We start from the raw sequence: 115343 nt of genomic DNA, 5'->3' as shown, positions 1-115343 counted from the left end.
ATGCAGGAGTAATGAAAACGAGTGCCAGCCTTGCATTTCCTCTCATTGTAGATGGGATATTACATGAACGTGTTTTGGAAACACTAAACGTTGATAAAAAGTGGGTCATGGCAGAAATTCATAAAGAAGGAGTTCACCATATTCAGGAGGTTTTTTATGCCACTATCAACACTAGAAAAGAAATTCAGGTTGTCAAAACGTCTACAACACATAGGTACCCTTATTTTTATAACTAAAAAGGATTGTTGAATCTATTCAACAATCCTTTTTAGTTATCGTCTGATACAGGAATTACAAAAAGATAGTCGTATATATACAAAAGGAGAAAAAATGTAGAAGGAGGAGAGGTTATGGAGTTTTTATATGTATTAAAATTAATACCAAGATTACATAAGGAAGAAAACTGGACAGAGGGTGACGGAAAGATCGTGCAACGTCACTTTGAGAGGTTACAAAAATATACTGAATCCGGTGTGGTCATACTGGCAGGAAGAACGTTGAATGAAGAGGAAAATGCCTTCGGCCTTGTAGTATTTGAAGCAAATGATGAAGATCAGGCTAGGGACTTTATGAATGAAGATCCTTCAGTTAAAGAAGGAATAATGACGGCTGAGTTGTATCCATATAAAGTGGCTCTTCTCAGAGATGAAGGAAAAAAATGATGGAGTAGGAGAAAATTTTATGGAAAAATGGGTTGAAGAACTTTTTAGTCAAGAGATTTTAGAGGAAGCTGCAATACGGTTTGGTTGTGAAACCTCTAAAGTGAAAAAGCTAGGAGATTTTGAAAACTATGTCTTCGAGGTACATAAGGGAAATACCCCGTATATTTTAAGGTTAACCCATAGCTCTCATCGAACTCATATGGAAGTAGAGGCGGAGCTTAGATGGGTGAATTATTTGCACGAACATGGAGTTAATGTAGCATTGGTCAACCATTCGAAAGAAGGGAAATTAGTTGAGACGATTGATGTGAAGAATACGCACTTTTATGTTTGCTTGTTTGATAAAGCACCTGGACAGCCTGTCAGTGTAAAAAGCGAAGAGTTTAATGAAGAATTATTTGAAAAATGGGGCAAGCTCACAGGACAATTACATAATGTGACGAAAATGTATGAATCAGGAAATTTTAAGCGAGACCGTTGGGATGAAGATGATCTATTAAACTTTGAAAAATACTTATCAGTGGATAAAGACAGAGACATAATTGAAAAGGGGGAAGAGGTGAAGAAAGAAATTCAATCTCTTCCTGAATCCCTCCATACTTTTGGAATGATTCATTCAGATATTCATCCCGGGAACTTTTTTTACCATCAAGGTGAGCTCCATGTGTTTGATTTTGATGATAGTACCCAGTTTTTCTTTTTAAGTGATATTGCCATTCCACTCTATTACTCAGTGTGGTGGAAATATAAAAATGAAGACCTAGAAACACGGTCTCGTTTTGGAGAAAGCTTTCTAACAGCTTTTTTAAAAGGGTATATGTCTGAAACACAATTAGAGGAAGAATGGCTGAAGCACATGCCAGCATTTCTGCTTTTACGAGACGTAACCTTATATTCAGTATTTCATAAAAAATGGGATTTAGAAAACTTATCTGAGGCAGAAACATCATTATTAACTCAACTTAGAACTAGACTAAAGGAAAGTGAACCGATGGTGGATCTGAATTATAGAAAGATTTTTAACCAAGCTAGAAACTAGGATTAAAACGTGTATCAACTGTCATTGATCTTCTAAAAAGTGAATAAACCTACATTGTGGAAAGAGGACAGAATGGTTTAATTAAGCCATTCTGTTTTCTATCTTAAGGGAAATTTGATATGATTCAAAGGACTATTTACATAAAGAAGGAAGAGGTGACCTTGATGGATAGGACCATTGGCTTTATTGGATGCGGGAATATGGCTCAAGCCATTTTAGGAGGTATTTTGAGGTCCAATCTTGTCGACACGAGTGCCGTCATGGCAAGTGCCAAAACAGAAGGAACTCGTTTCAAGGTAGAGCAGGAATTTAAGGTGAAAACGACAGGTGAAAATAGAGAGGTAGCGGCTTTTTCAGACATATTATTTCTCTCAGTAAAGCCTGATCAATATGCTTCAGTTATTCACTCTGTTAAAGATGCTGTAAAGGAAGACAGCATTATTATTACCATTGCTGCAGGGATTACTCTTCAGTGGATGGAAGAACAATTTCAACAAAAAGTGAAGGTTGTTCGCACGATGCCAAATACTCCATCGCTTGTTGGAGAAGGAATGACCGCTTACTGTGCAAATGAATTTTTAGCAGAGAGTGACTTAGAGGCGGTAACCAGTATTTTAGGGAGCTTTGGGAAGGCAGAACGAGTAGAAGAGGATCTAATGGACGCTATCCCAGCCGTAAGCGGATCATCTCCAGCATATGTGTTTATGTTCATCGAAGCATTAGCAGATGGAGCTGTTTTACAAGGAATTCCAAGGAACCAGGCCTATCAATTAGCTTCACAAGCTGTTTTAGGCGCTGCGAAAATGGTTCTTGAAACAGGGAAGCATCCTGGTGAATTAAAGGATGCAGTATGTTCTCCAGGTGGGGCTACCATCGAAGCAGTTTCGGCCCTTGAGAAAAATAATTTTAAAGGGTCCATTTTAACAGCAATGGAAGCATGTGGACAAAAATCAAAAGCACTAGGACAATAAAGCTTTTGCCTACTTATGTAGAGAATTGTGTACGATTAAATGAAGATGAATTCCTAAAGTCGGCAGAACGAGTAAATGCTGACGTTGTTATTCCTGAACTGAAATATGGTCTATAAGAGAAAGATTCATTCATTCGAATGGATCTTTTTTGATTATCTTTATTTTTGTTGGGAAGCTCGTCTAAATAACGCCTATATTTAATCAATTTTGATTGAAACTATGAAAACTGTTCGATTTTTAGCTTAGATGTTAGTTTAAACTATTTGTATACACCTCTTCGCTATCAATCTTATTTCCCATCTTATGAGCCGGTTTTCCCTCTTTTTGAGCCGAAATTGAGCCAGTTTCGGGAATTTATTAGCCTTTTGCAAAATGTGGACATTCATCCATCTTCTTTAGCAACAAATACAATGAATTCTGCAAACGGCTCCGATAACCCGTGCGTATTTGATGATGAGGTGAACTACTTGCAGCTAGCAGCAAGCCTTCTCATCTTACCTACCGGGTCTCTGCACGCCCGTAATTCCACAGAAGTCTACGCAGTTCCTCCTCGAACTGAAACTTTTCTTTCTCAGGTATCGTCTGAATTATTAAAAGGGGGAAAGAAAATGAAACGTATAATCATTATAATCGTGATCGTTTGTAATACCTTTTATTCAAATATCGGTAGTGCTACTAGCTGGGTAGAATTAGATCCACAGCAGGTTATAAATAGAGCGGAAGTAATTGTGATCGGGGAATATGATGTTTCGCCCCAAACATCTATAAAATCAAATAATCCAATATTTCTAGGTTTGAAATTTAATGTAACGAAAGTATTGAGAGGAACAGCCCCCAATCAAATTACTGCAGGGATTGATCGATATGATGTTGGCTGGGTAGAAGAGTTTCAAAATTCTGGAGGGCAGTTTCTGTTGTTTTTAGAAAAAAGAGAAGAAGATGACTTTTTGGTTCCGGTGGGAGGACCAAATGGCATGATTCAGGTGAAGGATGGAGTCATAATACAACAGAGCGATTCAAGTGTTTTTGGAGAATTCCTGAAAATGGATCAGCTCCACATAAGCGAAGAAACCAAAATAGAATCCGAAACGACTCATGTCAACTCTGATAACCTACTAAGTAAAATGGCTATCGGTATATTGTTTCTAACTATCCCGCTCATCTTTTTTGTTAGACGAAAAAAGAACTTAAATTAATAGAGGTAGAGGTCCGTCCCTGTGAAGAGGGACGGACCTCTGAAATGATTGATCTATTTAAATGAGCGGGGTCAATAGCTTTTAAACTTAACAATGACGATAGCTGTAACACCGATTTGACCAGGTTGGACACTTGTGCTTTCAGCGGCGGCTTTGACATATGTTGTACTTACAAGGGGAGCACTTATAGGCGTAGTTTGTTCTGTTATGGAATGGGGCTTAGGGTTAAGCTGTTGCCCGGATTGATTGCTTAATGTTAATGCATTTTGGTATGCCTTCTGGTACGCCAGGGAGAGGGCTTCCTGGTAGGATTCCTGGGGGTCTGAGTTTACAAATTGAATATTTTCAACTCGATTAGCCCCCATCTTAATGGCGTCATCAATGATCATTCCAATGCTCTCAATATTATTAATGGTTACCTGAAAAACTTGTCGCACTTCATAACCTGTAAAAATCTGTTTTCCATCTTCATAGTTATATTGTGGAAAGATTTGATAAGTGGAGGTTTGAATATCTTTTTTCGGTACTCCATTATCAATAAACGATTGAACGACGCTATTGGAGATTTGTTGATTTTGTTTTTGAGCCACTTCAAGATCCTCGTTTTTTGTTACTACACCTATTGATACAACTGCTTGGTTGGGTGCTACATAAAGTGTATGCTCACCCGAAACTGTGATGGTCCCATTATCTTTAGTTGTTGTTCTGTAATAGGGATATGAATACATTTGATTCACTACACACAAGTGAAGGATTCAATTTTTTTCAAATCAATTCCATAATAGACCCAAGCGTATCCAATCCAGCGCCAACCTGATACGGAGCGACGACCTACATAGGTAGGATAGAACCAGAAGGAATCTCTACGTAACCAAATGTAAGTATATCGATATAAGCACCCACGGATACTACCAGGATCTACGGCATAAAGACTAGGTCCGCCTGCGCCTCCTTGTGCAGCACTTGTAACATTGGTTTTTTGGGGCTGATAGCTTGGTGGTGGTCCAGGCGGTTGGCCTCCTCCTCCTTGCTGCCCGCCGGGTGGGGGAGAACTCGGTGCACCTTGACCTCCTCCAGGGAAACCAGGAAATCCTTGACCTCCACCAGGGCCACCGGGGAATCCCGGGAAAAACTGTCTGTGATCGTACATTGAAGAACCTCCTCATAAACGAATTCCTATTATTTTATGAGTAGGCAGATGTTCTGTGCGTGTCTGTGTAGATTTCACTTCAATTGAAAGTAAAGAACCGCCCATTTCAAGAAATAGGCGGTTTCATATAGTGAGGTTAAAGTGCTTTTTTCATAACAGCTTTTAGAGTTTCGGCTGAATGCTTAAACTGTTTTTGTTCCTTTTCATTTAACGGTAATTCAACTATATTACGGACACCATCTCGATTAATGATGGCTGGGACTCCAATATAGATATCATCCTGACCGTATTCACCTTCAAGAAGAGCTGATATGGTTAATATACTATTTTCATTGTGTAAGATCGCTTTAGTAATACGGACAAGTCCCATGGCAATTCCATAATAGGTAGCTCCTTTACGTTCGATAATATGATAAGCAGCATCTCGAACATTGACGAAAATGTCTTCTAATTCATCTTGTGTTGTTTTTTCTTCCAGGTTGACGATTCCACTTAACTGACTAGCTCCAATGGTCGTATGGCTCCATACAGGAAATTCTGTATCTCCATGTTCACCCATAATATAGGCATGGATGTTTCGAGTGTCGATTTCAAATTTTTCTCCTACTAAATAACGAAGTCTCGCCGTATCTAAAATGGTACCTGATCCAATCACTTTCTCTTTAGGTAAACCAGAGAATTTCCAAGTCGCATAAGTTAATATGTCTACGGGGTTTGTCGCAACTAAAAAGATTCCATTAAATCCACTATCCATAACAGATTCAACAATGTTTTTAAAGATTTTTACGTTTTTCTCTACCAAATCCAATCGTGTCTCGCCAGGCTGTTGGTTAGCACCAGCTGTAATGACAACGATATCAGCATCATGACAATCACTATAATCCCCTGCATGAATTTTCATGGGAGAAGCAAAGGCTAGTCCGTGATTTAGATCACGTGCATCTCCGTCTGCTTTCTCTTTATTAAGGTCTATCATAACAAGCTCGTGAGCAACACCTTGATTTAACATAGCAAAGGCAAAACTTGAACCTACAAAACCTGTGCCGATTAAAGCAATTTTATTTGTGTTCTTTGTTTTCATATGAAATCAACCTTTCCAATCGTTCATTTTTATTATGTAGCCTACTTAAAGTGGGCTACTCATGGAATAAAAATTTATTGTGAAGTAATTCACAATAAAAGAATAACATAAAATTTGCAGAAGTATAAGTGATAAAAATCACATGTAAAGGTTTTCATAGATATTTTAATGAAGGGTCAATACTCTGTCACAATGTAAATAGTTCTATACAGAGGGACGGACCTTAAATAGGTAGGTCCGTCCCTCTTAGTCTATAATGATGAACCGCAGTTGTCACAGTAGATGGCGTCTCTGGTGTTGGTTTCGTTGCAGCTGGTACAGGATTTGTAGAGGGGTTTACCGCACTGGGTACAGTATTTGGAGTCTGGCTGATGGGTTGCGCCACAATTTGGACAGGTATAACCTGTCTCATTTCCTTCACGCATGGCTGTTGATAGGTTTCTAATTCCTTCCTGGCTTTCTTTAGTGAAGTAGTTAAAGGAATCCTTTGCTACGGGTGTATATTCACGAGCCTGATATTTTGCAAGTTTTCCACCGTATCCTAATCCAGAAAGAAAAAATCCAACGAATGTAATAGGCATGCCGATAAAAGCGAGATAAAATGTGTTGGGTTCCGGTCCAAAACTCATTGGTGAAAATAAGGGAGCTACCCCTTTAACCATTAAGAATATCCCTATTAATACTAAAATAGGGCCAATGACTTTGAAAAAACGACGAAGTGATTCGTGCTGTTTCGTTATAAAAGGCTTTTTAGGATCTTTCATTGACATCCTCCTCAGTCTACTATTCTCTTACAAGTATATACGGTTTACATCCTTTAAAGTTTCATAGTTAGTAGAGTTATAAAGGATTCTTACATTATTTGCTGAATTAATACTTAAAGAAATCTATGAAGAGGTGCAAATATGGTCTATTCAAAAAATAAAATACATATTCGTCCAGTAGAATTGAAGGACAAACAAATCCTTGCCAAATGGTTATCTAACCCGGTGGTTCTCGAGTATTATGAAGGCAGAGACCGCCCATTTAATCAGCATACAGTTCAAGAGAAATTAATTCATCGTACAGGTGGAGTGACTGGCTGCATCGTAGAGTATGAGGGAAAGGAGATTGGCTATCTTCAATACTATCCTTTAGATAAGGAATCCAAAAAGAAATATGGTTTTAGCATAAAGGAAGAAAATATTTATGGAACCGATCAATTTATTGGGGAAGCAGAATATTGGAATAAAGGGATAGGGACGGAGTTAGTACAAACAATGATGGAATTTCTAATAAAGGAAAAGGGTGCAAAACGCCTGGTTATGGACCCTATGATTTGGAATGAAAGAGCCATTAGATGTTATGAGAAATGTGGATATAAAAAAAATAGGATTTTGCCTGGAAATGAGCTGCATGAAGGTGTATATCATGATTCGTGGTTGATGGAATATGTGGAGGAAGTGCTGTTGAAATAAACAGCACTTTTTTTGTTGAATGGTAGAAATAACCATGAAAGTAGTGTAATATTACACTAAATTAGTAATTTTATAGAATGAGGGATAACAATGAAAAAATATTTACTTGGCGTACCTTTTAGTATATTGGCGTTACTATTGTTTATTTTGCTTAGAAATGAATTTAGCTTGTGGACTTCTTTTCTATCGTCTGTTCTTGCAACATTAAGTATTTTTTGCATTTATCTCATCAAATCAAAACCACTCCAACAGGAAGTTGTACAACTCTCAGTAGGAATTGGTTTGGTTTATTTACTGCTTTCTTCAATGGGGATAACCATTTTCCCACGAGAAAACATAAGAGATTTAGGAGATATCGTCATGCCTTATATCTATTCCATTTTGTTTAGTTTTCTTTTAGCCATTACGCTACTGATTTTCGGGTTGCTCCTAGTCAAAATAAGATCATTGGGAGAAGCAAACTCCAAATATTAACGATGTAATTTACTGAAAAAATGAAACTCTTTGTCCAGTCTTTTCGTAAAAGTAATAAGGGATAGAAGAAACAATGAATTATGATGGGGTTATTCACGGTCCTTCTCATAATTGAAGTCATCATTGTATTAACTGTGTTGAAAATGAATAAAGGTCTAATGTGGGGGAATCGTCAAAAAGGAATCAATCAACAATCTTTTTTCATCGAGTGTCCTCAATGTCATAGAAAAATAAAAAGACAAAAAATGTTCAACAGGGTTCTTATTGTTATACAAGTTTTTAAGTAAAGGTGCGATTTAACATGAAAACTCATTTATACTTCGTAAGACATGCCCATTCAACCTATACTCCTGATGAATTAAATAGACCCCTATCAGAAAACGGGAGAATAGATGCCGATCATGTTACTAATTTTTTGATTAAAGAAGACATACAAATCGTTTGTTCAAGTCCTTACAAAAGAGCTATTGAGACGGTCAATGGAATTTCTGAATACATAGACAAAGAAATTGTTATATTTGAAGACTTGAAGGAACGGACATTGTCAAAACAACCAGTGGAAAATTTTAATGAGTCCATAACAAACGTTTGGAACAATCCCTCGTTTTCTTATGAAGGTGGAGAATCCAATCTTGATGCACAGGAGAGAGGGATATCAGCAACTCATTCTTTATTAGAGAAATATAGAGGGAAAAAAGTGGTTATAGGTTCTCATGGAAACATTATGGTCTTAATAATGAATTATTTTGATCGTAAATATGATTTTCAGTTCTGGAAAGAGCTCAGTATGCCAGATATTTATAGATTGACCTTTGAAGAGAACAATCTTGTTGATGTGAAACGTATTTGGAATAGAACAAACTAATGAACATATGAAAAAATACCGTTCACAAGTGAACGGTATTTCGTCGTTAATGGGGGAGAAAAGCTAATTGATAGAAGAACAATACTGCAAACAAGTAAACGAGTGGATGTACTTGCTTCCATTGTCCTTTTACAACCTTTAATAGCGGATAAGTAATGAATCCTAATGCAATACCCGTTGCAATGCTTGATGTAAGGGGCATGCTTAAAATAATTAAGAATGCAGGGAATGCTTCATCGAGTTGATCCCATTTAATATGAGATATGCTTCCCATCATTAAGCTACCTACGATGATAAGGGCAGGAGCAGTGATGGCTGAAATGCCGGATACAGCACTGACAAGTGGACCAAAAAAGGCTGCTAGGATAAATAGAATGGAAACAGTCAACGTCGTTAAACCTGTTCTTCCTCCAGCAGAAACTCCCGCAGATGATTCAATATATGCTGAAGTTGGACTTGTTCCGAACATGGCACCAACAGTTGTTGCAATAGAATCGGCTAACAATGCTTCCCGAGCTCTTGGCATTGTATTTCCCTTCATTAAACCAGCCTGCTGAGCCACTCCAACCATCGTCCCGGTTGTATCAAAAATAGTTACAAGTAAAAAGGAGAAAACAACGGCATACAATCCATAATGAAATACATCAGCGAAAGCTGCAATTGGATTGGCTATGATTAATCCTTCCGGGAGATGAGGAAGAGCCATAAATCCTTCTTTAAATGATAACTCGCCTGTGAAGAACGCAATGAGTCCAGTCACGATCATTCCAATAAAGAGAGCTCCATGTACATTCAATACCATTAAAACTAGCGTGACAGCCAATCCAACCAGAGCAAGAATAGCTGAAGATGAATGCAGGTCACCGAGCTGAACTAAGTTTGTTGGATGAGCTTCAATTAGACCTGTTAAACGAAGTCCGATAAAAGCAATGAATAACCCAATACCAGCAGTAATACCATGTTTTAAATTTTGAGGGATGGCCTCTATCAATTTTTTTCTGAATGGGGTTAAGGATAATAGTACAAATACAATACCTGCTACAAATACAGCAGAGAACGCAACAACATATGAAATATCATCATTCGCACCTACGACTGAGTAGGTAAAGTATGCATTTAATCCCATTCCAGGTGCAATGGCAATAGGGTAATTTGCAAACAAAGCCATCCATAACGTTCCGATAACGGCAGAGATAATAGTAGCTAAGAATACTTGATCAAACGGTACACCTGCATCTGATAGAATAATCGGATTGACAATCACAATGTACACCATTGTTAAAAATGTCGTCAGACCCGCAAGAATTTCTGTTTTTGGATTAGTACCGTGTTCCTTTAATTTAAACATTGTAAAACCTCCATAAAAAACGAACATTAAAATAGCACAAGTAATATAATATTCGGTATTAAGGTTGAATTCAAGGGATAAGCCAAAAATATTTTTGAAAAATTATTATGAAACCCCTTCCAAACTCGTTCCTTTTTCGATAAGATGTTATCAATTATAGAGTAAAGGTATAAAATCTCCACTTTTAAAATACATTTTACTCAGTTGATTCAACAACCTCCAAGAAAGGAGCGGATTGAACGTGTACTCAAAGCTGCAAAAAAAATCAATCTCTTATCAGATTGAACATATCACACGATCCTTAGTCGCTCTTAAAAGCTATAATGGTACAACGGATGAAAATAAAAAGGCTCAATTTATATATGATATCATTTGTTCATTTCCTTATTTTCAGCAAAACCCGGAAAGGGTCTGGCTTCAGGACATTCCAAATGACCCTGTCGGGAGAAAAAATGTTTTTGCATTGGTTGATGGCCAATCTACTAAAACAATTTTATTTCATGCTCACTATGATACGGTAGGGACCGATGATTATGGAGCTTTGCAGGATATGGCCCATGACCCCGACTTCCTGCAAAAGTTTTTTATGGACTATGAAGGTGAAGAAAAGGTAAGAGAAGATGCTATTTCCGGGAATTGGCTCTTCGGTAGAGGATCCCTGGATATGCAAAGTGGTATTGCTGTCCACCTTGGAAATCTTCTGTATTACACTGAAGCAAAAAAGCCAGAAGGGAATTTACTCTTCTTATTTAATGGCGACGAAGAAAGTGAACATGCTGGAATGATCCATGCTCTTCAGGAACTAAAGCGCTTGAAAGAAGAAGGTTTTGACTATTTAGCGGCTATTAACACGGATTTCATTTCACCTATATATGACGGTGACTGTAAACGATATATTTATACGGGAGCAGCCGGTAAACTTCTACCCAGTTTTTATATTTATGGAAGGGAAGCACATGTTGGAGATGTGATGACGTCCATCGACCCTACGATGGTTGCATCTAAAATTAATCTGGAAATCAATCAAAATTTGGATTTGGTCGAAAAGATACCAGGTGAATTTACATTACCTCCGTCCTGCCTGTATTTTAAAGATGATAAGAATACGTATAATGTACAGACCCCTTTAAGTGCTTCTCTTTACTTTAATTACTTTGTGTATGAGAAAACAGCAAGGGAAGTTCTATATGAAATGAAAAAAGTTGCCCTGAAAGTTGTTGGAGAATTAGAAGAAAGAAGTAAGAAACAGTTTGAAGCTTATAGAAGTTATCATGGTTTTCCAGAAAGAGAATTCTCGTGGGAAATAGAGGTTCTGACTTTAAGAGAGTATATTTTCTGGCTAAGGGAAAGAGGAATTAATCCAGATCCTGTTTTGGAAAAAGTCTTTCGTGATAAAGAAGGGGAAGACCGTCGAACCATTGCCTATTCCATGGTCGAAGCCCTGCAGCATCTTGATCCTGACAGAACACCAAGAGTCATCATTTTCTTTGCACCACCATTCCTGCCTCATAATTATGTTAACGAAGAAAATGAATACGGAAAAAAAGTCAGAGAAGTACTGGGGAAATGCTTAAATCGCATATCGCAGGAAACAGGAGAAGAATTTGTTATTAAACGATTCTTCCCGTATTTAGCTGATGGCAGCTTTCTTTCACTTCATGAAGAAGATGAAGATATCGATATTTTCAAAAAGAACCTCCCCCTTATTGATCGTCTCTATCCTGTTCCAATTGATACGATTAGAAGTCTCAATATCCCATCCATTAATATTGGGGTATATGGGAAGGATGGTCATCAATGGACAGAGAGAGTATATAAGCCATATACTTTCTCCGTTTTACCGGAGATCATTCAGGAAGTGACAAAGGAACTGTTAGAAATATAATGAACAAGAGCTAAGCTTCAATGCTTAGCTCTTGTTTTGTGTTGGTAAAAAGGAGCCTTTGTTGAAAATAAGACTTTATTGTTGATAATATATTTTCTCTTCTATTTAGGGTTGATAATAAATGTTTAAAAGTTAAAAATAAAAGTAAAGAAGTTAAAAATAAATGTTTAAAAGTTGATAATATCCTGTTTTATAAGAAGAGAGTTTACTAAAAAGGAATATTTTATGGATAGAATCTGTTCATTTAAAAACCATTTTTGATCCAAAACAAAGCTTAATTTGATACACTTTTAGTTTAAGGGATAATCCTGAGGCATGTATGTAAAAGTCATTTAGGAAGTGTGCGCTTTTGAGGAATATCAAGGTTGGAATTGTTCTTATTGTTTTTAGTTTAGCCTTATATATTATTAAAGCCTTTTTTACATTACAATTAGGTCCAAACGTATCTCTAATTATGACAAAAAAACTGATAATCCCTTTGAGTACTTTTAAGGTGATCGTTGATGCCGCTTCAACTACAGTCTTAATTTCGGGGATTATTTTTATTATTGTAGGCAAACGTAATACAGCAAATAAATAAGTTGATTTAATAAAAAAGGAGGTGGAATTAGTATGCAAATTCCACCTCCAAAAGCTATGCCGTTTGCTGAATCAGATATATTATTCTGCCCAATCAATCAAGTTGCGAATATCTAAACGTCCTGACTTACGAGCTTTTTGAAGCGGTTTTCCAATTGTAATGAGCATGATTGGAAGGTATCGATCAGAAACATTAAATTCTGATACGAGGGCAGCCGGGTTGAATCCACCAATTGGACAAGTGTCCCAGCCTTCTGCTTTTGCAGCAAGCATAAATTGCATAGCTGCTAATGAAGCATTACTAAATGCAGCATCTCGTGGGTACTCTTCACGACTGTAGGCACCATCAATTTGCCCTTTTAAAATGTTTTTGATTTCAGCTGTCATTTCTCCATTTTCAACTGCTGGATCAAAGACAGGATCTACTTTTTTATTTGCTTCTAAGTCTCCAAGCACTGCAATGACAGCGGAAGCGTCTTTCACTTGTTGTTGATTATAAGCAATTGGAAGTAATCGCTCCTGGACCTCTTTATTATCGAATACAAGGAATTGCCAGTGTTGAAGGTTCCAGGCAGATGGAGCTTTTCCAGCTGTCTCAAGAATCCCGACTAACTCTTCCCTAGGGATTTCAATTTGTGGATCGTACACTTTTGTAGAACGTCTTTCGTCAATGATTTCATAAAAATTATTCATGAGTAATTCCTCCTTGGTGTTCAAAAGGTGTTATAATATGGTATATATTTGTACGTTACTTACTTTTTGTAAGTTCATATACAACAAACATAATATAACTGACGCTGGTTTAAGCGTCAAGCAAAAAGACTTTAGGGATGTGTTCAATATGATGGAATCAAAACTTTGCCCAAAATACGAGGAAGCCTTTAAACTATTAGGCAAGCGTTGGATTGGCGTGATTATAAAAGTATTATTTGAAGAAAAGTGCCGTTTTAAAGATTTAAATGCTCAAATCCCAAATATTAGCCAAAAAGTACTTTCAGAAAGACTAAGGGAATTAGAAGAATACGGGATTATTCAACGTGAAGTGTTTGATGATAAGCCGGTAAAAGTCCTATATAGTTTAACCAATAAAGGAAAGGATTTAGAGCCAGTTATGGAAGCTGTGCAATCCTGGGCAATAAAGTGGTTAGATTTGAGAGAAGAATAAGAGGTCTGCTTTTTGTTTTTAAAGCAGACCGGATGAAAAATTAAGCTTTCTCATTTCTGAAGAGATATTCAAAGGAATCATTTTTATCTTTAGGTGTATAAAAATCAATCGGTTTTAACGCTAAATAGCTGCCTCCTACAATGATGGTACAAAGAACAGGTAAATATAAAATGCTAAGCATGAGCATTTCCTCCTTTTGGATCGTTTAGGAAAATGAACCTTAAACCTACTTTAAAGTGTGAAACGCGTTTCATAGCAAGTTTTTATCAGAAAAAAATTTAGGGGTATGTTTATGGCAAATATTCGAAGAATTGCTGAGTTAGCAGGGGTATCCGTTTCTACTGTTTCAAGAGTTTTAAATAAACATCCTTATGTAAAAGAGGACAAACGACAAAAAGTCTTGGAAGCAGTGAAACAATTAAATTACATAAAGAATGCCAATGCCGTTCATCTCTCAAAAGGAAAAACGAATAGTATTGGGGTCGTATTGCCTTTTATGAATTTACCTTACTTCGGTGAAATTCTTCAAGGAATTGCAGGGGAGGCATTGAAGCACGATTATCACCTTCATATCTTTCAAACGAATTATGATAAGAGTGTGGAGCTCGATGCCTTTCACCGGCTGAAAATGAAGGAAGTAGACGGACTCATTATCTCATCCAGGTCAAATTCCCTTGACGCTCTTCTACCATTTTTGGATGGTGCAAATGTTGTATTTTGTGAAAACTTATCCGGGGAAAAGTGTAAAAAAGTGTTTATCAATCATTACCAGGGAGTTCGTAACGGAATGGAGTACTTGTACTCAAGTGGTCACACTAAGATAGGTCTTTGCTTACACCGTAAATTTGGAACAAACAGTGAGGAGAGAATTCGTGGATTTTATGATAGTGCTAAAGCCGAAAAGCATCCTCTTTTAGAAGATTGGATTTTTAATGATTGTTACAAACTAGAGGATGGAAGAAGAGTGGTTCATCAGTGGGAGGAATTGGAGAACAAACCTACTTCTTTAATCGTAACCAGTGATCAGGTTTCCGCCGGTATTTTGTCAGAGGCAAAAAAAAGAGGTATTAGAATTCCTGAGGATCTCGCTATTTTAAGCTTTGATAATCATCCGATCGCAGATGCTCTGGATATAACCTCCTACGATGTACCGATAAGAAAACTGGGAGAAGAATCATTCAAATTGTTTTTACAGGAGGATAGTTTCGCTTCTACAGTTCTAGAAACAATACTGTATGAAAGAGGGACCGTATAAAAGGATAAGTGTTGAAAAATAAATAAGAGGGAAAACTGATGATGGAGCAAAATAGGGAGGCGTATAGAGAATGCTTGGCAATAAAGAAGAGAAAATCCTGGTCATAGTAATGTTTGTTGTTGCTTTATTCCTTCTATTTTCGATTGTAAGAAGATACATTATGTAAAAAAAGAATATCAGGTTCTTTTTCAATAAATAAAGAAAATGACGTATGGATATCCATACGTCATTTTCTATTTATAAAGGGTAGTGAAATTTAACTTAGTAATTGATATTATTTTACTAATGTCAATTTCAGTGTCACTTGGAGTATAGTTTCCTTTTTTCTAACGGGCAAAATAGGTGAAGAAGGAAGAGAATAAAAAAGGATTGTCGATTTAGCAAATCCTGATTTGGTAAATCACAAATAAGAAAACTAGATGGAGGGGATTTTGTGACCCAAGAGGAATTTTGGACAAATATAGGACCTTTTTTCTTTTTGTTTGCTGGGTTATTTATGATTTATGCTTCAGTAAAATATACTAAAGAATATCACGAAAAAATTGATTGGGAAAATGAGAACTGAGCTGGTTTAACTTCACAATTGATTTTAAGGGACTCCCCCCATTGGTTATTAAAAATAATTTTTGGTTTAGTCGGAGTATTTTTGATTGGTCTTTGCTTTTATCTACTAATCATATGGAACTAAAATAGCTAATTAAACCAGTTGCTAAGTGCAAACTAAGTAAACTCGCCGTAGGTAATGGCGAGTTTTGTTTTTTATATGCCAATCTCATTTAGGCACGAATTTTTACGTAAATTATGCTTTTAAATAGAGAGACTAATCGTTGACCGCTCGCTCGCTTCCCGCAGCGGAAATCAATTCCTACTTACTTATCTGAAATAGCAACAACCTTTACGAAATCAGTCATCTAGAAACAACTTGTCTTCATACTTTTCACATAAACCCCATATGATTATAGTAACGAAGTGGTAGGTGAAGAAAGGATGTTTAAGGAATTTAAACAGTTTATCTCTAGGGGCAATGTAATTGACTTAGCGATTGCCGTCATCATTGGAACTGCATTTGGAAAAATTGTTGAATCTCTTGTTCAGGACATCATGATGCCATCCTTTGGGGTCTTGATTGGTGGGATAAACTTTGAGGGCATTCATTTTACCATTAGAGCTGAGGTGATTGAAATAGGCAAGTTTCTACAAGCATTTGTAGACTTTACCCTAGTTGCAATAAGCATCTTTCTAATGATCAAGGTAGTAAATAGAATAAAAGGGGGAGACAAACCGTATAAAGTAAAAGCAGCAACAAATTTAGAAGTTTTGCAGGAAATTAGAGATATTTTAAAGGAAGACCGACCAACTGATCCACTTCAGGAATCAAGAAATCCTATGGATACCCACACAAAATCAGGAATGAAAATACAGATGAGATCCGATAGAAAAGCTCGATAATCTCTATCATTGCCTAAATCCTACTTTTATAGTAGGATTACTTTGTATTATGAAGAGAAATTCATTATAAAACAAATGGGGTAATGATCTTGAAAAAGATTTATGTTATTCATGAAAATAGCGAATGGACCAATCATTTAACTTCTCGTCTTGATGAACTCCAATTACCATATGAGGAGTGGTTTCTCGATGAAGGAATGGTTGATTTGTCAACAGAGCCACCGGAGGGAGTTTTTTATAATCGAATTAGTGCCTCCTCTCATACAAGGGACCATCGATATGCACCTGAGTTAACTGAAAGTGTACTTTCGTGGTTGGAGTTTCATAATCGAAGGATTTTAAACGGTAGTCGAGCTTTGCGTTTAGAAGTAAGTAAAGTAAATCAATACATGGCATTAAATGCTTCTCAAATAAAAACACCTAAAACGATTGCCGCTGTTGGAAAAGAACAAATCATAAAGGCTGCTGAAAAACTCGATAAACCTTCTTTCATTACCAAACATAACCGTGCTGGAAAAGGTTTGGGTGTTCAGCTTTTTCATTCCATTGAGGCATTAAAGAACTATGTGTATAGCGACTCATTCGAAGAACCATTAGACGGAACGACCCTTATTCAGGAGTATATCAAGTCTCCAGATCAGTCGATCACTCGTTGTGAGTTTATAGGAGGAAAATTTGTATATGCTGTAAAAGTCGATACGTCCAAAGGATTCGAGTTATGTCCTGCTGATGCCTGCCAGGTGGAAGATTTATTCTGTCCAGTGGGAGAGAAAGAGGAAAAGCCCATGTTCGAAATTATTGACCAATTTTCAAACGAAATGATTGATCAATATGAATCATTTTTAAAAGCAAATAAAATAGATGTTGCAGGAATTGAATTTATTCAAGATGAAAATGGAGTCATCTATACCTATGATGTGAACACAAATACGAATTATAACAAAGATGCAGAAGGTGTTTATGGTAAATTTGGAATGCTGGAACTGGCAAAATTCCTTGGAGAACAATTAGATGAAATATAATCGACTAACCCTCTTGTTTTCTTTCAGGAGGGTTAGCTTTTTTTTTTGGAGGGTCTTATGTTGAAATGAATGTAACGGAATTATTACGGTTATGATAAAATCATTTTATAATCTTATTTGAAAGGCCGCGGGACAAATTCATATGATTATTTTTAATCAAGATGTTATAAATAATTTATTCTATATACTATTGAGCATCTTTTTAATCTTTTTTCTTGTAGAAAAAAAGACAGTAATAGGATGGTATTCAAAACTGGTTACGACGTTATCATTTAGTTTAGCCATCATATTTTGCATGCTGTCGCCAATTTATCAAAATCCATATTGTGTACATGATTTGAGAATGATTCCCTTTGTACTTGGAATTATGTATGGTGGACCATTTACAGGATTTGGTCTATTAGTAGTATTATTAGCTTCTCGAACCATGCTATATGGTTGGAGTTTCGTTGCGTTTGTCATATATGTGGTCATGTTTATCGTCACCATCGCTCTAATGAGGTGGTTTAAATTCGCTGCTATGACTAGTCGGCAGAAAATCATTTTTTCTGTAATTCTATTTACTATTCATTCAATTAATTCTGCTCTGATCGCTAAATACCTTACCGTTTTCTTCATTGATCAAAATTATGTGATTAACTTTATTCTACTTCCTTCTTTAGGGATGCTTATCATTACATACATATGCGAAACATTAGTAAAACAAATTCACATGAACCGAGCACTGGTGAAAATGGAAAAAATAGAGGTTCTAGGGCAGCTGGCGGCAAGTATTTCTCATGAAGTAAAGAATCCTTTAACCGTCATGAAAGGGTTCTTAAAGCTGTTAAACGAAAAAAATATTCCCCTGGAAAAAAAAGAGCAGTACATCAACATAACTTTATCAGAATTAAATCGTGCCGAAGAAATCATTCATGATTACCTTGCCTTTGCGAACCCAAATTCTGAACAGCTGGAAGAAATCTCTGTTGAAGAGCAGCTGAGTAAAGTCATAGACCTGTTAGAGCCGATCATTCTTCAGCATTCTGTTTCTATTAAGAAGGGACTAGAACCTGGTCTGATCAAAGGCAATACTAGAAGTTTTCAGCAAGCGTTCTTAAACATTATTAAAAATGCCTTGGAGTCAATGCCTCAAGGAGGAGATCTATTGGTTACCTCACTAGTCCAACAGAACAAAGTGATTATTGCTATTCGTGATAACGGCAAAGGTATGTCACCTGAGGAGACTTGTCGCTTAGGAGAACCTTATTTTTCTACTAAAGAAACTGGAACTGGACTTGGTTTAATGATATCTTACCGAATCATCGAGGCGATGAAGGGGAAAATTTCAGTAGAGAGTCAAATTGGGAAAGGAACTACTTTTTTTATTGAATTTGTAGAAGCCAGAGAAAACTCTTCATCCTAGGATGAAGAGTTTTTTTCGCTAATGCTTGTGTTTTGGAGCAGACTAAGCAGTCCTCGTTTTTATTTGTTGAATTCTTACCAATAATCTGATAATATGTATTTCTGCTCCCAAACGCCTACATAATTTTTACAGATTTCTATATGTCTCATTTAACGTGTTCCTTCACTGAGAGTCGTTACCTCAGTCGAACGGTAAAAGACGTTTTTTTTCCATTGCGGCTAACTACAATTGGAAGGAGAAATTTATGACGAAGGAATCAACTTTTCACCCCGATTTCACGAATGAATCAGAGCGATTGGAATTTACCAAAAGGTATATTGATGTCGTCATTGAAACATCCCAATCAAGTAAAGAAAAGTATAAAGAAAATATGGAGAGAGCCTTTGGTGATGTTGACTGGGGAGAGTCGAGTGCTGCTTATATCGATATCTTAACCAACTCCAGTTTTTTTGAGATGTCAAAGGAAGAACTCGAATTGCTTCTTAAGGCAAAGAACAAACCATATTTTGCACGTATTGATTTTAAAAACAATGATTCTCTTAAAACAGAAAAACATTATATCGGTAAGACTTCCTTATATCAGCGTGAGAATCAGGAACAGATTATTGTTGATTGGCGTTCTCCCATTGCGAATCTTTATTATGAAGGCAGAATAGGTGAGGTCACCTATGAAGCCGAAGACGAAACATATAAAGGTGATTTATCCTTAAAACGACAATACATGATTGAAGACGGCCAATTAGAAGAGATTAGAGATATTGACTTAACGACCACAGATGAGCTTCTTCAAGATTCGTTAGCGAAAAGTTCCAGTAATCGTCTTACGGAAATTATCTCCACCATTCAAGAAGAACAAAACCGGATTATTCGTGCAGATTTGAACAAACCCATCATTGTTCAAGGAGCAGCTGGAAGTGGAAAGACAACGATTGCTCTTCACAGAATCTCCTACTTTATTTACAACTATAAACAGCAATTCGATCCCAGGCAGTTAATGATACTGGCTCCAAGTAATTTATTTATTGATTACATCTCAGAAGCACTCCCAGAGCTTGGAGTGGAAAAGGTGAGACAAACCACATTTACTGAGTATGTTATGACCTGCTTGGAAAAAAAGCTGAAGCTTGTAGATGACAACAAGCTTATCCAATTAATTGAAAAGCATGATGAAAAGGTAGTGACCGCTTCCTGGATAGCAGGCTTTAAAGGATCTAAAACCTTTAGAAAAATCCTTGATCAGTATATAGAAGAAATAGAACAGCGATTTTATACTTCGACTGATTTCTATGTGGATAAATACAAGCTTTATACAGCCAAGAAATTCACTAGCCTTTTTAAAGATGAATACACCTATTTGCCCATATATCGCCGAATGGATAAATTAAAAGCTTTATTACAAAGCTATGTCAGGTCGAATAAGAAGCAAATGATAGAAAAAGTCGAGAAGTACTTCGATGAGAAAATTGAGATGGCCCTTTATAAACGATCAAATGCCGGGAATCGAAAGGAATATGTTTCAAAGGCTTTAGATAAAAAAGCAGAGAGAGTACTTGAAATAAAGAAAGCCATTCGAACAAGTGTGACTCAGTATTTAAAACAATTTGAAAAGAAAAGCTTAGAACAATATTTTGAAGAGTTATTTTCTGATCCTGAGAGACTAGTAGCTTATTCAGGAGGAGAACTAAGTATAGAAAAGGCAGAGAAACTATGCTTCTATACCATGACCTATAATAAGAAAAAGAAATTTGAAGTAGAGGATTTAGCAATTCTACTTTATTTGCAAACTCATTTGTTTGGAATCGATAAATTTTACAAAGCGAAAAATATCGTCATCGACGAAGCTCAAGATTATAGTTACTTACAGCTATATTCGTTAAAACGAGCATTAGAGACTGATATGTTCACTTTAGTGGGAGACCTGGCTCAAGGGATTCATTCTTATCGAGGTTTGCAATCCTGGGAACTTGTCTATAAAGATGTGTTTCCAAGGGCGACTTATACAGAGTTGCAAAAAAGCTACCGTACAACGATTGAAATAATGAATGAAGCCAATAAGCTTCTTAGCCTTCTTCCATACGAGTTTCCAAAAGTGAATCCCGTAGTAAGACATGGAGACGCTCCCGTTACTTATACTTATCAAACCCTAGATGATTTAGGGGATTTTGTTGGAGAACAAGTAAGGATGGGAAAGGAAGAAGGATTTCAAACTTTTGCAGTCATAGGGAAAAGTTTGAAGGATTGCGAAGAGATAAGGAAGGTTCTTCAAATATCTATCCCCGGGAAAGTGAAGCTATTAAAGGAGCAAGAATCCATTCCTAAGGACCAGGTGGTTGTCGTACCATCCTATTTATCAAAGGGACTGGAATTTGATGTCGTCATGATTGCAGCTATCAATGAAAAATTCAATCGGGAAAATGAACTCGATATTAAACTGCAATACGTCGCCATGACCCGCCCACTTCATAAACTCTCCTTTATCGGAAAGAATAAAGAACAATTTATCCTTAGAGAATAAAAGTATGATACTAAAGGTCCGTCCCTCGATCGAGGGACGGACCTTTAGTTGTTATTGATAGATTATTACAATCACATCCCAGTAGGCTCTACACCATTAACGTCGGAGGAGGAATTTACGACGGAAATTGGAATAATCGATCCGGAATAGGCCTTGATCGGTCCAAATTAGGAGTGATTTTTCTATTGAAAGGGCAAAACGATCCGAAATATCTCTTAATCGATCCGAATTTTTAAAAACCGATCCATTTTTACGTATTATCGATCCAAATCATGAAAGAATCGGTCTGAAACAACCCTTAATCGATCTATTTTCCATTTTTTACAAAAATAGGCGTGAGTAGATTCATAACTATTAGAGATCTCCCAACTAGAATAAAGGAATAATAACGTACAATCATAACATTAGCCATAATGACTGTTAGTTTGTAAAATGAAAAAAGGAGGGATGCTAGATGTTGAAAAATTTAGGGAGCACGAAAACGTTACATAATGGGATTGAAATTCCATACGTAGGATTAGGTGTCTATAAAATGAAGGATCCAGCTGAGACCGTACAAGCGGTTCAAACAGCGATTCAGTCAGGGTACCGTTCCATCGATACTGCTGCCATCTATGAGAATGAAGAAAGTGTAGGGCAAGGTGTTAAAGAATCTGGAGTTTCTAGGGAAGACTTATTCATTACTTCTAAAGTGTGGAATAGTGATCAAGGGTATGACTCCACTTTAAAAGCATTTGAAACAAGTCTAAAGAAACTTGATATGAATTACTTAGATCTTTATTTAATCCACTGGCCAGTGGCAGACAAGTATAATGATACTTGGAAAGCCCTTGAAAGACTTCATAATGAAGGTCTTGTCAAATCCATTGGAGTAAGCAACTTCCATCAGCACCACCTAGAAGATTTAATGAGAAACAGCACTGTGAAGCCGGTTCTTAATCAAATCGAATTACACCCGCGTATAAATCAGGAAAAGCTAAGAGACTATTGTGCTTCAAAAAGCATTGCGGTTGAGGCTTGGTCTCCGATCGCACAGGGAAGAGTGTTAGACGAGCCGACATTAAATCATATCGCTGAAAAGCATGGTAAATCACCTGCTCAAGTGATATTACGCTGGCATCTTCAAAATGACGTCATTATCATTCCAAAATCTGTCCATGCAAACCGTATAAAAGAAAACGGAGATCTATTTAACTTCGAACTATCTCTTGAAGAAATGAATCAAATCAATGGACTAAACCTAAACGAACGTTTCGGCCCGGATCCAGATAACTTCGATTTCTAAAAATAAAAACCACATCAGAGGTCCGTCCCTTTTAAAAGCTGAGGGACGGACCTCTTGTTTATTTTAGGCGAGAAAATTTTATATTGTTGTTGACATGGATTTGTAGTGTGGTATACAATTATCTCGAAATCAAAATAAATACTTTCGAGATAAATATTATTTTTTTACGCATATATCTCAAATTCAAGATATATTATTTAATAATAACTGAATTTGAAATGTTTGAAATTTAATCTCGATGGGAAGACATAAAGGAGGAATATTATGACAGGATTAGCTGCGTTTGGACTATTGATTATTCGTTTAGTAGTAGGTTTAACCTTTGCTGCTCTCGGTTCTCAAAAATTATTTGGGTGGTTTGGTGGTCATGGACTTCAAGGAACAGGTGGATTTTTTGAGTCAATTGGAATTAAGCCAGGGAAGACAATGGCTCTGATAGCAGGTATTGCTGAAGTAGCCGGTGGATTAATGTTTGCTGCTGGTTTTCTAACACCAATTGCTGCCATTCTAATCATTGCTACTATGGTGATGGCGATTGTGAAGGTACATGGACCAAATGGTTACTGGTTGACACAAAACGGCTCAGAATACAATGTAATGCTTATTGTCGTTGCACTAGGTGTAGCACTTGTAGGAGCCGGAAACTTTTCAATAGATGCATTATTATTTAGCTAAATAAACAGAATTTTTTTGAGGTGATAGTAAATGATTAAACTTTACCCTGGAGATGAAAGATATCAGGCAGATCATGGATGGTTGAAAAGTTGGTTTAGTTTTTCTTTCGCCGAGTATTTCGATGCTAACAACTTAAATTTTGGTCCAATGCGAGTACTGAATGACGATATTATTGCTCCTAAAAAAGGCTTTGGAGCTCATCCTCATAGGGACATGGAAATCGTGTCAATTGTATTGAATGGGCAGTTAAAGCACGAGGATAATACAGGAGAAAAAGCCGTAACCACCTATGGAGGCATTCAACGAATGACGGCTGGAACCGGCGTGGTCCATTCAGAAGTAAATCCTTCGGTTGATGAAGAGGTGAACCTGCTACAAATGTGGTTCCTCCCTGAAGAAAAAGGATTAACACCTTCATATGAAAAGACAGAATTTGATGTAAGTCAACTTAAAAACCAACTGTTACCGGTTGTTTCAAAAAGATATGCAAATGGAGATGCTGTTGCCAATATACATCAAGATTTAACCATTTATCTTTCTGAATTAGATTCTAATAAAACATTTGAATACGAGCAGGAACAAGGGAGAAACATATTCTTCTTTGTTTTGGAAGGCTCTGTAATGATAAATGAAGTCACATTAAATCGTAGAGATTCAGCAAGAATTTCTGATACTACGAAGCTTCATATAAAAGGAATTGAAAATTGTAGGTTTATGTTGATCGATTTACCTGCATAATATGTTTGTGTTTCATTGATTTACCATAAATATATTAAATTTAAAGGAGAGATTTTGATTATGTCTAACGTAAAACTAGCAATCATGTACTACAGCTCAACTGGAACTAACTATCAGATGGCAAAATGGGCAGAAGAAGCAGCTAAAGAAGCAGGAGCAGAAGTGAAGTTGGTTCGTTTTGAAGAAACAGCGCCTGAGGCAGCGATCTCATCAAACCCAGCCTGGGAAAAGCATTATAATGAAACAAAAGATATAGTACCAGTTGCCACTCTTGATGATTTAGAATGGGCAGACGCCTACCTTTTCAATGTTCCTACTCGATTCGGTAATGTGCCATCTCAAGTGAAATCGTTCTTAGATACAACGGGTGGATTGTGGTTCCAAGGGAAATTGGCGAATAAAGTGGTAAGTGCAACGTCATCTGCAAGCAACTCTCACGGTGGTCAAGAGCAAACAGTTCTAGCTCTTTATACAACAATGATGCACTGGGGAGCTATCATTGCTGCACCAGGCTACACAGATCAATCCAGTTTCACAACAGGTGGAAACCCTTATGGAACAAGTGTAACCGTTGACCAAGAAGGAAACATGGTGGAAGCCGTTGAGCCGGCAGTAAAACATCAAACACGCCGCACAATTCAAATTGCTGAAGCTGTTAAAAAGGGTCTTCAATAATTTAAAAATAGATTAGTTAAAAACCGTGTGAGTTCACTCACACGGTTTTTTTAATTTAGAAAAAAAGGTAATTCCAGCTGAAGTCATATATAAATATAAACAGTATTATAGAGTAACGGCAAAATTAAAAGGAAATGGGATCAAATATAGGACAAAGCTTAATTCTAATCTAAGAGGAACAGACCCTTTTAGAGATTCATCTGGTACTATTGAAATTTATGTACTGGAAAAGGATAAATATTCAATCATAAAAAAACTACCATTTTCATCATGAAAAGGTAGTTTTTTTGATAGGGAAGGAGAATGATTATTTTAGGATAAAAAAGGTAGGTCTTCACATTTTGCTTCACATGTTATTGCTTCTTCAGTCAATGGATGAGGAAATGAGACATTCTTAGCGTGTAAGGCTTGTCGTGCACAGTCCGGTTTTCCTCCATAGAGAATGTCTCCAACCAGGGGATAACCAATAGAGCTCATATGAACACGAATTTGATGGGTTCTGCCGGTATCTAGCTGGATTTCTAATAGGGTGTTATCTTTTTTGTTTTCAATTTTTTTATAATGGGTAATGGCTTCTTGGCCAGATTGAGATACTCGTCTTCTCGTATTGTGGTGGCGATCTCTTCCTATTGGCTCAGCTATTGTTCCTTTTTTCTGCTTTACCCTGCCGTGAACGAGTGCAGCATACATTCTTTTAATTTTCCTATCAGAAAGCAAGCGATCAAGAATAGCCTTGCTTAAAGGATGCTTAGCAAAAATAATGGCTCCGGATGTATCTCGATCCAATCGATGAATGTGCAAGACACGACAACTTTCTCCATTCATTTGATGGTGAAAGGCAATAAAGTTTGCCAGGGTGTTTGTATCATCTGGATGATTAGGGTGTGTGTCTACCCCTGCTGGTTTATTGACTACAATCAGGTGGTCATCTTCGAATAAAACCTCAATTTCACCATAAGTGGGGGGGACATCGTAGTCTACATTTTTGAAAAGATGTATTTGTACAGTATCCCCTGGAGAAAGTGGTTGATTCCAAGGAATCATTTCTCCGTTTACTTTTATATCATTCTCCATTCGCATAGAGTGAACGAGTTTTTTTGGTGCTTGCCAATGATCTTTAAGGATGGTATTAATCGTTACATTTTTCCAATTTGAAGGAAGGACTAGTTCAAATAGTGATCCTTTTTTCTGTGTTTTCATCAAAAAGCTCCTTTAAAAGACAAAAATCTTATACTTTTGTAGGTGTTTATACCTATCCCCCCACCTAATAGACCCAATTCATGGGTATAATTACCACGCTTGAGGTTCTATTTCTATGTTATTCTTAATATATCTATTACAGAGAGATTACAATCATTACAAAGGTGGGTTTGATGGTGAAAGTTTTACTAGCATCAACACATGAACAAGAAGAAAAAATACAAGAATTAATCAGTTATATGTATTGTACTATTTTCCCTGATTATTTCACAGATGAAGAGATTGAACAATTTGAAGACATGCAGGTTTTACATACGACGACTCGGAACTTTGAATATTTTGGGACACTTAAGGAAGCTTTCCAAGTCATCTCAAGCATACAAACCATCATTTCGATTGTAGAAAGTGGTTCAAAAGAAGATGTGTATGAGGAAATGTTTTATCACAATGCGCAAATTCTTCAAGGCTTTGGTATGTTTTTTCCGTTGTCATTTGACCAATTTAATGAAGATTCAGATTGCAGACATAGCTTGAGCGTTTATTCAAAAGCGGTCAACCAGTTATTAGTATAAAACGAAATTGTAAGAAAATATAGAAAAGTGTGTTTAGAAGGATTAAAAGAGGGAAAATAGCTTGTAATAAGTTAATACTGAGGATACAACGTATCTTCATCTTGAAATTCCTCCTCATTGAAAGGGGCTGACTCGTGGAAAAGGTCAGCCCCTCTTTTTTATGGCTATTTTCTTATTAGATAGTTAGGGGAACAGCTCCGCTTGCAGCGAGGAGCCTTCTCAGCTTCGCTTCCGGGATCTCGATAGAGGAAATCAACCTCTACTTTTTCAATTGCCACAAAGTACATAACAGCCTTTCAAATAAGAAGGTTTTAAAAATAGGTTAAAAACGAGTAATAAAAATATAAAAGAAGTCTAATTCATATGAATTAGACTTCTGATGTGTTTTTATTGAAGGTTTTCTTCAAAGAAACGTTTGAATTCTTCTTCAGGTTGTTCTCCTACGATTCTCGATGATTCTTTACCGTCTTCAAAATGGACAAGAGTGGGAGTAGCTTCTATTCCATATTGATTCCAGCCCTGTTCGAATTCTTTTAAATTGTATTGAACCATATTTACATCCATTTCTTCAGCAAGAGGAGCGAGTACTGGTGTCGTTCTTTTACAGTGAATACAATCTGAGCTATAAAAATAGACAGTCGCATCTTCTTTATTGCTTAATTTTTCCTCTAACTCTTCTGGAAGAATGACATTCTGATAATTAGGGTCATCTAAAAGTTCCACTGTAGAAGGGTCTAGATTGTCCTTTTTGAACATATTACCTTCTGCCTTTTGGCTGTTTTGTATGTTTGTGATAATAGCAATTGCCCCGAATAAACCGACAATGACAACTAAAAATATGATCATTTTCTTCAATTTACTTGTCCTCCTTTAATGCTTTTAAAACTAATATACTCAGAATAAAGATTAAGCTGAATCCACATAGTGCCAGGAATGGAATGGTCACAAAGCCCACCCAGTTTATATATTCACCTGTACAGGGTACGCGGCCACAAGCCGGCGCGCTTTCTGAGAGAAATGAAATTTTTTGAATAGAATAATGATATACCGATATACAGAGTCCGATGCCTGATAAGATTAAAGAATATAAAGCCGTTTTAAAGTCTTTGCGAACGTAAGCGACTCCTAATAGAATCACCATAGGGTACATAAAAATTCGTTGATACCAACATAGATGACAGGGTTCATACTTCATTATCTCGGAGAAGTATAAACTCCCAAGAGTTGCAATGACAGAAGTAGCCCATGCAAAAAATAACAGTGAATCTGCTTTTTTCTTCATATTGTAATCCTTTCTTCATATATTCTATCAAATTATAGTATGTTATTATTATAAAAGTAAAATGGTATAAACCGAACCGACAAATATGATATTTTTTTAACGATTATTGCAAACGATTGCACAAGCTTTTATATAGTTTTTAGGAGGAGAATACGTATGACAAAACAATGGTGGAAAGAATCGGTTGTATATCAAATTTATCCCCGCAGCTTTATGGATTCCAATGGGGATGGAATAGGTGATATTAAAGGGATTATCTCTAAATTAGACTATTTACAAGAATTAGGGATCGATGTTGTTTGGTTATCTCCTGTCTATCAATCTCCAAACGATGACAATGGATATGATATTAGTCATTATAAACAAATAATGGACGAGTTCGGTACAATGGCAGACTGGGAAGAAATGCTTGAAGAAATGCACAAGCGAAAGATTAAACTTGTGATGGATCTTGTTGTGAATCATTCTTCAGATGAGCATGCCTGGTTTGTAGAATCGAAGAAATCAAAAGACAATCCTTATCGGGATTATTATATATGGCGATCTGGAAAAGATGGGAAAGAACCGAATAACTGGGAATCAGTATTTAGTGGTTCAGCATGGGAATATGATGAAGCAACGGATGAATACTTTCTTCATCTCTTTTCAAAAAAACAGCCGGACCTGAATTGGGAAAATCCTACTCTCCGTAATGAAATATATGACATGATGAAATTCTGGTTAGATAAAGGCATCGATGGATTCAGAATGGACGTTATTAACTTTATTTCAAAGGTTCCTGGTTTGCCTAACGCTCCAGCTCAAGAGGGCAAAAAATACGCTTCCGGTCATGAGTACTTTATGAACGGCCCTAGGATTCATGAATTTTTACAGGAAATGAATAGGGAAGTTCTATCCCATTACGATTCCATGACTGTTGGAGAGATGCCAGGTGTGACTCCTGATGAAGCTGTGCTTTACACAGGGGAAGACCGTGATGAAGTGAACATGGTCTTTCAGTTTGAACATATGGACGTGGATTCAGGGCCAGGAGGCAAGTGGGATCTGATTCCATTTGATTTAGTGAAATTAAAAAGTATTCTCACAAAATGGCAAACAGAACTTCATGGTAAAGGGTGGAATAGCCTTTACTGGAATAACCACGATCAGCCTAGAATCGTCTCTCGACTAGGAAGCGATGGAGATTATCGTGTGAAGTCTGCCAAAATGCTGGGAACACTACTTCATATGATGCAAGGAACTCCTTATATTTATCAAGGAGAAGAAATTGGAATGACGAATGTTCGTTTTCCATCCATTGATGAGTACAAAGACATTGAGACCTTGAATATGTATAAGGAAAAGCGTGAAGAAGGAAAGAGCCATGAAGAAATTATGAAGTCAATCTATGTAAAGGGTAGAGACAATGCCAGAACACCTATGCAATGGAACTCCCGTGAAAATGCAGGCTTTACTGAAGGCACACCTTGGATTAATCTTAATCCCAATTATGAACAAATAAATGCTGAAGAAGCTTTAAACGATCCGGATTCCGTTTTTTATTACTACCAAAAGCTGATTTCTCTTCGAAAACAGTATGAAATCATTCCATACGGTTCGTTTGAATTACTTGAAAAGGATCACCCATCTCTTTATGCGTACATCCGAACATATGGGGATGAAAAGTTATTGGTCTTGTGCAATGTATCAAGTGACGAGCAGGTAGCAGGTCATGTTGCTGAATTTGATTTATCTAAGGCGGAAATTCTACTTACAAATGATGATGAAAGAGTAGAGCCTTCATTAACTCTTAAGCCTTGGGAAGCAACGGTTTATTATTTGAAAAGGAAATGATACCAAGGAAATCATAAAGAAAGAAACCACTGATAGGAGGTGGTTTCTTTCTTTGATTATGTGAAAAATGTAAAACGGATCGATTATGAGCTGTTTCAGATCGATTTGCTTTTATCTTGGCTCGTTTTCGACATGAACCGGATTGTATTTTTAAAATACCGGACCGATTATTAAGGAAAGGGGATTGATTCCTTTATTCGTAGCAACATGTAAATATAACTACTGTTTCCCCACTAACCCATAAAAGATAAAGTGATGGGTTTCTTTTATAAACTGCCGCTTTGTTTCTTCATTAGAAAACATCCCTTTATTCATACGGAAATTACTTAAAATAGAATTTAGAAAAAACATGAGGGTCTCTAACGACAACTCAGTCGACACATATCCTTTTTCTTTTCCCTCTTCCAGTAATTCATGAATAAGAGGGACGGACCTTTCGGTATAAGTTTGAAATAGCTCAGCAATTGGTCCTTTTTGTGTAAGGACCTCTTGTATAAATTCAGGGCAAAACGTTTCTGTATCTTCAAGCTTTGATTGAATTAGCGTTTCAATTTTGGCTTTGAAATCAAGAGAACTATTTTTCAGTTGGATAAATTGATCCATTTTACGGTCCATAAAATTTTTAAAAACGGTATATAATAGGTCATCCTTGCTCCCAAAGTAATTGTAGATGGTTACTTGTGAGACATTTGCCTTTTTAGCAATATCTTGAATATTCACTTTCTGTGCTCCATACTTGGTGAAAAGGAAAAAGGCTGCATCCTCTATTTGTTTCATCTTTAACTGCTTCCTTTTTTCAAAACCGTTCATAACTTCACCTCTCTACTATATTAAATTCTATTGAGGTTTTGGGCAAATTGTATTCATATTTCTTCAAAAGTAAGAAAGTGATTGGTAAAATAAAAGTCATGAAGAGTCATGAACTTCGTTTGAACAGAGCACTATAAGGGTAAAGAATCAGGTAGTTTATGAAGGAGTGTTATATTCAATGGGAGAAAAATTAGACTTATCACAATTTGAAAAGAAAATGATTATTCGTCCGATGGAGTATAAGGACATTAAAGATATTATTAAGATGCAATCCATTTGTTTTCCAGGAATGGATCCTTGGAAGGAAGAGCATTTAAAAAGTCACTTAGATGTCTTTCAAGAAGGCCAGCTTGTTGCAGAATTAGATGGAGAAATCATCGGTTCATGCTCGAGTTTAATTATTAACTTTGATGAGTACGATGATCGCCACACCTGGGACGATGTAACGGATAACGGTTACATAACGAATCATAACCCGGATGGGTATAATCTATATGGAATTGAAGTGATGGTTCATCCTGATTACCGTCGTATGAAGGTTGGGCATCGTTTATATGAAGCGAGAAAGGACCTTGCCCGCCAATGGAACTTAAAGAGTATCATTATTGGTGGACGTATTCCTAACTACCATAAGCATGCAGATGAGATGTCTCCAAGAGAGTATGTTGATGGAGTAGGTCGCCATAAAATTTATGATCCAGTTTTATCCTTTCAATTATTAAATGGATTTACCCTTATGAGAATCAATCCAAACTATTTACCCGATGATCGCAGATCCCATAAATATGCGACATTAATGGAATGGAATAATGTAGATTATCGTCCATCCAGCAAACGCCATTTTAAAACTAGTTATCCTGTGCGTATTTGTGTTGTACAGTACATGATGCGTAAAATAAATTCATTTGAAGAGTTTGCAAATCAAGTCGAATACTTTACAGATGTGGCATCTGATGCCAAATCTGACTTTGTCGTCTTTCCAGAAATATTCACCACTCAGCTTATGTCATTCTTAAATATTCAATCTCCAAGCTTGGCTGTGAGAAAGTTAACTGATTTTACAGAGGAATACATTGAACTATTTACAGACCTGGCTGTACGCTATAACGTGAATATTATTGGTGGTTCTCATTTTGTTAAAGAAGAGGACGATGAAATTTACAACATTGCTTACTTATTCCGTCGTGACGGAACTATTGAGAAGCAATACAAGGTACACATCACTCCGAATGAAAGAAAATGGTGGGGAATTAGTCCAGGAGATACGGTAAAGGTATTCGATACAGATTGTGGGAAGATTGCGATTCAAATTTGTTATGACATTGAATTTCCTGAGCTTGCTCGAATTGCAACAGATAAAGGGGCGAAAATCATTTTTACGCCATTCTGTACAGAGGATCGTCAGGGGTATCTTCGTGTTCGTTACTGTGCTCAAGCCCGTGCTGTTGAAAATCAAATTTATACGGTCATTTCAGGAACCGTGGGGAATTTACCACAAACGGAAAACATGGATATTCAATACGCTCAATCTGGAATCTTTGCACCGTCTGACTTTGAATTTGCAAGAGACGGTATTGTTGGTGAAACAAACCCAAATATCGAAATGGTCATGATAGGAGACGTAGACTTAGAAGTCTTACGCCGTCAACGCCAATCTGGAACCGTTCGTCAGCTTAAGGACAGACGTCACGATGTATATGGTGTGAATTATAAGAAGTAATAAGAAGAAAGTCTTACTGATTGCTCAGTGAGGCTTTTTTGTTTGCTTTTTTTGATACATCTCGTCTTGAAAAATTATGCTAAAATAAGGTTGTGTGAATCTTGTCGTAATGTGACGGATTGTTTTAAGAGGATTTCTACAATATATGATAGAATTCATTATTATACAGCTTTAGGAGGGGATCGTTTTGAGTTGGAAAAAAACGTGGCAACAATGGAATGATTATTTACATCTTGACGAAGAAATGAAAGAACTTTTAGTCGTAATGAAGGACGATGAAAAAACCTTAGAAGATGCATTCTATAAAAACCTCGAGTTCGGTACTGGTGGAATGAGAGGAGAAATTGGTCCTGGAACTAATCGTATGAACATTTATACGGTTCGGAAGGCATCTGAAGGTTTAGCACGATACATAGAAGAACAAGGGGAACAGGCTATGATGCAAGGAGTTGTTATTGCTTACGATTCGCGTTATAAGTCTCCTGAGTTTGCCATGGAATCAGCTAAAACATTAGCTAGTCATGGAATTCAAACGTATGTGTTTGATGAACTCAAGCCAACTCCGGAGCTATCTTTTGCCCTTAGATCCTTAAAGGCATTTTCCGGAATAGTAGTAACAGCAAGTCACAATCCTCCAGAGTACAATGGATATAAGGTATATGGAGAAGACGGAGCTCAACTTCCTCCACACGTTGCAGATGCTGTCATAAATAAAGTAAATGAAGTTGAAAATGAACTGGAAATAGATGTGAAAACCGAAGAGGAATTAAAGGCAAGTGGTCTTATAAAAATGATTGGTGAAGAAATTGATCAATCGTATTTAGAGCATCTTCTGTCCATTTCTGAAAAACCTCAAATTGCTAAGGAAGTTGATTTGAGAATCGTGTTTTCCCCATTACATGGAACCGCATTAAAAATGTCTGAAAAGGGTTTGAAGTCATTAGGATATGAGTATGTTCATATTGTAAAAGAACAAGCCATCCCTGATCCTGAATTTACAACAGTTAAATCTCCGAATCCTGAAGATAAAGCGGCATTTGAATATGCCATTCGAGATGGTAAAAAAATCGATGCCGATATCTTGATTGCAACTGATCCTGATGCAGATCGTTTAGGAGTCGCTGTAAAAGGAGAAACCGGTGAGTACATTCTACTTACTGGTAATCAGACAGGTGCGATTTTACTGGATTATATATTAGGGCGTAAACAAGAAAAGAATATGATTCCAGAAAACGGACGTGTATTCAAAACGATTGTTACTTCTGAATTAGGAAGAAAAGTAGCTGAGCATTATGGTGCATCAGTTGAAGATGTCCTGACAGGCTTTAAATTTATTGGTGAAAAAATTAAAAAGTATGAAGAATCAGGAGAGTATTCCTTCTTATTCGGATATGAAGAAAGCTATGGTTACTTAATAGGAGACTTTGCGCGTGATAAAGATGCAGTTCAAGCTGTCTTAATGGCAGCAGAGGCAGCTGCGTATTATAAGAAGCAAGGAAAAACGCTTTACGATGTTCTAAATGATTTGTATGAACGTCACGGTTTTTATCAAGAAGGTTTAAAGAGTTTAACCCTTAAAGGAAAAGAAGGCGCTGAACAAATACAAACCATCTTAAAGAATTTTAGAAATGAACCATTAAAAGAAGTAGCTGGGCTTGAGGTTGTATCCTCTGAAGATTATAAAGTAAGCAAGAAAGTAGACTTACAAACAGGTAAGGAATCAGACATTCACCTTCCAGCTTCAAATGTTTTAAAATATCATCTTGAAGATGGATCTTGGATTTGCTTACGTCCTTCAGGAACAGAACCAAAAATCAAGTTCTACTTCAGCGTAATCGGTACTTCTCAACAAGACAGTGATGAGAAATTAACGGCTCTACAGTCAGATATTATGGGGAAAGTAGAAACTATGGTTAATGCATTAGCTTAATATCACAGTGTGTTACAGACTAAACCATTAGGGTTTAGTCTTTTTTTAAGGCTCTTTTCACGAAGATTGTTGTTTTTAACCTGAGTTCTGCCCGAGTTCTGTCAATCAGTGGGTGCTGGATGGTGGGGGAACTGCTCCGCTTTCCGCGGACGTTCGGCCGAGCCTCCTCAGCTTCGCTTCCGGGGTCTCGGCACGACCGTACTTCAGCAGGACAAGAAGCTCGGCTTATAAAACTTTAAACAGTCAAGTGCCTTTTTTCTTTAGGAAAGTGCTTTTTTATTGTGGATATCTTGTGACTTTTCTCTTCAGAGGATGAGTAACAATTTTGGAGGTCCGTCCCTCTCAGTCAAAAGTCGTAGGTGATTTCCTTCTTTTTGAGAATATCACTTTTGTTGAATAGCTGTATAATGGTAGTAAAGGAATGTGAGGGGGAAATGCTTGATGGAACAAGGTTCGTTATCGAACATTCAGCTTTTGAAAGAAATAGCGGAGTTTTTAAACGATGAGACGGAAATGAACTCCATGCTATCAGGTGCGTTGAAGAAGTTGATTAGAGGAACAAGCTTCACAACGGGATGGATTTTCTTTGTTGAAAAGGATGGGAAGCATGAGCTCATAACATATGAAAATCTTCCTGCCTCACTTGCTGATAAAAAATGCGAGTTAATGAAAGAAGGAAGCTGCTGGTGTGTGAACCGTTATCGAAGAGGAAAGCTGACAAAAGCTTCGAATATTATTGAGTGTCAACGGATTGAGCAAGCCATAGATGAAAAAAGAGGAGAAACAGATGATATTTCTTATCACGCTACTGTCCCCCTTCAGTCAGGAAATGAAGCCTTCGGTTTGCTGAATGTAGCTGCACCTCATAAAACCCATTTCTCAGAGAACGAATTAGCCCTTCTTGAATCGATTGCCTTTCAAATAGGGTCAGCCATTAAGAGGATCATGCTGACAAAAAAAGAACAAGAGGTTGCCCTCATCGGTGAACGAAACCGCTTAGCTCGTGATTTGCATGACTCTGTAAACCAACTTTTATTTTCCCTTACCTTAACGGCTAGAGGCGGGGCAGAAATGGTTGAGGAGGTGGAAGTGAAAGATACCTTCAAAACGATTCAAGGATTAGCACAAGAAGCTTTGTCAGAAATGAGAGCTCTTATTTGGCAGTTAAGACCCCATGGACTTGAAAACGGCTTGATTGAAGCTGCAAAGGGATACTCAGAAATGCTGGGGCTTTCCTTGCACACAAAAGTAATTGGTGTCATTTCCCTAAGTTCAAAAATAGAAGAAGTATTGTGGAGGGTTAGTCAAGAAGCCCTTAATAATTGCAAGAAACATTCGGGTGTAAGTAACATCCACTTCCTTCTACAAGGAGAACAACAGTGTGTTCGTCTGACCATTAAAGATGAAGGCTATGGATTTTATTATAATAAAAATCAAACACTCCCTTCACTGGGAATCGAAAGCATGAAAGAAAGAGTAAAAAGCATTGGTGGAGATTTAACGATACAAAGTCAAATAGGAGAAGGAACAACATTATCTGTTTGTATTCCATATTAGGGGGTGCCTTATGACCATTTCAGTATTAATAGCTGATGATCATCACGTCGTCAGAAGAGGGCTTGTATTCTTTTTGAAAACCCAAAAAGACATTGACATCATAGGGGAAGCAAAGAACGGGAAAGAGGCTGTGAGACTAGCTCAACAATTAGAGCCGGATATTATTTTGATGGACTTGATGATGCCTGAAATGGATGGGATTGAAGCGACTAAGGAAATAAAAAAAACTCATCCTGGTATTCAGATTCTCATGCTCACCAGTTTTTCAGATCAGAATCATGTAATCCCTGCCATTGAAGCTGGAGCTGCTGGCTATCAATTAAAGGATATCGAACCAGACGAGCTGGTCAATAGTATTCGAAAGCTTATTTCAGGAGAAAACTCCCTCCATCCTAAAGCAACGAATCATTTATTAACTCGCATTTCAAAACAAGAGCCTCCTCATAAAATTCATGCTCTTACAAAGCGTGAGAGAGATGTTCTTATTGAGCTTACAAAAGGAAAGAGTAACAAAGAAATTGCGTTTAGTCTTTTTATTACTGAAAAAACGGTTAAAACCCATATTTCGAATATTTTTTCAAAGCTGGAAGTATCAGACCGAACACAAGCAGCATTATATGCAGTTAAACATAAACTCGTTTCAAATTAATTTTTAGAAAGGAAGAATCCCAACATGAATATCCTCGTGATAAATGGAAGTCCAAGAAAAAAAGGTCGTACGGGAATTGCTTCTCGATATATTTCCCGAACGTACAATTGTGACTTCATTGATTTAAGTGATGGTACATTGCCTCTTTATAATGGAGAACCAGAACAATCGGAATTGAAAGAAGTTAAAGACTTGAAGGAAAAGGTGAAAAATGCTGATGCTGTCTTATTAGCTTCTCCTGAATATCATAGCGGTATGAGCGGAGCATTAAAAAATGCCCTTGATTTCTTAAGTAGTGAACAATTCGCTCATAAACCTGTTGCTCTTCTTGCATGTGCGGGTGGAGGAAAAGGAGGGATTAATTGTCTTAATAACTTAAGAACTGTTGGACGTGGTGTCTATGCGAATGTCATCCCAAAACAGCTCGTTCTTGATCCTCACTGCTTTGATTATGAACAGGATGGCTTATTAGAAGAGTCCGTAAAATTAGTAAGAGACCTTATGGATGATCTAAAGCTATATATTGCAGCAGGACAATTGGTTCATAAAAATAGTTCTACTTAAACAAAAACTGGCAATGTATTGTCAGTTTTTTTATTGAAATTTAAATAAAAGCTGATCCAATAGTATAAACTAATTGGATCAGCGGGTTAGGTGGAATTCTTGTTTAACTACATTTCTGCAAAGGTTTCCTCTAATGGTTGCTCTACACTAAAGGTGAAGTTTGCATGTTCAATATATCTCAATAGAGTGTAAAGGTTTTTCTCTACATCAGTATATTCATTTGAAAAGTGATAGGCATGTAAAAAGTGTTCAATTCTTTTTGAAAGAAGGTCATCTTTCGTTCTCACCATGAGAATAAGCAGGTTATCCCATTCTGAGCGATGAGTGTAGTACAAGGCTCTGTCATAATCAACTTTGTTCAACATTGATTCCCTCCTTCTGAAGGGGTAATCATATTGTATGGAGAAAACCATATTTATTTCTCTGAAAAAGTTGGTTATTAAGGATTTAATGGTTTTCCTTCTATTGGGTGAATAAAATAACATTTTTAAATCATCCTATGTAATGAATAGTATATAGAGGTGATAAAAATGAAAAAAGCAATAATGACAATCTCTACTGTGTTTCTTTTATTAGTTTCAAGTCACGCAAGTGCTGAGCAAAATGTAGATTATGAAAAATTTGGCCGCATAGCTATTGCTGTCATCAAAGAGGATTACCCCGGACAGCCTGTAAAAGATTATAAATATCAAGGGAGAGAAAAGTTGGAAGAGAACAAAGTAGCTGATTCCTTTGAGTTTACAGTGCAAGAAAATAATACAACCAAAAAGGTAATCGTTAGAGTAGTGCATAATCTGGAAAACGAAAAAATATTAGATATTTCTGTTAAGGAATAAGAAAAAAGCGCCGAATTGGTGCTTTTTTTGTTATGGACGTTCTTTAGCGAGTGTTCATGAAGAGGATTAAAAATGATATCAGCGAAATAGTGACTTTTACGGGCGAATTCTTTGATTTATCAGCGAAATAGCCACTTTTATCAGCGGAATCTGGAATATATCAGTGAACTACTAATTTTTCGACAAACTCTTCATGTATTCAAAATGAAATGTCTTTGCTAAACTATAACCAAGATGAAACGTTTAGATACGAAAGGGGTACTGTATTCCAATGTGATGATATCTTTCTTACCTTTATAATAGAAAATTTAATATAGGGAGGAAGAGGCATGCATTCAAATGCTTTTCGTAATCTATGGCTCGGTCAAGCTTTAGCGAATATGGGGGATATTCTTTATATTGTAGGATTAATCTCCCTTGTTTATGGATTAACAGGCTCAGCTATATACATGACAGCTGTTCCGTTGATTATTACCTTTTCACGATTTATTAGTAGCATTGCAGCTCCAATTCTAATGAACCGTTCACAAATGAGGAGCTTAATCACTTATTCTCAATTGGGAAAGACGATCTTATTGTTTTTCTTTGTTGTGATGATTTTAATTGGAAATGAAAACGTTTGGCTATACTTAGTTTGCGCCAGTATCATCTCGTTTTTGGATGGATGGGCATTGCCAGCTCGAAACTCATATGTTCCATTTCTGGTAAAGAGAGAAGAATTACTGGGAGCGAATGGATTTCTCTCAACTGTAGATCAAACCATTCAATTGTCCAGCTGGGCAGTAGGGGGGATATTATTATCTTTCTTAAGTAACATGAACTTATTTATTTTAATCACTATCCTTTTCTTAACCTCAACCATTTATATGTATAAGCTGCCTGTAATACCCAGGACAACTATTGAAGAACGCAAACACTGGTGGCAACAGCTTGGTGATGGTTGGTCACAGGTCAAAAAGGAAAGGGGAATCGCTTCCATCTTTTTTATTTATGGAATTGAGTCCATTGCAGGAACGGTTTGGATTGCTGCTGTTCTTTATTTGTATGTTGATCTCCAATTGCAACGAAGTGAAGCGTGGTGGGGATTTATTAATAGCAGTTTTTTTGTAGGACTGGTTCTTGCTTCCTTTCTCCTGTTTAAGCTTCACGGGTTTTTTTCGAAAAATAGAGGTAGCTTTTTACCCATCTGTATGGTCATTACTTCAATTGTAACTCTGTTATTTGCATGGAACAAAATAGCGATTTTTGCCCTGCTATTGTCTTTTGTGTTTGGAGTGTTTGATCAAATAAAGAATATTGTTTTACAAACTTATTTACAGGAAAATGCCCCTTCAGAAGAACTTGGGAAGATTTATGCTGCTCAAGGTGCGTTAACGACTTTACTCTTTGGACTTTCTTCCGTAGGAATAGGCTTGCTCCTTGAAGTTTTCAGTGTATCCATCATCTTTACCATTTCAGCGCTTTTATTAATAAGTGCACTGATTCCTATGATGGTTCTGCAAAAGAGTTTAAAAGTATAGAATTGATTGGCAATTTTCCCGAAAGAGTAATTTTTTATTACACAGGAATTTCCAACGCGCTGCTGTCAATCAGTGTGATGGTTGCGCTTGGATGGTGAGGGGAACGGCTCAGCTTAAAGCTAACGTTCGACCGAGCCTCCTCAACACTTCGTTTCCTTGGTTTCGTCAAGCCTTTACTTACACAGGAGTCCACGCCGTTCTCCTACTAGAGTCGTGACAAAGATAATCTTAATAAAATAGTATTTCTACTATTCGTACTAAAATTGAACGTTGCACACTTGCTGATTTCTAATCAAAAAAATCATGTTTTGAAAGTTGATTTAGCGGAAGGAGCTCGACTCCTGCGGGAGAAGTGGGACAGGCGAGATCCCACAGGCGCAGCCGATGAGGCTCACCGCCCACCCCGCGGAAAAGAGAGTACCTGGAGCGGAAATCAGCCATTACACGCTATTTAATTAAGCAAAAAGTTTACAAAAACAGCTTATTAAAAAGAACTGTTTCCATTCATTAATTTGGAAACAGTTCTTTTGTTAAATTATTCTACCTACATGTTGCTCTGCCCAAGCCCTTCCGCTTTTTTTCTAGGTCTAGCTCCGGCGGCTAGACCCTCGAGGTCATAAGTCAAGCATGCCCAAAAGGCAAAGAACGCCTTTTCAGCATACTCGCCTTATGCTTGTCGGGCCTACCCAAGCCGCCTACGCTTTTCTTTGATGTCTAGCTCCAGGGCTTAGAGGCTCGAGGTCATAAGCTAAGGGAACAAGAAGGTAAAAGGCAACCTTCATGTCCCCTCATCTTATGCTTGTCGCCTCTAACCAAAGCCCTTCCGCTTTTCTTCGATGTCTAGCTCCGGCGGCTAGACCCTCGAGGTCATAAGTCAAGCATGCAAAAAGGCAAAGAACGCCTTTTCAGCATACTCGCCTTATGCTTGTCGGGCCTTCCCAAGCCGCCTCCGCTTTTCTTCTCATCAAATGCTCTTTTCTTTCATACATTGTGATAAGAGTATAAAGAGGGGGATGAACATGAACCAGTTGGAACAGAAGCAATTGCAAAATGCAATTGGTGAAATCACTGAAATTGCTGTTGGTTTTGGCCTTGATTTTTATCCGATGAGATATGAAATTTGTCCAGCAGACATTATATATACATTTGGAGCATATGGTATGCCGACTCGTTTCTCTCACTGGAGCTTTGGGAAGCAGTTTCATAAGATGAAGCTTCAATATGACTTGGGGTTAAGCAAAATTTATGAACTAGTCATAAATTCCAATCCTTGTTATGCGTTTTTATTAGATTCCAATTCTTTGATTCAAAACAAGCTTATTGTAGCCCATGTGTTGGCACACTGCGATTTCTTTAAAAATAATGTTCGATTTCAAAATACAAAAAGAGATATGGTTGAGAGTATGTCCGCAACAGCTGAGCGAGTGCGAAGCTATGAAATAGAGCATGGAAAGCAAGAAGTAGAAGATTTTCTTGATGCGGTTCTTGCCATTGATGAGCACATTGATCCTTCCATCATGCGACCAAAGCTTAATTGGACGATGGATGATGTGGAATGGGTAGAGGAAGAGGTCAATCCTATTACGCCTTATGATGATTTATGGTCGTTAGATGAGAAGCCAAAGAGCAGAATGAAGAAAAAGGTGAAGAAGAAATTTCCTCCTCAGCCTGAAAAAGACATTTTGCTTTTTATTGAACAATACAGTCGTGAATTATCCGATTGGCAACGAGATATTTTGACGATGATGAGAGAAGAAATGTTGTATTTTTGGCCGCAGCTTGAAACAAAAATCATGAACGAAGGCTGGGCTTCTTATTGGCACCAACGAATTCTTCGTGAAATGGATCTTACTAGCGGGGAATCCATTGAATTTGCAAAATTAAATGCTGGTGTTGTTCAACCTTCCCGCACTCAAATTAATCCATATTACTTAGGGTTGAAAATTTTTGAGGATATTGAAGAGCGCTATGACAATCCAACGGATGAAATGAAAAAACGGGGAGTTAAACCAAATTCCGGAAGAGAAAAAATGTTTGAGGTGAGGGAAATAGAGTCGGACATTTCGTTTTTGAGAAACTACCTCACGAAAGACCTTGTGATGAGAGAGGATATGTATCTCTTCCAAAAGCAAGGAAGGGACTACAAAATTGTGGATAAACAATGGACTCATGTAAGAGATCAGCTTGTGGGAATGAGGGTAAATGGAGGATTTCCGTACATTACAGTGAATGATGGGGATTATATGAAGAGTGGAGAGCTTTATCTAAAGCATTGGTTCGAGGATGTAGAGCTTGATATAAAGTATTTGGAGAAGGTGCTTCCTTATCTTCATCAGCTATGGGGAAGACCTGTTCATATTGAAACTCATGTAGAGAACCGTACCATGTTATTTACTTATGATGGGCGCAGTGTTCAAAGGAAATACCTATAAAAATAGTGAAAAGTCGATTTCAGGTTGAAATCGGCTTTTTCTTGATTTTTTTCTTCCCTACAAGTTCTAAAAATAAGGACAAGTTTATACAAATAAGATAAAGATCATTTTTGTATGTTAGGAGGAGTTAGAAGTTGGCTGATGTAGAAGTATTTATTGGAGACCTTTCAGATAGGACATTCCATTATGATGGAGGTGGGGATTGGAATCATAATTTCCCAAAGCGAATTAGCACCTTCTTCCCAAAGGGGTATGATCTCTTCTTTAGTATATTAGATAAGATTTATTGCAAAAAACTAGAAGGAAAGCAAACGGATTGGGGAAGCCATACGTGCCCGTTGTATCCCCACCAACTATTAGAGCTTTTAGAAGAATATTATCAAAAGGACATGAATAGTGAGCCTGTTCAGGAGCTATTTCAATTTATAAAACAATTAGATCCAGATAAACAATATGGTCTTGTTGCTTGTGAAATGTCATAGTGAAGGCTCTTCACTGTAATATGGAAATTTTAATAAAAAAGGAACTAACCCATATACGAGTTAGTTCCTTTTAACCATTTATTGTGCTGTATATCCGCCATCTAATACAACGGCTTGACCGGTTACACCTTTTGCCTTGTCGCTTGAAAGAAACATTGTATAATCAGCAATTTCTTCGACTGAAAGTAATCTCTTTTGTGGGACAAGAGGGTATATTACGTCTTCCAGTACCTTTTCAAGTGGTACTCCTCTTGTAGAAGAGATGTCTTTTAATTGATTTCGAACTAGAGGGGTGTCCACATATCCTGGGCAGAGTGCATTCACAGTGATACCGTGTTCAGCTCCTTCTAGTGCTGATACCTTCGTTAATCCAATTACACCATGCTTCGCGCTATTGTAGGCGGCTTTTCCAGCAAAGCCAATCAGTCCATTAATAGAAGCCATGTTGATGATTCGACCAAACTTTTGCTTTTTCATATGAGGAAAAGCAAATTTAGTGGCGATGAACGGAGCCGTAAGCATGATTTTAATTAACAGCTCAAATTTTTCAATGGGGAATTCCTCAATGGGAGCTACATGTTGGATTCCGGCATTATTGATCAAAACATCTATGCTGCCATAGTGCTCAACGGTTTTGTCAATTCCTGCTTTTACTTCATCTTCACTTGTAACATCACATTTTACTCCCAACACATCAAAGCCCCGACCCTTCAATTCATCAACAGCTTCGTCTAATCCTTCTTGATTAATATCTGACAGAACAACCTTAGCGCCGTTTTGGGCAAAATGTTCTCCGATTTCAAATCCAATACCTCGAGCAGCTCCGGTAATAAAAACTACTTTTTCATTAACCATTTCATTTTTCCTCCTCTATTTTATTTTGCATGAAAGATGAATTTTAATAGATCCCCATGTTTGCTAATATAATTGATACAATTTCAGCTATCGTGGGAATAAGTAATCCCACTACAGCTACATCTAAGTAGGAATCTTTATGGGTAAGCCCGGTTACTGCAAACAGTGTTAAGAGAGCACCGTTATGTGGGAGAATAGACGCTCCAGAAGAAATAGAAGCAATTCTGTGGAAAGCTTCAGCACTGATTCCACTTGACTGAGAGAGCTCATAATATTTATCCCCTAACGCTTCTAATGCAATTCCCATACCACCTGAAGCAGATCCGGTAATGGCAGCTAGAGTTTGCACTGCGATGGCTTCTGAAATGACTGGATTTCCTTTAATTCCAAGAATCAGCTTCGTTAATGTTTTAAAGCCGGGTGCAGAAGTTACTACTGCTCCGAATCCTACGGCAGCACTTGTGTTAATGACTGCCATAACAGAGCCTTTTGCACCACCATTGACAGCTGGAATGAATTTTTTGTAATGCTTAAAATTAATCAATAGTATGGAGAGAATTCCTACAAGTAGTGAAGTAAGAATATTCCATTTAAAGACATTCAATGTAACCACCACAATCACGAGAGGTAGAAACGATAAATAGAAGTTTGGAAGCTCTGCTTCATTAATCTCTTTTACATCGTTACCGCCTTTAGGCTCAGTAAAAGTGTCTCCTTTGTTAGTGAATTGTTTTTGACGCCATCTTAAATAAAAGTACCCACCAACGGCCATGATTAACCCACCAACAATCCCGATGATGGGTGCTGCCGTAGGAGAAGTCTTAAAATAATCAATGGGAATAAGGTTTTGAATTTGTGGTGTTCCTGGTATGGCTGTCATAGTGAAGGTGAAAGCACCTAACACAAAAGTTGGTGGAAGGAGTTTTCTTGTGATGTCTGCTTCCCTAAACATGGCAATTGCCAAGGGATAGATGGCAAACACAACAACAAATAAACTAACTCCTCCATAGGTTAATACAGCGGCTGCAATTAAAACGCCAAGTATTGCCCGATCTTTGCCTATTATATTAGTGATCTTATAGGCAACAGATTGTGCGGCCCCTACATCTTCCATAAGCTTTCCGAAGATTGCACCAAATAAGAAGACTGGAAACCATTCCTTAGCAAAATCTACGAACCCAGTCATATATGTTTCTGTATAAGCTGGAAGGAGTTCAAGACCACTCATAATAGCCACTAATCCTGCCACCAAAGGAGCAATCCAAATAATTGACCAACCTAAATACGCTAAAACCATAAGTAGGATTAATCCAACAATGATACTTGTCATAATTCACCTCGGATAATCGTTTGACATTATTGTTCCATCAAATTTAAAATCTATCCTAAATATCTAAAGCAAAAAAATCTCCTCACAAATAATCAATATGTATGATTATCTTTGAGGAGATTTTAATGGTTTGAGTAATGAAAGTTATATCGATACAGGATAAAGCTCTTACAATATCCTTCTTATTTGTTGGCGTTAAGGTTAACACTTTTTGTTCTTAAAATCCCTCCTTTACTAAGCACGTCTAATGCGTATTGTTTTTATTTCTGGTGGGGGACTTTGTAATCTCTGATCAAGGTGAAAAGTAAAAAAGGGAAAAGAGCAACCTTTAATTAGCGTTTCCCGATAGAGAAAAAAAGAACGAGTCCCTACTGGGACTCGTTCTTTTCTAATTGCACGGAGGTCATTTTTTTTACATCAAGATACTGAATATGATGACCATCTATTTCCTTTACTTTAAAGCAGTACCCTTGTTCTTCGATTTGATCTCCCAGCTGAACTTCATACTTCTGTGTGAGGAACCAGCCTCCAATCGTATCGACTTCTTCTTCTTCAATATAAATGTCTAATAATTCATTTACATCCTCGATTAACATGACTGCATCAAATATATAATGATTCTCTTTTACTTTTTGAATCTCTGGAATTTCATCGATATCAAATTCATCTCGAATTTCACCGACTATTTCTTCGATAATATCTTCGATTGTGACAAGTCCCGCTGTACCACCGTACTCATCAAGAAGGATGGCCATAGTAGAGCGTTCTTTTTGCAGTTTAACGAGTAGAGCTTGTATTGGAATCGTTTCGATCACACGAATGACCGGCTTCGTAAACGTAGAAAGGTCCTTATGCTCCCCTTTATTGTTCACGAGAGTTGTAAGTAATTCCTTTACATTCACAATGCCAAGAATATTATCCTTGTCTCCATCTACAACAGGGTATCGAGTATATCGTTCCTCTTTTATGATGGATAACACTTCATCAATGGTGGAACCGGCTGAAAGGGTGACAATATTTGTTCTTGGAACCATGATTTCTTTTGCAATTCTTTCGTCGAATTCAAAAATTTTGTTTACATATTTAAATTCAGATGAATTGATTTCGCCACTCTTATAACTATCAGAAAGAATAATTCTTAACTCTTCCTCTGAATGAGCCATTTCATGTTCAGAAGCGGGCTTTAATCCAAAAAGACCTGTAAACAGACGTGCTGATTTATTTAGTGTCCAAATAAATGGATAGGCAATTCGATAAAACCAAATTAACGGTTTAGCAAATAAAAGTGTGACGGTTTCTGCTTTTTGAATAGCAAGTGTTTTTGGTGCTAATTCTCCCACCACTACATGAAGGAACGTGATCAAAGAAAAGGCTAAACCAAATGAAATAATGCTCGTTAAAGAGGGGTTTAATTCTAATCTATCGAATACTGGATGAAGTAAGTGCTCAATCGTAGGTTCACCTAACCACCCAAGTCCAAGGGCCGTAATCGTGATTCCCAACTGACAAGCAGATAAATATTCATCTAAATGAGTGATCACCCTTTTAGCCGCAACGGCTGTCTGATTTCCTTCAGCTACCAATTGATCAATTCGGGAGCTTCTTACCTTTACAATGGCAAACTCTGAAGCCACAAAAAAGGCTGTTAACGCAATTAATAAAGCCACTAATAGTAAATTAATAAATATTTCCAATGATCCGAAGCTGTAACAAAGAGTAGCACTTTTATGCTTCCCCTTAAGCTCCAAACACCTCCTGAGTATAAGTGTCAAGAATTAGTAATAAATGAGACAAGATAATACTTGAAATCCGTAACTAATGAGTATATCCTTTTAAAAGTATTACATTCTTATCCATTCCCTATTTATTCTTTGTAATGTGTACATAATTAGTTACTAAAAACTTCATTTAACTATGTATACTTTCATCATAAAGAATTCTAATCAACAACACAACAATTTAGAATATGAAAAAAGGAATGTTGGAAAGGAGAACGATTATGGCAGACGTTTTTAATCAGGAGTTTGTTGTAGCCCTTATCATTGCCTTTTCGGTTTATGTCATTATTAGAGGTATAGCTATTTTCTTTGGCAAAGCAGGAAAAGGCTATTTAGAAAATGTTCAATCTCCCGGTGGGAAATTATATTTACAACTAATAGGTGGTTACTATATACTTTCAGGAATTCTGGGTATCCTTATCCCACGATTAGACTGGAAAACAGAAGAAATTTACTTCGCTATCGCTATCTTTGCAATTACTTCCGTAGTATTTTGGGTAGCTCTGGATTTCTTCATGAAAAGAGAAAAAAGACTTCAACAACATAATTAATAAAATAGCCAGAGAGAATGAGCCTTTGTATACACAGGGCTCTTTTTTAATGGCTATTTTTATAACATGAGTTCAGCCATTGGCTCTGCCAATCAGTATGTGCTGGATGGTGAGGGGAACTTCCCCTCACTATCTATAAGTAATTTTAGTGACAGAGAAGCTTAAAGGTGAAAAATATTCTTAAAGAAAACAGATTTTCTAGTATGGAAACGTAAATCAACCACTACTTGCTTTTGAAAAAGCAACAATGTTAACGAAAAGAGCCATTCATAAAGACTGATTTACTTGAGCACCCCTATACAAAAGGAGAGAAATGTTCAAACATTCAAAGGAATGTTTGAACATTTCTCTCCTTTTCTCTATAATATAATCAAAAGAACATTTGAATGTTAGTGAGGTGTTTAACTTGAAAGCAATAGACGTATGTGAGGTGACTTGCATAGATGAAGAGAAGGTTAACCGCTTAAAAACGGATCTATTAACACAAAATACTTCAAAGGTAGCTGCAATCTTTAAAGCGTTATCTGATGATACAAGAATGAAAATTGCCTATGCACTTACGATTGAGGATGAGCTTTGTGTATGTGATGTTGCTAATATTGTCGGCTCATCAACAGCGACAGCCTCTCATCATTTACGATTACTTAGAAAACAGGGGTTGGCTAAGTTCAGAAAGAAAGGGAAGCTTGTGTATTATTCCCTTGATGATCATCATGTTAAACAGTTAATAGAAATCGCAGTAACTCATCAAAGAGAGGTGGAGACACGTGACGAATAACCCTGTGCCAAAGCATACCTATAGAGTCGAGGGCTTTTCCTGAGCAGGCTGTGCAGCTAAGTTCGAAAAGAACGTGCAGCACCTGGATGGTGTTGTTGATGCGAAAGTGAATTTTGGTGCTTCTAAAATCACTGTATTTGGAGAAGCAACCATTGAATCTGTTGAGAAAGCAGGAGCATTTGAAGGTCTAAGTCTACGCAAGGATGGAATGCGTAAGGTCGAGACTGAAGGGAAAGTCCCTTTCTATAAAAAAAACAAATATTTAATTCTTTCATTTTGTTTACTTTTTATTGCTTATCTTGTACCACTTTTTAATTTAGAAAACAGTCATCTTTTTTCTACTACTCTTTTTGCAGGATCAATACTGGTAGGAGGATTTCGCCTATTTCAAACGGGAATTCAAAATCTTTTCAAACTAGAGTTTGATATGAGAACCTTGATGACAATAGCGATTATTGGAGCTGTTATTATAGGCGAATGGAGTGAAGGAGCCATAGTGGTCCTGTTATTTGCTATTAGTGAAGTCCTTGAATCCTATTCAATGGATAAAGCAAGAGATTCCATTCGTTCCCTTATGGATATCGCTCCTTCACAAGCTTTGATTATCCGTAATGGAGCAGAACTTCTTGTTGATGCAGAAGACGTTGAAGTAGGAGACATTATGCTAGTAAAGCCTGGACAAAAAATTGCCATGGATGGAGAAGTCCTGGAAGGGTATTCCGCCGTGAATCAAGCTACTATAACAGGGGAGTCTGTTCCTGTTGAAAAAGGAACGGGTGATGGAGTTTTTGCAGGCACCCTTAATCAAGAAGGACTCCTTAAGGTAAAGGTAACGAAAAGAATAGAAGATACAACTCTTGCAAAAATCATCCATTTAGTAGAAGAAGCTCAGGGTGAAAAAGCTCCTTCCCAAGCATTTGTAGATGTTTTTGCTAAATATTATACGCCGATCATTATGTTGGTTGCACTCTTTGTAGCCTTATTACCTCCATTGTTGATGGGACTATCATGGTCTACATGGGTTTACCAAGGATTATCCGTTTTAGTGGTGGGATGCCCTTGTGCACTCGTGATCTCTACACCAGTGGCCATTGTGACTGCTATTGGAAACGCGGCTAAAAATGGTGTTCTGATAAAAGGTGGTATTTATTTAGAGGAATTAGGACGATTAAAGGCCATAGCCTTTGATAAAACAGGGACACTTACAAAAGGAGAACCTGAAGTAACGGATTTTATATTATTAGAAGAGGTCTCTAGTGATGAGGTATGGAAGCAAATGTCCGCTCTTGAATTTTATTCACAGCATCCATTAGCCAATGCATTTCTAAAGAAAGCGGAGAAAATGGACATTGATTATAAAGAGTTGAGGGTTATTAACTTTCAGTCTCATACGGGAAAAGGGGTAAGTGGAACCATCGACGGAACCACCTATTTCATTGGTTCTGAAAGACTATTCAATCAAGCTCCAACTGAACAGATATTGCAGCTCCAAGGTGAGGGCAAAACTGTAATGGTGTTTGGAACCGGTGAGACTCCATTGGCTCTCATTGCAGTGGCAGACAAAGTACGAGAAACAAGTAAATCCATCATTCATCAACTCCACAAATTAGGTATACAACAAACCGTTATGCTTACAGGAGATCATGAAGTGACGGCTAATGCGATTGCAAAAAAGCTAGGAGTAAAGGAAATGAGAGCAGGTTTACTCCCGGAGGATAAATTAAGCTTTATTAAAGGGTATATGAACTCTTATGGGAAGGTTGCCATGATCGGTGATGGAATAAACGATGCTCCTGCACTAGCCGCATCAAATGTTGGTATTGCCATGGGTGGAGCCGGAACAGATACAGCATTAGAAACAGCTGATATTGCGTTAATGAATGATGATCTTAGAAAACTACCTTATATCGTACGTTTAAGTAGAAAAACATTGAACATCATTAAACAAAATATTACCTTCGCCATTGGAATAAAACTGCTGGCATTATTGCTTGTGATTCCTGGGTGGCTAACTTTATGGATTGCTATTTTTGCCGATATGGGAGCTACCTTATTGGTAACATTGAACGGATTGAGATTATTAAAGGTAAGAGAAAAGAAAGTGAGGGACTAAAACAATGGGCCATCATCACGGCCATAGCCATGGACATAATCATTCTCAAAATAAAAAAGCATTATTAATCAGCTTCCTATTTATTTTTACTTTTATGATTGTAGAAGTAGTTGGAGGCCTGATGACAAACAGCTTGGCCTTATTATCAGATGCAGGTCATATGCTAAGTGATGCTGCTGCTCTTGGCCTAAGCTTAGTAGCCTTTTATATTGGTGAAAAAGCTTCAAATAAAGGGAAAACATATGGATACAAGCGGTTTGAAATATTGGCAGCCTTTATGAATGGGCTAACATTAATTCTTATTTCTCTTTATATTTTTTGGGAGGCGTATCAACGTTTTATAGAAACTCCTGATGTTTCTTCAACAATGATGATCATCGCCATCATCGGTTTGGTTGTTAACATAGTCGTAGCTTGGATATTAATGAGAGGCGATACAGATCATAACTTAAATGTTCGAAGTGCATTTCTTCATGTGCTTGGAGATATGTTAGGCTCAGTTGGGGCAATTATTGCAGGACTACTCATTTATTTCTTTAATTGGAATATTGCCGATCCAATTGCATCTGTCATTGTTGCCATTCTCATTATCATCAGTGGCTGGAGGGTAACAAAGGAATCGATTCATATTTTAATGGAGGGCTCGCCTAGTCATATCAATCTTTCTGATGTAAAAAAAGATATGACAGAATTAGACGGGGTGATTGAAGTGCATGATCTGCATATCTGGTGTATCACATCAGAGTTTCCGGCACTGAGCTGTCATGTTGTTGTAGATAACGATGTGAATCGAGATGACATCCTTCTGGAAATCTCATCATTCTTAGAAGAAAAATACGAGCTTCATCATTCTACTATTCAATTGGAAGGACTCAACGTAATGGAAGGTCATCATCACATTTGTGAAGAAAATTAATAAAAGTGTCCTAAAATGTGTCCCAAGTGGTTTAACGTTATCTCTTGGTTGGGTATATCCCCAAGTGGAGGGATTATCATGTTACATCAAGAAAACAAATCACAGCAAAAAAAGACGCCTGAATTGAAAAAAGACTTCTATATCCAGCAGTTACTGAGAATTGGAGTATATAAATATTTCGGAAAGCAACTATATGAGCTTTCAATGAATGAATTACAGGATGTATATTTAGAGTATTATGTAAGTACAGGGGATTTAGCCCACTAAAAAAGACGAACCTTTAAAAAAGGATCGTCTTTTTTTTATGGGGACCGTCTAACCCAGAGTTTGAAAAAAATTCAATCTTGGAAACTTAAGGTACATCATGTCCCATTGAGGTTTGCAGGATTTCAAACCACTGGTCGTGGTTTAATGTAATGGATAGTGAATCAATGGCGTTTTGGATTCGTTCCTTCTTACCGGAACCTACGATGGGCATGATATTTGCCGGGTGATTTAGGAGCCATGCGTACATCACTTCGTCTATTCCTTTCGCACCCACTTCTTTTTGTACTTTCTTTAATGTGTGTTGAAGACGTACTGCTTTTTCATCTTCTTCCTTGAAGATGGCTCCACCTGCAAGTGGTGACCAAGCCATAGGAGCAACACGCTTCTCTTGACAAAGATTTAATGTTCCATCCTCAAAATTCTCAAGGTGATACGCAGATAACTCAATTTGATTTGTAACAAGTGGAAACGGCAAATAGGATTGTAACATATTCCATTGATGATCTTTGAAATTGGATACACCAAAGTGCAGTACTTTTCCTTCATTTTTTAACTGAGTAAATGCTTCTGCCACTTCTTCTCCACTCATAAATGGATCTGGTCGGTGTATTAATAATAAATCAATGTAGTCTGTTTTTAGGTTTTGTAACGAATTTTCAACTGAAGCAATGATATGTTTTTTACTTGTGTTGTAATGGTGTGTTTGATGTTCTGGACGATTTTCAGAAGGAAGAACGATTCCGCATTTTGTCACAATCTCCATCTTTTCACGTAGTGAAGGCTGAAGAGAGAGTGCATCTCCAAATAATCCTTCACACGTATATGAACCATAGATATCGGCATGATCAAACGTCGTGATACCTTTTTCAAGATTATGTTGAATGAACGAAAGGGTTTCTTCTTTAGGTTGATTCCAATCGGATAATCTCCATAAACCATGAATAATTCGTGAAAAGGATAAGTCTTCCGTCATTTGAATTCTTTGCATAGTCATGACCTCTTTTCTTAATATGTATGTCGTCAAATCTTCAATGAAATACTAAAGAGTATCTTACTATTTTTTGAAAGGAATTAAAAATGATTGAGCCTTTAAATAGCCTTTTGTCTCAATGGAATCTGGATGTAGTTCACTTTAAAAAAGAAACAATCAGTCCAAATATATATAGAATATCGACGGATAAGGCAGTCTATTTTCTTAAAAATAGAATTGAAACCTCTCTTCTTGAAAGGTACGAAGAATACTCTCTAACTCAGTATTTACAACATAAGGGACTGAATGTCGAAACGCCTGTTTTAACAAAAGGAAATGATCCATTTGTGGAAAAAGAAAGTGGATTTTATTCCCTTTATGGTGCATTAGAAGGGGAAACTAAAGAAGAATTCCCTATCTCGATGTCATTGGTGTTTTCCATTGGAGAGTATCTGGGTTTGCTCCATAAGTTGATGTCTACTTATAAATCCAGGGAAGAACCCATTGAATGGAATGTATTTTTCTATTTGGAAAGCTGGAGGAAAGAAAGACATCATACACAAGTAGGAGCTTGGGCAAAAAAGAACTTTTTTCAATATGATGAGGTCTTATCTAATTATAAAGAGATGCCTCTACAATTTATACATAGTGATTTTCATTTGAAAAATCTGCTTATAGTAGACAATAAGATGAAAGGATTAATAGATTTTGAAAGAATAAGAAAAGCACCTCGAGTTGTTGACGTTGCGTACTTTATTACTGGGATTTTAAGAAAACAAGCTGGAGAAGGTAAACTTCTGTTTATAGAGGAATTTCTAAAGGGATATGAAAATAAAAATGGTTTGACTCCACATGAAAAAGATTGCTTGCCTTATCTCATCTTAATTCTTCTCCTTCAATACTCGTTTTTTTATGAACAAAGAGGATTTACAAATGTTGTATCGAAATTATTAACGTGTATTGATACCTTACAAAAGAGGAGAGATTACGTTGAGACATTTAAAACTTTCTAGTATCCCGTGTATCCATATCCCCGTTTGCAATATTGAAGCATCTTATAAATGGTGGAATGAGCACTTTTCTTTAGAAGTTGGAGAAGAGATGAATAATCAAAATAGAAATGTCAGTTTTAGAGTTGAAAACGGTCAATGGATATTTTTATGGGAGGTAGAAAAGCCCCCTGAGAACCCACAAGTAAAAGGGAGTTTGATGAATTCAGATAATACTGAACTGTATAAGGCAACCTTGAACTTTGATGATGAAAAAGAAAAAGTCATCGAAGAATACAATCGCTTGAAAAGAAATGGAGTGCATGTTGGTGAGCTTCATGAAGCGTGGACAGGTGTCGCCTTTGATCTATATGACCCAGACGGAAATAAATTTAATGTCTGGGGTGGTAAGTGGGAAGAATAGAGAAAATGGAAAACACCTTTTCAAAAGGCTGTTATCGTAAACTTTGTTGCTATTCAAAAAGCGAGTAGTGGATGATTGCAGCTAGAGGTGCTCGCTTTACACGGAAAGCGGAGCAGCTCCCCTCACCATCCAGCACACACTGGTTGAGAGAGACTTGGCAGATCATGTGTTTAAAATAACAACATTCATTGCAAAAAGTGCCTTTCAAAAAGAGGGAAGAATTTTTATTACTTGAAAACATTCTATTACTATGGCAAAGTAAAGGTTGAAGATAACGTTTATACATAATTTCATAGAGAAGAAATGTAGGGGGACCGGTGCGGCCGGTTGAGATTGTATCCATTCAGATACTGACCCTTAGAACCTGAACTGGCTGATACCAGCGTAGGAAACATATTCTCAAACGAGATATTTCAATTGTTTGATAATGCGTCCTGGGCTGTTAGCTTAGGGCGCTTTTTGAATTGGTTTCAGCTGCTTAGTGAAGGATAAACGTTATACATAAAAAAGGAGGAATCGACATGAAAAGGTTGATCGTACTAATCTGTTCAATGTTTTTATTGACTGCTTGTAGTGGGGGAAGCAGTGCTTCAGACGACAAGAAAGATGAACTGAAAAAGGTGTCTGTAGTACTGGACTGGACACCTAATACCAATCACACAGGATTGTATGTTGCGAAGGAAAAAGGATATTTTAAAGATCAGGGCTTAGATGTAGATATTATTATGCCTGGTGAAGCAGGTGCTGATCAGCTCGTCGCCTCAGGTAAAGCTGAATTTGGAGTGGGATATCAAGAAGGCGTTACTCAAGCGAGAGTTCAAGATGTTCCTCTAGTTTCAATAGCTGCAATTATACAACATAATACTTCAGGGTTTGCTTCTCCTAAGGAAAAGGGAATTACAACACCAAAGGATTTTGAAGGGAAAAACTATGGTGGATGGGGTTCACCTGTAGAAGAGGCCGTTATGTCATCCATTATGAAACAAGAAAATGCTGACGTTAAGAAAGTGAATTTCGTGAATATGGGAGACACTGATTTCTTTACTGCAGTAAAAAGAGATGTGGATTTTGCATGGATATACTATGGTTGGACAGGAATTGAAGCAGAGCTTCGTGGAGAAGAACTTAATATGATGTACGTGAAAGATTACTCGGAAAAATTAGACTATTATACTCCAGTTCTGACAACTAACGAAAAGATGATAGAGTCTGACCCTGACACTGTAAAATCATTTCTAGCGGCTACTTCAAAAGGGTATAAATTTGCTATCGACCAGCCTAAAGAGGCAGGAGAAATTCTACTGGAAGCAGCTCCAGATTTAGATAAGGAGTTGGTGATGAAAAGTCAAGAATGGCTTGCACCTAAATACCAGGACGATGCAAAACGATGGGGTGAACAAAAGCTAGAGGTTTGGGAAAATTATGGTGAATGGATGTACGAAAATAAGTTGTTAGAGAAAAAATTTGATAGTAAAAAAGCTTTTACTAACGAATTTTTACCAAAATAAGAGGTGAGCAATGTGGGGAATTCACTCGTAAGTATTCAAATTATACCAAAAACCAAAAATGGGGAAGATGTCATTCCGTATGTGGATGAAGCGATTGCCATCATTAAAAATGCTGGGGTTAAATATGAAGTGCATCCACTTGAAACGACTATGGAAGGAAATCTTTCTGAGCTGTTTCATGTAATCGAACAGATGAATGAACGAATGATTGAACTAGGAAGTGAGAATGTCATCTCCCAAATTAAGGTTTTATATAAACCAAAGGGTATTGAAATGAACCAGTTAACGGAGAAATATAGATGATAAAGTCACTTATTAGAAAAGGATGGAGACCCCTCTTGGTCCTCATCCTTTTATTCATCATTTGGGAAATCACAACCAGAGTCTTGGATATCCCTTCATGGCTAATGCCTTCTCCATCAGAAATTTGGTTGGAAGGAGTTACGTCTTGGGCTTCTTTTACAAAACATCTTTCATCTACTGCGCTTCTCACGGTTGGAGGCTTTATGATTGGGTGTAGTATCGGTATCGGTACAGCTGTTGGTTTGCATCTGCTTCCACGAGTAAGAGAAGCCATCTATCCTTTAATGATTTTATCTCAAAATATACCGATTATCGTGCTAGCTCCTTTACTGGTGATTTGGTTTGGATTTGGATTATTGCCTAAGATGATTGTTATAACTCTGATCTGCTTCTTTCCTGTCGCTGTATCTGCACTTGATGGCTTTAAACAAACAAATGAAGAATATATTCATTACATGAAAATGGCAGGAGCAACAAAAGGACAGCTCTTTCGAAAAGTAGAATGGCCTCATGCTCTTCCCGCTATTTTTTCAGGTTTGAAAATTTCGGCTACTTATAGCGTGATGGGTGCTGTTATTTCCGAATGGTTAGGAGCCCAAAAAGGGATTGGTGTCTATATGACTCTTGCTTCTTCATCCTTTAGAACAGATAGAGTGTTTGTATCTATATTTATTATAATGTTACTTAGCTTGTTGTTTTTTGGAAGTATTGTTGTGTTAGAGAAGGTTTTTGTGAAACATCGAAAGGAGGACGAATAGATGACAACTTTATCTATAAAACAAATGTCTAAATTCTTTGATGGAGAACTTGTTTTAGAAGATATTTCGATCAATGTGAGCGAAGGAGAATTTGTTTCTATTCTTGGTCCTTCAGGAAGTGGGAAAAGCACCTTGTTTCATATTATTGGTGGACTATTTTCTCCTGATTCAGGCGACATTCAATTAAATGGAAAATCAATAAATGGCCAAAGAGGCTCCATCAGTTATATGCCACAAAGTCCGTCCCTCCTTCCGTGGAGAACGGTGATAGAGAATGTGCTGTTAGGTCAAGAACTACATGGGGAGAAGGACAGAAAGAAAGCAATGGAGATGATTGAGAGGGCAGGTCTAAAAGGATATGAACAAGCTTATCCAGGAGAGTTGTCCGGGGGAATGAAGCAAAGAGTAGCTTTTATTCGGGCTCTCGTTAGCCCCCAATCCTTTTTATGCTTAGATGAACCTTTTTCGGCTCTGGATGAATTTACGAGATTGGATATGCAAAAGTGGCTATTATCAATATGGGAAGAAGATAGAAGTTCCGTACTATTTGTTACACACAATATCGATGAAGCCTTATTCTTATCAGATCGAATTATCATTTTATCCACTCGACCTGCAACGGTGGTAAAGGAATTTACCGTTCCTTTTTCTCGTCCAAGAAACAAAGAAATTTTATTGACAGAAGAATTTTTAAAATGGAAAACGGACATTTTTGAGGAATTGTCTCAATATGTCTAAAGGCTTTCTTATCGATTCCCATACCCATTTGGATTTGTATGAATTAAATGATCAAGAGAAAATTCTGAAGGAAATGAAAATCAGTTCAGTGGAAGCTTTAATCTCTGTATCGTTCCACCTACAATCTGTAAAACGGAATTTAGACCTTGCTCGAAGAGATTCTAGAGTGAAAGTCGCTGCTGGTTTTCACCCAGAGCAACGTCTACCTTCAGATGGGGAATTGAGTAATTTACAAAAATTCATTCAAGAACATGAATCTGAAATATGCGCTATTGGGGAAGTGGGACTGCCTTTTTATTTGATGAGAGAAAACTCTGCTATTACTTTGAGCCCTTATCAAGAATTATTAGAGGTTTTCATCCTACAAGCTAAGCATCTGGGCAAACCTATAAATCTTCACGCTGTTTATGAGCACGCGCCAATTGTGTGTGATCTATTAGAAAAACATTCAGTTAAGAATGCCCATTTTCATTGGTTTAAAGGAGACGTGAATACGATTAAGCGAGTCAAGGACAATGGTTATTTTGTTTCTATAACCCCCGATGTTTTATATGAAGAGGAAATACAACAGTTAGTCAGATTGTTCCCATTAGAACAACTAATGGTCGAAACCGATGGTCCATGGCAATTTGAAGGTATCTTTAAAGGAAGGATGACCCATCCAACATGGATGCATGAAACCATAAAGAAAATAGCCGAGCTAAAGAAGCAGCCAGCATCTTTAGTGTATAAGGTTATTTTTGAACAAACATGTGCTTTTTACAACCTTTCCACTGAGAGTACTGAGATCTAAAATGGCTTTAAGCTTTAGCCATTTTAGGTCTTTTTTTAGGCTCTTTTGTTTTTATTAAAACACATGATAATACCAAGGCTCTGTCAACCAGTTTGTGGTGGTGTGTGCTGGATGGTGAGGGGAACTGCTCCCCCTACAGCTAGGGAGCGGCCGAGCCTCCTCAGCTTCTTGTTACCGGGGTCTCGGCACACCCGTTTTTCCACAGGAGTCTACGCAGTTTCCTTCAAATAGATTTCGTGACAGAGCTTTATTGGGCAATAAAAGAACAGGATTTTCACTTAAATATTTAAAATCAACCGCTGAATACTTTAAAAATGCTGATTTTTTAAACGCTAGATAATTGTATTTTTTATTTATAGAAATTCATGCTTCAATCAACCACTACTTGCTTTTTCAATAGCAAAAAAGTTAACGAAAACAGCCTTTTTTTATGAGTATCTACAACAAACATCATTTACCATCATATTTCCATTCACTATGAGCAAAAATGATAGTAATGACATTTTAAGAAAAGGTGAAAATGATGGAGTTAAATAGTCAGCACATGCCTTATCACGCAGGAGATGTAGTCTATGTAATTTACCGTAATCCCCACACTCAAAGTGTTGCCAATGTGCAGGAAGCGGCAGTTGTACACAATCCGGAAAATCCAAACGAGCTTTCTTTGTTTTTGTATGAAACGTATTACCCCCTGACAGAGGAAGTTGCAGTATATTCTTCGGAAGCTGAAGCAGAGCAGGCATATTCTCATTACTTTGGAGACCACTAGGAGGGATAATGTATGGTGAAACCGTTTGTACCTCAATTGGTTTACTTTGAGCCAAATGCTTTAGAATATCCATTAGGAAAAGAACTAAAGGAAAAGTTTGAAAAGATGGATGTGGAGATTCGTTATACAACGTCCCATAACCAAGTACGAGATCTACCCGGGGATAATCACTTTCAAAAATATCGGATTGCTAAATCCACCTTAGTTGTTGGGGTACGAAAAACATTAAAATTCGACACCTCCAAACCTTCTGCTGAATACGCCATTCCTTTTGCAACAGGATGTATGGGTCATTGCCATTATTGTTATTTGCAAACTACCATGGGAAGTAAACCCTATATTCGGACATATGTGAATGTGGATGAAATCTTTGAAGCAGCGGATCAATATATCGAGGAAAGAGCACCTGAATTCACCAGGTTTGAGGCTGCTTGTACATCAGATATTGTTGGAGTTGACCACCTTACTCATACGTTGAAGCGGGCGATAGAGCATTTTGGTGAATCAGAGTACGGAAAATTACGATTTGTAACCAAGTTTCATCATGTGGATCACTTGCTTGATGCAAAGCATAACGGTAAGACAAGGTTTAGGTTTAGTATTAATGCAGATTATGTTATTAAGAATTTTGAACCTGGAACATCTTCTTTAGAAAAGAGGTTAGAGGCAGCAGGAAAGGTAGCGAGAGCAGGGTATCCTTTAGGATTTATTGTTGCCCCCATTTATATTCATGAAGGCTGGGAAGAGGGATATAAACAGATGTTTGAACATTTGGAAGCTCATTTACCAGATGAAGCTAAGAAGGACTTAACCTTTGAATTCATTCAACATCGATTTACAAAACCTGCCAAAAGAGTGATTGAAAAAAACTATCCTATGACGAAGCTTGAATTGAATGAGGAAGAGCGTCGATATAAATGGGGGAAATATGGAATTGGTAAGTACATCTATCAGAAAGATGAAGAACAGGATCTAAAAGATCACTTATATTCATACATGGAAAAATGCTTTCCAAATGCTAAATTAGAATATTTTACGTAAGGATCGATAAAAAAAGGGACTGATTACAAAAACTATCGGTTGTAATCAGTCCTCTTAATGGAATTGTGGAAGAATGGTCGGTAAATTCTTAACTCTCAAGGCTATCTCTTCACAAATTTCTTGGTAGCTAACCCACTCTTCAAGAATTGTTGTTGAACGTTTACGTGGATTTGGTAAATCCCAATAGATTACCTTTTCATCCAGCTCTGATGGGAGATGAATTTCATCATCATATTCTTTATCTTGAATCGCTATAATAACCGCCGCTTCACCTAAGTCTTTCATCTCGATACGTGAACGAGGGATAGAGCTAATATCTATACATAATTCCTTCATTGCTAATACGCTGAAGTTAGTACAACTTTCACCTAGCCAGCCGGCACTCTTAAAGGACCAATCTGATAAAGAAAGTTTCTCAGCCCATCCTTCAGCTATTAAGCTGCGTTGTTGGCTACTTGAAAGAAAGTAGACTGTTTTTTCCATAAGATTATGTTCCTTTCTTTATCGTGGTGTTATTATTATTTACCCAAAAATGTAATCATTTAACCTTCTACGGACAGAAAAATATATTAGTTATTAAGCAATAGTACAAATTAATTAATAGATTCCTTAATTTATGAGGAAAATAGCAAATCATCTAGTAAATATGCTTTAAAATGGTTAGGAACTTATTTAATTTTAAAATAAATCAGTATAATAGGGGATGTAGAACTCGTTCTTACATATGAATACATCTTGTTGTGGAAAAAAGAGGTTTTGAATTTGTGGGAAGAGGGTAAGAATTCTTATATTATTTTTTGTTTTATTTAGAAGAGGGAGGAACATCTATGAAATTTAATTTAACAACAAAGATTATTATTGCCTTAATACTGGGAGCAATTGTTGGACTTGCACTCAATATATTTGCAAAAGATTTATTTGATATTTTAGATCCGTATCTATTCACTCCACTAGGGAAGATATTCCTTAATCTGATCAGCATGTTAGTTGTACCAATTGTATTTCTATCTATTGTATTGGGATCAGCAGGCCTAGGGGACCCTAAAAAACTAGGGAGAATAGGTTTAAAGACGATTGTATTCTTTTTAGTAACAACGTGTATTGCCATAATCATTGGTTTATCTCTATCCAATCTTATTGATCCTGGTTTAGTTGAGGGAATCGATAAAGCACAATCTGAAGGATTCGAATCTGAAGAAGCACCTCCAGTAGGTCAAACCTTAATGAATATCATTCCAAAAAATCCTTTAACAGCAATGACCGAAGGAAACATGCTCCAAATTATTGCCTTTGCCATATTTATTGGGTTTGGTTTAACAGCTTTAGGTGAAAAGACGAATGGTATATTAAAGCTTGTGGAGCAAGGTAATGATTTAATGATGTACTTAGTGACTCTTGTGATGAAATTTGCTCCATACGGTACATTTGGATTAATCGCTTCAGCCATTGGTAGCCAGGGCATGAGTGCACTTAAAGCAATGTGGCTTTATTTTGTTGTTGTATTACTGGCGTTAATTATCCATGCCATCATTACGTACGGTGGAACAGTATTGTTCCTGGCAAAGAAAAATCCGTTGTGGTTCTTTAAGAGCTTCAGTCCGGCAATGAGTGTTGCATTTAGTACTTCAAGTAGTAATGCCACCCTTCCTGTTTCAATGGATGTTGCACAGGAAAGATTAAAGGTTTCAAAGTCCATCAGTTCTTTCGTACAGCCTTTAGGAGCAACGATAAATATGGACGGGACGGCAATCATGCAAGGTGTTGCCACTGTCTTTATTGCCCAAGTATATGGGATTGATTTAACCCTCGAGCAGTTGATTACTGTTGTATTAACGGCTGTTTTGGCCAGTGTTGGAACAGCGGGAGTTCCAGGAGTTGGTTTGATTTTACTAGCTATGGTTTTAAGCAGCGTAAACTTACCAGTAGAAGGTATTGGGTTGATCCTAGGAATTGACCGTCTGTTAGATATGGCAAGAACCTCCATTAACATTTCAGGAGATGCGGCTTGTGCATTGTACGTTTCAGAATCCGAGAAGAAACGTACAATAAAGGAACAAAGAGGAGAAGCTTAATTTAAATCGTAAAAAGATGACCACTCCGATATGGGGTGGTCACCTTTTTTTGTTGACCAGATAAAATATAAGCCCCTGAGCTAGACAGTTGGAGTCCACAAAGGGGCAGGCGAGAAAGCGAGCATCCCTCGCTGCAATCGATCACTACTCGTTTTAATAAAAATAAAGGTTACGAAAACTGCCTTTTTATTTTATGTGATCATAATGCTCTAATGCTCGTTTTCTTGCACTTCTATGATCAACGATGGGGAGAGGATAACTTTCCCCTAATACCACACCAGCGGAAGTTAGGATTTCTAATGGAGCCTCTGAAGGCTTGTGAATATATTTATTAGGAAGCTTGTTTAATTCTGGTACCCACCTTCGAATATATTGACCTTGCTTATCGAACTTCTCACTTTGAGTTGTCGGGTTGAAAATACGAAAGTAGGGGGAGGCGTCTAGTCCCGATCCCGCTACCCATTGCCATCCCATGGAATTATTGGCAAGGTCTGCATCAATTAACGTATTGAAAAACCAATCTGCCCCTTTTTGCCAAGGGATAAGCAAATGCTTAGTAAGAAAAGAAGCAACTATCATTCGAACCCTGTTATGCATGAATCCAGTGGCCCATAATTCTCGCATTCCAGCATCCACAATAGGATAGCCAGTTTTTCCTTTTGTCCAACTTTCCCAATTCACCAGGTCATCCTCCCATTGAAATCTTTCAAACTTTTCATATAGGGGCTTTTCAGGTGAGTTTGGAAAATGGAGAAGAATAGAATAAGAAAAATCTCTCCATATGAGTTGTTTAATAAAGGTTTCTGATTTTGTATTTTCACTTTCTATCAAGAAGTGAAACATACTTCGAACGGAGATGATACCGAGAGACAAATAGGGAGAGAGTGTTGAATGATGTCGATCTGATGGAAAGTCTCTCCCAGAGTGATATTGTTCTAGACTGTTATTTACAAACCGATGGAATCTCCTCATTGCTGCTTTTTCTCCAGGTTCCCATATACTGTCCATCACTTTATACCAAGGTATTTCGGGAATAAGACACAATTCTTTTATCAAAAGGCCTATGTGTTTTATATCAGGCACGTTCATGCTTTTAACTTGAGGAACCGGCTTAGGAATTGTTTCCTTTCTTAACCTCCTGTAAAAGGCTGAATAGACCTTATAAGGAGAACCATCCTCTTTTCTAATTTTCCATGGTGGTAGTAATAGGTTACCTTCAAATGTTTTCACCTCTACCCCTTGAGAGGATAGGCTTAGTGCAAGGTCTTTATCCATTTTATAAACATTGGGGTCATAATTTCTATTCCAATAAACTCCCGTGGCTCCTGTTTCTTTAATCCATCGGGTAAGAACATCTTGGGTCTTTCCTTTGTCTATCCACAAGCGACCGTTGATTGACTTTAAAGTAGAATGAAAGGCTTCAAGATTTTGATGTAACCACCATTTACTTGCTTCTCCTTTTTTGGCATAGGGTGTATGTTCATCTAAAATAAAAAGAGGAATCACCTTTCCCTGAAGAGAAGCTTGGTATAGAGCAGGCTGGTCATGAATTCTAAAATCTTGTCGGAGCAAAACAATGATGACATTCTCCATTTTAGTACCTCCACTCGATAGATTTTGAACGAATCTATTAAAAGTATAGTAAAATGAACAATGAGATACAAAAATCAATCGGTTATTAAAAAAATGTTTAATAATTCTTGAAATAGGAAACAGAAACGGTGTAATATTACACTATACTAAAGGATTTTAGGTGAAGTTATGACGAAGGAAGAAATTGTACTTATTATATCGGAAAAGCTGAGACTTATTCGTACAGAGGCTGGGTATACACAGGATAAGATGGCTAATGTCATTGGATTATCTAAGAAAACCCTTGTTCAAATTGAAAAGGGACGAGTAATGGCGAGCTGGACTGCGGTAATTGCTGTTTGTGCCCTATTTAAAGATAGTGAAACTTTAGCTGCTAGCCTGGGAGGAGAACCATTAGAGGTAATTGAAACCATTGCAAGAGAAGGTATTGATTATCGAAAAGAAAAAACTCTTGGTGGAAAGATTTGGTGGAAGGATATTGAAAAGGATGAAGGATATGTTCTTCAACAAAATGTTTTCAGTCAACATTTTAGAATATTAGATTTTGAACATTATCGAATTTATAGCAGCTTTGATGAGAACAACGCTCACAAACGTTTTAATGAATTAACGAAGGAATAGTATACTTCTTAAAGGTACATACTTTCAACTATTCTTATTTATTATTTTGTTAAAAGGTGGCTTTCCAACAAGGATTTGACCACAATTTTCTAGATTAAATGTATTTAGTGACTTGAAGATTCGCCAATGGATCGGAAAAATCTTTATACTACTCTCTACTGCTTTCAACTCAAAGCATTAGGTGAAAAAAGGGACGGACCTCATCTTCACAAAAATGAAGATGAGGTCCGTCCCTCTTAACATGTTATTTTACAATTAATACGCTGGATTCACAGGAGTGTGCAACTTTTTCGCTTACACTTCCCAGTACCCATTTTTTCATGCCGGTTTTTCCACTGTTCCCTACAACCACGAGGTCAACGTAGTTTTCTTTTGCGTATTCACAAATGCGTTTAGCTTCTGATCCTGATAGGTGGATATAATTCGCATTCAGATTATAAGGAGATAGTTTTTCTTGTACATTTCTTAATACATGGTGAGTCGAGGAAGGGGTCTTGATTTCATGGCGTTCCTCAGATTTGTTCCCTGGTTGTTCACGAGATCCAGATAAATTACCCATGTACACATTGTCAGGACCAGGTGTTGTATCTGGCATGGCATGAGTTGGAGTATAGTGATCGTGAGTTTCATTCGCTATTTTTTCTTCAGAGATATATAACACAGTTAATTTTGTTTCAAATGACAACTTAGATAATTTCATTACTTCATCTAATGCTTTTTTGCTTCCGTCTGTTTCATCATAAGCAAGTAAAATGTGTTTAAACATCTATATCACCTCTATATATGGAATACCTATTATTTACCCTAAAAAAAGTTTTTTAATCTTTTTAAATTATCCCCATAAAAATTCACCTCAGTACGTAATAGTGTAATAATAAAAAATGTTACTCATCAAGGAGAGGAAATTATATGGGGAGAAGGATGCATCCTACCATTAAAAGTTGTATTCAGCATTTAAAGGAATTAGACATCGACAAAAGAACCCGTCAAATCGTATACATGTATATGAAATCCCTTGAAGCAAAGAAAGAGGAGAAGGGATATGCCCTTCATCCATCTATTCAAAAATGCATGCAGCATTTAAAAATATTAGGCAGTGATGAATTAACAAAACAAGTCGTTTTTCATTATATGAGAGTTCTTCAAGAAGAATCAGATACTAAGAAGAGCTGGATTGAATCTATAAACTAAATTAGTCAAAAAGAAAGAGCAGGATGGGGGGAAGATCCATCCTGCTCTTTCTTTTTCATTAGAATTAATATGATTGCTCTTTAATTATAAATTCAAAACTTCTTAAAGCATGCTGATGATCCAACCAATTACAACAATTGCTCCAACTACCATTAAGATTGTACGTACCATAACATTTCACCTCGACTTATTAATATCAACTAAGAATTTTTTGATTTATTTAACCGGTTAATTAAAAGTTACCCGGTTAGCGATCTTTTAAAACCTATTTTGTTTTTTTACCCAGGAGTTAAGTCTTCCCTGATCTTTCATGGACAAGGCTGTCCGAAAAAGCGAAACACTTATATATGGGTGAGCTAAAGAAAGTAGTAAGATTAGTGTGCTTCTTTTTCAAAAAAATATGATTATTTTTGGTTATTATTTTACGGTAAATCGTTCTTGTTCGTAAATGGTATTGATATAAAACAAACCTTTGATTAAGTTGGAAGGGAAGTTCAATAAGAAGCAGGAAATCATCACCACGTTTTCTAAATATAAAGTATAGGACGATCCAAATGATTGTCATAATGAAAGGAGTCAACATTATGCTGACATTAATTCAAAATGGAGAAGTATATGCTCCAGATTATTTAGGGGAAAAAGATATATTATTGGTAGATAATAAAATAGGCTATATAGAAGATAAAATAGACCTGCCGAAAGGGTTTGTGGATATAACGGTAATGGATGCTCAGGGAAAATACGTAATACCTGGATTGATCGATTCTCATGTACATATTATGGGTGGAGGCGGAGAAGGTAGTTTTAGAACAAGAACACCAGAAATTCAACTTAGCCAAGCTACTCTTGCAGGAATAACGACAATAGTAGGGGTCATCGGAACTGATGGGACAACCCGTACTATGACAAGTCTCATTGCCAAGGCACGTGGTCTCGAAGAAGAAGGGATCACTTGCTATGTTCAAACTGGTTCCTATCAGGTCCCTTTAAAGACTCTTACTGGGAAAATTGAGGATGATATCATCCTTGTGGATCGAATTATTGGTGTAGGAGAAGTAGCAATTTCAGATCACCGTTCTTCTCAACCTACTGTCAATGAATTAGCAAAGATAGCATCAGCAGCTAGGATTGGAGGTATGCTGTCAGGTAAATCTGGTATCGTCAATGTGCATGTAGGGGATAGCCGAGAACATTTGAAATTAATAGAAGATGTGATTGATTTAACAGATATTCCAATCAAACAGTTTTATCCTACTCACATCAATAGAAATGCTCATTTATTTAAGGCGGGAATTCATTATGCACTAAAAGGAGGTTATGTTGATTTTACTACAAGTACTATCCCTCAATTTCTGGGGGAAGGTGAAGTGAAATGTAGTAAAGCCCTAAAGAGAATGCTTGATGCAGGAGTTTCCATTGATCAAATAACCTATACGTCTGATGGACAAGCGAGTTTGCCTGACTTTGATGAAAACGGTGAGCTTATCGGCCTTCAAATTGGACAAGTTTCAAGTTTATTCAAAGAGGTGAAAGATGCCATTCTAAAAGAAGGAATTCCATTAGAGACAGCCATCAGGGTCATTACGTCAAATCCTGCAAAAATTTTAAAGCTAAAACAAAAAGGCCATATAGAAGTAGGGAAGGATGCAGACCTGGTTTTATTGGATAAAAAAACATTAAACATAGACACTGTTTATGCAAAAGGAAAGTTAATGGTCGAGAACAGAAAAGCTGTTGTTAAAGGAACCTTTGAATAATACAATGATTTTCTGAATTAAGGCAGCCTGTGATGAGTATATTTCAGGCTGTTTTTTTATATATGGCTCCTCTCGTAAAGAACAACATGAATTTTCTTCAATATTTAAGAAATTGAGTAACAGCGCATATTAAAAAATATATGCAACACATATAATTTTGGTATATCATGGAAGAAGTTGAGTTTGGGAGGGGTTTTATGAACACGAGAATAATATTTGTTGAAGGCATTCCTGGAGCCGGAAAAACAACAGCGGTACAACAAATTGGACATATATTAAGGGAAAAAGGAATCGTTACACACATGTATGTTGAAGGAGATTTAGATCAACCAGCAGATTATGAGAGGGTAGCCTATCTACAAGAAGAAAACCTTTCATTTATTCTAGATAAACATTCTATTTCATCACTTGAGCTAAATAGATTCAGAGAATCAATTGAAAAAGGAGTTCTTGTCTATTACGGGAAATTAGAGGAGAGTGCGTTATTTCCTGAAGAATTCATAAAAGAGCTGTCTTTTTATGATGTCTATAATCAACCACCAACTATTTATAGGACTTTGCTAAAAAGAAAATGGACTTCTTTTAAAAAATCTCTTGGCCATAATGACCATGTCTACATACTGGATTGCTGCTTGCTTCAAAACCCTACAACCTTTTTAATGGCAAAAAATAATCTATCAACCACCAACATTCAATCCTTTATTACTGAATTAATAAATGAAATAAGAGGGTTTAATCCCCTGGTAATATATATAGAACCTACTGATATTACTCAATCTTTTAGTCACGTTCAGAAAGAACGTTCAAACGATTGGTTTGAATTTGTAAGAGATTATTATACTACTCAAGAGTTTGGATATAACAATGGACTTCCCAATGATTTAACTGGAATTATTCAATACCTTACTCACAGGGTTAAACTTGAAAAAGATATCTTATCTCATAGTGAAATCGATTGGGTTCATATCGAAAGGAGCCAATCTTCTTTTGGAAAGGTAAATGAAATGATTAAAGAAGAAATTTCTATACGTTTATAGAACTGGACAACTTTCTTCTTTAAAATAACAAAAACCTTTAAGAAAAGCATTCTTAATAGTTATCCGACTTCAGACTGAGGAAGAAACCACCATCAGACTCTCAAGGGAGTAAGAGAATATCGATATGATTAGATTATAGATTAGGAAAGATGGGAGACAGGTATCTATGAAAAAAATGATTGAAATTTTTAAAAAGCCAATTTTCTTAAAGTTATTCCTTGCCAACTTCACGTCCCATATGGGAAGTGTTATTGGCTTGACCGCTTTTATGTTTTATCTTCTTGATCGGTTTTCTGAACAGCCCATGTATGCTTCGATTACAGAAATGATGTATTCTCTTCCTACGCTTGTCGTCTTTTTTATTGTAGGGGTGTTAGCGGACAGGATGGATCGTCAAAAGATTGCTTACCATTGTGATACCGTGAGTGCCTTTTTAACATTGTTATTACTTGGCGCAATTTATATTGGCTGGCTACCTTTAATCTTTACGATTCTGTTCTTACGAAGTGGAGTTCAAAAATTCTTTTTCCCTGCTGAACAGGCTATTTTACAAGGTGTGTTGTCAAAGGACGACTATTCAACTGCTGCAGGACTGAATCAAATGGTTATGAGTTTGTTTATGCTACTAGGAAATGCCGTTGCAATTTTTGTCTATTGGACAGCTGGAATATATGGGGCCATTATCGTTGATTTCATCACCTTCATCATTAGCGCCATTTTAATTAAGAAATGTGTTATTAATGAAGAGGTCCGCCTGCCAAATGGTAAGCATACCTGGAAGGATTTAAATATTGCGTCTGTAACCAAGGACTTTAAATCGGGCTTGATGTACATCCTTAATCATAAGCTTTTACTCTCTTTAATAAGCGGATTTGTTGTATTTGGAGTGGTCAATGGAGGCTTCTCGGTAATACCTATTTTTATTTTGAAGTATAAACTAGCACCTCAAACATATGAGGAGTACTCCATATTATTAGGTATAGCATTTGGTTCGGGAGTATTAATTGGAAGTGTTGTATCATCCATGTTAACTCAGAAATTTAGGTTTCATGTTCTGATAGTAGCTGGGTTAGTGATTTCAGGAACGTTTATCATCGCTGCTTCCTTTGCTCCAACCACCTGGGTGTTTATGATGATTGTCTTTTTGGCAGCTTTAGGATTGCCACTTGTGAATATTGCTATTGGTGGATGGCTCCCTAGTATAATTGATCCTAAAATGATGGGTAGAGTCCAAGGATGGATTAACCCACTTATGATGCTTTCACAATCTATTACGCTAGGAATTATTGCCATGACTTTTCCAAACGTGGTTTCCGTTGAGATGCTTTATTGGGTCGTTGGAGGGTGTTTGATTTTTGTAGGCGCTCTTTATACGGTAATCCTTCCTAAATTTATGAACGAAGAGGAAGTTAAGCCGGCAGTATTGAACGGGTGATTAGAGACCTTTATGAAAATATTTTATTTTCATAAAGGTTTTATTTTGTGAAACTGACTTCTAAAGACTCTGTAAACCAAAGTGTGCTGGATTGCGAGGGAACAGCTCCGTTTTCTTCCCAAAAAGTGAGCTGTAGCGGAATCAACTAAACTTTCTTGAACAAGCGCTGGAAAAGAAGCATGAACAAGCTGAATAAAAGTAAAATGAAAATGAACGTTTTTTCGTATTGATCGTCTTATCAATGAATACACCCGATGGGGTGGGGAGAAAGGACTAAAAGGATGGAAGAGAGAGAACTTATAAAAAGAGCAAAAAAAGGTGATCATGCCGCCTTTGCTCTCTTATTTAAAGAAAATTATCCTTTTCTTGTTAAATATTTAATCAAAGTAACGATGAATCATCATCAAGCAGAAGAACTGGCTCAACATACCATGGCAAAATGCGTAGAGAAAATTCATCAATTTAATGGAAAGTCCAAATTTTCTTCCTGGCTCATTACGATTGCGACGAATCGATATGTTGACCTTCAAAGGGAGAAGAAAAGAGAAGAAAATCGGCAGCAGGAGGAAGCAAGTTTTCGTAAGTTAAAGTGGGATGTTCATTCACGACAAGAAGAGTGGAGTGAAGTGTTGGAAGCATTATCTACTTTGAACGAGGAAACGAGGCTGCCGATTATACTAAAGCATTACTATGGGTATTCATACGATGAAATTGGCCAAATGGTGGGTGTGCCTTTAGGGACAGTGAAGTCAAGGGTTCATAATGGTATTACCCGGTTGAGAGAGGAGTTGAAATTAGATGAACAAAAAACGTCAGCAAACGGGCGACCAAGATCTTGACTTAAAACAATTATTTGAAAGTGGATTTAAAATGATTAATCAAGAAATCGAAGAAAATACTCCTTCTGATCAATGGTTTGAACATTTTGTAGTAGAGCAACAAGAGCGTGTAAAAGTTAAACTTAGAAAAGAACTTATTGCCTTTCTGGCTGTAGCTTGTTTTACCCTTCTCATTTTTGCTGTTACCCTTTTTCAATTACCTTCATTGTTTCTACTCCTACAAATAGGAGTATTCATCGGTGCTTCTATTTTTAGCAGTTTCACATATATTAAGCAGGTGAAGAAGTTATGACAAAAGAGTTGCTTTATCTATTACCAGTCATTATCTCCCTCCTACTTGCTCAAAGTATATTCTTATTCATTGATGCTCGGAAAAATGGCCATAACTATTGGTTTTGGGGAATATGGGGCTTAATACAAAGTCCCATTCCAGTAATATTTTATTTTCTATTTGCAAGGAAAGTCTGGAGAAGACAAGGAAAGGAGAGAGAGGAATGATCTATGTTACAACTGATTTTGTACCAGGAAAAGAAGTAAAGGAATTAAAAGGATTTGTTAGGGGAAGTACGGTTCAAGCGAAGCATATCGGAAAGGACATTGTGGCAGGTCTTAAGACGATTTTAGGCGGGGAAATTAGTGAATATAGTGAATTAATGGAAGAAGCAAGAAATAAAGCGATTGAGCGCATGATCGCAGATGCAACTCAAAAGGGAGCCAATGCTATCATTGCAGTCCGTCTAGAAACATCAGCTGTTATGCAGAATGCATCAGAAATAATCGCTTATGGAACAGCAGTATTTGTGGAATAGTGAGTTATCTAAAATTTGATAGAAAATTATCAATAAAAATAATATTGACACAATTTATAACATATAGTATGGTTATATATGGAATTAATACGAAATGAAATGGAGGGTTTGTGATGATTAAAATGTTTAGAACTCAAGTGCAGTCATTTAAGAATACCAATTTAATATCATCACATAACCAGTAACTCCTTTAGAATGCTTAAAATGATTCAATAATGAGCACAGGTTATGTATGTAATCTGTGCTTTTGTATGTCCATTGACGGACGTTAATAAGGCGCAAACAGGTTAAATAGGGTGATGACTATCTCAGTCATTTCTTTATGAGCCTATGCCTTATTGCGTCCGTCTTTTTTATTGGATGTTTTCAGGTTAATCCCTGTTCACATATATCACTTGAATTTTAAGGAGGAAAAGAAAAATGGAAAGTGTTCAAATGAAAAAAATGATAACCCTGGTGGAGACAGAAGGCGGATAGTAAAGCACAACAAGAGGAGGTAGATAAGGATGTTTAGTATTTTTAAGAAATTATCATGGTTTTTTATTGAAAATTGGAAAAGGTATGCATTGGCCATTTTTTTACTTGTGATTGTAGGGATTCTTGATGTTATTCCTCCAAAACTAGTAGGAAATGCCATAGATGATATGCATCTTGGAGCTATGACCTGGGAGGTAGTAACGAAGTACCTTTGGTTATTAGTAGGGATCACCATTATTTCTTATTCCATGACATATGTTTGGATGTATCAGTTATTTGGTGGAGCGTTCTTAGTAGAAAGAAAGCTTCGTTCAAACTTTATGGGCCATTTATTAAAGATGACTCCGACGTTTTTTGAGAAGAATCGTACGGGAGACTTAATGGCAAGGGCAACCAATGATTTAAAGGCAATCTCAGTGACTGCTGGATTCGGAGTATTAACATTGATCGATTCCAGTGTCTTTATGTTAACAATTCTATTCACAATGGGGTTCCTAATCAGTTGGAAATTAACCCTTGCAGCAATCTTACCGCTGCCAATTATGGCAATGTTAATGAAAGTGTATGGAGCTAGAATTCATAAGCGGTTTACAGAAGCTCAAGATTCCTTCGGTGATTTAAATGATAAGGTCCTGGAGTCTATTGCAGGTGTCAGAGTAATACGGGCATATGTACAGGAAAGAGCGGATGAAGATCGCTTTGGAGATATGACAGAGGATGTTTATAACAAGAATATCGAAGTGGCAAAGATTGATTCTTTATTTGAACCCACTATTAAGGTGCTGGTTGGATTAAGCTATTTGATTGGACTTGGTTATGGTGCATATCTCGTGTTTCACCAATCGATTACCCTAGGTGAACTTGTTTCTTTCAACGTTTATTTAGGAATGTTAATTTGGCCGATGTTTGCCATCGGAGAACTCATTAATATCATGCAACGAGGAAATGCATCTCTTGATCGAGTGCAGGAGACATTGGATTATAATCAAGATGTCAAAGACCCTGCAAATCCTAAATCATTGGAAGCACCTAATGGAATTGGATTTAAGGATGTCGAATTCCAATACCCATCGTCTCAAGTTTTGAACCTGTCAAATATTGAAGTGAATATCAACAAAGGGGATACTCTCGGAATTGTCGGCAAAACGGGAAGCGGTAAGACAACCTTTATTAAACAATTATTAAGAGAGTATCCAATGGGGAAAGGTGTATTATCAATCGGAGGAATTCCCATTGGAGAACTCACTCTTAAACAAGTAAGAAACTGGATAGGATATGTGCCTCAGGATCATGTGCTCTTCTCAAGAACAGTAAAAGAAAATATTTTATTTGGTCGGCACGATGCAACGGAGGAAGATTTAGAAGCAGCTATTAAACTTGCTGATTTTACTAAAGACCTTGAAATGTTACCAGATGGTCTTGGGACTCTAGTAGGTGAAAAGGGAGTAGCTCTTTCAGGTGGGCAAAAACAACGGATCTCCATTGCTCGAGCTCTAATTAAAAATCCTGAAATCCTTATTTTAGATGATTCCTTGTCAGCAGTTGATGCGAAAACTGAAGCGAAAATTATAGATAACATACGAAAAGAACGTGAAGGAAAAACAACGATTATCACTACTCATCGTCTATCTGCTGTTGAGCATGCAGACTGGATCATCGTTCTTGAAGATGGAAAAGTGGTAGAAGAAGGAGTACACGCTTCCCTTCTTGAAAATGGTGGTTGGTATAAGGAGCAATTTGACCGCCAACAAGTTGAAGATTCCTCACTAGAGGAGGTGGGCGTATGAAAGTCGGAAGAAAATTAGTCGATTATGCCCTTTTATACAAAAAATTTATTATTGCTGCTTTATTGATGCTCACAGTATCAGTAGCAGCAGAGTTAGCTGGTCCTTTTATTGCAAAGAAGATGATTGATGATCACATTTTGGGAATTGAATCAACCTGGTACGAAACAAGTCAGGGACCTGATACGGTTTCATATAAAGGCAATACGTACAAAAGAGAACAGTATTTTACTAGTGGGGAGGAAAAAGGTAGTGAAGTAAGAGTTCTTCAAGTGGGAAGAGAATTTTACTTCGTAGGAAGTGATATATCTTTTGACGGTGAACGCACGGTTTCTTCAGGTGAATTAACCATAAAAAAAGGAGAAGAAACAGCGACGTATTCAGCTCAAAAATTAACGGGTAATGAACTGTTGGATTTTTATAATCCGGAAATACCAAAGATTATTAAGCTGATTGCATTCTACTTTGGATTACTTGTCATCGCTTCTTTTTTCCAATATGGTCAGGGCTTCTATTTGCAAAAAGCTGCAAATCGAGTCATCCAGCGTATGAGAAACGATATTTTTCAACATATTCAAAAATTACCTATTCGTTATTTTGATAACCTTCCTGCCGGGAAAGTGGTAGCAAGAATCACCAACGACACAGAAGCAATAAGAGAGCTGTACGTAACCGTATTATCAACATTCTTTACGAGTACGATTTATATTTTTGGTATTTATATTGCATTATTCATATTAGATGCCAAATTAGCTGCTCTTTGTTTAATATTGATTCCGATATTGGTAGTCTGGACGTACTTATATCGCATCTATGCTTCAAAATATAATCATATTATTCGTTCGAAGGTAAGCGATATAAACGCCATGATCAATGAGTCAATCCAAGGAATGAATATTATCCAATCCTTCAGCAGGGAGAAGAAAACAAGTGAAGAGTTTGAAGAGCTTAATCATACCCACTATAAATACCAAAACAAACTTCTAAGCCTAAACTCCATGACATCTCATAACCTGGTAGGGGTTTTAAGGAATATTACCTTTGTAGCATTTATATGGTATTTCGGAGGAGCATCTATAGGAGTTGGATCTGTTGTCACTCTGGGTGTACTATATGCATTTGTTGATTATATTAACCGATTATTCCAGCCCGTAACAGGGATTGTCAACCAGCTTGCTAACCTTGAACAGGCACTGGTTGCAGGGGAACGTGTCTTCCAATTGTTAGATGAAGGTGGGACAGCTGTTGAAGACAACAGAATGAACCGTTATGAAGGCAATGTCCGCTTTGAACATGTATTCTTTGGATACAAAGAGAATGAATATGTATTAAAAGATATTACGTTTACAGCTAACAAAGGGGAAACAGTAGCCCTAGTCGGTCATACTGGATCAGGAAAGAGTTCGATTATGAATTTATTATTCCGTTTCTACGATAGCAATGAAGGGTCAATTAAGATTGATGGTCAGGATATTACGGATATTCCTTACCAAACAATCCGTGATCATATGGGCATCGTATTACAGGATCCCTATTTATTTACAGGAACGATTGCATCAAATGTGAGCTTAGACGATCCACGGATATCTAGAGAGCAGGTAGAAGAGGCGTTAAAAGCGGTTGGTGCGGAAAAAGTATTTAAAAATCTTGAAAAAGGCTATGACGAGCCTGTAATAGAAAAGGGAAGCACCCTTTCCTCCGGGCAGCGTCAATTAATATCCTTTGCTCGTGCCCTTGCCTTTAATCCAGCCATTTTGATTTTAGATGAAGCCACATCCAGTATTGATACTGAGACTGAATCGATAATTCAAGAGGCCATGGAGGTGTTAAAGAAGGGAAGAACTACCTTTATTATCGCCCATCGCCTATCCACGATTAAGAATGCAGATAAAATTCTTGTCCTTGATCGTGGAGAAATTGTAGAACAAGGAAACCACGATGAACTGATGCTGCTGAAGGGTCGTTACTATCAAATGTATCAGCTTCAGCAAGGAACGAAGAGTGATATGGCAGGGTAAAAGAAAGAGAGAGCATCCGGGGAACCGGATGCTCTTTTCATAGTGTATGTTGATAAAAAATTCAAATAGTTGATCATTATCAATGAAAATAGAGGATAAAACAATTTTATTGATAAAAAATATCCACCACTTTATAAAGTTGATAATAAAACTTCGGAAGTTGAAAATAAAATGTAAAAAGTTAAAAATAAAAGTTTTAAAGTTGATAATATCCTCTCTATATCATGAAATGTTTGCATGAAATCTTGATTGTTTGCTTCTGCATTCAAAGAAGTAAGACCATTTATAAGATAAAAAGAGGCTTTTTTCATGAAATATAAGTAAATCTGCGCTACTCTAACAGAAAAACAATGAACTAGAGAAGGAAGAGAATTTCCTATAATAAGTTAAATATCAGCGATGTACTTTAATAACAAATCCCCACTCTACTCCTCAAATAATGACGATCCTCAAGCTGATTTAAAATAAAATCTCCAGTATCGAAAATAGATATACTTTTTCCTCCATCGGGTAATACATTTTTCTCCGTTCGAAAATGTCCAAGTCGTTCACCTTCAGGAAGGTAGGTAGGACAAACGATGGTCCAATCGAGTTTAGAGGCTTCGAGCATGAGGTAAGCTCTTAAATGATCCTCAGCAGCAGTGGTACTTCGCCTCTTAGATTCATTCGTTTGAAAACGATACTGATTTGAATCCTTACGGGCATCTAAGATTCCTGCCGTCCCACATGTGATGATACGCTTTATATTATGCGTTCTCATCCCTTCAAGAATGAGGGGCATGCTTCTAGACAATACATCGTTTTTATCTGTATTCAAACAACTAATGACCGCATCGCAGCCTTTTAAGGTATGAAAAATATCCTCTTTGTTTAAAACATTTCCAACAATATCTAATCCTTTATCTATCCGCCCATGATTGATAGGTTGTCTTGTGAGCCGAATCACTTCATGAGTGAATTGTGCGTTAGAGTGTACAATTGAGCCTACTCTGCCAGTGCCACCAAATAAGGCTATTTTCAAATGAAAAACCTCCATCTTATTTTTATAGATTTATTTTATCGTAATTTCATTTAATTAACAGTGTTGGAGGGAACTAAGGGAAGGTTTTAGGCGTATAAAAATATTTGTCTCGAATTTAAAACATTTCCGTTGACATTTCATGTTTATGATTATATGATGACAATCGTAACAAAACAATTCCGATAAGAATAGTGGGGGTTTTAAAAATGAAGAAGTGGAAATTATCAATTGTTATGCTCCTGGCACTGTCTATGGTTCTGGCGGCATGTGGACAATCTAAAGATAAAGAAGAGTCAGGTGGAGATGCCAAAACATCTCTATACGATAAAGTGAAGGAAGACGGAGAACTTCTAGTAGGAACAGAAGGTACGTACCCTCCTTTCACATTTCATGATGAGTCTGGTGAGCTAACAGGCTTTGATGTTGAGATTGCCCGTGAAGTAGCAAAACGCCTTGGAGTAGAAGCGAAGTTCCAAGAAACTCAATGGGATGCAATGTTTGAAGGGTTAAATTCAAAGCGATTTGACATGATTGCAAACCAGGTTGGTATCCGTGAAGATCGACAAGAAAAATATGATTTTTCAAAACCATATATTGAATCAAGTGCAGTTGTTGTTGTATCAAAAGACAACAATGATGTTAAAACCTTTGAAGACATTAAAGGATTAAAATCGGCTCAATCTTTAACAAGTAACTATCGCGATATTGCTGAAGAAAATGGTGCAGAAATTCAAGGTGTTGATGGATTAGCTCAATCAATCCAGTTACTTGAACAAGGCCGTGTAGATGTTACTGTAAACGATAAAATTTCAATTCTGGACTATTTAAAGAAACAAAAGAATGCCAACATCAAGATTGCTGCTGAAGCTGAAGATGCAGGTCAAAGTGGATTAATGTTCCGTAAAGGCAACGATAAGTTAGTAGAAGAAGTAAATAAAGCGTTAGAGGAAATGATGGAAGACGGTACTTATGAAGAGATTTCAATGAAATGGTTCGGAGAAAATGTATCTCCTAAGTAGTATCTTTCAAGATCCTGAAGCGATGTTTGATATTTTACAAAGCTCCCTGCTTCCAATGGTGAAGGGAGCTTTGTATTATTCTATCCCTCTAACGCTCATATCATTTACTTTAGGATTGATCCTAGCCGTTTTTACTGCATTGGCCAGATTATCAAGCATTAAAATATTAAGAGGTATTTCGAGAGTCTACGTTTCTGCCATTAGAGGGACGCCTTTACTAGTGCAATTATTTATCGTGTTTTATGGATTAGGTTCATTAGGGATAGAGTGGTTGAAGTTTGAGCCATTTCCATCTGCTGTTATTGCGTTTTCATTGAACATGGGTGCATATTCTTCTGAGATTGTAAGAGCAGCCATTCAATCGATTCCAAAAGGTCAATGGGAAGCAGGTTATTCCATTGGGATGAACTATTCTCAAGCCTTAAAGAGAATTATATTACCTCAAGCAGCAAGAGTGTCTATTCCTCCACTTTCAAACTCTTTCATTAGTTTAGTGAAGGATACATCCCTGGCTTCCTTAATTTTTGTAACAGAAATGTTTAGAAGAGCCCAGGAAATTGCTGCTACCAACTATGAATTCTTACTCATGTATATGGAAGCGGCACTCTTATATTGGATCATATGTTTTGTTCTATCCCTCATACAAGGACGGATAGAGTCCAGGTTAGATCGATACATTGCTAAATAGCAAAGGAGCGCGCACAATGATTTCCATAAAAGGATTAAGAAAAAAGTTTGATGATTTAGAAGTACTTAAGGGAATGGATGTAGAGGTTAAGAAGGGGCAGGTTATTGTATTAATTGGTCCTTCAGGTTCAGGAAAAACAACTTTTTTACGCTGTTTAAACGCTTTAGAGATCCCCAATGAAGGTATTGTATCAATTGGTGAGGAAAGTGTTCATTTCAACAATAAAGTATCAAAGCAAGAGCTCTTAAAATTGAGAAGGCGTACAGGGATGGTTTTCCAAAACTATAACCTATTTCCTCATATGACCGCTCTTGAAAATGTCATGGAAGGTCCTACAACAGTTCAAAAACGGAATAAAACAGAGATGAGAGAAAAAGCCGTAAAGTTGTTAGAGAAAGTGGGTCTAGGTGATAAAATAGACTATTACCCATTTCAGTTATCAGGTGGTCAGCAACAAAGGGTAGGGATTGCAAGGGCTCTAGCCATTGAACCTGAAGTCATGCTTTTTGATGAACCAACATCAGCACTTGATCCAGAACTAGTTGGAGAAGTGTTAAAGGTTATGAAGGACCTGGCAGAAGAAGGCATGACCATGGTTGTTGTGACACATGAAATGAGATTTGCCAAAGAAGCTGCCGATAAAGTCATTTTCATGGATGGTGGCTATATTGTCGAAGAAGGTAGTCCTCAAGAAGTGTTCGAAGCTCCTAAAGAAGAAAGAACGCGTCAGTTCTTGAATTTAATACAATAATAATTATTTAGATGGATAGGTTTAGTACCTATTCATCTATTTTTTTGTGAAAGTTGATTTATCCGTTGGATTGTCTGCATAATACGTTTAAATTATGTTTTACCCGTAGGATTTTATAGGGTATCCGTTAAATAACTAAGTTTATCCGTGAAATTGTGAACAATTGGTATAATTCTTAAGTACTTCATTTTTAATGTTAACATAATCGAAAAACAAGTTGACATTAGCTCGAAAAAATAATATATTTTGAATTGTATATTATTTAAGGGGATGTGTTTGGATGAGATTAAAAGAAATGATTCTTGTTTCAATGTTTACAGCGATTGTAGCAGCATTAGGAATACTACCGCCTATTGCCTTGCCATTTACACCTGTTCCAATCACAGCGCAGACGTTTGGCGTTATGTTAGCTGGAGCCGTATTAGGTGCAAGACTTGGTGGATTGAGTTTAGGTTTGTTTGTCCTATTAGTAGGAGTGGGTGCTCCCATTCTTGCAGGAGGACGTGGAGGTCTCCCTGTACTATTTGGACCTAGTGGAGGATACATTTTAAGCTGGCCAATTGCAGCATTTGTTATTGGACTTCTTGTAGATCGATATAAGGGCAAATTAAAGCTATGGAATATGATTTTATTTAATGTGATAGGTGGAATTGTCATTGTCTATTTAGGTGGGATTACATACTTATCAATTGTCATGGATCTCTCTTGGGTTGAGGCAGCGGTCCCAGCATTAGCTTATATTCCTGGAGATGCCATTAAAGCAGTTGTTGCAGGAAGTATCGCTCTTCAATTACACAAAACAGCACCAGTAGCTAAATTTAGAAACGAAAACAAAGCAGCATAAAAACCGAAAGCTCGATAAGAATAGAGTGGTTCATGTAACCGCTATTCTATCGGGCTTTTTTAACTTGTAGGGTTGAAAAGGATATGATTTCATATAAATAGAAGGAATTTTCTGATGATAGAATTAGAGGGGAATGTAAACTGTGGAACTAATAGGAAGCACCTTAAGAGAGCATATGCTCCGTCAACCAGATAAGCTCGCAATTATTTCTGATGAAGGCAACCTAACCTATCACTCTCTATATAAACAGGTGGTAGAGCATCAGAATACGTTGCTAAATCTAACAGGATCAAACAAAAAAAGGATTGGTCTTCTGATTAAGGAACCTTCGTCCTTTCTTTCTCTGTTTCTTGCGATTGTAAGAATAGGTTGGGAGGCGATGCCCATTGACCCCAAATGGACTGATGAAGAATTTGATCATGCATGTAATATAGGTAAACCCGACGTTATATTAACAAATTCTCATCGGTTTTGTGATGATCCTATGTTTGTAACTCTTCAGGACCTGAAGAAAGGAAATAATGAAGAAAAATCATATCAGTTCAGTTCTCTTACAGATTTTTATGTAGGCTTTACTTCAGGGTCTACAGGTAAGCCAAAGGGATTTACAAGAACTCATGAATCATGGATGAAAAGCTTTTTAGTATATGAGGAAGCATTTAAGCTGTCACATGAAAACACCATTATTTCACCTGGCCCCCTTTGCCATTCCTTAAGTCTATTTACAGCCATACACGCTATCCAGCTTGGAGCAACTCTTCACGTTTCAGAATTTCATAGAAAACATGTAGCAGAACGTTTAAGCAGTGAAGGTATCGATTCATTTGTAGGTGTACCAACAATGATGGAGGCATTGATGGAAGAACTTATATCTATGAATAAAACCAATGACTCTTTGAGAAATATCATCATATCAGGAGCAGGCTGGTCAAACCAATCGAAGGATAAGGCCGCTACTATATTTCCTAACGCTACTCTATATGAATATTATGGAGCTTCTGAACTAAGCTTTGTCATGTACAAAGTAGGACAAGCGGGTGGTCATCAACCATTTCCCACTGTACGCCTCAAGGTGTTGGATGAAAATATGAAAGAAGTAAATAAAAACGAGGAAGGAAAGTTATTTATCGATAGCCCGATGCTGTTCTCCGGCTACATTGATCATGAGGAAGAAACGAATAAGGTCCTCACTAGCTATGGAGCCACAGTCGGGGATATAGGCTTTCAAAATGAAAGTGGAGAAGTATTTATTGTTGGAAGAGAAAGCAATATGATTAAAACAGGAGGATTGAAGGTGTATCCAGAGGAAGTAGAAGCAATTCTTGATACTCATCCGAACATTCTACAATCCATCGTGTATCCCCTCAAAGATTCCTATTGGGGAGAAAAAGTCGTATGCAGTATTCTATGGGAAAAACAAAAGGAAGAACTGACCCTACAACAAATAAAAAGCTATTGTGAAACCAAATTATCCCCCTATAAAATCCCAAAACAAATCATAAAATTACCCTGCTTTCATTACACAAAAAGCGGAAAAATCGATCGCAAAGCAACCATAGAGGGACGGACCTTTGGAAAGGATGAAAAGAATGAGTGAAGCAGTGATTGTTTGGGCGAAAAGAACTCCCATTGGGAAATACGGCGGTTCATTAAAAGATGTTCATCCAGAGGAACTAGTCTCTACCTTAATTAAGGATATGATGAAAGAAACAAAAGTGAATCCATACGATATTAATGATGTTATTTTAGGGAATACCGTAGGGCCAGGTGGCAACCTTGGCCGACTTTCTGCTTTGACAGCAGGTTTGCCTGTGAGTGTTCCAGGAGTAACAGTTGATCGCCAATGCGGATCAGGATTAGAAGCCATCATTACCGCTTGCAGATTCATTCAAGCAGGAGCAGGTAACATGTACATTGCAGGTGGTGTTGAAAGTACAAGCCTTGCTCCTTGGAAAATGATTAAACCAGAAACCCCTTTAAGTATTCCTAAGGTATTTACACGAGCAAGATTTTCACCTGATGCAATTGGGGACCCTGATATGGGAATAGCCGCTGAAAATGTAGCGGAAGCCTATGGGATTTCTCGTGAAGATCAAGATGCATATGCCCTTAGCAGCCATGAAAAGGCGATAAAATCCCAATCAGAAAATCGCTTTTTCAATGAAATTGTCCATCTGAACAAGGTGACAATGGATGAGTGTCCACGAAGCAATACATCACTTGAGAAGCTTTCTACCCTTAAGCCTGTTTTTAAAAAGGATGGAACCGTAACAGCTGGTAATGCATGCCCCATTAATGATGGAGCAGCAGTCGTCCTTGTGTTATCGAGGGAGAAATGTGAGGAGTTGGGGTTAACGCCTGTGATGAAATTTGTTGATAGTGTAGCAGCTGGAGTAGACCCAAATCTCCTTGGCATCGGCCCAATTCCAGCGGTAAAAAAATTATATGAAAGAAACAAGATTTCATCTTCTAATATTGATATCGTAGAATTTAATGAAGCTTTTGCCAGTCAAGTTCTTGCCTCCCTAAGAGAATTAAAAATCAATGAAGAAATAGTCAACAAAGGGGGAGGAGCCATTGCTCTTGGGCATCCTTATGGCGCATCAGGAGCAATCCTGGTTACACGATTGTTCCATGAAATGAAATTGGGAAATGGAAATAGAGGACTGACCACTCTTGGAATTGGTGGAGGAATAGGATTAGCAGCTTTATTTGAAAAGGAGGAGTAGAAATGTTTGAGGAAGGGCTCAAAACAGAGAAAGTAGAAGTGATTATTTCAAAACATGAAGCAATTCAGTTCGCAGAGGCTTTGCGCCTTGATTCTCCCCTTTTCTATGATGAAGAATGTGCAAAATCATTTTCACATCCAACCGTTCTTTTGGCACCTACCTACCCCGTCCTTTTTTGGAAGAAGGTACATATACCATGGTTGAAACAGATAAATCCTCTCATTCACGCAGAGCAGCATTTTCAATATGAGAAGCCATTATACATTGATACAAGTTATTCGGTTTCCATTCAACTAAATAGGGTTATTCGAAAAACAACTATGACTTTCCTTGAGCATGAACTTTCCATATTTGATCAGGTAAAGAAAATTGCTCGAAGCACAACAGTGATTGCTACAAAGGAAGGATGATTACTGTTATGAGTACACGCACCATAGTAACTGAGGAGCAAGTAAAAGAATACGGTCATGTGTCAGAGGATTGGAACTCCATTCACTTTGACGATAATGCCGCTAAAAAAGCAGGTTTTAAGAAAAAAATTGTTCACGGCATGCTGCCGATGGGAATCGTAACAAATATCATTACCCCCTATCTTGTACAAGGCTTTATTCTACAAGAGTACCATTGTCGCTTCTTAAAGCCAGTTTATATAGGGGAAGAAATTGAAATAACCTTTGATAAAGAGGTACTACTTTCTAATTCTCGTGTTTCTTTAATTGTAAAAGTAAAGAAAGCAGAGGACGACATATTGTTAAAGGGAAGGATCTTGTTAGTAAAGGGGAATATTCATGAAAAATGATGCCATTATCATAACAGGCTCGACAAGAGGAATTGGAAGAAGTTTGGCTATTACACTTGCAGCTGCAGGAGCAAAAATCATTATAAATGGAACGAGACAAGAATCAGTAGAAGCTGTTGTAAATGAGATAATAGCTGCTGGTGGATCGGCTGTTGGAGTCACAGGAAACGTGGAAGATATGCAAACTGGTGAAGCTTTAGTAGAAGCAGCCCTTCATCATTTTGGACACGCATCAATTCTCATTAATAATGCAGGGAACAATCGGGATCGAATGTCCCATCGCATGACTGAAGAGGACTGGGATTCAGTGATTCAAACCCACTTGAAAGGAACTTTTTCAAGTGTGAAGCCTTTTATTCTGCATCGGAAAAAGGAAGGGGGAGGTGGTGTCATTTTAAATATGACGTCAAGAGCAGGACTTACAGGAACAATGGGCCAATTAAATTATAGTGCCGCAAAAGCAGGAATCATAGGGATGACAAAAACCTTAGCCCTGGAGCTGAAGAGAGAAGGTATTCCTGTCATTGCCCTTTCTCCTGCTGCTTTAACTGATATGACCTCTCCTCATGTGGAAAAAGCTAAGGAAAAGGCAATAGAGGAAGGAAGAAAGCTTGAATCCTATTGGGAAATAGGAAGCTCTGAAGAGGTAGCCCTTTTCGTTAAAAAGCTTTTAGAAAACAAGTCCTCTATATCTTCAGGAGCTGTATATAGTGTGAATGGAAGTAAGGCTGGTATGTGGAGTGAACCGACTTGGAAAGAGATAAACTTCTCATAAAGTGGTTAGTTCTTTTGAATTAGTGGAAATATGGTAATAGGAATAACTAGTTTAAGGGAGGAAGAAACATGGATTATCGAATAGAGCGAGACACAATTGGGGAAATGAAAGTACCTAAGGAAAAATATTGGGGAGCCCAAACTCAAAGAAGTAAGGAAAACTTTCAAATTGGTACAGAAAAAATGCCCATCGAGGTTACATATGCCTTTGCTCAATTGAAAAAAGCGGCTGCAACTGTCAATCATTCTCTTGGAAAGCTTTCACAGGTTAAAATGGAAGCGATCAGTCAGGCATGTGACGAAATTCTAGAAGGAAAATGGAACGAACACTTTCCATTAGTTGTATGGCAAACTGGTAGCGGAACTCAATCCAATATGAATGTGAATGAAGTAGTGGCTTATCGTGCTAATGAACTTTTAAAAGAAAAGAATATGGAAGATAGGGTTCATCCAAACGATGATGTAAATATGTCACAAAGCTCAAATGACACCTTCCCAACGGCCATGCATATTGCTGCTTATAAAGAAATTCAATCAAAACTTCTTCCTGTCATTGAGGAGTTTTCTAAAACTCTAATGGAGAAAGAGAAGCAGTTTCAAGATATTATCAAGATTGGACGAACTCATTTACAGGATGCCACACCACTAACCCTGGGACAAGAAATAAGCGGTTGGAGAGCAATGATGGAAAAGTCTCATTCCATGATTCATGAGAGCCTGCCTCGCTTAAGGAATTTAGCCATAGGAGGAACAGCTGTAGGTACTGGGATTAATGCTGACCCTACATTCGGTGATAAAGTAGCAGAGCAATTGTCGAATCAGCTGGGTATTGAATTTGTTTCGTCCGATAATAAGTTTCATGCCCTTACTTCACACGATGAAACCATCTATGTTCACGGTGCCATAAAGGCATTAGCAGCGGATGTAATGAAGGTAGCCAATGATGTTCGTTGGTTGGCAAGCGGCCCTCGAAGCGGTATCGGAGAAATTACAATCCCTGCCAATGAGCCAGGGAGCTCCATTATGCCAGGGAAGGTAAACCCAACTCAAAGTGAAGCGATTACCATGGTGGTCACACAAGTATTCGGAAATGATTCTGCAATTGGTTTTGCTGCGAGTCAAGGAAACTTCGAATTAAACGTCTTTAAGCCTGTCATCATCTTTAACATGCTGCAATCGGTTCGTTTACTTTCAGATGGTATTAAATCCTTCAATGACAAATGTGTAAAAGGATTAGAAGCCAATGTAGAGGTTATTGAAGGATTTGTCCAAGGCTCCCTTATGTTAGTTACAGCTCTTAATCCTCATATAGGTTATGAAAAAGCTGCAGAGATTGCTAAGCTTGCTCACAAAGAAGGACTTACTCTTAAAGAGGCAGCAGTCAAATCTGGTTATTTAACTGCAGAACAGTATGATGAATGGATTGATCCAGCGCAGATGGTTCATAACCGTTAATAGACAAAGTATAAAAGCCCCCAACCTAAGGTTGAGGGCTTTATCCATTCATATTTAATTGTGCATTATTGTTGGTAGCCGCCACCGATTTGTTGTTCAGCCATCTGTACTAAGCGTTTCGTGATTTCTCCACCTACTGAACCGTTAGCACGAGCTGTTGCATCTGGCCCTAATTGTACGCCAAATTCAGAAGCGATTTCATATTTCATTTGATCAATTGCTTGTTGAGCTCCTGGAGCTACTAGTTGGTTAGATGAATTGCTGCGAGATTGTTGCTGTTGCATAATCTGTCATCTCCTTAAAATGTATAAAGTTTTTTGGTTGGGTTAGCTGGAGTTGCACCAGCACGCAGTCCATTAGCGACCAACTAATATGGTATAACCCATCAATCAGTTTCTTAGCAAGGCTAGTTGTTGCCTTGTTACTAGGTATTATGGTTTTTCGCGAGAAATATATTCAAACCACTCACAGGGAATTTATTCCTAATAAATGCCTCTAAAATTTCTACATAAAACCCAAGGATTCTAAAAAGGATAACACTATATAATGAATTTGATTGAAAGTATGGTGACACAGCATGAAAGCTTGCGCATTATGTAATGGAATTGTTGAATATAAAGGACTATGCACAAAATGTGGGGATTCAACCCTCGATCAAGGTAGGTTTTATGACTTTTATGATGAGTACAGTGCCTATATGGATATCCAGCATGTACAATTAGCAGATGGTATTCCAAATAGTAGCTGTTCAGATACATGCCTTCATCTCTTTACATGCTTACGTTGTGGTGAAGAAGAAGGTAAAAATATTGAACTAACTGAGTTTTAATTGGAGAGGGATTGCCTCTACTTAAAAAAAGGTTCTTTTCTTAAAGATTGTTGCTATTTAAGAGGTGAAAGTAGTAATGGATTGCAGCGAGAGGATGCTCGCTTTCTGTGAGGCGTGCGGTGAGCCTCCTCGGCTTTGCCCAGGTCTCAATTGGTCATAAGTTAAATTGTTAAAGAAGGCAAAGAGCACCTTCTTAGACTTATTCACTTATGCTTGTCGGGGCTGCAACTTTTAAAAGAGAGCCGTTGTGATTCTCTGCTGTGTACCATAAATATTAATTGACACAGCCAATCTCAATACACATGCTATAAATCAAAAAAGTATATAAAAAATGCCTTGCGACGATGAATCGCAAGGCGTTTTTTATTAAGAATTATCGAATTCTAAATTCAGTCTCAGTATCGAAGAAATGAGCTTTGTTCATATCAAAGGCAAGATCGATTGTTTGACCTGCGACAATATCCGTACGTGAATCTACTCGAGCGACAAATTCTTGTCCTTCTAATTGGGAATAAAGCATCGTTTCAGCACCAGTTAATTCAGATACTTCAATCTTTGCAACAATTTTTGCACCTTGTGCTGTGTCTAAGAATAGAGGCTCATCATGAATGTCTTCTGGACGAACACCTAACACAATGTTTTTTCCAACATATCCTTGCTCACGAAGAACTTTCATTTTCCCTTCTGGAACAGACACTTTACTGTCACCAATCACAAATGTTCCTTCTTCAAGACTACCTTGGAAGAAGTTCATTGCAGGTGAACCAATGAAACCGCCAACGAAAATGTTTTCCGGCTTATCATAAACTTCTTTAGGAGAACCAACTTGTTGGATAACCCCGTCCTTCATAACAACAATTCTTGTGGCCATCGTCATTGCTTCTGTTTGATCATGAGTTACATAAATAGTCGTAGTTTGAAGACGCTGATGAAGTTTAGCAATCTCGGCACGCATTTGTACACGAAGCTTAGCGTCCAGGTTGGATAAAGGTTCATCCATTAAGAATACTTTTGCATCACGAACGATAGCACGTCCTAATGCAACACGCTGACGTTGACCACCAGAAAGTGCTTTAGGCTTACGCTCTAACAACGCTTCAAGGCCAAGAATTTTTGCTGCTTCTTGAACACGACGATCAATTTCTTTTTTGTCAAATTTACGTAGTTTAAGACCAAATGCCATATTGTCATATACGCTCATATGTGGATAAAGGGCATAGTTTTGGAAAACCATGGCAATGTCGCGGTCCTTAGGAGCAACTTCATTTACTCGTTTACCATCAATAGAGAAATCTCCTTTTGAAATTTCTTCGAGTCCGGCAATCATACGTAGAGTTGTTGATTTACCGCAACCTGATGGTCCAACAAATACGATGAATTCTTTATCGTTAATGTGAAGGTTAAAGTCATTAACTGCTGTTACCTTATTATCATAAATTTTATAAATATTTTCTAATTTTAATTCAGCCATTTTAAAAATCTCCCCTCATGCAATCGTTTTCAATTTATACGTTTATTCTAATGAAAGGGGATTCAAAACAAAATGGTCAACCTGCACAAAGATTATGAATCCTTTTTAGGCAGGTTGTCAGATTGAAAGTGAAGACAAGCTAAATAAGCTAAAATAGCACCTTGAAACGTTCTAATATCAATATTAGTTTTTTCAATGAATTTATCAATTCGATATTGAACGCTGTTTCGGTGCATAAACAATCTTTTAGCCGTCTGACTAATATTTGATTGATTTTCAAGAAAGGCTTTCACCGTCGTGATTAAGTCATGATCATCTTCAAAAACCTCGGCAATCTTAGAGAAAATGTGATTCTTCCATTGGTGAGGTAAGTGATGCAGGGCAAAAAAAGGTAATACCGTCACAGCTGATTGGATAAATGCATAATGAATAGTAGCTGAAAAAGCAAACATCTCTCTCTCGTATTGAAAGGAAGAAGGGAGATGAGACTGTAAAGAATGAAATTGTCCAATAAAAAAAGAGAGACTAGAAAAGAAATCAGACTCTATGACATGAGAAATAGAGTGGAGTTGTTCCTCATCCAGGTTCCAATCTCCTTTCTCTTCGATGATCAATCCACTTTGTTCATTTTGGAAAATTAGGATGGCATGTAGCGGTAATAGGTGTTGGAAGGCTTCTTTTAAAGATTGAAAATCCAACTCTTCTCTTATTTTAACCTGAATAATTCGATATTCAGTTCCATCTACTGAAGGGGCGGGACCATTCTCAAATAGATAACTGAACCATTCATTTGAGATAGGTGAATCACTTAGTAAGCCTGTTAAAGTAGTAATTTCTTTAAATAAGCACTGTAATAACTGTCTTTCTTCCCTCGTGAGGTCATCTCGTTCAATTCCTATATATTCATCTTCGTCGTTGTTTGCAAACCAAATTTTAGACGTCGATAGAGCTGTTGGATAATGTTTTTGTATAATGGCTTCAGGGTATTTCAATTGTAATGAACTAAACATGTGATCCCTCTTTATTCATATTTGTATACTAAAAAGGTTAATATGACTATTGTACTGAATTTTATTGAGGAATCAAAGTGCCCACCGTTGCAAATTATCATTAATTTTAATACTATAAAAATAGGAATAATTCGTGATGAGGTGTCCAAAAATGGAATATAATAAAGAAGTAACGAATCGTATGAAACGACTTGAAGGACAAGTTCGTGGAGTATTAAAAATGATGGAAGAAGATAAACATTGTAAAGATGTTGTTACACAGTTATCTGCTGTTCGTACAGCGGTTGACCGAACAATCGGTTTAATAGTAGCCAAAAACTTAGAAGCATGTATCCGTGAATCAGAAGAAGAAGGCGGGAAAGCAGAAGATGCTATCCAGGAAGCTGTCAATATGCTTGTAAGAAGTCGATAAAATAAAGCTGCCATTAGGAGAAATCCTGATTTGGCAGCTTTTCTTATTTATTTGCGAAATTTCCAATATATCGAGCCAAATATTTAATTTATTTGCGAAAGTTTCAATATATCAAGTGAAATTTCAATTTTATTTGTGAGTCATCGATTTGTCTGCATTATTCGACAATCTCTTCCTTGCATCTTTTTCTAGCGCGGTGGTTCTTCGTGTTGAGTAATTTCAATGGATTCTTCAATGTTTGTAGAATTTGCTCTCATATGAACGGATCCACCTGACATACCTTCATTGATAAAGCGATCCACATCGAGAAATGCTTTTTCTTTACCTTCGTAATTTGTATCAGGTAGAAATTCATAGTTCTCTTTATCTTTTCCCATATTCATCAGCCTCCTTTTGTTAGTTTTTGAAAGGAGGCTGTGGTTCATTCATGCCATTTATTATTCGTAAACGTGGAATAACATTAGCTCATGAAGCTGTTTCTTGAGGAGTTCTTCTTCCTCTTGTGGAGGAGTATGAGAAGTCCATTCGATGTTCCCCTCTTTATGATAATTACCTTCGTATTTCAATCCTTTAAAATAAAAAGAAAAAGTCCAACCAGGAAGCTGTTTGTTGGTAAACATATGTTTGTATTGGAAATGTTGAATCATCTCTTATCACCTCAATCCTCATTGTAAACGTTTTATTAATCTCTGTGTAGGATAAGAATTAAAATTATCATAAATCCCATTTTCCCTTAATAGAATCTAGTGAAGAGCTTGAGGGGGGAGAAGAATGAACTCGTTTATTCGTGATTTGCAAAAAGCGATAAGTGATGAATGGACAGCCTATTATTTTTATAAAGAGTTAAAAAGTCGAACAAATAATCCATTGTATGTGGAATTTATAGACCATGCTCAAAAAGATGAGAAGGAGCATTATGAAATGTTTCAGTATCTCCATTATTTATTTACGGGCGAATATTATGAGCATAAGAAGGAAAAAGTAGAGTTCACAACCTTTAAAGAAGGAGTATTACGTGCCTTAAAAGGTGAGCTGGAAGCTGCTGAATTTTATCGGGACATGCTCGTTGAACTTCCAAATCAACAGGCATATAATCCTCTATTCATTGCTATGACAGATGAAATGGAGCATGCCACTAGATTTTCTACCATTTATAATTCCCTTCGATAAGACTTTAGAAAAAGGTTGATCCCTTTGATATTTCTAGGAATCAACCTTTTTGTTATGGTTGGATAGGGCAAAAAATGTCTGTACAAGCTGTTGCCGCCGTTTCGTTTCAATGTCAATTTCATCAAAAATCATCGGTTTGGAATTGATTTCAAATAGAACAAATCCACCTTCCTCACGTGGAGCTAAATCAATCGAGAATTCTCCCACATATCCAAAGGATTTTGCCAGCTCTTTTCCACAATTTTTTACGATTTTAGATATTTCTTTTTTTGTACTCGGGTTGATAACTTCTTTTAATGAGATAATTTTCCCTCCTGAGGGGACATGAGTGGTGACTTCCTGGCGCTGTGACATCCGAACCCCTATCCCAATTAAACGGAAGTTTGTGCCTGTATGAAGGACAAGAATCCGAAAATCATAACGATGATCATGTATGGTTTTACAGTTTACGGCTTCCTGAATAATCCACTGCTGCTCCCTATCTTTAAACCACTCATTATAGGATTGAAGAAATCGTGAAATACTTGGGTATTTCTCTATTTTCTTTATACTCTTACATACGATTTCCCCTTTTGAATCATATTCAATCAAGCGGATTCCCTTACCTTGAGAAGCCAGGGAATGCTTGACATACACTTTTTTGTATTTTTTTAGGAAGCTATTAAATGTCTCTTCATCTTTAATTCTTTCCGTATAAGGTAAGTAAGGCTGGAGCTCCGAATTCTGAGATAAAAGCTCGTATATCTCCCATTTATGAAAAAAATGAGGGTTAAAAAAAGGAATGGTATGCTCTTGTATATACGTCAATAATGTTTTATAAGAATGATTCTGCTCACCAAGATGGGATGAAACCCGGTTATATATAACATTAGGGGTAGGGAAATTACACTTCACCCATTTTTTAAGTGGGGAATTGTAGATGATACCATCAATGGAATCACTGTTGACATCTTCTGGAGAGAATACAAAGCAGAGCCCGCCAGAACGCTCTACATCATCCTGGATTGACCGGAACAATTCAAAATTCCCCTTATATTTATTCTTTTTCTCTTTGCTGGCGATTATGCCTATTAAAGGGATAGAATGAGATTCATTGTTAACCTGTAAGTCAAATTGATAGGAGTGAGTTGGTTCTTTTGAAGAAAGGAGAAAAGAATTCTTTCCGAAAGCGAATGTCAAAATACTTTTTTCTGCATGAAAAAAGGTTTTTTTTGAACGGTCATAAAGAATTTTCATGGAATCATTTCCTCGGGGTTTTTCAAGGATTGTTGTGTAAGAAAAATCCCGAAAGATAGTGAGAGCTTTCTTGTAAGTAGGTCAAATCTCCTTAAATCAGGATGAGAAAATATGGATCTGCCAGGTTTTGAATTCGCTTCAAACATCCAAATGCGCATGTCTTCATCTATGCCAAAATCGAAACCGATTTCACCGATATAGCCTTCAATATTTCCCTCAATGGCTTGTGAAAGAGTAAGGGCAGCTTCTTTTAAGGATGTTTCTACTGAGTTTCGTTTTTCTTCATCTTTAAAAATTTCCGCTAAGCTTTTTACCTCTCCTCCATTATTCGTATGAGTTGTGACACTTCCAACTCCTGCGATTTTTCCAGCAATTGCACTGACATGCCAGCAGCCTTCTTCATCCTTGTTTGTGTGTACTCTAAAATCAATAGCCCGATTCTCATCCTGTATTAAAGAAATCCCTTGCTGGACAAGAAAAGTGTGTAGATTTCGATCCTTAAAGATTGTATTGAGCAAATGTTCTAGCGTCGAAAACTTCATTAATCGATTTTTATTTTCACTGTCCCTGAATCGACAATAATATTCTTCAGAGGAATGATTGTAGGTTAGTTTATGAATTCCATTTCCTAAGCTCCCGTTTTTAGGCTTGAGATATACCTGTTTATAGGCTGAAAGCATACGTTCAATATTATCAAAGGATTGGATGGCATGAGTTTCAGGAAGGTAGTGATGAACGGTTTCGTCTGATTCAAGACGTTCGAATAAATCAAATTTATTAAAAAAACCAGGATTATACCATGGGATCGCGTATTCCCTTTGCAACCTATCTTTGATTTCCTTATAAGACTTTCTTTTTTCACTACGACGATTGGGCAGTCGATCATAAATCACATTAGGAAAAGGAATCACTTCTCGAACCCAGTCTCCTCCAAAATGAAAATATCCATTGATTAATCCGTTCTCCCAATCAATATGTTGTTGACCGAATAAAAAAGGAACAACTCCTAATGAGGATTGAACAGACAGCAGCTTCTTGAAAAAATAAGATCTTTCACCAACGGGATTGAGCCTAAAACTTGTAAAGCCAGAGGTGAATATTCCAATTAAAACACCCAAATGAATACATTCATCCTTCATGAACAGAGACAAAGATTTCACTTCATTTGGAAGGTAAAGGTTTTGTGCCAGGCTTGAGCTTATACCAATGACATTTTTTCCAAACTCCTGTTGTTTACAGACAATCGGTTGTCTAGCTGTCCCAAGTATGGCCGTATGTGGAATAGAGATGAGATCTCCCTTATAACCAGAGGGGAGGATAAGGATATTTTCAGCGTCTTCAAATCTTTCTACTTTAAACGTTTTCAGCATTAGAATTCACCTCTTCTTATAGAAGTTAAAGATAGCTCTGCGAGAAACTCACAATAATCTAATGGAGCTTTATGAAGTGCTGAAAGCTTCTCTGCCCCTAAAGAATGAACCGCTTTATGTCCAGGTTTAGAATTAATATCCAAGATCCAAATGGAATCATCATTGGCAATGACGATATCAACTCCGATTTCAAATAAAGGTGAAAATGAATCCTCAAGAATAAGGGGAATATCTTCAAGAATGTCGGTAATTTCCTCCTCAATAAAATTCCATGTTAACCTCTGATGTTTATGTTTCCAATCTTTATAGGAAAGGTAAGAAGCGCCATAACTAATGTTGGTTAGAATACCATTCTGTTTTCCTTCTCGAATTGCTTTCTGAAAGACTCTCCATTCTCCTCTTGAATCCTTGTTCATCAACACTCTTAAATCAAAAGGTGTATGAAGGGATGTGTAGTTAGAAAGGCGTTTTTGATAAATAAAAGTGTGTTGTTTTAGAATGTGGTTCCCCCATTCTAAGAAAGACTGATTGTTGGTGAAGGTTTTTTCAATGACTCCATGCTTCTTTGTTGTCCGAACCTTAATGTTTTTTCCTTCTACTAATAATTGGTATACGGCAAAACCGTGAGCACCATCCACTGGTTTGATGATGCTGTCTCTTTGTTCTAATAAAAGGTGTAAAAGCTGGTTTCCATCTGTCACTAATGTGGTTTCTGGAAGGTAGGAGGAAAGGGATGTTTCTTTTAATGTTTCATAGACAAGCCACTTGTTTGGCAGACCGTAGCTTAAAAATTGAATATACTTTTGGTTTTTTAACCACTGGACAACTGCCTTTGCCTGGCGAGAAGGCAGGTCCTTTTGATAATAGGTACGGTCATAAATAAACGAGGGGATTTCAAAGGCTTCCTTTTCCCACGTCTTCTTTGTAGGATTAAAGTAAAATCCATCGACTGTTTCACTTAAAGGAGATATACCTTGGGGAGAAAACAAATAGAGATCAATATTGTAGGATAAGGATTCATAGGCAATCTCAAGAAAATAAGTATTCGAAATATCAGGGTTAAGGGTCATGATTCCTAATGAAGTATTCATATGATTAATCCTCCTTTTCTATCCATATTTTAGTACTATAATCATAAAGAGCTTTTACAGATGGCCGAATCCTATCCGTTTCGATATAGGTCCTTTTGGATGGCTTGGAATTGACTTCAATAATCCATGGCTTACCACTGTTATCAATTCCAATATCGATACCTAACTCAGCAAAGTGTCCTTCTAAGCTTTCTGATAGGAGGGAGGCAGAGGCGAGGGATAATGATTTCATATCAGATAACAGTTTTCGACTATCCTGAGTAGGGAATAGGGCTTGTAGCACTTTAATGGGTTGTTCCATTCTTCCACCTTGGTCTACATTCGCTACAAATTGATGATGAGAAGCCACCCGGGCAACTGACGATACAATCACCCAGCGACCTTCCCGATTAATGTGACAGAGGAAACGAAAGTCTAATTGCTGACCTTCAAAGGTACAAAAAGGAATTGTTTCTTGAATAAAAAAGGATGAAGGGTGACACCATGAACGAATTTGTTTCTCTAAAGATGAATACGAAGTAAAAGATAGAGGACTACTTTCTGCAAAGGAGTTTTGATGCAGAAGATAGTCATGTTCCCGTTCTTGCACTCTAATGATAAATCGCCCTTTACTTCCTTGAAGTGCTTTGATAAAGATATCTCTGTGATCAGTTAGCATTTCATTTAATTGATTCATTTCCAAATTAGTAGCAGGGAGATGTGGAAGGAGTAGTGGACTATCCTTCAAAATGTTGTACACTTCTGCTTTTGTAAAAAAACTAGTGTTAAAGATATGAACAAAACGCATATCATAACCATTTAAAGCTTTTTTATATTCTGAAGACTTTTCTGCCTTGCGAGAATGAATCCGATTATAAATAACATGGGGATCAGGTACAGAATGAAGGACCCATTCTTCGTTTTGATATACCATTCCTTTAGGCTCCTCTTTTAAAAAGGATGAAAAAGGAAAGAGGAAAAAAAATCCACCTTTTCGTTGAAACCATCTTTGACACTCTGTAAAATATTCTTTTAAAGAGTGAGATTGTAGTTTGTCGGGAGAATTTACATGTATTAAGAGCGCAACAAGGGGTCCGAGAGTCAGAATCCTACGTTTTAAATCCTTAAGTAAAATGACGTTATCCATTGGCGGAAGAGAAGATAGTAAAGGATCGTAAGTTTCTAACACAATGTTGGAATCATTTGTAGAGGTAGGAATGCATTGTACCTTAACAGTTGTCGACCCTATTGATAAATCCATTTCCTCCAGGCTTTTTCCTATGATGTTTTCAGGTATATATAAATAATGTAATTCTTTCTCATGTTTACGCGTATGAAATTGACAATAATACTTCACATGGCATTCCCCGTTTGCATAACCCGCTACGATAAATTTATAATTATTTACTGGGCTAATGTTGATATAGCATTGTATGTAAACATAGGCAAAATGTTCAAACGTAGAAAAGGAAGGTGCAATCATGCTGGATGCTTTCATCCTGGTACTATTTATGATCGTCATTGGAGCTCTAATCGGAGGGGTTACCAATTCACTAGCTATAAAAATGTTATTCAGACCATATAAGGCTTACTATATTGGGAAATTCAAAGTACCTTTCACGCCGGGACTGATTCCAAAACGTCGTGACGAGTTAGCTGAACAGCTAGGCAAAATGGTTGTCGAGCACTTAATTACTCCCGAGAGCCTTCAGAAAAAAATAATGAATGAAGACTTTCAAAAAGATGTGAACGAGTGGTTAAGAGAAGAATTAAAGCCTGTGTTCTCATCAGATAAGAGTGTGAATGATTGGCTTGATACTTTTCAAATTCCTGTATCTTCTGATCAGTTAAATGATTGGCTTGAATCATGGATTGAAGCTAAGGTGAAAGAAACAAAATTAGCTTATTCTTCAAAACAAATAAATGAAGCTCTTCCTGAGAAGTGGCAGGAGGAAATAGAAGAAAGAATACCGAAGCTGGTTCAATTTATTGCCAATAGAGCAGAGACCTACTTTACAAGCACAGAAGGAAAAGCGAAAGTAAAAGTGATGATTGATGATTTTTTAAAGGAACGAGGAATGCTTGGAAACATGCTGGGAATGTTCCTTGGGAACACGTCAGTAGCTGATAAAATACAGCCTGAGATTGTGAAATTCATCAAGCATGAAGGAACTCAGGAAATTCTATTAAACTTACTAACAAAAGAATGGACCAAACTTAAAGGGATGAGGATGGAAGAAGTCATCGACAGGTTACCTGAAGAAGAAATCATCTCAAGCCTCCAAACGTCCATAATCAACCTAATCAACATCGACGGACACCTATCCAAGCCACTTAAACAATGGATCGAACCACACAAACAAACCTTCTTCACCACCATCCTCCCTAAATGGGTAGATAGAGGGACGGACCTTCTATCTGAAAGGATCCCGAATCTGATGGAGAAGCTGCACTTGCAAAAAATTGTGAAAGAGCAGGTAGAATCCTTCTCAGTAGACAGATTAGAGAGACTGGTACTGGATATTTCCCGTCGAGAGTTTAAAATGATTACTTATTTAGGCGCTTTACTTGGAGGAATCATTGGACTAATTCAAAGTCTTATTGTCATGGTATTATCGTAACAGGACTCTTATTTGGGGATTTCCACTTTCTATAAGTGGTCTTCCTAGAATTCCGCTTCATTGTTTGTTATAGTGGGGTAGGAAAGAATGATTGAAATTATAGGAGGTACGTATTTTGGCTATTAACTTATACGATCAAGCAAACGAATTAGAAAGCGCGTTAAGAAAAAGCGACGAATTCTTAGAACTTAAAAGAATGTATGATGAAGTAAACAATGACGAATCTGCTAGCAAAATGTTTGAAAACTTCAGAGATATTCAAATGGGTTTACAACAAAAACAAATGAGCGGTGAAGAAATCACTCAAGAAGAAGTAGAGCAGGCGCAAAAAACAGCTCAACTTGTTCAACAACATGAGAAAATTGCAAAGCTTATGGAAGCTGAGCAACGCATGAGTATGGTAATCAATGACTTAAACAAAGTCATCATGAAACCACTAGAAGAGCTATACGGCTCAATGCAAAAATAATCACACATTTACAAAAGACTAGCTCCGACTTCGGAGTTAGTCTTTTTTTTTTGAGGGACGGACCTCCAGATTTTTTACTTCATAGATGAAATAACGTCATAACTCATCTTCCCGATTAATATTTACTGAAAGCTTGTTACCCTTGTCATATTTGTTCCATCTCTTTCATAAACGTATAGAAAGGAGTAGACACCATATTAGGGGGGACACCAATGATTTATAGAATGCTGGCACTAAATATAGATGGAACCATTGTAAATGAATACGGAAAGATTGCTAAAGAAACAAAGGAGGCAGTTGAGTACGTACAAGATAAAGGAGTTCCTGTAACGCTTGTTACAAGTAGAAGCTTCGCATCTGCCAAAAAGGTAGCCAAAGCACTGAAATTAGAAAATCCAATTGTGACTCACGGAGGGGCTTATATAGCAAACGAACTAGAAAAGCCCATGTATGTAAGAAAAATAGCTGAAGACATTACTTATGAAGTATCTCAATTTCTTGAAGGTTTTTCCAGTCAAATTCATTTAGCCCATGAGAAGTATTCCATTGTTGGCAAGGCAAATAATCAATCGAGAAACACCACGAAAGTGACATGGCAAAGAGAATCGAGGTTACTTTACAGCAAAAGAGTTGTAGATCGAGTAACCGATTATTTGTTGGAAAACCCAATGTCTGTTCCTAAGATGTCAGTTGTATTAGAACATAAAGAAGACGTTTGGGACATAGTTGCCGCTATGAAAGGCATGTATGAAGAAGTTGAGGCAATTCCTACAAGCGAAAATAAAATCGATATTGTTCCTAGAGGGGTATCTAAACTTAGAGGATTAATGTATTTGTCTGAACGACTGGGTGTTAAAAAAGAACAAATCGTTATGGTGGGATCCGGTATTGATGATCTAGATACCATGAGATGCTGTGGGCTTGGTGTAAGCATGGGAGAAGCTCCACTTGAAGTGAAGAGAGAGGCCGATTGGATTACCAGAAGTCAAGATCAACAAGGGATTTCATACTTTATTATGGAACTTTTTCGGAAACAACATCCCATCCCATTCCTGAAAAAAATGAATATCATTAAATAAATGTATGTGAAGCTTCCCGAACATTTGGGAGGCTTTTTCCATTATCACTGCCATTGACCATTGCTACCCCATTCTGTACACTAATAAAAGCTTACTAGTGTATAGAAAGGTGATTAAATACGTGAATGTATTAATAAAAGGAATTGAGGATGAACGATTTGAACGGCCTCTACGATTAATTGCAAATTTGTTTTTTGAAGAGACAGCCATTCATTTTCACTCTTGTGATGATTATGATTTTTGCGTCCATATAGAGCTTTCAATAGAAGACAAAATTTCTACTACTGCAACGTTGACTGGAAAATCCTCCTCTCAATCTTTCTCTTCAACATACGAACGTGATTGGATGGATTATGAATCCGAAAAAGACCGATTCAGACAAGTGAAAACTGCTGTTTCCCATGTGTATCTAAACGTTCTTCAAGACTTAACGGGAATTAGACAAAAATGGGGCATTTTGACAGGGATTCGTCCTACCAAACTCCTTCATAAGCAAAAACAGCTGGGTACACCTAAGGAAGAAGTTCATAAAATGCTAAAAGAAGAATATCTCATAACGGATGGGAAAATTCAGCTCATGCAAAACATTGTTGACCGACAACTCGCGGTTGTTCCGGATCTATACAATCTCCAGGATGAAGTAAGTATCTATATCGGCATTCCTTTTTGCCCAACAAAATGTGCTTACTGTACATTTCCGGCCTATGCGATTCTCGGTAAGCAAGGAAGAGTAGATTCGTTTCTGGCAGGTCTTCACTACGAAATACAGGAAATGGGTCGTTGGCTAAAAGAAAAAGGAATCAAAATTACGACTATTTATTATGGGGGAGGTACTCCCACTTCCATTACAGCAGAAGAAATGGATGCCTTATATGATGAAATGTACCGTTCTTTCCCTGATGTTCACAATGTGAGGGAAGTAACAGTGGAAGCCGGACGGCCGGATACAATTTCCCCTGATAAACTTGAGGTTTTAAACAAATGGAACATAGATCGAATTTCCATCAATCCTCAAAGCTACACCCAAGAAACATTGAAAGCAATCGGTCGTCACCATACAGTTGAAGAAACCATTGATAAGTTTCATTTAGCTAGAAACATGGGAATGAACAACATCAATATGGACCTCATTATTGGACTTCCAGGAGAAGAAGTTCCAGAACTGCAGCATTCTTTGGATGAAACAGAAAAGCTCATGCCAGAATCCTTAACCGTTCATACTTTATCCTTTAAGAGAGCTTCTGAAATGACAAAGAATAAAGAAAAATATAAAGTAGCGGACAGACTGGAAATCGAAAAAATGATGGACCTTGCCGAGAAGTGGACGGAAGAGCATGGCTATGAACCCTATTACCTTTACCGTCAAAAAAATATTCTCGGTAACTTGGAAAATGTTGGATATGCATTACCTGAGCAGGATAGTATCTATAACATCATGATAATGGAAGAAGTTCAGACAATTATTGGCATTGGTTGTGGAGCCGCAAGTAAATTTATCGATCCTAGAACGGGAAAGATTACTCATTTTGCAAATCCCAAAGAACCTAATGCTTATAATCTAAGCTTTAAAGAATATACAGATAAGAAAATTAACATATTGAATGAGTTGTTTTAAATAGAAAGTTCGCAAATAGTGTTGTAAATAACATGAGCCTCTTAATACATGTAAGGTATTTAGTTTATATTAAGAGACTCATTCATAGAAAGTTGATTGAAGCGGAAAGCGAGCACCTGGAGCTGCAATCAACTACCACTTTCTCCTCTAAAATAGCAACAATCTTTACAAAAAACAGCCAAATAGAAAGAAGCTGATACAAAAGTTATCTCCTTTTGTATCAGCTTCTTTTTTATCGCATCATTTTTCCTTTTCTTGCTTCTTTAATGCCCACACCCCTCGCCCAAGACTTAGGAAAACAGCAGCTGTGAGGAAAGTGGTGTGATTAGGACCATATTGAGTGGACCAGCCCTTAAATAAAATATATAAACAAGCAAAATAGCCAAGCAAGGTCCAAAAAGTATCAATCTTAAATTTTAAACGATAAGGGAGCTTTGCTCCAGTACTAGGCATATAGATACAAATTCCTAACCCGCCAAACACAACACCGTATAGAAGAAGTGGAGAGACTGTTACGTCTATCCTAGACACGTAAAGTAGAAGAAAAACGATTATGAATAAATACATAAAATGATATCTAGCTGCAACACTCATCACCATCATCCTATTACAATTAATTACCAATAGTATAGGTTAGTTGACTGAATTTTTCAATAATAAAAAGGATTGAGCTGTGAAAAGTAGAATACTATTATTGATACATTTTAATTTCTTTCATTTTTGTAACCGCTTACTATTTTGAGGGGAGAGATGGAACATGATGCAAACACCTCTGCTATTGACACAAATGATTGAACGAGCTGAAAGATATTTTCCTAAAAAAGAAATAGTTTCTCGTACTGAATCGGGTATTTCTCGCTTTACTTACAAACAATGGGGAGAAAGGACCCGTAGACTGGCAAGCTCCTTAACAAAGCTTGGAATAGAAGAAGGGGATAAGGTAGGAACCCTTGCTTGGAACCATCATCGTCATTTAGAAGCATACTTTGCCATTCCTTGTAGTGGAGCGATCCTACACACAATCAACATTCGTTTGTCTCCCCAACATATTATTTACATTATTAATCATGCAGAAGATCAAGTGTTATTAATAGATTCAGATATTGTTCCTCTTATCGAAAAAATTAAAGATCAAATTCCACATGTGAAAGCATTTATTATTATGACAGACGATGAATTACCTGACACTACATTAGAACCAGTATATCACTATGAACGATTACTTGAGGAAGGAGATCCATCTTTTGAGTTTCGTAAGGATCTCGATGAAAATACACCGGCAGGAATGTGTTACACATCAGCAACAACAGGTAACCCTAAAGGTGTCATCTATACCCATCGTGGAATCGTATTACATGCTATGGCATTAGGACTTGCAGATACAACTGGAGTTTGTGAAAAAGACGTTGCTCTTCCAGTTGTACCTATGTTCCATGTTAACGCTTGGGGACTTCCCTTTGCTTCTGTATGGTTTGGTACGAAGCAAGTGTTACCAGGACCATATTTTACTCCTGGCTTGTTAGCGCAGATGATGCAGGATGAGAAGGTAACTATTACTGCCGGGGTGCCTACCATCTGGTTAGGCTTGTTGAATGAACTGGAGCAAAATGAATATGATTTAACGAGTCTTCGCTCAGTCTTATGCGGTGGTTCGGCAGCTCCAAGAGGCATGATTAAAGCCTTCGAAGAAAAATTTGGAATACCCTTCATGCATGCTTATGGAATGACAGAAACCAGTCCGTTAGCTGTAATAGCTTCTTCCAAAAGCTATCATGAAGATCTCCCTTCTGAAGAAAAATTAGATATCAAAGCAAAGCAAGGGATTCTGGTGCCTGGATTAGAGATGAAGATAATCGGTAAAGATGGGGAAGTGGCCTGGGACGGTAAAGAAATGGGTGAGCTTGCCCTTAGAGGTCCATGGATTGCTTCAGAATATTACCAGGATGAAAGAAGCCAAGACTCATTCAGGGATGGATGGTTGTATACAGGTGATGTGGTTACAATCGACGAAGAAGGCTACATCAAAATTGTTGACCGGACAAAAGACCTAATTAAATCAGGAGGTGAATGGATTTCATCCGTGGATCTTGAAAATGCTCTCATGGCCCACGAGGACATTTTTGAAGCCGCAGTAGTTGCTGTTCCTCATGAAGAATGGCAGGAACGTCCGATTGCGTGTGTCGTTCTTAAGGAAACCGGTAAAGGCAATGTAACAAAAGAAGATATTCTCGACTTTCTTAAGCCTCAGTTTGCAAAATGGTGGCTGCCGGACGATGTCTTATTCCTTGACGAGATTCCAAAGACAAGCGTTGGAAAGTTTTTAAAGAGAGCTTTACGTGATCAGGTTCAAGAAAAAATAAACCAAATTTGATAAATTGAGAGATTGACTCTGGAATCATCCTGGGTCAATCTTTCTTCCATTTCTTAAATATTTATACTATTCGAAATAATAATTCCTAAATTAGTAAAATTACGCTATGCTAGAAGAAAGGGGAGGGATTTTTTTGACAGTGTCAAATCAATACGAAACAGTAAAGCTACATAAAGAAGGAAAAGTGGCAAGGTTAAAACTAAGTAGACCGGAATCTCTAAACTCACTAAATGCTCAACTGATGAGAGATCTTCTAAATGCTTTAAAAGAAGTGAAGAATGATCCTTCTATATCGCTCTTAGTTATAACAGGGGAAGGTAAGGGGTTTTCCTCTGGTGGGGATATTAAATCCATGCTGACTTTAAGTGGAGAAGATCAATTCTCTGGAATCATGGATACCATTAGTGAACTAGTGATGACTCTATACACAATGCCAAAAGTCGTTCTTACAGGTATTCATGGTGCAGCAGCGGGTCTTGGATTTAGTTTAGCCCTTGCGTCTGACTACATATTATGTGAAGAGGACAGTAAGCTGGCTATGAATTTTATTGGTATCGCATTAATTCCTGATGGAGGAAGCCATTTTCTTTTACAGGAGCGATTAGGTACCCATAAAGCGAAACGAATGATCTGGAATGGAAAAGTATTTGAAGGACAAGAAGCATTAATGAAAGGCTTAGTAGACGAAGCCATTCCTTCTGGAAAATTAGAGGATGGAATCCAACGCTACATTAAACAGTGCATGGCTTCACCAACAAAAGCCATGCTGAAGACAAAGGAAATATATGTTTCGTTAAATAAAGAAAAACTTCAAACCGCATTAGATCTTGAAAAAGAAGGACAATGGCTGATGCGCCAAACAGAAGATCACAGAGAAGGAATACAATCATTTGTTGAAAAGAGACGACCGAATTTCAAAGGGCAATAAGTCATAAGTTGTTCCATGAAAGACTAGGGAATCGAGTATTATTCCTTTATAGGGATTTTACTCGATTTTTTTAGTTTCAGCATGGAAAACACGTAAGTAATAGCTTTCTAATGGGGGAGAAAAAGCTCACATATTGGTACAATCCTATTAACACTAACCTTGACCGCCATACTCCATTTATATGTATATAGAGGAGAACAAAAAAATGAGAAATGTGGGTAAAGATATTATTGCTATTATTCTGGGATGTCTATTTTCTGGTGGAATAGACATAGAAGATATTACATTCTAAAGAAATATACGAAAGCTTAAAAAAGAGAAGTGGTTTAAGTGATGATGGATTTTATTACGAAAGTATCTATCATAACCCTAATCTAAAAAACTATCTATCAAAAAAAGAAATGGCAAATAAAATTATTCTGGACCAAGAAGAGAGAGACTATTTTTTGAGCCTGATCCATAAAAGAACTTAAAAAGTTGGTGGAATTCTTGAAAGGACTACTGATTAAGTCTCCGTGGGTGGATTTGATTTTAGAAGGAAAAAAAGTATGGGAGATCAGAGGATCCAATACTAAGATAAGAGGAGAAGTTGGCCTGATCAAAAGTGGTACAGGTCTAGTAGTTGGGAAAGTATCAATTGTAAATAGCATAAAGTTGAGTATAAGGGATTATCAAATGGGTAATGAATTTCATTGTGTGGATAGTAAAGAAAGTTATGAATTACCTTATAAGAATACATACGCATGGGTTTTAGAAAAACCTGAGATTTATGAAAATCCAATTCCATATAAACATCCCATGGGGGCTGTTATTTGGGTGGACCTGTCGAAAGCGACAACTTCAGTTTCTCCTCATCGATTTTAAAGGATGCTTGCGATATTCTAAATATATGAGTGAAATTCTATATATATTTGCGATATTTACAATTTATCAAGCGAAATATTCGATTTATTTGCGAACTACCGATTTATCGACGTGATTCGACAAACTCAAGGCCAAAAAAGCGGGCATGAAGGTTAAACAAATACCTTCGTGCCCGCTTCTCCCGTTTCTATTCACACATGAAACAATAACAATTTTCCAAGTGGTGATGTACAACGGTGGATATGGTCGAGATATCCTTTTTCTTCTAACATGGATTCACCTGTTTTTTTTGCTTCAAGATCAGATGCTGCTTCAAAAGATTCATCTAAAATTTTTTTCCCATCCTTTTCAAACACCGTTAGCTTGTATACCTTCATGTCTCTTACCCCTTTTTATGAAATAAATGTCTCTATTATTTTTTCATAGTTTTGTCTTTTTTTAAAGTCTAAATATTTAGAGAAAAAGAAAATGTTTGGAAAGTGAAACCTTTCTTGGATAATTACGTAAAGAGTTAGGAAGATAGCCGTAATTTTGATGAAGAAAGGGGAATACACAATTGAGCTTACGTATTCAACAAGTAACCAAAAAATTTGGAAGCTTTAAAGCAGTTGATCAGTTATCACTTGAAATTACCCCGGGTGAAATGTTTGGTTTTCTAGGTGCAAATGGTGCCGGGAAGACGACAACATTTCGAATGGTTTTAGGATTATTAGATGCTTCAGAAGGAAACATCACATGGAATGGCAAAGACATTGATTATTCTACTAGTCCAGAGATTGGATATTTGCCAGAAGAACGTGGCTTATACCCCAAAATGAAGGTAAAGGACCAGATTGTCTATTTAGCTCGCCTTCGAGGGATGGAGAAAAAAGAAGTATTAAAGGAATTAACTTACTGGTTAGAGCGCTTTAATGTACCTCAATATTTAGAGAAAAAGGTAGAAGAACTTTCAAAAGGAAATCAACAAAAAATACAGTTTATCGCTTCCATTATTCACAAACCAAAACTTCTCATTTTAGACGAACCATTCAGTGGACTAGACCCTGTTAATGTAGAACTGTTAAAGGATGCCGTTAGGGAAATTAAACAGAATGGAACGACAATCGTATTTTCAAGTCACAGAATGGAGCACGTTGAAGAGCTTTGTGAAAGCTTATGTATCATGCACAAAGGCCGGCCGGTGTTACACGGAGGGTTAAAGGAAATCAAACGGTCATTTGGAAAAAAGAATATCCTCATTCATGCAGATTTTGATTTGAGAGATTTAAAAGAGTTCGACGGAGTCACCAAACTAAAAGAAACGACTGAAGGAGTACTTCTTCAAGTTGAATCAGAAACTGCAGCAGAGAAGGTATTTCATCATGTCGTACAAAAAGGCTTTCTAAGAAAGTTTGAGTTAGAGGAACCATCTCTTAATGATATTTTTATAGAAAAGGTGGGAACTTCTTATGAATAAGTTTTTTTTAATGGTGTCTCATTCATATTTCTCCAAACTAAAAGCAAAGGCGTTTATCATTTCAACGGTCCTAATCGCTGCCGCTCTTATACTTTTAACGAATTTTGATACTGTTATTTCCAGCTTTAAAGGAGATGAAGTCAACAAGGTGGTCGTGCAGGATGAAACAGGTTACGTGTACGCTTCCATCAAGACTCAGCTTACTACCATGAATAATGAAATTCAATTAGAATCAGCTTCTGAATCCGTTGAAGAAATAGAGAAAAAGATTGAATCTGAAGAGGTAAAAGGATTGCTGATTGTTCGTGAAGGTGATGATTCGCTGCCAAAAGCAGTTTATAAATCGAACTCCTTATCAGATTCTTCCATTACATCAGATTTACAACTAGCTTTACAAAATATTAAGTCAAATGTAGCTGCCAATCAGCTGGAACTATCAAGTGAAGAATTAATGAAATTAAGTGAACCTGTTGTATTTGAAAAAGAAGCTCTCGTCGAAGGGGCAAAATCTGAGGAAGAGTTAAGCCAAGCAAGAGGTATTGTATATGTCTTGTTATTCTTTATTTATTTCTCAGTGATTGCTTATGCGAACATGACAGCCATGGAAGTAGCGACTGAAAAAAGCTCAAGAGTAATGGAAATCCTTATATCCAGTGTCTCACCAGTAAAGCAAATGTTTGCAAAAATTATTGGTATTGGCCTTGCTGGTTTAACTCAAATAGCGATTTTACTTGCTGTTGGTTATATAACTTTAGCTCGTAAAAAGGATGATCTTGTAGGAGGGTTCTTTGAAGGTTTTGGTTTTGAATCCCTCTCCATAAGCGTTATTATGTACGCCACTATTTTCTTTTTATTAGGATATTTCCTTTATGCAACATTAGCTGCATTATTAGGATCTTTAGTGAGCAGGATTGAAGATGTTCAGCAAATGATCATGCCTATGACCTTTTTAATTATGATAGGGTTCTTTATTTCAATGTTTGGTCTTGGTAGCCCTGACTCAAGCTTTGTTACGATAGCGTCTTATATTCCATTTTTCACACCGATGGTCATGTTTCTGCGGGTTGGAATGTTGAATCTGCCTGCCTATGAACCTATTATAGGAATCGTTATTCTCCTTATTTCTATTATCCTTCTTGGTGTATTCGGTGCTCGAGTGTATCGTGGTGGAGTATTGCTTTACGGTAAATCAAATTCATACAAAGATATTAAAAAAGCGATGGATCTTACATCTAATAAGTAGTGAGAAAAAGTTGTCTCTGTTTATCGAGGCAACTTTTTTATTTTAATTTATCCTGTTGAATTCTTTGTTTTTTCTCTTAATCATAAGCAAAGTTTACCTAATTAATGAAATAGCCTAAGATTTTAGGATATAATAAGAGGATATAAGAACGTATATTCGTAGTGTCAGGAGGCATCCATATGGAAAAAGTCCGCTTTTTTCACGCAGCTGATTTACATTTAGACAGTCCGTTTGTAGGACTTAAGCAATTACCAAAGAATCTTTATGAGCGAATTCAACAAAGTACATTTGCTTCTTTTGAAAATTTAATTGAAAAAGCTATTTTGAGAGACATTGATTTTCTTATCATTAGCGGAGACCTTTTTGATGAAGAAGATCGAAGCATCCGTGCTCAAGCAAAGATCAGAAGGCAGTTTAGTCTTTTGCATGATCATGGAATTCCTGTTTATGTGATTCATGGAAACCACGATCATTTAGGAGGATTCAGGCTGGATATAGAAATGCCGGATAATGTACATATATTTACGAGTCAAACTGAAGTAAAATCTTTTATAACTAAGAAGGGTGTAAACGTTGACTTAGTTGGTTTTAGCTATGGAGCACGACATATAAAAGAAAGAAGAATAGAAGAATTCCCAAAACGCAGTGAAGAATATTATACAATTGGACTGCTTCATGGAAGTGAGGCAAGTGTGAATTCTTCACATGAAACCTACGCTCCTTTTTCAAAAAAAGAACTATTAGAAAAAAATTATCATTATTGGGCTCTCGGACATATACATGAGCGACAGGTATTACATGTAGATCCCTATATTGTGTATCCTGGCAACATTCAGGGGAGACATCGAAAAGAAACAGGTGTGAAGGGTTGCTATGAGGTAGAAATGGAAGGGCATCATACAGAAGTCGCATTCGTACCTACTCAGGATATTATTTGGGATTCAATAAAAGTATCCTTAGAGGGGGTTCAGCGATTTGGTGAAATTTATCAAAGGATATTATTAAAACTGGATGACCTTGAAGATAATGAGGATCAATTAGTAGAAGTGATTCTAACGGATTATGAATCATTACCGAAAAACATCATCGGTCTCATCGACAATGGAGATCTTTTAGAAGCGCTGCAATCAGATGTTGAACATCAGGAAACTTTGAAGTGGATCTATTCATTACGCTGGAGTCGCACTCAACATTATTGGCTGGATGAGAAGGATCCTTTTAAAAACGATATTATGAGAACTTTGGATGGGTTGAAGGAAGAAGAATGGGACGAAGCGTTTTCTGAATTGTACGAGCATCCTTCCGTATATCGATTCTTACAGCCGTTAAATAAAGAGAAAAAACAGCGTATGATACAAGATGCGAGAGAACTTTTCTTTAACCCAATGAATAATTAACCAGTAGGAATGAGGTGACAGAAATGAGATTAGTAGAGCTTCATATATATGGATATGGCAAAATCGAAAACAAACGGTTTAATCTTGAGAACGTACAATTAATTTATGGAGAAAATGAAGCAGGTAAATCAACAATAATGTCTTTTATACACAGTATCCTTTTTGGATTTCCAACAAAGCAACAATCTCAACTTCGTCTTGAACCGAAAACCTCCTCAGAATATGGAGGCAAAATGATTTGTGAAGTGGTGGGCCATGGAATGGTAACCATCGAAAGGATCAAGGGGAAAGCAAGTGGAGATGTTACCGTTTCATTCGAAGATGGTAGAATAGAAGGAGAAGAAACACTTCAAGAATTAGTAGGCAGAATGGATAAGACAACCTACCAAAACATCTTCTCCTTCAATCTGGAAGGCTTACAAAACATCCACCGCCTCAAAAAAGAAGAACTAAATCGCTACCTATTTAGCGCTGGATCTACAGGGACGGACCTCCTTCTTCAACTGGAACAGCACTGGCAAAAAGAGAGAGAACGCCTTTTTAAGAAATCCGGTAGAAAGCCATTCATTAATCAAGCCTTAAATGAACTAAAATCATTGGAGAAGCAAGTGAAAGAAGCGAAAGGGAAAAACGAGCAATATATTCCTTTACTGAAGGAACAGAATTCATTAGAAAGCCTTATCGTTTCATTGGAAACTGAAAAAGAAGAAAAAATACAAGAAAAAAATGGATTGCAATCAGCACTAGAACATTGGGGTACATTGCAAGAGTACAATAGAATAACGGAGCAATTAGCCGAAACTTCAGAAATGGACTTTCCAGCTAAAGGATTAGAGCGATTTAATGAGTTGAAAACCGAAGAAAGGCAAGTATCAGCCTATTTAGAAACCCTTTTATCTAAACAAAAGAGTCTTAAAGAAAAGCTGGAAAATGAAAGTGTCGACCCCATTCTATTGGAAGGCACTCCACTTATAGAAAACTTACTTTCTCAACAACCCTTGTACATGAAGTGGAAGGATGAAGAAAGTGAGTTAAGTAGAGAGTCGAAAACCATACGAACGAAAATCAATGAAACAGTGAGAGAGCTTAATTTACAAGTTGAGGTAGAAGATCTTCCAGCTTTTAATACTAGCTTAATGATGTTTGAACGAATTCAACAAACGATAGAAAAGAAATCCAAGCTAAAATATGAGCGGGAAAATATGACGAGCAATATACATTCAGTTAGAGAAGAAATTCAAAGAACCGAAGAAAAATGTGAAAGCATTGAAACCCGATTATTGATAGAAGATGAATACCAGGCTTTACAAAAATCAGTGAAAGATCAGTCAGCTAATCAAGTCTCACTGGAACAAGTAAAATGGGTGGAAACCCAGGTAGGGGAAGTAGAACAAAACTATACTAGAAAAAAGAAATCATTTTCACAGCAACTCATTTTTACAGGAGTGATTTTTCTATTACTACTAATGGGAAGTATATGGTCCCTTTTAACAGATAATGTAATGGTGACAATTTTGAGTGTTGTTATCTTGTTTGCCGTTGTATTTATTACGTTTCAAGCTAGAATGAGTGTGAAAACGGAATTTGAGAGTTTACAAAAATTAAGAGAGAAAGCACAAGAATTAAAGGGTTCAGGAAGGACAAACGAAAGCAATTACGAAGTGGACAAACTTCATCAAACCTTAAAATCCCAAATGGAGCTCCGACAAGAATGGAAGCAGCGAATCCTTGGTCTTGAAGAACAGCAAGAAAAACTAGAAAGACTTCTCCAACAAAATGAAGAGATACAGAAGAAAATACAACTTGAAAATCAGCAGATAGAAGAAATAAAAAAAGAACTCTATTTACCTTCTGAGTTTCATTGGAAATGGTTGCGTGATGGATTTAATAAAATCAAAGAGATTATCGATTTACATGAAAAGAGTAAAAGTATACACGAAGACACACTGTTCATACAGAAGAAAATGACTCAATATACGAATGAGTGTAAATCCTTTCTTCAGAAGCACTCACTCCCTTTTCACACAGTAGATGAAGCTTTTATTCAACTGAAAAATATACTTCTGGATCTTGAGAAGAAGCAGCTGAATTGTACTCAAATGCTATCAGACTTAAAGCCTTTGACCTTAGAAATCGATCAAGCCACTATCCAATTGAAAAAGATAAATGAAGAATATTTCTCTTTATATAAAATTGCACAGTGTGAGAATGAAGCTGAATTTCGTCAAAAAGCTCTATGGGTGGAAGAGAGAAATGCTCTGTTAACAAAGTACGAAGGAATGAAGACGGGAGTTAATCAGGGAATGCTAACCCTCTTTTCTACTTATAAAGAAAAAGGAAATATTGAAAAGGAATTAACAATAGTTTCTGATCATTTGCAAAAGATTACTATTCAGCTTGCTAATGAACAAAAAAAGCTGGCTTCCGTTAGCTATGAAATTAAAGTTTTAGAGGATGGAAACAATTATTCTGCTATCCTTCAACAATTTGAAGCTAAGAAAGCCGAACTAGAGGATTTAACACATGACTGGTCTGTCTATACTCTTGCTCAAACAAGCATGCTTCGTACAATGGAACACTATCATACAACGAAGATGCCGAAAGTAATGGAACTGGCAGAGGAGCATTTCAAGGTTTTAACTCAAGGTCTTTATCACAGAATTTTTTTATCAGATGACGAGATGATTGAGGTTCAAAGAAAAGATCTTTCTCGTTTTCAAGCTGTTGAACTTAGTCAGGGGACGAAAGAACAGCTTTACATTTCTATTCGATTTGCATTGATTCAGTCGTTACGCAAAACGTATCAGCTTCCTTTACTAATTGATGATGGAGCAGTAAACTTTGACCAAGAGAGAACAGATGCTTTTTTGAAACTCTTGAAAAAAATGGGTGAAGATTATCAGATTTTGTTTTTTACTTGTCATGAGCATATTATGAACAAATTTAGTGATAATCAAAGGATTGTATTAGAAAGAGAAGAAAAATCGATTATTTAAATAGGTCCTTTTTAATATTAACATTAGCAATAACGTCTTCGATTCGTTACAATACTACAAGGACTAGTAACTTATATTGATCAAGATTCCGTCTCATCGTGTACACCATTGATCACATGAATAGGATAAGTGCAATAGAAAGAAGGAAACAAAGTATGACTAAAACAAAAGGGTGGAAACGAAATAGGGGTCCACTAGCGTTACTTAGCTTTAATTTATTTATTGTAATGGTTGGAATCGGTTTAGTTATTCCAATTCTCCCTTTCTATGTGGAAAAATTTAATGCAAATGCTCAAACACTTGGAGCACTGGTGGCAGTATTTGCCTTTATGCAATTTTTATTTGCTCCTATCTGGGGAAGGCTTTCAGATCGAATTGGACGAAAGCCCTTAATTACTATTGGCCTATTGGGTTTTGCTGTTGCTGAATTCATTTTTGCCTTTGCCGTAGGTTTATGGATGTTATTCCTGTCCAGGATATTGGCCGGTATTTTTGGCTCGGCTTTAATGCCTACTGCAATGGCGTACGTTTCAGATGTGACAGACGAAGATAACCGTGGACAAGGGATGGGGATCCTGGGTGCAGCCATGGGTCTGGGGATTGTAATCGGACCTGGTATTGGTGGATGGTTGGCAGAAATAAACCTTTCCTACCCTTTCATTTTCGCCGGGATTGCCGCATCCATTGCGGCCGTTGTATCTGTTATTATTTTACCTGAGTCTTATCCAAAGGAAAAAAGAACCTTCGATCCAAATGAAAAGAGAGAAAATCGTTTTGTTGTCATGAAGAATGCCATCATGAGCCCAGTAGGATTTCTGTTAATACTTGTTTTTATTATGAGCTTTGGCCTGGCAAATTTTCAGGCGATTTTCAGCTATTACGCTCTTGAAAGATATGGATATGGCCCTCAAGATGTGGGAATTATCATCTTGATCATAGGAATTATTGGAACCGTAGTCCAAGGGGTGGGAGTTGGAAAAGCGACTAAGCTTTTTGGTGAAGAAAAAGTAGTGACAGGCTCACTTCTTATTAGCGCCTTTGGATTTGTAATCATGACCTTTGCAACCAATTTTATAGGTGTCCTCATCACAACAGCCGTATTTTTTATAGGTAATTCAATGCTGAGACCTTCCTTGAACTCACTTATTTCAAAATTAGCTGGAGAAAGACAAGGAACGGTAATGGGACTGAACAACTCATTTCTTAGCTTAGGTAACGTAGCAGGGCCAATTCTCGCAGGAACACTGTTTGAATGGAATATACATATTCCTTATTACTTTGGAGCCTTCATCATGCTTGTGGGCTTAGTAGCTACAAAGGTTTGGATCAATAAAAAACAGAAAAAAGCACTCGTGAACTAAATAGGATCAAAAAGCCGCCCCTTTTAAAATTAGGGGGCGGTATTTGTTTGGAAGAGAAGAGAGCTCGCCTTCATGGCTCCATATAGCTCAAACCTTAGTACAGGCTAAAAATATGGTATACTACTATTACAAATCTATTATGGACGGAGGAGTCTAGATGTCTGGTATTACACACTTTAATGTAGGGGAAACAGTGGATTTATATTTATTGATTAAGCAAATGACAAAAGGAACGACGAATACGGGAAAACCGTTTTTGACGATTATCTTACAAGATAAAAGTGGAGATATGGAAGCAAAGCTTTGGGATGCTAATGAAAAGGATGAAAAGGCTTTTCAGCCTGAGACCATCGTAAAAGTGGTCGGTGACATTCATAGCTATCGTGGGAAGAGTCAGCTTAAGATTAAGCAAATTCGCCCGGCTACTGAGGGAGAAGGCGGTTTTACCATTGCGGATTTCTTAGAGACAGCGCCAGTAAGTGTTGAAGAAATGATGAGTAAGATCACTCAATACATTTTTGAAATGAGAAATCCAAACATCCAACGTGTTACGAGACATTTGGTGAAAAAATATCAACAGCCATTTTTAGAGTATCCTGCTGCTACTAAGAATCACCATGAATTCGTATCAGGGCTTGCATACCACGTTGTATCAATGTTAGACCTATCAAAAGCGATATCCGCCTTATATCCGTCATTAGACTCCGATTTATTGTATGCAGGTGTTATCCTTCACGATTTAGGAAAAGTAATTGAGCTTTCAGGTCCCACGTCTACCTCCTACACTGTAGAAGGTAATCTGATTGGACATATATCTATTATGGTAAATGAAATAGGCAAAGCTGCTGAAGAACTAGGCATTGAAGGGGAGGAAGTAATGATCCTTCAACACTTAGTATTAAGTCATCATGGAAAAGCAGAATGGGGGAGTCCAAAGCCTCCTCTTATTAGAGAAGCAGAAATTCTACATTATATTGATAATGTTGATGCCAAGATGAATATGCTAGACAGGGCATTGGAACGAGTGAAGCCTGGAGAGTACACTGAACGTGTATTTGCACTTGATAACCGTTCATTTTATAAACCAACTTTTCATAAGTAAGGTGGAAACGGGCATGAAATCAGAATGATTTTATGCTCGTTTTTTTTAGTTGATATGTTATAATTTGTAAAATGGCTAGATTCTATGAAGAATTGGCAAGATTTCATACAAAAATGGCAAGATTATTTTAGGTATTGGCAAGATTTTAATTCGAAACGGTAAGATTCCACTCTATTTCGGCTCGATTCTTCCATCACATCCACCTTATTATTATTAAATACATAAAAAGGAGCTACTTGCGTGCCTATTATTCTATTAATTATAAGTATTCTTCTATTTCTAACAGGATTACTAACACCCATAAACGACCTAATCACACTTCCTATTTCTGTCGTCCTACTAGTAGCGGGAATAGTACTTCTCTTTAAAAAAATTTTCTAAGAACTAAATCAACGTAATGTTTTATCCATTTCCTTCATATAGTCTTAATAAAGGGACAAACCTATAAGGAGATGAAGTAAATGACGTTACCTATTTGGATGTATCTGGTTGTAGTCGGGATTTTTGTAAGTGCCTTTATGACAATCAAAGCAGCTAAGGAAGAAAAACATATTGAAGATGAATGGATTGAGAAAGAAGGAGAGGTTTATATTCACAGGATGGAAGAGGAGAAAGAGAAAAGACGTCAATTTACTTCTTAAGCTTACTATATAATCGAAAAAAGACTGACCTGTTTAGGGTCAGTCTTTTTGTTTATTCGTTATTCAGCCGCTGGAGCCGGTTTTTCTCCGCCTTCTGGTGCCGCTGGGGGATTAAGAACTTGGTCGAAGGCTTTTTTAAGGTCTTTGTCTTTGATAGAAAGATCAGCTTTCTCGATTTCACGCTTCATCGCTTCTTGGATTTTTTGAGGATCCACTTTTGAAAGCTTAAGTTCCTTTTCTACTTCTTTTTTCATTTCGTCAAAAGATTTCTTTTCTTTTTTGTCTGTTACTTCGATAATGTGGAAACCATACTCGGTTTTAATTGGCTCACTTACTTTGCCCTTTTCTAAGGTATCTAATGCTTTAGAGAATTCAGGTACAAAGTTTTGACGTCCTTCATAGTCAACCCATCCTAAACTTCCACCATTTTCAGCTGAACCAGGGTCTTTCGAATACTCTTTTGCAAGTTCTTCGAATTTTGCACCGTCTGCCAGCTTTTGTTTTACTTCTTTTGCCGTTTTTTCATCGTCTACAAGAATATGGCGAACTTGAATGTCAGGCTTCCATTTTTCATAGTAGTCTTTTACTTCTTTCTCTGTGACTTTTACATCTGAGATAGCAGCTTTTTCTTGAAGTAGTTGAAGCTTTAGATACTCTTTAAAGGATTTCTCATCAAGATTATATTGTTGTAAAAACATTTCAAATTGAGGTCCCAGTTGATCCTTGGCTTCATTTAATTTTTTGTCGACTTCTTCTTTTGAAACATCGTACTTATCTTGCAGTACTTTAGTATAAACAAGCTCCTGAAGGGCTTGCTCCATTTGAGGGGTGAATTTTTGCTTCATAGAACTATAAAGTTCTTCCTTCGTTACATCTCCAGCTTTCGTTGTTGCTACAACATCGCTGTTTTTTTCTGCACCATCGTCACTGCAACCTGCAAGACCTGCTACACCTGCTGCTAGTGAGATTGAAATGATCCATTTTTTCATGATGACACACTCCTACAATATATATTTCAAAAATAGCTTGGTCAAAATTCTACAATCCATACTATAACACACTTTTTCCATTTAAAAAAATATTTTCCAAACAATTCTTTAGAAATATGGGCGTTTTACACACCCATTTCCTAGGTTCCTTCATATGATAAAAGCGAAGAGAGAAAAGGAGGTAATAAATATGAGTGGTGGATACAATTCTGGTTTTGCGTTAATCGTAGTGCTGTTCATCTTATTAATCATTGTTGGTGCAGCATATATTTGCTAAAGAAATTTAAATTAATGGCATTAGCCTAAAACAATTGGCAGCTAACTTGAATAAGATAAATTAGCGCTTCAAAGGAGGTGGAAAGTTATGGGTGGTCACGCATACGGCGGAGGTTTCGCGTTAATCGTAGTACTGTTTATCCTTTTAATTATTGTAGGTGCAGCATGGCTATAATCTAGCCTCAAAGAAGTTTAGCTTCATCGGATAAAGACTGTATGTAGAGGGGGCATCACCTAATTGAAGGCAGCCCCTTTTGCTCATTCTTACCCTGATGATTTTCCATACATGAAAGGAGGAAGCGCATATGTCTGGTGCTTACGGCGGAGGATTTGCGTTAATTGTTGTTTTATTCATTTTGTTAATTATTATTGGAGCAGCATACGTTTAATAATTCACATAAACAAAACAAAGCAGACTCGATCACTTGAGTCTGCTTTGTTTTGTTATAGCTTTTTTTTCGGTAGTCGCCTTATGCTTGTCGCCTCTTAGCAAGC

Annotated in this window: 118 protein-coding genes and 1 riboswitch (1 of these 119 running past the window's edge); of the genes, 86 read left to right on the top strand and 32 right to left on the bottom strand. The window is 37.1% G+C overall.

Features of this window, described 5'->3' with window-relative positions:
• The 5 genes from IQI_RS06430 to IQI_RS06410 all read left to right on the top strand — a co-directional run.
• A protein-coding gene (locus IQI_RS06430) for a DUF421 domain-containing protein (protein ID WP_231893392.1) crosses the window boundary here: on the top strand, positions 1–236 show its final stretch. Its footprint begins 547 nt before the window's first position; the window shows 236 of its 783 coding nt (coding positions 548–783); the start codon falls outside the window, past its left edge; the stop codon is at positions 234–236.
• 114 nt (positions 237–350) lie between these two features.
• Entirely contained in the window at positions 351–662 is a 312-nt protein-coding gene (locus IQI_RS06425) for a YciI family protein (RefSeq protein WP_064091836.1), read from the top strand.
• Positions 663–681: 19 nt separating this feature from the next.
• Positions 682–1701 carry a phosphotransferase enzyme family protein gene (locus IQI_RS06420; protein WP_064091860.1) on the top strand — a complete coding sequence of 340 codons (1020 nt, stop codon included), beginning with the start codon at positions 682–684 and terminating at the stop codon, positions 1699–1701.
• Positions 1702–1865: 164 nt separating this feature from the next.
• Positions 1866–2672 (top strand): pyrroline-5-carboxylate reductase, encoded by an 807-nt coding sequence (proC, locus tag IQI_RS06415; protein WP_064091835.1) that lies wholly within the window; start codon positions 1866–1868, stop codon positions 2670–2672.
• Positions 2673–3280: 608 nt separating this feature from the next.
• Positions 3281–3868, top strand: a complete 588-nt coding sequence (locus IQI_RS06410) for a hypothetical protein (RefSeq protein WP_156509855.1) — start codon at positions 3281–3283, stop codon at positions 3866–3868.
• Between the two features lie 71 nt (positions 3869–3939).
• Here the strand turns inward: IQI_RS06410 and IQI_RS06405 are convergent, their stop codons facing one another.
• The 4 genes from IQI_RS06405 to IQI_RS06390 form a co-directional block, all read right to left on the bottom strand.
• A complete protein-coding gene (locus IQI_RS06405) occupies positions 3940–4596 on the bottom strand; it encodes an SIMPL domain-containing protein (RefSeq protein WP_064091833.1) in 657 nt (218 codons plus the stop codon).
• 8 nt (positions 4597–4604) lie between these two features.
• Positions 4605–5018 carry a hypothetical protein gene (locus IQI_RS06400; RefSeq protein ID WP_064091832.1) on the bottom strand — a complete coding sequence of 138 codons (414 nt, stop codon included), beginning with the start codon at positions 5016–5018 and terminating at the stop codon, positions 4605–4607.
• Between the two features lie 136 nt (positions 5019–5154).
• Complete coding sequence (locus tag IQI_RS06395) at positions 5155–6099, bottom strand: L-lactate dehydrogenase (protein WP_064091831.1); 945 nt, start codon at positions 6097–6099, stop codon at positions 5155–5157.
• A 251-nt stretch (positions 6100–6350) separates the two neighbouring features.
• Positions 6351–6869, bottom strand: a complete 519-nt coding sequence (locus IQI_RS06390) for a zinc ribbon domain-containing protein (RefSeq protein WP_082892611.1) — start codon at positions 6867–6869, stop codon at positions 6351–6353.
• A 135-nt stretch (positions 6870–7004) separates the two neighbouring features.
• On the opposite strand from IQI_RS06390, the gene IQI_RS06385 reads away from it, so the two are divergent.
• From IQI_RS06385 to IQI_RS06370, 3 genes are all read left to right on the top strand, one after another.
• Positions 7005–7556, top strand: coding sequence for a GNAT family N-acetyltransferase (locus tag IQI_RS06385; protein ID WP_064091829.1), 552 nt, complete (start codon positions 7005–7007; stop codon positions 7554–7556).
• A 90-nt stretch (positions 7557–7646) separates the two neighbouring features.
• Complete coding sequence (locus IQI_RS06380; protein WP_064091828.1) at positions 7647–8030, top strand: hypothetical protein; 384 nt, start codon at positions 7647–7649, stop codon at positions 8028–8030.
• A gap of 301 nt (positions 8031–8331) precedes the next feature.
• Positions 8332–8895 carry a histidine phosphatase family protein gene (locus IQI_RS06370; RefSeq protein WP_064091826.1) on the top strand — a complete coding sequence of 188 codons (564 nt, stop codon included), beginning with the start codon at positions 8332–8334 and terminating at the stop codon, positions 8893–8895.
• A gap of 46 nt (positions 8896–8941) precedes the next feature.
• Here the strand turns inward: IQI_RS06370 and IQI_RS06365 are convergent, their stop codons facing one another.
• Positions 8942–10243: an NCS2 family permease gene (locus IQI_RS06365; RefSeq protein WP_064091825.1), complete on the bottom strand. Its 1302-nt coding sequence runs from the start codon at positions 10241–10243 to the stop codon at positions 8942–8944.
• A 241-nt stretch (positions 10244–10484) separates the two neighbouring features.
• On the opposite strand from IQI_RS06365, the gene IQI_RS06360 reads away from it, so the two are divergent.
• Positions 10485–12128: a M20/M25/M40 family metallo-hydrolase gene (locus tag IQI_RS06360; RefSeq protein ID WP_064091824.1), complete on the top strand. Its 1644-nt coding sequence runs from the start codon at positions 10485–10487 to the stop codon at positions 12126–12128.
• A 349-nt stretch (positions 12129–12477) separates the two neighbouring features.
• Positions 12478–12708, top strand: coding sequence for a hypothetical protein (locus tag IQI_RS20565; protein WP_156509854.1), 231 nt, complete (start codon positions 12478–12480; stop codon positions 12706–12708).
• An 80-nt stretch (positions 12709–12788) separates the two neighbouring features.
• Here the strand turns inward: IQI_RS20565 and IQI_RS06350 are convergent, their stop codons facing one another.
• Positions 12789–13400, bottom strand: a complete 612-nt coding sequence (locus tag IQI_RS06350; RefSeq protein WP_064091822.1) for a nitroreductase family protein — start codon at positions 13398–13400, stop codon at positions 12789–12791.
• A gap of 148 nt (positions 13401–13548) precedes the next feature.
• Between IQI_RS06350 and IQI_RS06345 the strand changes: the two genes are divergently transcribed.
• Complete coding sequence (locus tag IQI_RS06345; RefSeq protein WP_064091821.1) at positions 13549–13872, top strand: winged helix-turn-helix transcriptional regulator; 324 nt, start codon at positions 13549–13551, stop codon at positions 13870–13872.
• A gap of 40 nt (positions 13873–13912) precedes the next feature.
• Here the strand turns inward: IQI_RS06345 and IQI_RS20560 are convergent, their stop codons facing one another.
• A complete protein-coding gene (locus IQI_RS20560) occupies positions 13913–14053 on the bottom strand; it encodes a hypothetical protein (RefSeq protein WP_156509853.1) in 141 nt (46 codons plus the stop codon).
• A gap of 111 nt (positions 14054–14164) precedes the next feature.
• On the opposite strand from IQI_RS20560, the gene IQI_RS06340 reads away from it, so the two are divergent.
• From IQI_RS06340 to wrbA, 9 genes are all read left to right on the top strand, one after another.
• Positions 14165–15127: a LacI family DNA-binding transcriptional regulator gene (locus tag IQI_RS06340; protein WP_064091820.1), complete on the top strand. Its 963-nt coding sequence runs from the start codon at positions 14165–14167 to the stop codon at positions 15125–15127.
• Between the two features lie 987 nt (positions 15128–16114).
• Positions 16115–16576 (top strand): large conductance mechanosensitive channel protein MscL, encoded by a 462-nt coding sequence (gene mscL, locus IQI_RS06335; RefSeq protein WP_064091819.1) that lies wholly within the window; start codon positions 16115–16117, stop codon positions 16574–16576.
• An 89-nt stretch (positions 16577–16665) separates the two neighbouring features.
• Positions 16666–17598: an ATP-grasp domain-containing protein gene (locus IQI_RS06330; RefSeq protein ID WP_064091818.1), complete on the top strand. Its 933-nt coding sequence runs from the start codon at positions 16666–16668 to the stop codon at positions 17596–17598.
• 142 nt (positions 17599–17740) lie between these two features.
• A complete protein-coding gene (locus IQI_RS06325; RefSeq protein ID WP_064091817.1) occupies positions 17741–19003 on the top strand; it encodes an ATP-binding protein in 1263 nt (420 codons plus the stop codon).
• 244 nt (positions 19004–19247) lie between these two features.
• Positions 19248–21518, top strand: a complete 2271-nt coding sequence (gene helD / locus IQI_RS06320; protein WP_064091816.1) for an RNA polymerase recycling motor HelD — start codon at positions 19248–19250, stop codon at positions 21516–21518.
• Positions 21519–21972: 454 nt separating this feature from the next.
• Positions 21973–22803, top strand: coding sequence for an aldo/keto reductase (locus tag IQI_RS06315; RefSeq protein WP_064091815.1), 831 nt, complete (start codon positions 21973–21975; stop codon positions 22801–22803).
• Between the two features lie 264 nt (positions 22804–23067).
• Positions 23068–23478, top strand: coding sequence for a DoxX family protein (locus IQI_RS06310; RefSeq protein WP_064091814.1), 411 nt, complete (start codon positions 23068–23070; stop codon positions 23476–23478).
• 30 nt (positions 23479–23508) lie between these two features.
• On the top strand, positions 23509–24216 hold the full coding sequence (locus tag IQI_RS06305; protein ID WP_064091813.1) for a pirin family protein: 708 nt from the start codon (positions 23509–23511) through the stop codon (positions 24214–24216).
• 60 nt (positions 24217–24276) lie between these two features.
• Complete coding sequence (gene wrbA, locus IQI_RS06300) at positions 24277–24891, top strand: NAD(P)H:quinone oxidoreductase (protein WP_064091812.1); 615 nt, start codon at positions 24277–24279, stop codon at positions 24889–24891.
• Positions 24892–25203: 312 nt separating this feature from the next.
• Here the strand turns inward: wrbA and IQI_RS06295 are convergent, their stop codons facing one another.
• Positions 25204–26091, bottom strand: coding sequence for an RluA family pseudouridine synthase (locus IQI_RS06295; protein ID WP_064091811.1), 888 nt, complete (start codon positions 26089–26091; stop codon positions 25204–25206).
• Between the two features lie 173 nt (positions 26092–26264).
• On the opposite strand from IQI_RS06295, the gene IQI_RS06290 reads away from it, so the two are divergent.
• Positions 26265–26663 carry a DUF5365 family protein gene (locus tag IQI_RS06290; RefSeq protein WP_231893391.1) on the top strand — a complete coding sequence of 133 codons (399 nt, stop codon included), beginning with the start codon at positions 26265–26267 and terminating at the stop codon, positions 26661–26663.
• Between the two features lie 387 nt (positions 26664–27050).
• On the opposite strand, the gene IQI_RS06285 is transcribed toward IQI_RS06290, so the two are convergent.
• Both IQI_RS06285 and IQI_RS06280 read right to left on the bottom strand, forming a co-directional pair.
• Positions 27051–27518, bottom strand: coding sequence for a thioredoxin family protein (locus tag IQI_RS06285; RefSeq protein ID WP_064091810.1), 468 nt, complete (start codon positions 27516–27518; stop codon positions 27051–27053).
• A 1-nt stretch (position 27519) separates the two neighbouring features.
• Positions 27520–27945 carry a disulfide formation protein C gene (locus IQI_RS06280; RefSeq protein ID WP_064091809.1) on the bottom strand — a complete coding sequence of 142 codons (426 nt, stop codon included), beginning with the start codon at positions 27943–27945 and terminating at the stop codon, positions 27520–27522.
• A gap of 156 nt (positions 27946–28101) precedes the next feature.
• Between IQI_RS06280 and IQI_RS06275 the strand changes: the two genes are divergently transcribed.
• Positions 28102–29778 (top strand): glycoside hydrolase family 13 protein, encoded by a 1677-nt coding sequence (locus tag IQI_RS06275; protein WP_064091808.1) that lies wholly within the window; start codon positions 28102–28104, stop codon positions 29776–29778.
• A 219-nt stretch (positions 29779–29997) separates the two neighbouring features.
• On the opposite strand, the gene IQI_RS06270 is transcribed toward IQI_RS06275, so the two are convergent.
• Entirely contained in the window at positions 29998–30588 is a 591-nt protein-coding gene (locus tag IQI_RS06270; RefSeq protein WP_064091807.1) for a TetR/AcrR family transcriptional regulator, read from the bottom strand.
• A 178-nt stretch (positions 30589–30766) separates the two neighbouring features.
• Here IQI_RS06270 and IQI_RS06265 point away from each other — a divergent pair, with 178 nt between their 5' ends.
• From IQI_RS06265 to IQI_RS06245, 5 genes are all read left to right on the top strand, one after another.
• A complete protein-coding gene (locus IQI_RS06265; RefSeq protein ID WP_064091806.1) occupies positions 30767–32308 on the top strand; it encodes a bifunctional GNAT family N-acetyltransferase/carbon-nitrogen hydrolase family protein in 1542 nt (513 codons plus the stop codon).
• A 187-nt stretch (positions 32309–32495) separates the two neighbouring features.
• On the top strand, positions 32496–34238 hold the full coding sequence (locus IQI_RS06260; RefSeq protein ID WP_064091805.1) for a phospho-sugar mutase: 1743 nt from the start codon (positions 32496–32498) through the stop codon (positions 34236–34238).
• Positions 34239–34679: 441 nt separating this feature from the next.
• Complete coding sequence (locus IQI_RS06255; protein WP_064091804.1) at positions 34680–35795, top strand: GAF domain-containing sensor histidine kinase; 1116 nt, start codon at positions 34680–34682, stop codon at positions 35793–35795.
• 10 nt (positions 35796–35805) lie between these two features.
• Positions 35806–36444, top strand: coding sequence for a response regulator (locus IQI_RS06250; protein ID WP_064091803.1), 639 nt, complete (start codon positions 35806–35808; stop codon positions 36442–36444).
• Positions 36445–36468: 24 nt separating this feature from the next.
• A complete protein-coding gene (locus tag IQI_RS06245; RefSeq protein ID WP_064091802.1) occupies positions 36469–37008 on the top strand; it encodes an NADPH-dependent FMN reductase in 540 nt (179 codons plus the stop codon).
• Between the two features lie 107 nt (positions 37009–37115).
• Here IQI_RS06245 and IQI_RS06240 read toward each other — a convergent pair whose 3' ends face one another.
• Entirely contained in the window at positions 37116–37370 is a 255-nt protein-coding gene (locus IQI_RS06240; RefSeq protein WP_064091858.1) for a YhdB family protein, read from the bottom strand.
• A 168-nt stretch (positions 37371–37538) separates the two neighbouring features.
• Between IQI_RS06240 and IQI_RS06235 the strand changes: the two genes are divergently transcribed.
• The 4 genes from IQI_RS06235 to IQI_RS06220 all read left to right on the top strand — a co-directional run bounded on the left by IQI_RS06235 (position 37539) and on the right by IQI_RS06220 (position 42278).
• On the top strand, positions 37539–37844 hold the full coding sequence (locus IQI_RS06235; protein ID WP_064091801.1) for a DUF3889 domain-containing protein: 306 nt from the start codon (positions 37539–37541) through the stop codon (positions 37842–37844).
• Positions 37845–38173: 329 nt separating this feature from the next.
• Complete coding sequence (locus IQI_RS06230; protein ID WP_064091800.1) at positions 38174–39364, top strand: MFS transporter; 1191 nt, start codon at positions 38174–38176, stop codon at positions 39362–39364.
• Positions 39365–40383: 1019 nt separating this feature from the next.
• Positions 40384–41796: a SpoVR family protein gene (locus IQI_RS06225; protein ID WP_064091799.1), complete on the top strand. Its 1413-nt coding sequence runs from the start codon at positions 40384–40386 to the stop codon at positions 41794–41796.
• 134 nt (positions 41797–41930) lie between these two features.
• Positions 41931–42278 (top strand): hypothetical protein, encoded by a 348-nt coding sequence (locus IQI_RS06220; protein WP_064091798.1) that lies wholly within the window; start codon positions 41931–41933, stop codon positions 42276–42278.
• A 78-nt stretch (positions 42279–42356) separates the two neighbouring features.
• Here IQI_RS06220 and IQI_RS06215 read toward each other — a convergent pair whose 3' ends face one another.
• The 3 genes from IQI_RS06215 to IQI_RS06205 all read right to left on the bottom strand — a co-directional run bounded on the left by IQI_RS06215 (position 42357) and on the right by IQI_RS06205 (position 46157).
• The gene (locus IQI_RS06215) at positions 42357–43133 is read right to left on the bottom strand and encodes a 3-hydroxybutyrate dehydrogenase (protein WP_064091797.1); all 777 of its coding nucleotides are present in this window, start codon (positions 43131–43133) and stop codon (positions 42357–42359) included.
• Positions 43134–43176: 43 nt separating this feature from the next.
• On the bottom strand, positions 43177–44463 hold the full coding sequence (locus IQI_RS06210) for a GntP family permease (protein ID WP_064091796.1): 1287 nt from the start codon (positions 44461–44463) through the stop codon (positions 43177–43179).
• A 368-nt stretch (positions 44464–44831) separates the two neighbouring features.
• Entirely contained in the window at positions 44832–46157 is a 1326-nt protein-coding gene (locus IQI_RS06205) for a hemolysin family protein (RefSeq protein WP_064091857.1), read from the bottom strand.
• Positions 46158–46462: 305 nt separating this feature from the next.
• Between IQI_RS06205 and IQI_RS06200 the strand changes: the two genes are divergently transcribed.
• The 5 genes from IQI_RS06200 (at position 46463) to IQI_RS06180 (ending at position 50866) form a co-directional block, all read left to right on the top strand.
• Positions 46463–46792 (top strand): hypothetical protein, encoded by a 330-nt coding sequence (locus IQI_RS06200; protein ID WP_064091795.1) that lies wholly within the window; start codon positions 46463–46465, stop codon positions 46790–46792.
• Between the two features lie 406 nt (positions 46793–47198).
• Positions 47199–47570: an ArsR/SmtB family transcription factor gene (locus IQI_RS06195; protein WP_064091794.1), complete on the top strand. Its 372-nt coding sequence runs from the start codon at positions 47199–47201 to the stop codon at positions 47568–47570.
• Entirely contained in the window at positions 47560–49683 is a 2124-nt protein-coding gene (locus tag IQI_RS06190; RefSeq protein WP_156509851.1) for a heavy metal translocating P-type ATPase, read from the top strand. The genes IQI_RS06195 and IQI_RS06190 overlap by 11 nt, the downstream gene beginning before the upstream one ends.
• 4 nt (positions 49684–49687) lie before the next feature.
• Positions 49688–50599, top strand: coding sequence for a cation diffusion facilitator family transporter (locus IQI_RS06185; protein WP_064091792.1), 912 nt, complete (start codon positions 49688–49690; stop codon positions 50597–50599).
• A gap of 78 nt (positions 50600–50677) precedes the next feature.
• Positions 50678–50866, top strand: a complete 189-nt coding sequence (locus IQI_RS06180; protein ID WP_064091791.1) for a Fur-regulated basic protein FbpA — start codon at positions 50678–50680, stop codon at positions 50864–50866.
• 85 nt (positions 50867–50951) lie between these two features.
• Here the strand turns inward: IQI_RS06180 and IQI_RS06175 are convergent, their stop codons facing one another.
• The gene (locus IQI_RS06175; RefSeq protein ID WP_064091790.1) at positions 50952–51854 is read right to left on the bottom strand and encodes an aldo/keto reductase; all 903 of its coding nucleotides are present in this window, start codon (positions 51852–51854) and stop codon (positions 50952–50954) included.
• An 89-nt stretch (positions 51855–51943) separates the two neighbouring features.
• On the opposite strand from IQI_RS06175, the gene IQI_RS06170 reads away from it, so the two are divergent.
• The 9 genes from IQI_RS06170 (at position 51944) to splB (ending at position 59159) form a co-directional block, all read left to right on the top strand.
• A complete protein-coding gene (locus IQI_RS06170; RefSeq protein WP_064091789.1) occupies positions 51944–52849 on the top strand; it encodes a phosphotransferase enzyme family protein in 906 nt (301 codons plus the stop codon).
• Positions 52827–53249 (top strand): VOC family protein, encoded by a 423-nt coding sequence (locus IQI_RS06165; protein WP_064091788.1) that lies wholly within the window; start codon positions 52827–52829, stop codon positions 53247–53249. The genes IQI_RS06170 and IQI_RS06165 overlap by 23 nt, the downstream gene beginning before the upstream one ends.
• Before the next feature lie 297 nt (positions 53250–53546).
• Positions 53547–53657: riboswitch (TPP riboswitch) on the top strand.
• Positions 53658–53770: 113 nt separating this feature from the next.
• Positions 53771–54757 carry an ABC transporter substrate-binding protein gene (locus tag IQI_RS06160; RefSeq protein ID WP_064091787.1) on the top strand — a complete coding sequence of 329 codons (987 nt, stop codon included), beginning with the start codon at positions 53771–53773 and terminating at the stop codon, positions 54755–54757.
• Between the two features lie 12 nt (positions 54758–54769).
• Positions 54770–55060, top strand: coding sequence for a thiamine-binding protein (locus tag IQI_RS06155; protein WP_064091786.1), 291 nt, complete (start codon positions 54770–54772; stop codon positions 55058–55060).
• The gene (locus IQI_RS06150) at positions 55060–55818 is read left to right on the top strand and encodes an ABC transporter permease (protein WP_064091856.1); all 759 of its coding nucleotides are present in this window, start codon (positions 55060–55062) and stop codon (positions 55816–55818) included. Before IQI_RS06155 ends, IQI_RS06150 begins: the two co-directional genes overlap by 1 nt.
• Entirely contained in the window at positions 55819–56556 is a 738-nt protein-coding gene (locus tag IQI_RS06145) for an ABC transporter ATP-binding protein (protein WP_064091785.1), read from the top strand.
• Positions 56549–57349, top strand: a complete 801-nt coding sequence (locus IQI_RS06140; protein WP_064091784.1) for a TatD family hydrolase — start codon at positions 56549–56551, stop codon at positions 57347–57349. Before IQI_RS06145 ends, IQI_RS06140 begins: the two co-directional genes overlap by 8 nt.
• A gap of 523 nt (positions 57350–57872) precedes the next feature.
• Positions 57873–58118, top strand: coding sequence for a transcriptional regulator SplA domain-containing protein (locus tag IQI_RS06135; protein WP_064091783.1), 246 nt, complete (start codon positions 57873–57875; stop codon positions 58116–58118).
• A 12-nt stretch (positions 58119–58130) separates the two neighbouring features.
• Positions 58131–59159, top strand: coding sequence for a spore photoproduct lyase (splB, locus tag IQI_RS06130; RefSeq protein ID WP_064091782.1), 1029 nt, complete (start codon positions 58131–58133; stop codon positions 59157–59159).
• 54 nt (positions 59160–59213) lie between these two features.
• Here the strand turns inward: splB and IQI_RS06125 are convergent, their stop codons facing one another.
• The gene (locus IQI_RS06125; RefSeq protein ID WP_064091781.1) at positions 59214–59642 is read right to left on the bottom strand and encodes a low molecular weight phosphatase family protein; all 429 of its coding nucleotides are present in this window, start codon (positions 59640–59642) and stop codon (positions 59214–59216) included.
• 344 nt (positions 59643–59986) lie between these two features.
• On the opposite strand from IQI_RS06125, the gene IQI_RS06120 reads away from it, so the two are divergent.
• Positions 59987–61231 (top strand): dicarboxylate/amino acid:cation symporter, encoded by a 1245-nt coding sequence (locus IQI_RS06120; protein WP_064091780.1) that lies wholly within the window; start codon positions 59987–59989, stop codon positions 61229–61231.
• Between the two features lie 186 nt (positions 61232–61417).
• Here the strand turns inward: IQI_RS06120 and IQI_RS06115 are convergent, their stop codons facing one another.
• Entirely contained in the window at positions 61418–62824 is a 1407-nt protein-coding gene (locus tag IQI_RS06115; protein WP_064091779.1) for a cryptochrome/photolyase family protein, read from the bottom strand.
• Positions 62825–62992: 168 nt separating this feature from the next.
• On the opposite strand from IQI_RS06115, the gene IQI_RS06110 reads away from it, so the two are divergent.
• Complete coding sequence (locus tag IQI_RS06110) at positions 62993–63445, top strand: helix-turn-helix transcriptional regulator (protein ID WP_064091778.1); 453 nt, start codon at positions 62993–62995, stop codon at positions 63443–63445.
• 244 nt (positions 63446–63689) lie between these two features.
• On the opposite strand, the gene IQI_RS06105 is transcribed toward IQI_RS06110, so the two are convergent.
• Positions 63690–64211 (bottom strand): universal stress protein, encoded by a 522-nt coding sequence (locus IQI_RS06105; RefSeq protein ID WP_064091777.1) that lies wholly within the window; start codon positions 64209–64211, stop codon positions 63690–63692.
• Positions 64212–64354: 143 nt separating this feature from the next.
• On the opposite strand from IQI_RS06105, the gene IQI_RS06100 reads away from it, so the two are divergent.
• The 9 genes from IQI_RS06100 to IQI_RS06055 all read left to right on the top strand — a co-directional run bounded on the left by IQI_RS06100 (position 64355) and on the right by IQI_RS06055 (position 74792).
• The gene (locus tag IQI_RS06100; protein WP_064091776.1) at positions 64355–64636 is read left to right on the top strand and encodes a hypothetical protein; all 282 of its coding nucleotides are present in this window, start codon (positions 64355–64357) and stop codon (positions 64634–64636) included.
• 584 nt (positions 64637–65220) lie between these two features.
• A complete protein-coding gene (iadA, locus tag IQI_RS06095) occupies positions 65221–66393 on the top strand; it encodes a beta-aspartyl-peptidase (protein ID WP_064091775.1) in 1173 nt (390 codons plus the stop codon).
• 197 nt (positions 66394–66590) lie between these two features.
• Positions 66591–67430: a P-loop NTPase family protein gene (locus tag IQI_RS06090; protein WP_064091774.1), complete on the top strand. Its 840-nt coding sequence runs from the start codon at positions 66591–66593 to the stop codon at positions 67428–67430.
• 166 nt (positions 67431–67596) lie between these two features.
• The gene (locus IQI_RS06085; protein WP_064091773.1) at positions 67597–68865 is read left to right on the top strand and encodes an MFS transporter; all 1269 of its coding nucleotides are present in this window, start codon (positions 67597–67599) and stop codon (positions 68863–68865) included.
• A 281-nt stretch (positions 68866–69146) separates the two neighbouring features.
• Positions 69147–69704 (top strand): RNA polymerase sigma factor SigY, encoded by a 558-nt coding sequence (gene sigY / locus IQI_RS06080; RefSeq protein WP_064091772.1) that lies wholly within the window; start codon positions 69147–69149, stop codon positions 69702–69704.
• On the top strand, positions 69664–69996 hold the full coding sequence (locus IQI_RS06075) for a YxlC family protein (protein ID WP_064091771.1): 333 nt from the start codon (positions 69664–69666) through the stop codon (positions 69994–69996). Before sigY ends, IQI_RS06075 begins: the two co-directional genes overlap by 41 nt.
• Positions 69997–70198: 202 nt before the next feature.
• Positions 70199–70513, top strand: coding sequence for a YbjQ family protein (locus IQI_RS06065; RefSeq protein WP_064091769.1), 315 nt, complete (start codon positions 70199–70201; stop codon positions 70511–70513).
• Between the two features lie 506 nt (positions 70514–71019).
• Positions 71020–72777 carry an ABC transporter ATP-binding protein gene (locus tag IQI_RS06060; RefSeq protein WP_064091768.1) on the top strand — a complete coding sequence of 586 codons (1758 nt, stop codon included), beginning with the start codon at positions 71020–71022 and terminating at the stop codon, positions 72775–72777.
• Positions 72774–74792, top strand: coding sequence for an ABC transporter ATP-binding protein (locus IQI_RS06055; protein WP_064091767.1), 2019 nt, complete (start codon positions 72774–72776; stop codon positions 74790–74792). Before IQI_RS06060 ends, IQI_RS06055 begins: the two co-directional genes overlap by 4 nt.
• 406 nt (positions 74793–75198) lie before the next feature.
• On the opposite strand, the gene IQI_RS06050 is transcribed toward IQI_RS06055, so the two are convergent.
• Positions 75199–75813 (bottom strand): NAD(P)-dependent oxidoreductase, encoded by a 615-nt coding sequence (locus IQI_RS06050; protein WP_064091766.1) that lies wholly within the window; start codon positions 75811–75813, stop codon positions 75199–75201.
• Positions 75814–76019: 206 nt separating this feature from the next.
• Between IQI_RS06050 and IQI_RS06045 the strand changes: the two genes are divergently transcribed.
• The 10 genes from IQI_RS06045 to fumC all read left to right on the top strand — a co-directional run bounded on the left by IQI_RS06045 (position 76020) and on the right by fumC (position 84872).
• Positions 76020–76832, top strand: coding sequence for an amino acid ABC transporter substrate-binding protein (locus tag IQI_RS06045; protein ID WP_064091765.1), 813 nt, complete (start codon positions 76020–76022; stop codon positions 76830–76832).
• The gene (locus IQI_RS06040) at positions 76816–77520 is read left to right on the top strand and encodes an amino acid ABC transporter permease (RefSeq protein WP_064091764.1); all 705 of its coding nucleotides are present in this window, start codon (positions 76816–76818) and stop codon (positions 77518–77520) included. The genes IQI_RS06045 and IQI_RS06040 overlap by 17 nt, the downstream gene beginning before the upstream one ends.
• 16 nt (positions 77521–77536) lie before the next feature.
• Positions 77537–78271 (top strand): amino acid ABC transporter ATP-binding protein, encoded by a 735-nt coding sequence (locus IQI_RS06035; RefSeq protein ID WP_064091763.1) that lies wholly within the window; start codon positions 77537–77539, stop codon positions 78269–78271.
• A gap of 280 nt (positions 78272–78551) precedes the next feature.
• Complete coding sequence (locus IQI_RS06030) at positions 78552–79115, top strand: biotin transporter BioY (protein WP_064091762.1); 564 nt, start codon at positions 78552–78554, stop codon at positions 79113–79115.
• A gap of 142 nt (positions 79116–79257) precedes the next feature.
• Positions 79258–80712 (top strand): AMP-binding protein, encoded by a 1455-nt coding sequence (locus IQI_RS06025; protein WP_064091761.1) that lies wholly within the window; start codon positions 79258–79260, stop codon positions 80710–80712.
• A complete protein-coding gene (locus IQI_RS06020) occupies positions 80705–81844 on the top strand; it encodes a thiolase family protein (protein WP_197489715.1) in 1140 nt (379 codons plus the stop codon). Before IQI_RS06025 ends, IQI_RS06020 begins: the two co-directional genes overlap by 8 nt.
• Positions 81845–81846: 2 nt before the next feature.
• Complete coding sequence (locus IQI_RS06015) at positions 81847–82254, top strand: FAS1-like dehydratase domain-containing protein (protein ID WP_064091760.1); 408 nt, start codon at positions 81847–81849, stop codon at positions 82252–82254.
• Between the two features lie 8 nt (positions 82255–82262).
• Positions 82263–82643, top strand: a complete 381-nt coding sequence (locus IQI_RS06010; protein ID WP_064091759.1) for a MaoC/PaaZ C-terminal domain-containing protein — start codon at positions 82263–82265, stop codon at positions 82641–82643.
• Positions 82633–83418 carry an SDR family oxidoreductase gene (locus IQI_RS06005; RefSeq protein ID WP_064091758.1) on the top strand — a complete coding sequence of 262 codons (786 nt, stop codon included), beginning with the start codon at positions 82633–82635 and terminating at the stop codon, positions 83416–83418. The genes IQI_RS06010 and IQI_RS06005 overlap by 11 nt, the downstream gene beginning before the upstream one ends.
• Positions 83419–83486: 68 nt before the next feature.
• Positions 83487–84872 carry a class II fumarate hydratase gene (gene fumC / locus IQI_RS06000; RefSeq protein WP_064091757.1) on the top strand — a complete coding sequence of 462 codons (1386 nt, stop codon included), beginning with the start codon at positions 83487–83489 and terminating at the stop codon, positions 84870–84872.
• 65 nt (positions 84873–84937) lie between these two features.
• Here fumC and IQI_RS05995 read toward each other — a convergent pair whose 3' ends face one another.
• A complete protein-coding gene (locus tag IQI_RS05995; RefSeq protein ID WP_064091756.1) occupies positions 84938–85156 on the bottom strand; it encodes an alpha/beta-type small acid-soluble spore protein in 219 nt (72 codons plus the stop codon).
• Positions 85157–85449: 293 nt separating this feature from the next.
• Between IQI_RS05995 and IQI_RS05990 the strand changes: the two genes are divergently transcribed.
• Positions 85450–85701 (top strand): hypothetical protein, encoded by a 252-nt coding sequence (locus IQI_RS05990; protein ID WP_064091755.1) that lies wholly within the window; start codon positions 85450–85452, stop codon positions 85699–85701.
• Positions 85702–86074: 373 nt separating this feature from the next.
• On the opposite strand, the gene IQI_RS05985 is transcribed toward IQI_RS05990, so the two are convergent.
• Positions 86075–87172 (bottom strand): ABC transporter ATP-binding protein, encoded by a 1098-nt coding sequence (locus IQI_RS05985; RefSeq protein ID WP_064091754.1) that lies wholly within the window; start codon positions 87170–87172, stop codon positions 86075–86077.
• A gap of 92 nt (positions 87173–87264) precedes the next feature.
• Positions 87265–88182 carry a PucR family transcriptional regulator gene (locus IQI_RS05980; protein WP_064091753.1) on the bottom strand — a complete coding sequence of 306 codons (918 nt, stop codon included), beginning with the start codon at positions 88180–88182 and terminating at the stop codon, positions 87265–87267.
• A gap of 151 nt (positions 88183–88333) precedes the next feature.
• On the opposite strand from IQI_RS05980, the gene IQI_RS05975 reads away from it, so the two are divergent.
• Positions 88334–88594, top strand: a complete 261-nt coding sequence (locus IQI_RS05975; protein WP_064091752.1) for a metal-sensitive transcriptional regulator — start codon at positions 88334–88336, stop codon at positions 88592–88594.
• Between the two features lie 188 nt (positions 88595–88782).
• Here the strand turns inward: IQI_RS05975 and IQI_RS05970 are convergent, their stop codons facing one another.
• Entirely contained in the window at positions 88783–88971 is a 189-nt protein-coding gene (locus tag IQI_RS05970; RefSeq protein WP_064091751.1) for a hypothetical protein, read from the bottom strand.
• Between the two features lie 60 nt (positions 88972–89031).
• Entirely contained in the window at positions 89032–89241 is a 210-nt protein-coding gene (locus IQI_RS05965) for a YheE family protein (RefSeq protein ID WP_064091750.1), read from the bottom strand.
• 124 nt (positions 89242–89365) lie between these two features.
• Here IQI_RS05965 and IQI_RS05960 point away from each other — a divergent pair, with 124 nt between their 5' ends.
• Positions 89366–89764 (top strand): ferritin-like domain-containing protein, encoded by a 399-nt coding sequence (locus IQI_RS05960; RefSeq protein WP_064091749.1) that lies wholly within the window; start codon positions 89366–89368, stop codon positions 89762–89764.
• 33 nt (positions 89765–89797) lie between these two features.
• Here the strand turns inward: IQI_RS05960 and IQI_RS05955 are convergent, their stop codons facing one another.
• The 4 genes from IQI_RS05955 to IQI_RS05940 are packed head-to-tail and all read right to left on the bottom strand — an operon-like array spanning position 89798 to position 94797.
• Complete coding sequence (locus tag IQI_RS05955; RefSeq protein WP_064091748.1) at positions 89798–91000, bottom strand: YheC/YheD family protein; 1203 nt, start codon at positions 90998–91000, stop codon at positions 89798–89800.
• Positions 90997–92370: a YheC/YheD family endospore coat-associated protein gene (locus IQI_RS05950; protein WP_064091747.1), complete on the bottom strand. Its 1374-nt coding sequence runs from the start codon at positions 92368–92370 to the stop codon at positions 90997–90999. The genes IQI_RS05955 and IQI_RS05950 overlap by 4 nt, the downstream gene beginning before the upstream one ends.
• On the bottom strand, positions 92370–93461 hold the full coding sequence (locus IQI_RS05945; protein ID WP_064091746.1) for a YheC/YheD family endospore coat-associated protein: 1092 nt from the start codon (positions 93459–93461) through the stop codon (positions 92370–92372). Before IQI_RS05945 ends, IQI_RS05950 begins: the two co-directional genes overlap by 1 nt.
• A 4-nt stretch (positions 93462–93465) precedes the next feature.
• Positions 93466–94797 (bottom strand): YheC/YheD family endospore coat-associated protein, encoded by a 1332-nt coding sequence (locus IQI_RS05940; protein WP_197489714.1) that lies wholly within the window; start codon positions 94795–94797, stop codon positions 93466–93468.
• 124 nt (positions 94798–94921) lie between these two features.
• On the opposite strand from IQI_RS05940, the gene IQI_RS05935 reads away from it, so the two are divergent.
• The 4 genes from IQI_RS05935 to IQI_RS05920 all read left to right on the top strand — a co-directional run bounded on the left by IQI_RS05935 (position 94922) and on the right by IQI_RS05920 (position 99224).
• Positions 94922–96061 carry a DUF445 domain-containing protein gene (locus IQI_RS05935; protein ID WP_064091744.1) on the top strand — a complete coding sequence of 380 codons (1140 nt, stop codon included), beginning with the start codon at positions 94922–94924 and terminating at the stop codon, positions 96059–96061.
• 115 nt (positions 96062–96176) lie between these two features.
• A complete protein-coding gene (locus IQI_RS05930) occupies positions 96177–96530 on the top strand; it encodes a YlbF family regulator (RefSeq protein WP_064091743.1) in 354 nt (117 codons plus the stop codon).
• Between the two features lie 212 nt (positions 96531–96742).
• Positions 96743–97609, top strand: coding sequence for a Cof-type HAD-IIB family hydrolase (locus IQI_RS05925; RefSeq protein WP_064091742.1), 867 nt, complete (start codon positions 96743–96745; stop codon positions 97607–97609).
• A 121-nt stretch (positions 97610–97730) separates the two neighbouring features.
• Positions 97731–99224, top strand: coding sequence for a coproporphyrinogen III oxidase (locus IQI_RS05920; RefSeq protein ID WP_064091741.1), 1494 nt, complete (start codon positions 97731–97733; stop codon positions 99222–99224).
• Positions 99225–99464: 240 nt separating this feature from the next.
• Here IQI_RS05920 and IQI_RS05915 read toward each other — a convergent pair whose 3' ends face one another.
• Positions 99465–99818: a hypothetical protein gene (locus IQI_RS05915; protein ID WP_064091740.1), complete on the bottom strand. Its 354-nt coding sequence runs from the start codon at positions 99816–99818 to the stop codon at positions 99465–99467.
• Positions 99819–99981: 163 nt separating this feature from the next.
• Between IQI_RS05915 and IQI_RS05910 the strand changes: the two genes are divergently transcribed.
• From IQI_RS05910 to IQI_RS05900, 3 genes are all read left to right on the top strand, one after another.
• Positions 99982–101595 carry a long-chain fatty acid--CoA ligase gene (locus IQI_RS05910; RefSeq protein ID WP_064091739.1) on the top strand — a complete coding sequence of 538 codons (1614 nt, stop codon included), beginning with the start codon at positions 99982–99984 and terminating at the stop codon, positions 101593–101595.
• Positions 101596–101734: 139 nt separating this feature from the next.
• Complete coding sequence (locus tag IQI_RS05905) at positions 101735–102523, top strand: enoyl-CoA hydratase (RefSeq protein WP_328585731.1); 789 nt, start codon at positions 101735–101737, stop codon at positions 102521–102523.
• A gap of 489 nt (positions 102524–103012) precedes the next feature.
• Positions 103013–103387, top strand: coding sequence for an ASCH domain-containing protein (locus IQI_RS05900; RefSeq protein ID WP_064091737.1), 375 nt, complete (start codon positions 103013–103015; stop codon positions 103385–103387).
• A gap of 191 nt (positions 103388–103578) precedes the next feature.
• Here the strand turns inward: IQI_RS05900 and IQI_RS05895 are convergent, their stop codons facing one another.
• Complete coding sequence (locus tag IQI_RS05895) at positions 103579–103764, bottom strand: YhzD family protein (RefSeq protein WP_064091736.1); 186 nt, start codon at positions 103762–103764, stop codon at positions 103579–103581.
• Between the two features lie 179 nt (positions 103765–103943).
• Here IQI_RS05895 and IQI_RS05890 point away from each other — a divergent pair, with 179 nt between their 5' ends.
• The 7 genes from IQI_RS05890 (at position 103944) to IQI_RS05860 (ending at position 113583) form a co-directional block, all read left to right on the top strand.
• Positions 103944–104843 (top strand): ABC transporter ATP-binding protein, encoded by a 900-nt coding sequence (locus IQI_RS05890; protein ID WP_064091735.1) that lies wholly within the window; start codon positions 103944–103946, stop codon positions 104841–104843.
• On the top strand, positions 104836–106086 hold the full coding sequence (locus IQI_RS05885) for an ABC transporter permease (RefSeq protein ID WP_064091734.1): 1251 nt from the start codon (positions 104836–104838) through the stop codon (positions 106084–106086). Before IQI_RS05890 ends, IQI_RS05885 begins: the two co-directional genes overlap by 8 nt.
• A 179-nt stretch (positions 106087–106265) precedes the next feature.
• A complete protein-coding gene (locus tag IQI_RS05880; RefSeq protein ID WP_064091733.1) occupies positions 106266–107483 on the top strand; it encodes a metallophosphoesterase family protein in 1218 nt (405 codons plus the stop codon).
• A gap of 23 nt (positions 107484–107506) precedes the next feature.
• Positions 107507–110479: an ATP-binding protein gene (locus IQI_RS05875; protein WP_064091732.1), complete on the top strand. Its 2973-nt coding sequence runs from the start codon at positions 107507–107509 to the stop codon at positions 110477–110479.
• A 155-nt stretch (positions 110480–110634) separates the two neighbouring features.
• Positions 110635–111840 carry an MFS transporter gene (locus IQI_RS05870; RefSeq protein ID WP_064091731.1) on the top strand — a complete coding sequence of 402 codons (1206 nt, stop codon included), beginning with the start codon at positions 110635–110637 and terminating at the stop codon, positions 111838–111840.
• 157 nt (positions 111841–111997) lie between these two features.
• Positions 111998–112942: a 3'-5' exoribonuclease YhaM gene (gene yhaM / locus IQI_RS05865; RefSeq protein ID WP_064091730.1), complete on the top strand. Its 945-nt coding sequence runs from the start codon at positions 111998–112000 to the stop codon at positions 112940–112942.
• 461 nt (positions 112943–113403) lie between these two features.
• Entirely contained in the window at positions 113404–113583 is a 180-nt protein-coding gene (locus IQI_RS05860; protein ID WP_064091729.1) for a sporulation YhaL family protein, read from the top strand.
• Positions 113584–113642: 59 nt separating this feature from the next.
• On the opposite strand, the gene IQI_RS05855 is transcribed toward IQI_RS05860, so the two are convergent.
• Positions 113643–114572, bottom strand: coding sequence for a peptidylprolyl isomerase (locus IQI_RS05855; protein WP_064091728.1), 930 nt, complete (start codon positions 114570–114572; stop codon positions 113643–113645).
• Positions 114573–114762: 190 nt separating this feature from the next.
• Between IQI_RS05855 and IQI_RS20250 the strand changes: the two genes are divergently transcribed.
• The 3 genes from IQI_RS20250 to IQI_RS20245 all read left to right on the top strand — a co-directional run bounded on the left by IQI_RS20250 (position 114763) and on the right by IQI_RS20245 (position 115237).
• Positions 114763–114849 (top strand): YjcZ family sporulation protein, encoded by an 87-nt coding sequence (locus tag IQI_RS20250; RefSeq protein WP_082892604.1) that lies wholly within the window; start codon positions 114763–114765, stop codon positions 114847–114849.
• An 87-nt stretch (positions 114850–114936) separates the two neighbouring features.
• Positions 114937–115023, top strand: coding sequence for a YjcZ family sporulation protein (locus tag IQI_RS05850; RefSeq protein ID WP_064091727.1), 87 nt, complete (start codon positions 114937–114939; stop codon positions 115021–115023).
• A 130-nt stretch (positions 115024–115153) separates the two neighbouring features.
• Positions 115154–115237: a YjcZ family sporulation protein gene (locus IQI_RS20245; RefSeq protein ID WP_082892603.1), complete on the top strand. Its 84-nt coding sequence runs from the start codon at positions 115154–115156 to the stop codon at positions 115235–115237.
• The last annotated feature ends 106 nt before the right edge of the window (positions 115238–115343 follow it).

This window comes from Rossellomorea aquimaris TF-12, from assembly GCF_001648555.1.
GTDB lineage: Bacteria > Bacillota > Bacilli > Bacillales > Bacillaceae_B > Rossellomorea > Rossellomorea aquimaris.
This window is presented reverse-complemented; position numbering and strand designations above follow the sequence as displayed.

Coding starts and splice junctions, on each gene's coding strand:
- IQI_RS06425 (WP_064091836.1), top strand. CDS start 351: ATGGAGTTTTTATATGTATTAAAATTAATACCAAGATTACATAAGGAA.
- IQI_RS06420 (WP_064091860.1), top strand. CDS start 682: ATGGAAAAATGGGTTGAAGAACTTTTTAGTCAAGAGATTTTAGAGGAA.
- proC (WP_064091835.1), top strand. CDS start 1,866: ATGGATAGGACCATTGGCTTTATTGGATGCGGGAATATGGCTCAAGCC.
- IQI_RS06410 (WP_156509855.1), top strand. CDS start 3,281: ATGAAACGTATAATCATTATAATCGTGATCGTTTGTAATACCTTTTAT.
- IQI_RS06405 (WP_064091833.1), bottom strand. CDS start 4,596: ATGTATTCATATCCCTATTACAGAACAACAACTAAAGATAATGGGACC.
- IQI_RS06400 (WP_064091832.1), bottom strand. CDS start 5,018: ATGTACGATCACAGACAGTTTTTCCCGGGATTCCCCGGTGGCCCTGGT.
- IQI_RS06395 (WP_064091831.1), bottom strand. CDS start 6,099: ATGAAAACAAAGAACACAAATAAAATTGCTTTAATCGGCACAGGTTTT.
- IQI_RS06390 (WP_082892611.1), bottom strand. CDS start 6,869: ATGTCAATGAAAGATCCTAAAAAGCCTTTTATAACGAAACAGCACGAA.
- IQI_RS06385 (WP_064091829.1), top strand. CDS start 7,005: ATGGTCTATTCAAAAAATAAAATACATATTCGTCCAGTAGAATTGAAG.
- IQI_RS06380 (WP_064091828.1), top strand. CDS start 7,647: ATGAAAAAATATTTACTTGGCGTACCTTTTAGTATATTGGCGTTACTA.
- IQI_RS06370 (WP_064091826.1), top strand. CDS start 8,332: ATGAAAACTCATTTATACTTCGTAAGACATGCCCATTCAACCTATACT.
- IQI_RS06365 (WP_064091825.1), bottom strand. CDS start 10,243: ATGTTTAAATTAAAGGAACACGGTACTAATCCAAAAACAGAAATTCTT.
- IQI_RS06350 (WP_064091822.1), bottom strand. CDS start 13,400: ATGAATAATTTTTATGAAATCATTGACGAAAGACGTTCTACAAAAGTG.
- IQI_RS06345 (WP_064091821.1), top strand. CDS start 13,549: ATGATGGAATCAAAACTTTGCCCAAAATACGAGGAAGCCTTTAAACTA.
- IQI_RS20560 (WP_156509853.1), bottom strand. CDS start 14,053: ATGCTTAGCATTTTATATTTACCTGTTCTTTGTACCATCATTGTAGGA.
- IQI_RS06340 (WP_064091820.1), top strand. CDS start 14,165: ATGGCAAATATTCGAAGAATTGCTGAGTTAGCAGGGGTATCCGTTTCT.
- mscL (WP_064091819.1), top strand. CDS start 16,115: ATGTTTAAGGAATTTAAACAGTTTATCTCTAGGGGCAATGTAATTGAC.
- IQI_RS06325 (WP_064091817.1), top strand. CDS start 17,741: ATGATTATTTTTAATCAAGATGTTATAAATAATTTATTCTATATACTA.
- helD (WP_064091816.1), top strand. CDS start 19,248: ATGACGAAGGAATCAACTTTTCACCCCGATTTCACGAATGAATCAGAG.
- IQI_RS06315 (WP_064091815.1), top strand. CDS start 21,973: ATGTTGAAAAATTTAGGGAGCACGAAAACGTTACATAATGGGATTGAA.
- IQI_RS06310 (WP_064091814.1), top strand. CDS start 23,068: ATGACAGGATTAGCTGCGTTTGGACTATTGATTATTCGTTTAGTAGTA.
- IQI_RS06305 (WP_064091813.1), top strand. CDS start 23,509: ATGATTAAACTTTACCCTGGAGATGAAAGATATCAGGCAGATCATGGA.
- wrbA (WP_064091812.1), top strand. CDS start 24,277: ATGTCTAACGTAAAACTAGCAATCATGTACTACAGCTCAACTGGAACT.
- IQI_RS06295 (WP_064091811.1), bottom strand. CDS start 26,091: ATGAAAACACAGAAAAAAGGATCACTATTTGAACTAGTCCTTCCTTCA.
- IQI_RS06290 (WP_231893391.1), top strand. CDS start 26,265: ATGGTGAAAGTTTTACTAGCATCAACACATGAACAAGAAGAAAAAATA.
- IQI_RS06280 (WP_064091809.1), bottom strand. CDS start 27,945: ATGAAGAAAAAAGCAGATTCACTGTTATTTTTTGCATGGGCTACTTCT.
- IQI_RS06275 (WP_064091808.1), top strand. CDS start 28,102: ATGACAAAACAATGGTGGAAAGAATCGGTTGTATATCAAATTTATCCC.
- IQI_RS06270 (WP_064091807.1), bottom strand. CDS start 30,588: ATGAACGGTTTTGAAAAAAGGAAGCAGTTAAAGATGAAACAAATAGAG.
- IQI_RS06265 (WP_064091806.1), top strand. CDS start 30,767: ATGGGAGAAAAATTAGACTTATCACAATTTGAAAAGAAAATGATTATT.
- IQI_RS06255 (WP_064091804.1), top strand. CDS start 34,680: ATGGAACAAGGTTCGTTATCGAACATTCAGCTTTTGAAAGAAATAGCG.
- IQI_RS06250 (WP_064091803.1), top strand. CDS start 35,806: ATGACCATTTCAGTATTAATAGCTGATGATCATCACGTCGTCAGAAGA.
- IQI_RS06245 (WP_064091802.1), top strand. CDS start 36,469: ATGAATATCCTCGTGATAAATGGAAGTCCAAGAAAAAAAGGTCGTACG.
- IQI_RS06235 (WP_064091801.1), top strand. CDS start 37,539: ATGAAAAAAGCAATAATGACAATCTCTACTGTGTTTCTTTTATTAGTT.
- IQI_RS06230 (WP_064091800.1), top strand. CDS start 38,174: ATGCATTCAAATGCTTTTCGTAATCTATGGCTCGGTCAAGCTTTAGCG.
- IQI_RS06225 (WP_064091799.1), top strand. CDS start 40,384: ATGAACCAGTTGGAACAGAAGCAATTGCAAAATGCAATTGGTGAAATC.
- IQI_RS06215 (WP_064091797.1), bottom strand. CDS start 43,133: ATGGTTAATGAAAAAGTAGTTTTTATTACCGGAGCTGCTCGAGGTATT.
- IQI_RS06210 (WP_064091796.1), bottom strand. CDS start 44,463: ATGACAAGTATCATTGTTGGATTAATCCTACTTATGGTTTTAGCGTAT.
- IQI_RS06200 (WP_064091795.1), top strand. CDS start 46,463: ATGGCAGACGTTTTTAATCAGGAGTTTGTTGTAGCCCTTATCATTGCC.
- IQI_RS06185 (WP_064091792.1), top strand. CDS start 49,688: ATGGGCCATCATCACGGCCATAGCCATGGACATAATCATTCTCAAAAT.
- IQI_RS06180 (WP_064091791.1), top strand. CDS start 50,678: ATGTTACATCAAGAAAACAAATCACAGCAAAAAAAGACGCCTGAATTG.
- IQI_RS06175 (WP_064091790.1), bottom strand. CDS start 51,854: ATGCAAAGAATTCAAATGACGGAAGACTTATCCTTTTCACGAATTATT.
- IQI_RS06170 (WP_064091789.1), top strand. CDS start 51,944: ATGATTGAGCCTTTAAATAGCCTTTTGTCTCAATGGAATCTGGATGTA.
- IQI_RS06160 (WP_064091787.1), top strand. CDS start 53,771: ATGAAAAGGTTGATCGTACTAATCTGTTCAATGTTTTTATTGACTGCT.
- IQI_RS06145 (WP_064091785.1), top strand. CDS start 55,819: ATGACAACTTTATCTATAAAACAAATGTCTAAATTCTTTGATGGAGAA.
- IQI_RS06140 (WP_064091784.1), top strand. CDS start 56,549: ATGTCTAAAGGCTTTCTTATCGATTCCCATACCCATTTGGATTTGTAT.
- IQI_RS06135 (WP_064091783.1), top strand. CDS start 57,873: ATGGAGTTAAATAGTCAGCACATGCCTTATCACGCAGGAGATGTAGTC.
- splB (WP_064091782.1), top strand. CDS start 58,131: ATGGTGAAACCGTTTGTACCTCAATTGGTTTACTTTGAGCCAAATGCT.
- IQI_RS06125 (WP_064091781.1), bottom strand. CDS start 59,642: ATGGAAAAAACAGTCTACTTTCTTTCAAGTAGCCAACAACGCAGCTTA.
- IQI_RS06120 (WP_064091780.1), top strand. CDS start 59,987: ATGAAATTTAATTTAACAACAAAGATTATTATTGCCTTAATACTGGGA.
- IQI_RS06115 (WP_064091779.1), bottom strand. CDS start 62,824: ATGGAGAATGTCATCATTGTTTTGCTCCGACAAGATTTTAGAATTCAT.
- IQI_RS06110 (WP_064091778.1), top strand. CDS start 62,993: ATGACGAAGGAAGAAATTGTACTTATTATATCGGAAAAGCTGAGACTT.
- IQI_RS06105 (WP_064091777.1), bottom strand. CDS start 64,211: ATGTTTAAACACATTTTACTTGCTTATGATGAAACAGACGGAAGCAAA.
- IQI_RS06100 (WP_064091776.1), top strand. CDS start 64,355: ATGGGGAGAAGGATGCATCCTACCATTAAAAGTTGTATTCAGCATTTA.
- iadA (WP_064091775.1), top strand. CDS start 65,221: ATGCTGACATTAATTCAAAATGGAGAAGTATATGCTCCAGATTATTTA.
- IQI_RS06090 (WP_064091774.1), top strand. CDS start 66,591: ATGAACACGAGAATAATATTTGTTGAAGGCATTCCTGGAGCCGGAAAA.
- IQI_RS06085 (WP_064091773.1), top strand. CDS start 67,597: ATGAAAAAAATGATTGAAATTTTTAAAAAGCCAATTTTCTTAAAGTTA.
- sigY (WP_064091772.1), top strand. CDS start 69,147: ATGGAAGAGAGAGAACTTATAAAAAGAGCAAAAAAAGGTGATCATGCC.
- IQI_RS06075 (WP_064091771.1), top strand. CDS start 69,664: ATGAACAAAAAACGTCAGCAAACGGGCGACCAAGATCTTGACTTAAAA.
- IQI_RS06065 (WP_064091769.1), top strand. CDS start 70,199: ATGATCTATGTTACAACTGATTTTGTACCAGGAAAAGAAGTAAAGGAA.
- IQI_RS06060 (WP_064091768.1), top strand. CDS start 71,020: ATGTTTAGTATTTTTAAGAAATTATCATGGTTTTTTATTGAAAATTGG.
- IQI_RS06055 (WP_064091767.1), top strand. CDS start 72,774: ATGAAAGTCGGAAGAAAATTAGTCGATTATGCCCTTTTATACAAAAAA.
- IQI_RS06045 (WP_064091765.1), top strand. CDS start 76,020: ATGAAGAAGTGGAAATTATCAATTGTTATGCTCCTGGCACTGTCTATG.
- IQI_RS06040 (WP_064091764.1), top strand. CDS start 76,816: ATGTATCTCCTAAGTAGTATCTTTCAAGATCCTGAAGCGATGTTTGAT.
- IQI_RS06035 (WP_064091763.1), top strand. CDS start 77,537: ATGATTTCCATAAAAGGATTAAGAAAAAAGTTTGATGATTTAGAAGTA.
- IQI_RS06030 (WP_064091762.1), top strand. CDS start 78,552: ATGAGATTAAAAGAAATGATTCTTGTTTCAATGTTTACAGCGATTGTA.
- IQI_RS06020 (WP_197489715.1), top strand. CDS start 80,705: ATGAGTGAAGCAGTGATTGTTTGGGCGAAAAGAACTCCCATTGGGAAA.
- IQI_RS06015 (WP_064091760.1), top strand. CDS start 81,847: ATGTTTGAGGAAGGGCTCAAAACAGAGAAAGTAGAAGTGATTATTTCA.
- IQI_RS06010 (WP_064091759.1), top strand. CDS start 82,263: ATGAGTACACGCACCATAGTAACTGAGGAGCAAGTAAAAGAATACGGT.
- IQI_RS06005 (WP_064091758.1), top strand. CDS start 82,633: ATGAAAAATGATGCCATTATCATAACAGGCTCGACAAGAGGAATTGGA.
- fumC (WP_064091757.1), top strand. CDS start 83,487: ATGGATTATCGAATAGAGCGAGACACAATTGGGGAAATGAAAGTACCT.
- IQI_RS05995 (WP_064091756.1), bottom strand. CDS start 85,156: ATGCAACAGCAACAATCTCGCAGCAATTCATCTAACCAACTAGTAGCT.
- IQI_RS05990 (WP_064091755.1), top strand. CDS start 85,450: ATGAAAGCTTGCGCATTATGTAATGGAATTGTTGAATATAAAGGACTA.
- IQI_RS05985 (WP_064091754.1), bottom strand. CDS start 87,172: ATGGCTGAATTAAAATTAGAAAATATTTATAAAATTTATGATAATAAG.
- IQI_RS05980 (WP_064091753.1), bottom strand. CDS start 88,182: ATGTTTAGTTCATTACAATTGAAATACCCTGAAGCCATTATACAAAAA.
- IQI_RS05975 (WP_064091752.1), top strand. CDS start 88,334: ATGGAATATAATAAAGAAGTAACGAATCGTATGAAACGACTTGAAGGA.
- IQI_RS05970 (WP_064091751.1), bottom strand. CDS start 88,971: ATGGGAAAAGATAAAGAGAACTATGAATTTCTACCTGATACAAATTAC.
- IQI_RS05965 (WP_064091750.1), bottom strand. CDS start 89,241: ATGATTCAACATTTCCAATACAAACATATGTTTACCAACAAACAGCTT.
- IQI_RS05960 (WP_064091749.1), top strand. CDS start 89,366: ATGAACTCGTTTATTCGTGATTTGCAAAAAGCGATAAGTGATGAATGG.
- IQI_RS05955 (WP_064091748.1), bottom strand. CDS start 91,000: ATGAAAATTCTTTATGACCGTTCAAAAAAAACCTTTTTTCATGCAGAA.
- IQI_RS05950 (WP_064091747.1), bottom strand. CDS start 92,370: ATGCTGAAAACGTTTAAAGTAGAAAGATTTGAAGACGCTGAAAATATC.
- IQI_RS05945 (WP_064091746.1), bottom strand. CDS start 93,461: ATGAATACTTCATTAGGAATCATGACCCTTAACCCTGATATTTCGAAT.
- IQI_RS05935 (WP_064091744.1), top strand. CDS start 94,922: ATGCTGGATGCTTTCATCCTGGTACTATTTATGATCGTCATTGGAGCT.
- IQI_RS05925 (WP_064091742.1), top strand. CDS start 96,743: ATGATTTATAGAATGCTGGCACTAAATATAGATGGAACCATTGTAAAT.
- IQI_RS05915 (WP_064091740.1), bottom strand. CDS start 99,818: ATGAGTGTTGCAGCTAGATATCATTTTATGTATTTATTCATAATCGTT.
- IQI_RS05910 (WP_064091739.1), top strand. CDS start 99,982: ATGATGCAAACACCTCTGCTATTGACACAAATGATTGAACGAGCTGAA.
- IQI_RS05895 (WP_064091736.1), bottom strand. CDS start 103,764: ATGAAGGTATACAAGCTAACGGTGTTTGAAAAGGATGGGAAAAAAATT.
- IQI_RS05885 (WP_064091734.1), top strand. CDS start 104,836: ATGAATAAGTTTTTTTTAATGGTGTCTCATTCATATTTCTCCAAACTA.
- IQI_RS05880 (WP_064091733.1), top strand. CDS start 106,266: ATGGAAAAAGTCCGCTTTTTTCACGCAGCTGATTTACATTTAGACAGT.
- IQI_RS05875 (WP_064091732.1), top strand. CDS start 107,507: ATGAGATTAGTAGAGCTTCATATATATGGATATGGCAAAATCGAAAAC.
- IQI_RS05870 (WP_064091731.1), top strand. CDS start 110,635: ATGACTAAAACAAAAGGGTGGAAACGAAATAGGGGTCCACTAGCGTTA.
- yhaM (WP_064091730.1), top strand. CDS start 111,998: ATGTCTGGTATTACACACTTTAATGTAGGGGAAACAGTGGATTTATAT.
- IQI_RS05860 (WP_064091729.1), top strand. CDS start 113,404: ATGACGTTACCTATTTGGATGTATCTGGTTGTAGTCGGGATTTTTGTA.
- IQI_RS05855 (WP_064091728.1), bottom strand. CDS start 114,572: ATGAAAAAATGGATCATTTCAATCTCACTAGCAGCAGGTGTAGCAGGT.
- IQI_RS20250 (WP_082892604.1), top strand. CDS start 114,763: ATGAGTGGTGGATACAATTCTGGTTTTGCGTTAATCGTAGTGCTGTTC.
- IQI_RS05850 (WP_064091727.1), top strand. CDS start 114,937: ATGGGTGGTCACGCATACGGCGGAGGTTTCGCGTTAATCGTAGTACTG.
- IQI_RS20245 (WP_082892603.1), top strand. CDS start 115,154: ATGTCTGGTGCTTACGGCGGAGGATTTGCGTTAATTGTTGTTTTATTC.